At 70.0% G+C, this 114,429-nt stretch carries 105 protein-coding genes (2 of these 105 running past the window's edge); 43 read left to right on the top strand and 62 right to left on the bottom strand.

All coding sequences use genetic code 11. From position 1 onward, the window contains the following. Positions 1-745, bottom strand: partial view of a PfkB family carbohydrate kinase gene (locus V2S04_RS06710; protein WP_413637714.1) — the 5' portion only. The gene continues 161 nt to the left of window position 1, outside the view; the window shows 745 of its 906 coding nt (coding positions 1-745); it begins with the start codon at positions 743-745; its stop codon lies off the left edge, out of view. Positions 746-854: 109 nt separating this feature from the next. On the opposite strand from V2S04_RS06710, the gene V2S04_RS06715 reads away from it, so the two are divergent. Continuing rightward, positions 855-1,439: a hypothetical protein gene (locus V2S04_RS06715; protein ID WP_413637715.1), complete on the top strand. Its 585-nt coding sequence runs from the start codon at positions 855-857 to the stop codon at positions 1,437-1,439. 93 nt (positions 1,440-1,532) lie between these two features. Here V2S04_RS06715 and rpoC read toward each other — a convergent pair whose 3' ends face one another. Continuing rightward, positions 1,533-5,408 (bottom strand): DNA-directed RNA polymerase subunit beta', encoded by a 3,876-nt coding sequence (rpoC, locus tag V2S04_RS06720; protein ID WP_413637716.1) that lies wholly within the window; start codon positions 5,406-5,408, stop codon positions 1,533-1,535. 46 nt (positions 5,409-5,454) lie between these two features. Then, positions 5,455-8,955, bottom strand: a complete 3,501-nt coding sequence (locus V2S04_RS06725) for a DNA-directed RNA polymerase subunit beta (RefSeq protein WP_413637717.1) — start codon at positions 8,953-8,955, stop codon at positions 5,455-5,457. A 204-nt stretch (positions 8,956-9,159) separates the two neighbouring features. On the opposite strand from V2S04_RS06725, the gene V2S04_RS06730 reads away from it, so the two are divergent. Continuing rightward, positions 9,160-9,663, top strand: coding sequence for a hypothetical protein (locus V2S04_RS06730; RefSeq protein WP_413637718.1), 504 nt, complete (start codon positions 9,160-9,162; stop codon positions 9,661-9,663). Between the two features lie 10 nt (positions 9,664-9,673). On the opposite strand, the gene V2S04_RS06735 is transcribed toward V2S04_RS06730, so the two are convergent. The 4 genes from V2S04_RS06735 to V2S04_RS06750 all read right to left on the bottom strand — a co-directional run bounded on the left by V2S04_RS06735 (position 9,674) and on the right by V2S04_RS06750 (position 15,047). Next, on the bottom strand, positions 9,674-11,338 hold the full coding sequence (locus V2S04_RS06735; protein WP_413637719.1) for an ABC transporter ATP-binding protein: 1,665 nt from the start codon (positions 11,336-11,338) through the stop codon (positions 9,674-9,676). 11 nt (positions 11,339-11,349) lie between these two features. Next, the gene (locus V2S04_RS06740; RefSeq protein ID WP_099196573.1) at positions 11,350-12,297 is read right to left on the bottom strand and encodes an ABC transporter permease; all 948 of its coding nucleotides are present in this window, start codon (positions 12,295-12,297) and stop codon (positions 11,350-11,352) included. Continuing rightward, the gene (locus tag V2S04_RS06745; RefSeq protein WP_413637721.1) at positions 12,297-13,301 is read right to left on the bottom strand and encodes an ABC transporter permease; all 1,005 of its coding nucleotides are present in this window, start codon (positions 13,299-13,301) and stop codon (positions 12,297-12,299) included. The genes V2S04_RS06740 and V2S04_RS06745 overlap by 1 nt, the downstream gene beginning before the upstream one ends. A 69-nt stretch (positions 13,302-13,370) precedes the next feature. Then, on the bottom strand, positions 13,371-15,047 hold the full coding sequence (locus tag V2S04_RS06750; RefSeq protein ID WP_099196575.1) for an ABC transporter substrate-binding protein: 1,677 nt from the start codon (positions 15,045-15,047) through the stop codon (positions 13,371-13,373). A 163-nt stretch (positions 15,048-15,210) separates the two neighbouring features. Between V2S04_RS06750 and V2S04_RS06755 the strand changes: the two genes are divergently transcribed. Further along, a complete protein-coding gene (locus V2S04_RS06755) occupies positions 15,211-16,434 on the top strand; it encodes an LCP family protein (RefSeq protein ID WP_413637723.1) in 1,224 nt (407 codons plus the stop codon). 20 nt (positions 16,435-16,454) lie between these two features. Beyond that, positions 16,455-17,324 carry a spermidine synthase gene (locus V2S04_RS06760; RefSeq protein ID WP_413637724.1) on the top strand — a complete coding sequence of 290 codons (870 nt, stop codon included), beginning with the start codon at positions 16,455-16,457 and terminating at the stop codon, positions 17,322-17,324. 17 nt (positions 17,325-17,341) lie between these two features. Here V2S04_RS06760 and V2S04_RS06765 read toward each other — a convergent pair whose 3' ends face one another. From V2S04_RS06765 to V2S04_RS06775, 3 genes are read right to left on the bottom strand one after another with little or no spacing between them, the layout of a single operon-like run. Next, positions 17,342-18,787 (bottom strand): NAD(P)/FAD-dependent oxidoreductase, encoded by a 1,446-nt coding sequence (locus tag V2S04_RS06765; RefSeq protein WP_413637725.1) that lies wholly within the window; start codon positions 18,785-18,787, stop codon positions 17,342-17,344. Beyond that, the gene (locus V2S04_RS06770; protein WP_413637726.1) at positions 18,784-20,445 is read right to left on the bottom strand and encodes a hydantoinase B/oxoprolinase family protein; all 1,662 of its coding nucleotides are present in this window, start codon (positions 20,443-20,445) and stop codon (positions 18,784-18,786) included. The genes V2S04_RS06765 and V2S04_RS06770 overlap by 4 nt, the downstream gene beginning before the upstream one ends. After that, entirely contained in the window at positions 20,442-22,490 is a 2,049-nt protein-coding gene (locus V2S04_RS06775; RefSeq protein ID WP_413637727.1) for a hydantoinase/oxoprolinase family protein, read from the bottom strand. Before V2S04_RS06775 ends, V2S04_RS06770 begins: the two co-directional genes overlap by 4 nt. 114 nt (positions 22,491-22,604) lie before the next feature. Here V2S04_RS06775 and V2S04_RS06780 point away from each other — a divergent pair, with 114 nt between their 5' ends. The 4 genes from V2S04_RS06780 (at position 22,605) to V2S04_RS06795 (ending at position 27,107) form a co-directional block, all read left to right on the top strand. Then, entirely contained in the window at positions 22,605-24,332 is a 1,728-nt protein-coding gene (locus V2S04_RS06780; protein ID WP_413637728.1) for an ABC transporter substrate-binding protein, read from the top strand. A 257-nt stretch (positions 24,333-24,589) separates the two neighbouring features. Continuing rightward, positions 24,590-25,954: an APC family permease gene (locus tag V2S04_RS06785; RefSeq protein ID WP_413637729.1), complete on the top strand. Its 1,365-nt coding sequence runs from the start codon at positions 24,590-24,592 to the stop codon at positions 25,952-25,954. Positions 25,955-26,047: 93 nt separating this feature from the next. Further along, positions 26,048-26,575, top strand: coding sequence for a hypothetical protein (locus tag V2S04_RS06790; RefSeq protein WP_413637730.1), 528 nt, complete (start codon positions 26,048-26,050; stop codon positions 26,573-26,575). Positions 26,576-26,618: 43 nt separating this feature from the next. Continuing rightward, positions 26,619-27,107: a SprT-like domain-containing protein gene (locus tag V2S04_RS06795; protein WP_413637732.1), complete on the top strand. Its 489-nt coding sequence runs from the start codon at positions 26,619-26,621 to the stop codon at positions 27,105-27,107. Between the two features lie 21 nt (positions 27,108-27,128). On the opposite strand, the gene V2S04_RS06800 is transcribed toward V2S04_RS06795, so the two are convergent. The 9 genes from V2S04_RS06800 to V2S04_RS06840 form a co-directional block, all read right to left on the bottom strand. Further along, positions 27,129-27,503: a DUF3054 domain-containing protein gene (locus V2S04_RS06800; RefSeq protein ID WP_413637733.1), complete on the bottom strand. Its 375-nt coding sequence runs from the start codon at positions 27,501-27,503 to the stop codon at positions 27,129-27,131. 55 nt (positions 27,504-27,558) lie between these two features. Continuing rightward, positions 27,559-28,239 carry a 2-phosphosulfolactate phosphatase gene (locus tag V2S04_RS06805; RefSeq protein ID WP_413637734.1) on the bottom strand — a complete coding sequence of 227 codons (681 nt, stop codon included), beginning with the start codon at positions 28,237-28,239 and terminating at the stop codon, positions 27,559-27,561. A gap of 40 nt (positions 28,240-28,279) precedes the next feature. Continuing rightward, on the bottom strand, positions 28,280-29,746 hold the full coding sequence (locus V2S04_RS06810; protein ID WP_413637735.1) for an FtsX-like permease family protein: 1,467 nt from the start codon (positions 29,744-29,746) through the stop codon (positions 28,280-28,282). Further along, on the bottom strand, positions 29,743-30,504 hold the full coding sequence (locus V2S04_RS06815) for an ABC transporter ATP-binding protein (protein WP_413637736.1): 762 nt from the start codon (positions 30,502-30,504) through the stop codon (positions 29,743-29,745). Before V2S04_RS06815 ends, V2S04_RS06810 begins: the two co-directional genes overlap by 4 nt. A gap of 103 nt (positions 30,505-30,607) precedes the next feature. Further along, on the bottom strand, positions 30,608-31,243 hold the full coding sequence (locus tag V2S04_RS06820; protein WP_413637737.1) for a response regulator: 636 nt from the start codon (positions 31,241-31,243) through the stop codon (positions 30,608-30,610). Between the two features lie 29 nt (positions 31,244-31,272). Further along, entirely contained in the window at positions 31,273-32,487 is a 1,215-nt protein-coding gene (locus tag V2S04_RS06825) for a histidine kinase (protein WP_413637738.1), read from the bottom strand. Positions 32,488-32,547: 60 nt separating this feature from the next. Further along, a complete protein-coding gene (locus V2S04_RS06830) occupies positions 32,548-33,339 on the bottom strand; it encodes a methyltransferase domain-containing protein (RefSeq protein WP_413637740.1) in 792 nt (263 codons plus the stop codon). Between the two features lie 25 nt (positions 33,340-33,364). Next, positions 33,365-34,480, bottom strand: coding sequence for an AMP-binding protein (locus tag V2S04_RS06835; protein ID WP_413637741.1), 1,116 nt, complete (start codon positions 34,478-34,480; stop codon positions 33,365-33,367). Positions 34,481-34,620: 140 nt separating this feature from the next. Next, positions 34,621-35,532 (bottom strand): 1,4-dihydroxy-2-naphthoyl-CoA synthase, encoded by a 912-nt coding sequence (locus V2S04_RS06840; protein WP_413637742.1) that lies wholly within the window; start codon positions 35,530-35,532, stop codon positions 34,621-34,623. A 61-nt stretch (positions 35,533-35,593) separates the two neighbouring features. Between V2S04_RS06840 and V2S04_RS06845 the strand changes: the two genes are divergently transcribed. Next, entirely contained in the window at positions 35,594-36,292 is a 699-nt protein-coding gene (locus V2S04_RS06845; protein WP_340087338.1) for a peptidylprolyl isomerase, read from the top strand. A gap of 22 nt (positions 36,293-36,314) precedes the next feature. Here the strand turns inward: V2S04_RS06845 and V2S04_RS06850 are convergent, their stop codons facing one another. Together V2S04_RS06850 and V2S04_RS06855 are read right to left on the bottom strand one after the other, a co-directional pair. Then, positions 36,315-37,271 (bottom strand): permease prefix domain 1-containing protein, encoded by a 957-nt coding sequence (locus V2S04_RS06850; RefSeq protein ID WP_413637743.1) that lies wholly within the window; start codon positions 37,269-37,271, stop codon positions 36,315-36,317. 1 nt (position 37,272) lies between these two features. Beyond that, positions 37,273-37,608 carry a PadR family transcriptional regulator gene (locus V2S04_RS06855; protein WP_413637744.1) on the bottom strand — a complete coding sequence of 112 codons (336 nt, stop codon included), beginning with the start codon at positions 37,606-37,608 and terminating at the stop codon, positions 37,273-37,275. Between the two features lie 77 nt (positions 37,609-37,685). Here V2S04_RS06855 and V2S04_RS06860 point away from each other — a divergent pair, with 77 nt between their 5' ends. Further along, on the top strand, positions 37,686-38,705 hold the full coding sequence (locus tag V2S04_RS06860) for a GNAT family N-acetyltransferase (RefSeq protein WP_413637745.1): 1,020 nt from the start codon (positions 37,686-37,688) through the stop codon (positions 38,703-38,705). 43 nt (positions 38,706-38,748) lie between these two features. Next, the gene (locus V2S04_RS06865; RefSeq protein WP_413637747.1) at positions 38,749-39,723 is read left to right on the top strand and encodes an o-succinylbenzoate synthase; all 975 of its coding nucleotides are present in this window, start codon (positions 38,749-38,751) and stop codon (positions 39,721-39,723) included. Between the two features lie 7 nt (positions 39,724-39,730). On the opposite strand, the gene V2S04_RS06870 is transcribed toward V2S04_RS06865, so the two are convergent. Next, complete coding sequence (locus V2S04_RS06870) at positions 39,731-40,342, bottom strand: TetR/AcrR family transcriptional regulator (protein WP_413637748.1); 612 nt, start codon at positions 40,340-40,342, stop codon at positions 39,731-39,733. 103 nt (positions 40,343-40,445) lie between these two features. On the opposite strand from V2S04_RS06870, the gene V2S04_RS06875 reads away from it, so the two are divergent. Then, positions 40,446-43,259 carry an efflux RND transporter permease subunit gene (locus V2S04_RS06875; protein WP_413637749.1) on the top strand — a complete coding sequence of 938 codons (2,814 nt, stop codon included), beginning with the start codon at positions 40,446-40,448 and terminating at the stop codon, positions 43,257-43,259. Continuing rightward, a complete protein-coding gene (locus tag V2S04_RS06880; protein WP_413637750.1) occupies positions 43,256-45,418 on the top strand; it encodes a YhgE/Pip family protein in 2,163 nt (720 codons plus the stop codon). Before V2S04_RS06875 ends, V2S04_RS06880 begins: the two co-directional genes overlap by 4 nt. 142 nt (positions 45,419-45,560) lie before the next feature. Here the strand turns inward: V2S04_RS06880 and ccsB are convergent, their stop codons facing one another. The 5 genes from ccsB to V2S04_RS06905 form a co-directional block, all read right to left on the bottom strand. After that, the gene (gene ccsB / locus V2S04_RS06885) at positions 45,561-46,550 is read right to left on the bottom strand and encodes a c-type cytochrome biogenesis protein CcsB (protein ID WP_413637751.1); all 990 of its coding nucleotides are present in this window, start codon (positions 46,548-46,550) and stop codon (positions 45,561-45,563) included. A 3-nt stretch (positions 46,551-46,553) separates the two neighbouring features. Then, positions 46,554-48,281 carry a cytochrome c biogenesis protein ResB gene (locus V2S04_RS06890; RefSeq protein ID WP_413637752.1) on the bottom strand — a complete coding sequence of 576 codons (1,728 nt, stop codon included), beginning with the start codon at positions 48,279-48,281 and terminating at the stop codon, positions 46,554-46,556. Then, entirely contained in the window at positions 48,262-49,026 is a 765-nt protein-coding gene (locus V2S04_RS06895; RefSeq protein ID WP_413637753.1) for a cytochrome c biogenesis CcdA family protein, read from the bottom strand. Before V2S04_RS06895 ends, V2S04_RS06890 begins: the two co-directional genes overlap by 20 nt. Further along, positions 49,023-49,643, bottom strand: a complete 621-nt coding sequence (locus V2S04_RS06900; RefSeq protein ID WP_413637754.1) for a TlpA family protein disulfide reductase — start codon at positions 49,641-49,643, stop codon at positions 49,023-49,025. Before V2S04_RS06900 ends, V2S04_RS06895 begins: the two co-directional genes overlap by 4 nt. Before the next feature lie 76 nt (positions 49,644-49,719). Then, the gene (locus V2S04_RS06905) at positions 49,720-50,361 is read right to left on the bottom strand and encodes a histidine phosphatase family protein (protein ID WP_413637755.1); all 642 of its coding nucleotides are present in this window, start codon (positions 50,359-50,361) and stop codon (positions 49,720-49,722) included. Positions 50,362-50,561: 200 nt separating this feature from the next. On the opposite strand from V2S04_RS06905, the gene aspS reads away from it, so the two are divergent. Both aspS and V2S04_RS06915 read left to right on the top strand, forming a co-directional pair. Continuing rightward, entirely contained in the window at positions 50,562-52,349 is a 1,788-nt protein-coding gene (aspS, locus tag V2S04_RS06910) for an aspartate--tRNA ligase (RefSeq protein ID WP_413637756.1), read from the top strand. A gap of 104 nt (positions 52,350-52,453) precedes the next feature. Continuing rightward, on the top strand, positions 52,454-52,969 hold the full coding sequence (locus V2S04_RS06915) for an N-acetyltransferase family protein (protein WP_413637757.1): 516 nt from the start codon (positions 52,454-52,456) through the stop codon (positions 52,967-52,969). A 7-nt stretch (positions 52,970-52,976) separates the two neighbouring features. On the opposite strand, the gene V2S04_RS06920 is transcribed toward V2S04_RS06915, so the two are convergent. From V2S04_RS06920 to V2S04_RS06980, 13 genes are all read right to left on the bottom strand, one after another. Then, the gene (locus V2S04_RS06920; protein ID WP_413637758.1) at positions 52,977-53,774 is read right to left on the bottom strand and encodes a carbohydrate ABC transporter permease; all 798 of its coding nucleotides are present in this window, start codon (positions 53,772-53,774) and stop codon (positions 52,977-52,979) included. A gap of 23 nt (positions 53,775-53,797) precedes the next feature. Continuing rightward, entirely contained in the window at positions 53,798-54,682 is an 885-nt protein-coding gene (locus tag V2S04_RS06925) for a carbohydrate ABC transporter permease (RefSeq protein ID WP_413637759.1), read from the bottom strand. Between the two features lie 12 nt (positions 54,683-54,694). Further along, complete coding sequence (locus tag V2S04_RS06930; protein WP_413637760.1) at positions 54,695-55,966, bottom strand: ABC transporter substrate-binding protein; 1,272 nt, start codon at positions 55,964-55,966, stop codon at positions 54,695-54,697. Positions 55,967-56,093: 127 nt separating this feature from the next. Continuing rightward, positions 56,094-56,918: a TSUP family transporter gene (locus V2S04_RS06935; RefSeq protein WP_413637761.1), complete on the bottom strand. Its 825-nt coding sequence runs from the start codon at positions 56,916-56,918 to the stop codon at positions 56,094-56,096. Positions 56,919-56,974: 56 nt separating this feature from the next. After that, positions 56,975-57,730, bottom strand: a complete 756-nt coding sequence (locus V2S04_RS06940; protein WP_413637762.1) for an amino acid ABC transporter ATP-binding protein — start codon at positions 57,728-57,730, stop codon at positions 56,975-56,977. Then, a complete protein-coding gene (locus V2S04_RS06945; RefSeq protein ID WP_413637763.1) occupies positions 57,727-58,518 on the bottom strand; it encodes an amino acid ABC transporter permease in 792 nt (263 codons plus the stop codon). The genes V2S04_RS06940 and V2S04_RS06945 overlap by 4 nt, the downstream gene beginning before the upstream one ends. Before the next feature lie 23 nt (positions 58,519-58,541). Then, a complete protein-coding gene (locus V2S04_RS06950) occupies positions 58,542-59,369 on the bottom strand; it encodes a basic amino acid ABC transporter substrate-binding protein (RefSeq protein ID WP_413637764.1) in 828 nt (275 codons plus the stop codon). Positions 59,370-59,497: 128 nt separating this feature from the next. After that, entirely contained in the window at positions 59,498-59,797 is a 300-nt protein-coding gene (locus V2S04_RS06955) for a Dabb family protein (RefSeq protein ID WP_413637765.1), read from the bottom strand. Further along, the gene (locus V2S04_RS06960) at positions 59,794-60,078 is read right to left on the bottom strand and encodes a glutaredoxin family protein (RefSeq protein WP_413637766.1); all 285 of its coding nucleotides are present in this window, start codon (positions 60,076-60,078) and stop codon (positions 59,794-59,796) included. The genes V2S04_RS06955 and V2S04_RS06960 overlap by 4 nt, the downstream gene beginning before the upstream one ends. Further along, entirely contained in the window at positions 60,075-60,368 is a 294-nt protein-coding gene (locus V2S04_RS06965; protein ID WP_413637767.1) for a rhodanese-like domain-containing protein, read from the bottom strand. The genes V2S04_RS06960 and V2S04_RS06965 overlap by 4 nt, the downstream gene beginning before the upstream one ends. 67 nt (positions 60,369-60,435) lie before the next feature. After that, positions 60,436-60,534 carry a 30S ribosomal protein bS22 gene (locus V2S04_RS06970; protein ID WP_003792170.1) on the bottom strand — a complete coding sequence of 33 codons (99 nt, stop codon included), beginning with the start codon at positions 60,532-60,534 and terminating at the stop codon, positions 60,436-60,438. A gap of 114 nt (positions 60,535-60,648) precedes the next feature. Then, positions 60,649-60,840: a helix-turn-helix domain-containing protein gene (locus V2S04_RS06975; RefSeq protein ID WP_363502489.1), complete on the bottom strand. Its 192-nt coding sequence runs from the start codon at positions 60,838-60,840 to the stop codon at positions 60,649-60,651. Positions 60,841-60,947: 107 nt separating this feature from the next. Then, positions 60,948-61,364: an ArsR/SmtB family transcription factor gene (locus V2S04_RS06980; RefSeq protein WP_413637769.1), complete on the bottom strand. Its 417-nt coding sequence runs from the start codon at positions 61,362-61,364 to the stop codon at positions 60,948-60,950. 76 nt (positions 61,365-61,440) lie between these two features. Between V2S04_RS06980 and V2S04_RS06985 the strand changes: the two genes are divergently transcribed. Then, positions 61,441-62,871 (top strand): TrkH family potassium uptake protein, encoded by a 1,431-nt coding sequence (locus V2S04_RS06985; protein WP_413637770.1) that lies wholly within the window; start codon positions 61,441-61,443, stop codon positions 62,869-62,871. Position 62,872: 1 nt separating this feature from the next. After that, positions 62,873-63,535, top strand: coding sequence for a potassium channel family protein (locus V2S04_RS06990; RefSeq protein ID WP_413637771.1), 663 nt, complete (start codon positions 62,873-62,875; stop codon positions 63,533-63,535). A 3-nt stretch (positions 63,536-63,538) separates the two neighbouring features. On the opposite strand, the gene proC is transcribed toward V2S04_RS06990, so the two are convergent. Then, on the bottom strand, positions 63,539-64,378 hold the full coding sequence (gene proC, locus V2S04_RS06995) for a pyrroline-5-carboxylate reductase (RefSeq protein WP_413637772.1): 840 nt from the start codon (positions 64,376-64,378) through the stop codon (positions 63,539-63,541). Positions 64,379-64,448: 70 nt separating this feature from the next. On the opposite strand from proC, the gene V2S04_RS07000 reads away from it, so the two are divergent. Beyond that, positions 64,449-65,420, top strand: coding sequence for a cation diffusion facilitator family transporter (locus V2S04_RS07000; protein ID WP_413637774.1), 972 nt, complete (start codon positions 64,449-64,451; stop codon positions 65,418-65,420). Positions 65,421-65,435: 15 nt separating this feature from the next. On the opposite strand, the gene tadA is transcribed toward V2S04_RS07000, so the two are convergent. After that, positions 65,436-65,891: a tRNA adenosine(34) deaminase TadA gene (tadA, locus tag V2S04_RS07005; protein WP_413637775.1), complete on the bottom strand. Its 456-nt coding sequence runs from the start codon at positions 65,889-65,891 to the stop codon at positions 65,436-65,438. Positions 65,892-65,994: 103 nt separating this feature from the next. Here tadA and V2S04_RS07010 point away from each other — a divergent pair, with 103 nt between their 5' ends. Further along, positions 65,995-66,144 (top strand): hypothetical protein, encoded by a 150-nt coding sequence (locus V2S04_RS07010; RefSeq protein ID WP_413637776.1) that lies wholly within the window; start codon positions 65,995-65,997, stop codon positions 66,142-66,144. A gap of 9 nt (positions 66,145-66,153) precedes the next feature. After that, on the top strand, positions 66,154-66,786 hold the full coding sequence (gene upp / locus V2S04_RS07015; protein ID WP_413637778.1) for a uracil phosphoribosyltransferase: 633 nt from the start codon (positions 66,154-66,156) through the stop codon (positions 66,784-66,786). 14 nt (positions 66,787-66,800) lie between these two features. Here the strand turns inward: upp and V2S04_RS07020 are convergent, their stop codons facing one another. From V2S04_RS07020 to nadE, 3 genes are all read right to left on the bottom strand, one after another. Next, positions 66,801-67,586 (bottom strand): hypothetical protein, encoded by a 786-nt coding sequence (locus V2S04_RS07020; RefSeq protein ID WP_413637779.1) that lies wholly within the window; start codon positions 67,584-67,586, stop codon positions 66,801-66,803. A gap of 11 nt (positions 67,587-67,597) precedes the next feature. Further along, entirely contained in the window at positions 67,598-71,113 is a 3,516-nt protein-coding gene (locus V2S04_RS07025; RefSeq protein WP_413637780.1) for a TM0106 family RecB-like putative nuclease, read from the bottom strand. Between the two features lie 78 nt (positions 71,114-71,191). Next, positions 71,192-72,010 carry an ammonia-dependent NAD(+) synthetase gene (nadE, locus tag V2S04_RS07030; RefSeq protein ID WP_413637781.1) on the bottom strand — a complete coding sequence of 273 codons (819 nt, stop codon included), beginning with the start codon at positions 72,008-72,010 and terminating at the stop codon, positions 71,192-71,194. Between the two features lie 51 nt (positions 72,011-72,061). On the opposite strand from nadE, the gene V2S04_RS07035 reads away from it, so the two are divergent. After that, entirely contained in the window at positions 72,062-72,619 is a 558-nt protein-coding gene (locus tag V2S04_RS07035) for a nucleoside phosphorylase (protein ID WP_413637783.1), read from the top strand. On the opposite strand, the gene V2S04_RS07040 is transcribed toward V2S04_RS07035, so the two are convergent. The 3 genes from V2S04_RS07040 to V2S04_RS07050 are packed head-to-tail and all read right to left on the bottom strand — an operon-like array spanning position 72,620 to position 77,166. Then, the gene (locus V2S04_RS07040; protein WP_413637785.1) at positions 72,620-75,637 is read right to left on the bottom strand and encodes an AAA family ATPase; all 3,018 of its coding nucleotides are present in this window, start codon (positions 75,635-75,637) and stop codon (positions 72,620-72,622) included. Continuing rightward, a complete protein-coding gene (locus V2S04_RS07045; RefSeq protein ID WP_413637786.1) occupies positions 75,637-76,797 on the bottom strand; it encodes an exonuclease SbcCD subunit D in 1,161 nt (386 codons plus the stop codon). The genes V2S04_RS07040 and V2S04_RS07045 overlap by 1 nt, the downstream gene beginning before the upstream one ends. Positions 76,798-76,857: 60 nt before the next feature. Beyond that, positions 76,858-77,166: a GNAT family N-acetyltransferase gene (locus V2S04_RS07050; protein WP_099196811.1), complete on the bottom strand. Its 309-nt coding sequence runs from the start codon at positions 77,164-77,166 to the stop codon at positions 76,858-76,860. Between the two features lie 333 nt (positions 77,167-77,499). Between V2S04_RS07050 and V2S04_RS07055 the strand changes: the two genes are divergently transcribed. Next, entirely contained in the window at positions 77,500-78,189 is a 690-nt protein-coding gene (locus V2S04_RS07055) for a winged helix-turn-helix domain-containing protein (RefSeq protein WP_099196812.1), read from the top strand. Between the two features lie 64 nt (positions 78,190-78,253). Further along, positions 78,254-79,195, top strand: a complete 942-nt coding sequence (locus tag V2S04_RS07060) for a DNA-3-methyladenine glycosylase family protein (RefSeq protein ID WP_413637787.1) — start codon at positions 78,254-78,256, stop codon at positions 79,193-79,195. A gap of 15 nt (positions 79,196-79,210) precedes the next feature. Here the strand turns inward: V2S04_RS07060 and V2S04_RS07065 are convergent, their stop codons facing one another. From V2S04_RS07065 to V2S04_RS07080, 4 genes are read right to left on the bottom strand one after another with little or no spacing between them, the layout of a single operon-like run. After that, entirely contained in the window at positions 79,211-79,966 is a 756-nt protein-coding gene (locus V2S04_RS07065; RefSeq protein ID WP_413637788.1) for an ABC transporter ATP-binding protein, read from the bottom strand. Beyond that, positions 79,963-81,003, bottom strand: a complete 1,041-nt coding sequence (locus V2S04_RS07070) for an iron chelate uptake ABC transporter family permease subunit (RefSeq protein ID WP_413637789.1) — start codon at positions 81,001-81,003, stop codon at positions 79,963-79,965. Before V2S04_RS07070 ends, V2S04_RS07065 begins: the two co-directional genes overlap by 4 nt. Before the next feature lie 10 nt (positions 81,004-81,013). Then, positions 81,014-82,024 carry an ABC transporter permease gene (locus tag V2S04_RS07075; RefSeq protein ID WP_413638114.1) on the bottom strand — a complete coding sequence of 337 codons (1,011 nt, stop codon included), beginning with the start codon at positions 82,022-82,024 and terminating at the stop codon, positions 81,014-81,016. 51 nt (positions 82,025-82,075) lie between these two features. After that, the gene (locus V2S04_RS07080) at positions 82,076-83,068 is read right to left on the bottom strand and encodes a siderophore ABC transporter substrate-binding protein (RefSeq protein ID WP_413637790.1); all 993 of its coding nucleotides are present in this window, start codon (positions 83,066-83,068) and stop codon (positions 82,076-82,078) included. A gap of 84 nt (positions 83,069-83,152) precedes the next feature. Between V2S04_RS07080 and V2S04_RS07085 the strand changes: the two genes are divergently transcribed. The 5 genes from V2S04_RS07085 to V2S04_RS07105 all read left to right on the top strand — a co-directional run bounded on the left by V2S04_RS07085 (position 83,153) and on the right by V2S04_RS07105 (position 87,075). Next, entirely contained in the window at positions 83,153-83,920 is a 768-nt protein-coding gene (locus tag V2S04_RS07085) for a siderophore-interacting protein (RefSeq protein ID WP_413637791.1), read from the top strand. A 124-nt stretch (positions 83,921-84,044) separates the two neighbouring features. Beyond that, positions 84,045-84,881: an alpha/beta fold hydrolase gene (locus V2S04_RS07090; protein ID WP_413637792.1), complete on the top strand. Its 837-nt coding sequence runs from the start codon at positions 84,045-84,047 to the stop codon at positions 84,879-84,881. A gap of 185 nt (positions 84,882-85,066) precedes the next feature. Beyond that, the gene (locus V2S04_RS07095) at positions 85,067-85,480 is read left to right on the top strand and encodes a VOC family protein (RefSeq protein ID WP_413637793.1); all 414 of its coding nucleotides are present in this window, start codon (positions 85,067-85,069) and stop codon (positions 85,478-85,480) included. A 37-nt stretch (positions 85,481-85,517) separates the two neighbouring features. Then, on the top strand, positions 85,518-85,922 hold the full coding sequence (locus V2S04_RS07100) for a VOC family protein (protein ID WP_413637794.1): 405 nt from the start codon (positions 85,518-85,520) through the stop codon (positions 85,920-85,922). Between the two features lie 145 nt (positions 85,923-86,067). Beyond that, on the top strand, positions 86,068-87,075 hold the full coding sequence (locus V2S04_RS07105) for an FUSC family protein (protein WP_413637796.1): 1,008 nt from the start codon (positions 86,068-86,070) through the stop codon (positions 87,073-87,075). On the opposite strand, the gene thrC is transcribed toward V2S04_RS07105, so the two are convergent. After that, positions 87,076-88,494, bottom strand: a complete 1,419-nt coding sequence (thrC, locus tag V2S04_RS07110; protein WP_413637797.1) for a threonine synthase — start codon at positions 88,492-88,494, stop codon at positions 87,076-87,078. 142 nt (positions 88,495-88,636) lie between these two features. On the opposite strand from thrC, the gene V2S04_RS07115 reads away from it, so the two are divergent. The 3 genes from V2S04_RS07115 to V2S04_RS07125 are packed head-to-tail and all read left to right on the top strand — an operon-like array spanning position 88,637 to position 90,637. Then, positions 88,637-89,095, top strand: coding sequence for a carboxymuconolactone decarboxylase family protein (locus V2S04_RS07115; protein ID WP_099196528.1), 459 nt, complete (start codon positions 88,637-88,639; stop codon positions 89,093-89,095). A 31-nt stretch (positions 89,096-89,126) separates the two neighbouring features. Then, a complete protein-coding gene (locus V2S04_RS07120) occupies positions 89,127-90,020 on the top strand; it encodes a sigma-70 family RNA polymerase sigma factor (RefSeq protein WP_413637798.1) in 894 nt (297 codons plus the stop codon). A gap of 38 nt (positions 90,021-90,058) precedes the next feature. Further along, positions 90,059-90,637, top strand: coding sequence for a DUF1349 domain-containing protein (locus tag V2S04_RS07125; RefSeq protein WP_413637799.1), 579 nt, complete (start codon positions 90,059-90,061; stop codon positions 90,635-90,637). Between the two features lie 13 nt (positions 90,638-90,650). Here the strand turns inward: V2S04_RS07125 and V2S04_RS07130 are convergent, their stop codons facing one another. Together V2S04_RS07130 and V2S04_RS07135 are read right to left on the bottom strand one after the other, a co-directional pair. Then, the gene (locus V2S04_RS07130; RefSeq protein WP_413637800.1) at positions 90,651-91,400 is read right to left on the bottom strand and encodes an AAA family ATPase; all 750 of its coding nucleotides are present in this window, start codon (positions 91,398-91,400) and stop codon (positions 90,651-90,653) included. 125 nt (positions 91,401-91,525) lie between these two features. Beyond that, on the bottom strand, positions 91,526-92,011 hold the full coding sequence (locus V2S04_RS07135; RefSeq protein ID WP_413637801.1) for an SRPBCC family protein: 486 nt from the start codon (positions 92,009-92,011) through the stop codon (positions 91,526-91,528). A gap of 84 nt (positions 92,012-92,095) precedes the next feature. Here V2S04_RS07135 and V2S04_RS07140 point away from each other — a divergent pair, with 84 nt between their 5' ends. After that, entirely contained in the window at positions 92,096-93,373 is a 1,278-nt protein-coding gene (locus V2S04_RS07140) for an FUSC family protein (protein ID WP_413637803.1), read from the top strand. On the opposite strand, the gene V2S04_RS07145 is transcribed toward V2S04_RS07140, so the two are convergent. The 4 genes from V2S04_RS07145 to folE form a co-directional block, all read right to left on the bottom strand. Continuing rightward, positions 93,358-94,107, bottom strand: a complete 750-nt coding sequence (locus tag V2S04_RS07145; protein WP_413638115.1) for a pyrimidine reductase family protein — start codon at positions 94,105-94,107, stop codon at positions 93,358-93,360. The genes V2S04_RS07140 and V2S04_RS07145 overlap by 16 nt on opposite strands. 16 nt (positions 94,108-94,123) lie before the next feature. Continuing rightward, positions 94,124-94,948, bottom strand: a complete 825-nt coding sequence (gene folP, locus V2S04_RS07150; RefSeq protein WP_413638116.1) for a dihydropteroate synthase — start codon at positions 94,946-94,948, stop codon at positions 94,124-94,126. Positions 94,949-95,036: 88 nt separating this feature from the next. Beyond that, complete coding sequence (locus V2S04_RS07155) at positions 95,037-96,176, bottom strand: NAD(P)/FAD-dependent oxidoreductase (protein WP_413637804.1); 1,140 nt, start codon at positions 96,174-96,176, stop codon at positions 95,037-95,039. Positions 96,177-96,204: 28 nt separating this feature from the next. Then, complete coding sequence (gene folE / locus V2S04_RS07160) at positions 96,205-96,858, bottom strand: GTP cyclohydrolase I FolE (protein ID WP_413637805.1); 654 nt, start codon at positions 96,856-96,858, stop codon at positions 96,205-96,207. Positions 96,859-97,065: 207 nt separating this feature from the next. Here folE and V2S04_RS07165 point away from each other — a divergent pair, with 207 nt between their 5' ends. The 11 genes from V2S04_RS07165 (at position 97,066) to hrpB (ending at position 112,546) form a co-directional block, all read left to right on the top strand. Beyond that, a complete protein-coding gene (locus V2S04_RS07165; protein ID WP_413637806.1) occupies positions 97,066-97,383 on the top strand; it encodes a hypothetical protein in 318 nt (105 codons plus the stop codon). Continuing rightward, positions 97,380-99,584 (top strand): glycogen debranching protein GlgX, encoded by a 2,205-nt coding sequence (gene glgX, locus V2S04_RS07170; RefSeq protein ID WP_413637807.1) that lies wholly within the window; start codon positions 97,380-97,382, stop codon positions 99,582-99,584. Before V2S04_RS07165 ends, glgX begins: the two co-directional genes overlap by 4 nt. 2 nt (positions 99,585-99,586) lie before the next feature. Then, a complete protein-coding gene (gene treY, locus V2S04_RS07175) occupies positions 99,587-101,935 on the top strand; it encodes a malto-oligosyltrehalose synthase (protein ID WP_413637808.1) in 2,349 nt (782 codons plus the stop codon). Continuing rightward, the gene (treZ, locus tag V2S04_RS07180) at positions 101,932-103,683 is read left to right on the top strand and encodes a malto-oligosyltrehalose trehalohydrolase (RefSeq protein ID WP_413637809.1); all 1,752 of its coding nucleotides are present in this window, start codon (positions 101,932-101,934) and stop codon (positions 103,681-103,683) included. The genes treY and treZ overlap by 4 nt, the downstream gene beginning before the upstream one ends. A gap of 117 nt (positions 103,684-103,800) precedes the next feature. Next, positions 103,801-104,553 carry an ABC transporter ATP-binding protein gene (locus tag V2S04_RS07185; protein ID WP_413637810.1) on the top strand — a complete coding sequence of 251 codons (753 nt, stop codon included), beginning with the start codon at positions 103,801-103,803 and terminating at the stop codon, positions 104,551-104,553. Beyond that, complete coding sequence (locus tag V2S04_RS07190; protein ID WP_413637812.1) at positions 104,550-105,395, top strand: ABC transporter permease; 846 nt, start codon at positions 104,550-104,552, stop codon at positions 105,393-105,395. Before V2S04_RS07185 ends, V2S04_RS07190 begins: the two co-directional genes overlap by 4 nt. A 113-nt stretch (positions 105,396-105,508) precedes the next feature. Further along, positions 105,509-106,696, top strand: coding sequence for a sensor histidine kinase (locus V2S04_RS07195; RefSeq protein WP_413637813.1), 1,188 nt, complete (start codon positions 105,509-105,511; stop codon positions 106,694-106,696). Then, entirely contained in the window at positions 106,693-107,358 is a 666-nt protein-coding gene (locus V2S04_RS07200) for a response regulator (protein WP_413637814.1), read from the top strand. The genes V2S04_RS07195 and V2S04_RS07200 overlap by 4 nt, the downstream gene beginning before the upstream one ends. A 216-nt stretch (positions 107,359-107,574) precedes the next feature. Next, on the top strand, positions 107,575-108,003 hold the full coding sequence (locus tag V2S04_RS07205) for a MarR family winged helix-turn-helix transcriptional regulator (RefSeq protein WP_099195000.1): 429 nt from the start codon (positions 107,575-107,577) through the stop codon (positions 108,001-108,003). 57 nt (positions 108,004-108,060) lie between these two features. Continuing rightward, positions 108,061-109,680 (top strand): SPFH domain-containing protein, encoded by a 1,620-nt coding sequence (locus V2S04_RS07210; protein WP_413637815.1) that lies wholly within the window; start codon positions 108,061-108,063, stop codon positions 109,678-109,680. Positions 109,681-109,990: 310 nt separating this feature from the next. After that, positions 109,991-112,546 (top strand): ATP-dependent helicase HrpB, encoded by a 2,556-nt coding sequence (hrpB, locus tag V2S04_RS07215; RefSeq protein ID WP_413637816.1) that lies wholly within the window; start codon positions 109,991-109,993, stop codon positions 112,544-112,546. A gap of 16 nt (positions 112,547-112,562) precedes the next feature. On the opposite strand, the gene V2S04_RS07220 is transcribed toward hrpB, so the two are convergent. The 3 genes in view from V2S04_RS07220 to V2S04_RS07230 are tightly spaced (at most 43 nt apart) and all read right to left on the bottom strand, a layout consistent with a single transcriptional unit that may run on beyond the window. Beyond that, entirely contained in the window at positions 112,563-113,297 is a 735-nt protein-coding gene (locus tag V2S04_RS07220; protein ID WP_413637817.1) for an ABC transporter permease, read from the bottom strand. Beyond that, positions 113,294-114,052 (bottom strand): ABC transporter ATP-binding protein, encoded by a 759-nt coding sequence (locus V2S04_RS07225; protein ID WP_413637818.1) that lies wholly within the window; start codon positions 114,050-114,052, stop codon positions 113,294-113,296. The genes V2S04_RS07220 and V2S04_RS07225 overlap by 4 nt, the downstream gene beginning before the upstream one ends. A gap of 43 nt (positions 114,053-114,095) precedes the next feature. Continuing rightward, positions 114,096-114,429: the final stretch of an L-serine ammonia-lyase, iron-sulfur-dependent, subunit alpha gene (locus V2S04_RS07230; RefSeq protein WP_413637819.1), read on the bottom strand. It continues 1,163 nt past the right edge of the window; only the last 334 of its 1,497 coding nucleotides appear in the window; the start codon falls outside the window, past its right edge; the stop codon is at positions 114,096-114,098.

Raw genomic sequence — 114,429 nt, forward strand, 5'->3', positions numbered from 1 at the left:
CGACCGCGGCCAGGGTCGCATCGCCCGCTCCCACCGTGTCGACCATCGGGCCGGGAAGGCTCGCGATCGGGGCGCGGAACACCCCCGCATCCGACTCGAGCACCGCACCCTCGGCACCGGCCGTCGCGAGCACGGCGTCGGCCCCGAGACCACGCAGACGCGCGCGCAGCGCCTCGAGATCGCCGTCGTACAGCAGCGTCGCGTCGTCGGCGCCGACCTTCACCAGCGAGGCGCGGGCGGCGACGCGCTCGAACCCGCGCACGAACTCCGCGACATCGCTCATCATGCCGGTGCGCGGATTCGGGTCGACTGCGACCCTGGCATCCGCCAGCGCGTCGACCAGCGCGTCGACCTCGTCCGGCCTGTCGAACGGGAAGCAGCTGATCGCGACCACGTCGGCGGCCGCGATCGCCTCGCGCGCCGCCTCGTCGTACCGGATGCTGCGCCCGCGGGCCGCCTCGTTGAAGGCGTACTGCGGCTCGCCCGACGGCGACCACGTCACCACTGCCCGCGACGAGCCTCGTGGTGAGGGGCTCTCGATCAGCCGCACGCCGTGGTCACGGAGGTACTGGCGGATGTGCTCGCCCGCCTCGTCGTCGCCGACCATCGCGATCAGCGTCGTCTCGACATCGAGCCTGCGCAGGCCCACCGCCACGTTCAAGGCGGCCCCGCCGACCAGTTCACGCACGCCGGAGGCATCCCGGATCTCATCGATCAGGGCATCCCCGATCACCACAGCAGTCATCCCGTGAGGATACCGCGCGCACCAGTCGCGCAGCAGGCCGATGGCGGATCGCGGCGCGGGTGACGGCGCGGCGCACGCCGGGCCCACCGGGTGGTCGTACTGTGTGGTCATGAAGCTCCGCGCCGGCGCGGCAGTCGCGCTGATCCTGGCATCCGTCACCGTCCTGGCGGGCTGCGCCGCCGCGAAGGAGGCAGCCCCGCCGGCAGAGTCGGCATCCGGCTCCCCTGCGCCGTCGCAGACGCCCTCGCCGACCTCGAGCGCCACCCCGACCGCGGCATCCGTGACCATCCCCACCGACTGCCGTGCTCTGCTGTCGGCGGAGGTGCTGGCGCAGCTGGAGGACGTTCCGCTGAACGACCCCGCGTTCGGCGACAGCGGGATGCTCGACGACGGATCGCTCGTGTGCAACTGGGGCGATCCGGCAGCCGACACGACGGGCCTCACCACGACGATCTCGCAGATGAGCCGCGGGCCCGCCCTCGACCTGCTCAACGCCCTCGCCGACGACGAGGGCTACAGCTGCTACACGCCCGACGGCGGCACCCGGTGCGAGAAGACCTGGCCGAACGAGCAGTACCCGGTCACCGACGGGCGGACCCTGTTCTGGCGCGATGACGTCCTGATCGACACCCGCTACTCGAACCTCGCACCGGCGGGGTACACCTCGAGCATCGTCAACACGCTCTGGCCCTGACGCCCGCGCCACCCCGCGGTGATCCGGGGGGGGACGGGAAAGGCCCCGGCCCTCCGAAGAGGGGCCGGGGCCTTGCGAATCACTCAGGACCTATCAGTTGTAGGTGCCGGGGGTGATGTCGTCCGTCGAGAACGCGTCGAAGTCGACATAGCCGAAGTCGCCGTCGGCGTACGCACCGTCGGATGCGAAGATCCGGTTCGGGTAGCGCTCGCTCTTGGCCTCTTCCGTCGCCTCGACCGTGATGTTGCGGTACTTCGACAGACCGGTTCCGGCCGGGATGAGCTTACCGATGATGACGTTCTCCTTGAGACCGACCAGCGGGTCGCGCTTGCCCTCCATGGCGGCCTGCGTGAGCACGCGGGTCGTCTCCTGGAAGGACGCGGCCGACAGCCACGACTCGGTCGCGAGCGACGCCTTGGTGATACCCATCAGCTCCGGGCGACCCGACGCGGGGCGCTTGCCCTGTGCCACGGCCTCGCGGTTGATCTGCTGGTAGCGCTTCGAGTCGACCATCTCACCCGGCAGCAGCGTGGTGTCAGCGTGGTCGACCACGGTGACCTTGCGCAGCATCTGGCGGACGATGACCTCGATGTGCTTGTCGTGGATCGGCACACCCTGCGAGCGGTACACGCCCTGCACGCCGCCGACGAGGTACTTCTGCACCTCGCGGGCCCCCATGACTCGCATGACCTCCTTCGGGTCGAGCGTGCCGACCTGCAGGGGCTGACCGACGGTGACGTGCTGGCCGTCCTCGACGAGAAGCGTCGCACGCTTCAGCACCGGGTAGACCACCTCTTCGTCGCCGTTGTCGGGCGTGAGGATGACCTTCTTGGCCTTCTCGGTCTCCTCGATCGTGATGCGGCCGTCGGCCTCGGCGATCGGGGAGGCACCCTTCGGGGTACGTGCCTCGAAGAGCTCCTGCACACGCGGCAGACCCTGGGTGATGTCGTCGGCCGAGGCCGAACCACCGGTGTGGAAGGTGCGCATCGTCAGCTGGGTGCCGGGCTCACCGATCGACTGGGCGGCGATGATGCCCACGGCCTCGCCGATGTCGACGGTCTTGCCGGTCGCGAGCGAACGGCCGTAGCACTGCGCGCAGACACCGACGGCCGAGTCGCAGGTCAGCACCGAGCGGACCTTGATGGTCTCGATGCCGGCCTCGACCAGCTTGTCGATCAGCACGTCGCCCACGTCGTCACCGGCGGTCGCGACGACCTCGCCGGCCTCGGTGACGACATCGGATGCCAGCGTGCGGGCGAACACCGAGTTCTCGACGTTCGCGTCGCGCGTCAGCACACCCTGTGAGTTGGGAGCGGCGATCGGGAGCTCGAGGCCCTTCGACGTGCCGCAGTCCTGCTCGCGGATGATGACGTCCTGCGACACGTCCACCAGACGACGGGTCAGGTAACCCGAGTCGGCGGTGCGCAGAGCGGTGTCGGCCAGACCCTTGCGGGTACCGTGCGTCGCGATGAAGTACTCCGCCACCGACAGACCCTCGCGGTACGAGGAGATGATCGGACGGGGGATGATCTCACCCTTGGGGTTGTTCACCAGACCGCGCATACCCGCGATGTTGCGGATCTGCAGCCAGTTACCACGCGCACCGGAGGTCACCATGCGGTTGATGGTGTTGTCCTCGGGGAAGTGCTCGCGCATCGCGGCCTGCACCTCGTCGGTCGCCTCGGTCCAGATCTTGATGAGCTCCTGACGACGCTCGAGATCCGTGGTCAGACCCTTGTCGTACTGCGACTGGACCTTCGCGGCCTGCTTCTCGTAGCCGGCGACGATCTCGGCCTTGTTCGGCGGGGTGAGGATGTCGCTGAGCGCGACGGTGACGCCCGAGCGGGTCGCCCAGTGGAAACCGGCATCTTTGATGCGGTCCAGCGTGGCGGCCGTCTCGACCTTGGGGTACTCCTCGGCCAGCTTGTTCACGATCTGCGACAGCTTGCCCTTGTCGGCCTGGCCGCGCACGAAGGGGTAGCCCTTCGGCAGCGCGCCGTTGAAGATCGCCTGGCCGAGCGAGGCGTCGACGAGACCGTGACGCTCGTAGCCCTCGGGAGCCTCGCCCTCGAGGAAGGTCAGACCCGGGATGCGGATGCGGACCTTCGCCTGCAGGTCGAGGGTGCCCTCGTCCTTCGCCAGGATCGCCTCGGAGACCGAGCCGAACGCACGACCCTCACCGGCTGCGCCCTCCTTGACCGTGGTCAGGTGGTGCAGACCGATGATCATGTCCTGCGAGGGCAGGGTGACCGGACGGCCGTCCGACGGCTTGAGGATGTTGTTCGAGGCGAGCATCAGCACGCGGGCCTCGGCCTGAGCCTCGACCGACAGCGGCAGGTGCACAGCCATCTGGTCACCGTCGAAGTCGGCGTTGAACGCCGCGCAGACGAGCGGGTGCAGCTGGATGGCCTTGCCCTCGACGAGCTGCGGCTCGAACGCCTGGATGCCGAGACGGTGCAGCGTGGGTGCGCGGTTCAGCAGCACCGGACGCTCGCGGATGATCTCCTCGAGCACGTCCCAGACCTCGGGACGGGTGCGCTCGACGGCGCGCTTGGCGGCCTTGATGTTCTGCGAGTGACCGAGGTCGATCAGGCGCTTGATCACGAACGGCTTGAACAGCTCCAGAGCCATCTGCTTGGGCAGACCGCACTGGTGCAGCTTCAGCTGCGGGCCGACGACGATGACCGAACGGCCCGAGTAGTCGACGCGCTTGCCGAGCAGGTTCTGGCGGAAGCGACCCTGCTTTCCCTTCAGCATGTCGCTGAGGGACTTCAGGGCGCGGTTGCCGGTGCCGGTGACGGGACGACCGCGGCGGCCGTTGTCGAACAGAGCGTCGACGGCCTCCTGCAGCATCCGCTTCTCGTTGTTGACGATGATCTCGGGGGCGCCGAGGTCGATCAGACGACGAAGACGGTTGTTGCGGTTGATGACGCGGCGGTACAGGTCGTTCAGGTCGCTGGTCGCGAAGCGGCCACCGTCGAGCTGCACCATCGGGCGCAGCTCCGGCGGGATCACCGGGACGACGTCGAGCACCATCGCGGCCGGGCTCATGCCGGTCTCGAGGAACGAGTTGACGACGGTCAGGCGCTTGATCGCACGGATCTTGCGCTGGCCCTTGCCCTCCGAGATCTGCAGGTGCAGGCTGTCGGCCTCCGCCTTCAGGTCGAAGGTCTCGAGGCGGCGCTTGATCGCCTCGGCGCCCATGTGCGCCTCGAAGTACTGACCGAACCGGTCCTGCAGCTCGTGGAACACGTCGTCCTCGGGGCGCAGCGCGCCCACCTCGAGCGTGCGGAAGTCCTCCCACACGCGCTCGAGCTTGGCGATCGCCTCGTCGGCACCCTTGCGGGTGAGCGACATCTCCTTCTCGGCGGCGTCCTTGACCTTCTTCTTGGCGTCGGCCTTGGCGCCCTCCGCCTCGAGGGCGGCGAGCTCCTGCTCCAGCTTCGCCATCCGCTCCGCGATCTTCGCGTCGCGGCGGTCGCCGAGCGTCTTCAGCTCGAGCCGGATGTTGTTCTCCTGCGTGGCGAGGTCGCGGTGACGAGCATCCTCGTCGACCGAGATCACCATGTAGGCGGCGAAGTAGATGACCTTCTCGAGGTCCTTCGGCGCCATGTCGAGCAGGTAGCCGAGGCGCGAGGGGACACCCTTGAAGTACCAGATGTGCGTCACGGGAGCGGCGAGCTCGATGTGACCCATGCGCTCACGACGGACGGAGCTCTTGGTGACCTCCACGCCGCAGCGCTCGCAGACGATGCCCTTGAAGCGGACACGCTTGTACTTGCCGCAGGCGCACTCCCAGTCGCGGGAGGGGCCGAAGATCTGCTCGCCGAAGAGACCGTCCTTCTCGGGCTTCAGCGTGCGGTAGTTGATCGTCTCGGGCTTCTTGACCTCACCGAAGGACCATCCGCGGATGTCGTCAGCGGTGGCCAGGCCGATTCGAAGCTCATCGAAAGTGGTTGATTCGAGCACTAGTTCTCCTGTGTAGAAAAAATCTGTCGCTTGTCGAGGGCCGAGATCAGATCTCGTCGATCGACGCGGCTTCGAAACGGCTGGAGATGTTGATGCCGAGCTCCTCCGCTGCGCGGAAGGCCTCGTCGTCGGTGTCCCGCAGGTTGACGGCGGTGCCGTCGGCCGAGAGCACCTCGACGTTCAGGCAGAGCGACTGCATCTCCTTCATGAGCACCTTGAAGGACTCGGGGATGCCGGGCTCCTGGATGTTCTCGCCCTTGACGATGGCCTCGTACACCTTGACGCGGCCGAGGATGTCGTCGGACTTGATCGTGAGCAGCTCCTGCAGTGCGTAGGCGGCACCGTAAGCCTCGAGAGCCCACACCTCCATCTCACCGAAGCGCTGTCCACCGAACTGCGCCTTACCGCCGAGCGGCTGCTGGGTGATCATCGAGTAGGGGCCGGTCGAACGAGCGTGGATCTTGTCGTCGACGAGGTGGTGCAGCTTCAGGATGTACATGTAGCCGACCGAGATGGGAGCCGGGAACGGCTCACCCGAGCGGCCGTCGAACAGCTGCGTCTTGCCCGACGAGTCGATCAGGCGCACGCCGTCGCGGGTGGGCAGGGTCGAGTCGAGCAGACCCGAGATCTCCGACTCGCTGGCACCGTCGAACACCGGGGTCGCGACCTTGGTGTTCGGGGCGACGTCGCGACCGTTCTCGGGCAGCTTGGCGGCCCACTCGGGCTCACCCTCCACCTTCCATCCGGTCTTGGCGATCCAGCCCAGGTGGGTCTCGAGAACCTGGCCGAAGTTCATTCGACCGGGGATGCCGAGCGGGTTCAGCACGACGTCGACCGGCGTGCCGTCTGACATGAACGGCATGTCCTCGACGGGCAGGATCTTCGCGATGACGCCCTTGTTGCCGTGACGGCCGGCGAGCTTGTCACCCTCGGTGATCTTGCGCTTCTGGGCGATGTAGACCACGACGCGGCGGTTGACGCCCGAGCCCAGCTCGTCGTCGCCCTCCTCGGCGTCGAACTCCTTGACGGCGATGATCGTGCCCTGCTCACCGTGCGGCACCTTCAGCGAGGTGTCGCGGACCTCACGGCTCTTCTCGTTGAAGATGGCGCGCAGCAGGCGCTCCTCGGCCGACAGCTCGGTCTCGCCCTTGGGCGTGACCTTGCCGACGAGGATGTCGCCGGGGCGGACCTCGGCGCCGATGCGGATGATGCCGCGCTCGTCGAGGTCCTTCAGCAGCTCGGGGCTGACGTTGGGGAGGTCACGGGTGATCTCCTCCTTGCCCAGCTTGGTGTCGCGGGCGTCGACCTCGTACTCCTCGATGTGGATCGACGAGAGGGTGTCGTCCTTCACCAGCTCCTGGCTGAGGATGATGGCGTCCTCGAAGTTGTGACCCTCCCACGGCATGAACGCGACGAGCAGGTTCTTGCCGAGCGCGAGCTCGCCGTTCTCGGTGGCGGGACCGTCGGCGATGACCTCGCCGACCTCGACGCGCTCACCGGCGCTGACGATCACGCGCTGGTTGTACGACGTGCCCTGGTTCGAGCGGTCGAACTTGCGCAGGTGGTACTCCTGCGTGCCGCCCTCGTCGAGCATGACGACGACGCGGTCTGCGGAGACCTCGCTGACCACACCGGCCTTGAGCGCGGTGACGACGTCACCGGCGTCGATCGCGGTGTAGCCCTCCATACCGGTGCCGACCAGCGGCGAGTCCGAGCGCAGCAGCGGCACGGCCTGGCGCTGCATGTTGGCGCCCATGAGCGCGCGCTGCGCGTCGTCGTGCTCGAGGAACGGCACCAGCGAGGTCGCGACCGACACCATCTGGCGCGGCGAGACGTCGATGTAGCCGATCTCCTCGGGCAGGAACAGGTCGACCTCACCCGATCCGCCGCGGGGGCGGGCCAGGACGTGGCTCTCGGTGAAGCGGCCGTTCTTGTCCAGCGGTGCGTTCGCCTGAGCGATGTTGAAGTCGACCTCCTCGGCTGCCGTGAGGTAGTCGATCTGGTCGGTGACGGCACCGTCGACGACGCGACGGTACGGGGTCTCGATGAAGCCGAACGAGTTGATGCGCGCGAAGGTCGCGAGCGCACCGATCAGACCGATGTTCGGGCCTTCAGGGGTCTCGATCGGGCACATGCGGCCGTAGTGCGAGGGGTGCACGTCTCGCACCTCGACGCCGGCGCGGTCACGCGAGAGACCACCGGGGCCCAGGGCCGACAGGCGGCGCTTGTTGGTCAGACCCGCGAGCGGGTTGTTCTGGTCCATGAACTGCGACAGCTGCGAGGTGCCGAAGAACTCCTTGATCGCGGCCACGACGGGACGCACGTTGATCAGGGTCTGCGGGGTGATCGCCTCGATGTCCTGCGTGGTCATGCGCTCGCGGACGACGCGCTCCATGCGCGACAGACCGGTGCGGACCTGGTTCTGGATCAGCTCGCCGACGGCGCGGATGCGACGGTTGCCGAAGTTGTCGATGTCGTCCGTGGCGATGCGGATCTCGGTCTTCTTGCCGCCGCGGATGCCTTCGAACGTCTCGTCACCGCGGTGCACGCGCACCAGGTACTTGATGGTCGCGACGATGTCGTCGACGGTCAGCACCGAGTCGGTGAGGGGAGCGGCGAGACCGAGCTTCTGGTTGATCTTGTAACGACCCACCTTCGCCAGGTCGTAGCGCTTCGGGTTGAAGTAGAAGTTGTCGAGCAGCGAGCGCGCGGCCTCGGCGGCCACCTGCTCGCCCGGACGCAGCTTGCGGTAGATGTCGCGCAGCGCGTCTTCCTGGGTGAGGATGGTGTCCTTCGCCAGGGTCTCCTCAATCGAGGGGAACCCGGCGAACTCGGCGAGGATCTGCTCGCTCGACATGCCGAGCGCCTTCAGGAAGACGGTGACGGACTGCTTGCGCTTGCGGTCGATGCGCACGCCGACCTGGTCGCGCTTGTCGATCTCGAACTCGAGCCATGCGCCGCGGCTGGGGATGACGCGAGCGGTGACGATGTCCTTGTCACTGGTCTTGTCGGGGGTCTTGTCGAAGTAGACACCGGGCGAGCGCACGAGCTGCGAGACGACGACGCGCTCCGAGCCGTTGATGATGAACGTGCCCTTGTCGGTCTGCAGCGGGAAGTCGCCCATGAAGACCGTCTGGGTCTTGATCTCACCGGTGAGGTGGTTCATGAACTCGGCCTCGACGTACAGCGGGGCGGCGTAGGTCTTGCCGCGCTCCTTGCACTCGTCGATCGAGTACTTCTCGGGCTCGAGGTACGGGTTCGTGAACGAGAGCTGCATGGTCTCGCCGAGGTCCTCGATCGGGGAGATCTCCTCGAAGATCTCACCCAGGCCCGAGACCTCGGAGACGTCGCTGCGGCCGGACTTCTTGGCCTCGGCGACGCGCGCCTTCCAGTCGTCGTTGCCGACGAGCCAGCCGAACGACTCGGTCTGCAGAGCCAGCAGATCCGGAACGTCGAGCGTGTCGGAGATCTTGGCGAACGAGAGGCGGGAGACTCCGCGGCCGTTCTTGTTGGTGGTGGATGTGGATGCGTTGCGAGCAGCAGCCAAGGGAGTAACCTCCGTGAGCCCGTGCAGGGGCTGGTCGATTCCTAGACGTCGGTGGAGTACGCGCTCGAGAGCTCAACGGATGCCGACCACCATATGAGGGCACGGAGAAGCGAGCGCAACTACCAACTATACGCACGATTTCACGACATGGCAAGCGGAATCCTTGACCAATGTCGGATGCTGCGGTATGAGCGACACTTCAGTATGCGCATCGTGCTGAAGTTCACCGTCGATTGCCACCCGGACACCGCGTGGCGGGCGCTGCACTCCCCGCGCGTCGTCGGCGAGCTGTACGCGCCGCTGCTGCAGATGGCGCCGGTGCTGCCGGACGGGCTGCCCGAGCGGTGGATGCCCGGCGATGAGGTGCCCGTGCGCCTCGCGGCGTTCGGGCGCATCCCGGTCGGATCCCAGCTGATCCACATCAGCGACCGCACGGTGGACACCCCCGACGGCCCGGTGCGGATCCTCCGCGACAGCGGCATCCCCCTGACCGGACCGCTCGGCGGGCTCGACGTGTGGGATCACCAGATGGCGGTCTCCTCCCAGCCCGGACGGCCCGACCGCACGCTGTGGCGCGATCGGCTCACCTTCGACGGGCCGACCGCCGCGCTGCTGTGGCCGGTGCTGTGGGCGACCTGGCAGGCACGGGCCCTGCGCGTTCGCGCGCTCGCTCCGCGCTGGGCCCGCGACCCGGATCTGCGCGGCTGACCTCGCCGCGTCAGGAGGCGATGCCGAGCTCGTTGCCGGGGATGGATGCCAGCAGCCGCCGGGTGTACGGATCGCGAGGGTTCGTGAAGATCTCCTCCGAGCTCGCCGCCTCGACCAGCGCGCCGTCCTTCATCACGCAGACGTAGTCGCTGATCAGCCGCACCACCGCGAGGTCGTGGGAGATGAACAGATAGCTGAGCCCGTACTCCTTCTGCAGGTCGCCGAGCAGGGTGAGGATCTGGTCCTGCACGAGCACGTCGAGCGCCGAGACCGGCTCGTCGCAGACCACGAGGTCGGGCGAGAGCGCGAGGGCCCGGGCGATCGCGACGCGCTGGCGCTGACCGCCGGAGAGCTCGGACGGGTAGCGCTGCAGCATCGTCTGCGGCAGGGCGACGTCGTCGAGCAGCGTGCGCACCCGCGCGCGGCGCTCGGCCCGGCTGCCGCGCTTGTAGAACTCCAGCGGCTCGGCGATCAGGCGCTCGATCGTGAACATCGGATTCAGGCTCGAGTACGGGTCCTGGAAGACCGGCTGCACGCGCTGCCGGAACTCACGCGACTGCGCACGGTCGAGCTTCGCGATGTCGTTGCCCTCGAAGCGGATCGTACCTGCGGTGGGCTCGATGAGCTTGAGCAGCATGCGCGCCGTGGTCGTCTTTCCCGAACCCGACTCCCCCACGATCGCCACGGTCTTGCCGCGCGGGATCGCGAGCGAGACGTCGTCGACGGCGACGAAGTCCTCCGCCTGGCCGCGGATCGGGTAGACCTTGCGCAGCCCCTCGATCTCGACGATGTTGTCGACGGCGGGCTCCTCGCCGGCATCCGTCTCGCGGTGCTGCTCGAACACCTCCGGCTGCAGCCGGGCGGCCGCGATCGACGGCGCGGCCTTCACCAGGCTCTGCGTGTAGGGGTGCTGCGGGTCCTCGAGGATCTGCCGCGCCGGCCCCTGCTCGACCACCTTGCCTCGGTGCATCACCACGACGCGCTGCGCCCGCTCGGCAGCGAGGCCGAGGTCGTGCGTGATGAGCAGCACGGCGGTGCCGAGCTCGCGCGTCATCTCCTCGAGCTGGTCGAGGATGGTCTGCTGCACGGTGACGTCGAGCGCGCTGGTGGGCTCGTCGGCGATGAGCAGGCGAGGCCGGCACGCCAGTCCGATGGCGATCAGCGCGCGCTGGCGCAGACCGCCCGACAGCTCGTGCGGGTACTGCTTGGCACGACGCTCGGGGTCGGGGAGTCCCGCCGCCGAGAGCGCCTCGATGACCTTCTGCTGCACGTCACCGCGGTTCGCCAGGCCGTGTGCGAGCAGCGTCTCGGCGACCTGGGTGCCGATCTTCGCGACCGGGTTGAGGTTCGACATCGGGTCCTGCGGCACCATGCCGATGTCGCGCCCGCGGATCCTGCGCATCTCGTTCTCGGAGATGCCGACGAGCTCTCGACCGTCGAGGGTGATGCTCCCGCCCGCGACGCGACCGCCGGAGGCGAGCAGGCCGATCACGGCCATCGCGGTCGTCGACTTGCCCGATCCGGATTCGCCGACGATCGCGACCGTCTCACCGGGGGCGATCTCGAGGTCGACGCCCTCGACGGCGTGCACGACGCCGTCCATGGTGCCGAAGTCGACGGCGAGGTTCGACACCTGCAGCAGCGGCTGGCGCACGGCATCCGGATTCGTGTTCATCGTCTCGTTCCTCATCGCGCACGCGTCCGCGGGTCCATGGCCTCGCGCAGGGCCTCGCCGAACAGGGTGAATCCCAGCGCCGTGACGGCGATGCAGATGCCGGGCAGGAAGGCGAGCTGCGGTGCGATCGCCAGCTCGTTCTGCGCGTAGGTCAGCATCCGCCCCCACTCCGCCGTCTCGGGCCGGCCGCCGCCCAGGCCGAGGAACGACAGGGCTGCGGCGTCGATCACCGCGGTCGCCAGCGTCAGCGTGCCCTGCACGATGACCGGGCCGATCGCGTTGGGCAGCACGTGCGACATGGTGATGCGCCCGCGGCCGAGGCCGAGCGTCTGCGCCGAGAGCACGTACTCCGCCGAGCGCTGCTGCAGCATCGACGCGCGCAGCAGTCGGGCGAAGATGGGCACCTGCGAGGCTCCGATGGCGATCATCACCGCAGACGGGGTCTGCCCGAGGATCGCCGCGATCGACACGGCCAGCAGCAGGTTCGGCACCGAGAGGATGATGTCGACGATGCGCATGATCAGCGTGTCGACCCAGCCGCCGAACGTGCCGGCGAGAAGGCCGAGCAGCATGCCGCCCACCAGGCCGAGCGCCGTGGAGACGACACCGACCAGCAGCGACGCCTGCGCACCCCAGATCAGCTTGGAGAGCACGTCGCCGCCGAAGCGGTCGAGGCCGAGCGGGAAGCCGTCGACCTCGCCGATGCCCGGGATGCTCGTGGGGGTGATGTACTTCGTGCCCGGCAGGGCGGTCTCGGGGTACGGCGCGATCAGCGGCGCGAGCGCCGCCACCAGCAGGAAGATCAGCACGATGACCGCGCCGATCCATGCCGCGGGATTGCGGCGCAGGCGCCGGAACACGTCGTTCCAGAAGCCGCCGCCGGATCGCAGATCGGCCTGGCCGACGGCGACGGTGTCGAGCACCTCGCCGCCCTGTGCGGGTGGGAGCACTGCGCTCATCACTGAACCCTCACTCTCGGATCGATCAGGCTGTACGACACGTCGACGGCCAGGTTGATCAGCGCGTACGCGATCGCGATGAAGATGATGAATCCCTGCAGCACCGGGAAGTCGCGCGCGAAGATCGACTGCGCGAGGAAAGACCCGATACCGGGATAGGCGAAGACCGTCTCGGTGAGCACCGCACCCGAGATGAGCAGACCGGTCTGCAGGCCGATGGTCGTGATCACCGGGAGCATGGCGTTGCGGAGGATGAACCGGTTGCGCAGCGTCGACGGGGCGACGCCCTTGGCCTTGCCGGTGCGCACGTAGTCGGCGTTCTGCACCTCGAGCACACTGGCCCGGGTGATGCGCACGATGATCGCCAGCGGGATGGTGCCCAGTGCCAGCGCCGGAAGCAGCAGATGCAGGATCGCGTCCCACGCGGCGTCGAACTCGCCGGTGATGATGCCGTCCCACACGTAGAACCCGGTCACGTGGGTGGCGTCGATGCGCGGGCTCTGCCGCCCGTCCGACGGCAGCCAGCCCAGCTGCACGGCGAAGACGTACTTCAGGATGAACGCCAGGAAGAACACCGGGATCGTGATGCCGACCAGGCTGAAGATGACCGCCGAGTGGTCGGTCCAGCGCCCGTGGCGACGGGCCGCCCAGTACCCGAGCGGGATGCCGACGCCGACGGCGAAGATGAGGGCGGCGATGCTCAGCTCGATCGTCGCCGGGAAGCGACGGAAGAACTCCTCCACCACCGGCCTCGAGGTGACGATCGACGAGCCGAAGTCGCCCTGCAGCAGTCGGCCGATCCAGGTGACGTACTGCTCGATGAGCGGCCGGTCGAAGCCGTAGAGCTGGTTGACCTGCTCGACCGCCTCGGGGGTGGCCTTCTCACCGAGCAGGGCGACAGCGGGCCCGCCGGGCAGGGCGCGGACCCAGGCGAACAGCAGGATGCTGAGGCCGAAGAGGGTGGGGATGAGCAGCAGCAGCCGCTTGCCGATAGTTCGCAGCACGAAGTTCTCCGTCGGGGCACGTCGTCCGCCCCGGACCGCACGGGTCCGAGGCGGACGACGCAGCGGGCATTACTTGGTGAGGACGATCTCCGAGAAGACCTCGTCGTTCACCGGGCTGGCCGGGTAGCTCTTCACGCGCTCATCGAACGCCAGCGTCGGTGCCGGGTGCGCCAGCGGGACGCCGGGGATGAACTCCGCGACATCCTCGTTGATCTTCTCGTACGCCTTCGTCTGCTCGTCGATGTTCGAGATGCCGCGGGCATCCGCCAGCTCCGAGAACAGCTCGGGGTTGTCGAAGCCCCACTCCGCGCTCTTCTGGCCGAAGAAGACGCCGACGAAGTTGTCGGTGTCGTTGTAGTCGCCCGTCCAGCCGAGCAGGTGGATGCCGTGGTCGGGCGTGCTCGAGATCTTCTCGAGGTAGTCCGGGCTCCAGGCGTCGGTCTGCGGGTTGACCTTCACACCGGCCTCCTCGAGCTGCTTCGCCAGCACGGTGAAGATCTGCTCGGGATTGGGCATGTACGGACGCGACACGTTGACCGGGTAGTTGAAGGTCAGCGTGAGCGGCTTGTCGGCCGTGTAGCCGGCCTCCTCGAGCATCGACTTCGCCTTGGCCGGGTCGTACTCGAAGGTGGTGACGTCCTTGTTGTAGCCGTTGACCACCGGCGGCACGAACTGCGTGGCCTTCTCGGTGCCCTCAGGCAGGACCTGCTTGATCAGCGCGTCCTTGTCGATCGCGTAGGAGAGAGCCTCGCGCACCTTGATGTCCTGCAGCTCGGGCACCGCCTGGTTGAAGCCGAGGTACAGGATGGTGAACGGCTTGCGCGACACCATGGTGAACCCCTTCTCCTCGAGGGCCTTGGTGTCGGCCGGGCCGACCAGGTCGTAGCCGTCGATGTCGCCGGCCTCGAGGGCCTGGCGCCGAGCGGTCGGGTCGTCGATGACGCGGAAGATGACCTCTTCGATCTGACCCTGCTCGCCCCAGTAGTCGTCGTAGGCCTTGAGGGTGACGTTCTCACCCGGAGCCCACGAGTCGAACTGGAACGGTCCCGTGCCCACGGGGTGTCCCTTGGCGTACTCCGACAGCGTCGGAGCCGCCGCGGTGCCGCCGACCTCATCGGCCTTGAACTCCTGCAGCGCCGACGGGCTCTGCATGCTGAACGCCGGCAGCGACAGGGATGCCACGAAGCCGGCGAACGGCTTGTTCAGCTCGATGGTGACCTTGTCGTCGCCGTCGGGCGTGCACGACTTGTAGACGGCGTCGGCGGGGTTGGACGCGTAGCCGCGGAAGAGCTTGTTGTAGTAGTACCCGAGCGCCTCGGAGGCGAGCAGGTCGGTCCAGTTGTACCAGCGGTCGAAGTTGGCGCACACGGCCTCGGCGTTGAACGGCGTGCCGTCGTGGAAGGTCACCCCGGTCTTCAGGTCGAAGGTGTGGGTCATGCCGTCCTCGGACGACTCCCACGACTCGGCCAGCAGCGGAGCGGGGTCTGCGGTGCCGGGCTTGGTGCCGACGAGTCCCTCGAAGATCTGACGCGAGACGCGGAACGTCTCGCCGTCCTGCGCGAGCGCGGGGTCCAGGCCCTGCGGGTCGGACGACGCGGCGAAGACGAAGGTGCTGTCGACGTCGCTGGACGCGTCCGATCCGTTGTCGTCGTCACGCTGGCTGGCGACGCAGCCGGTCAGCAGCATCGCTGCGACGGCGGTGCCGGCGGCGAGCGCGAAGCCTCGCCTGCGGGTGCTGTGGAGCATGGTGTGCCTCTCTGTGGAATGCTTCTTCGCATGGACCGGATGCCTCATCGCACCCGCACATGATGTCTTGACGCTACTCAGCGGCCGCGTCGAACTCCAAACTCTCGCGTGTTGCGATCCGGTATCAGCTGGCCACGGGTCGGCCGCTGTAGGGTCGGATGCCATGAAGCGCACGACGGTCGCCCAGCACGCGCCGCACCGCACCCCGTCGGCGTGGGGGTCGGCCCTGCGGATGCTGGGCATCGGCGTCGCCGTCGTCACCGTCGCGGCGATCGGGATCGGCGGCTTCATCGCCGCAGACCTCGCGCTGCGGGTCAGCGACGGCGCGGTCGAGCTGGAGGGGGCTCCCGACGTCGCGCCGCCCTCGCTGGGCGCGTACGACGGGGAATTCGCCATCCTCCTCGTCGGCACCGACGAGTGCGGCGCCGTGTCGAAGCAGAAGCTCGGCGAGCGCTGCATCGGCGAGGAGGGCATCCGCAACGACGTCAACCTGCTCGTGCACGTCTCCCCCGAGCCGCGCAAGGTGAGCGTCGTGTCGCTGCCGCGCGACCTCATGCTCGAGGTGCCCGAGTGCACCCGTGAGGACGGCTCGGTGGCATCCGGATCGTCCAAGGCGGCCATCAACACCGTCTTCGAGCGCGCCGGGCTGTCGTGCGTCGCGAAGTCGGTCACCGAGCTCAGCGGGATCGACATCGGCTTCGCCGCGAAGCTCAGCTTCGACGGCGTGATGAAGATCACCGACGCGATCGGCGGCGTCGAGATCTGCGTCGGCGGCACGGGCATCCGCGACCGGCACACCGACATCGACTGGGATCCGGGCCCGCGCACCGTCTCGGGCTACGAGGCGCTGCAGTTCATCCGCGTGCGCAAGGGCATCGGCGACGGCAGCGACCTGGCCCGCATCTCGAACCAGCAGCAGTACATGTCGCGCCTGGCGAGGAAGATCCTCAGCAGCGAGACCCTCACCGATGTGCCGAAGGTGCTGCGCCTGGCGAACGTGGTCGCCGACAACGTCGAGCCGAGCGAGAGCCTGGCCAACCCCGTGCGCCTCGCGCAGCTCGCCCTGGCGCTGAAGGATGTGCCGTTCGACGAGTTCAAGTTCCTGCAGCTGCCCACCGTCGAAGACCCGGCAGACGCCAACCGGGTCGTGACGAACGAGAGCGCCGCGCTGCCGATGTGGGAGGCGATCCGCACCGGCGAGTCCATGCGGATCACCGGCGAGGCGAGCAACCACGGCGGCGTGGTCGCCGAGACGCCCGCGCCGGCCGACACCCCCTCCTCCGCGCCGTCGCCGTCGCCGTCCGCGACCGAGGGCGTCGTGCTGTCGGACCAGATCAGCGGCATCGACCTCAACCAGGACACCTGCTCGGGCGGTCGGCGCCGCTGAGCGCCGGATACTCTCGAAGCATGGGAAGAGCACGCGCGCGGGATGCCGCGAATCCGCAGGCGCGGCTCGATCACGGAGGCACCGCCGAGGTCGCACCCAGCGAGTTCGCGAACGGGTTCGAGCTGATCGTCGGCGGCACGCCCCAGTCGCACGTCGACCTCGACGATCCCACCCACCTGCACTTCGAGTACATCGTGCGGATGGGTGCGGTGATCGACCAGCTCGGCTCCTCGGCATCCGCCCCGCTCAGCGCCGTGCATCTCGGCGCGGGCGCGCTGACCATCCCGCGCTACATCGAGGCGACCCGGCCCGGGTCGCGTCAGCAGGTGATCGAGCTGGAGGGGCCGCTGGTGACGCTGGTGCGCGAGCACCTTCCGCTTCCCCGCTCGGCGGCGATCCGCATCCGCATCGGCGACGCGCGCGAGGGGCTGCGCCGGCTGCCGCCCGCGCTCGCCGGGCACTGCGATCTCGTCGTCTCGGATGTGTTCTCGGGGGCGCAGACGCCCGCGCATCTGACCAGCGTCGAGTTCTACCGCGAGATCTCCGACCTGCTCGCGCCGACGGGCGTGCTGCTGGTGAACGTCGCCGACGGCCCGGGGCTCGCCTTCGCGCGCCGTCAGGTGGCCACCACGATGAGCGTGTTCGACGAGGTGGCGCTGCTCGCCGACACGCAGGTGCTGAAGGGGCGGCGGTTCGGCAATCTCGTGCTGGCCGCCTCGCGCACCGCGCTGCCCACCGAGTGGCTGCCCCGCCTGCTGGCCGCGGGCCCGCATCCGGCCAAGATCGCTCAGGATGCCGAGGTCGCGGCCTTCGCGAAGGGCGCCGCCGTCGTCACCGACGCGGATGCCGTGGCATCCCCCCGACCCGACGCGAGCATCTTCCTGCGGTGACGGCTCGGCCCCCTCGGTCACGAGTCGAAGTCGATCCCCAGTTTCTCGAGCGTTCTCAGCAGGAGCCCTGACCGACCGCCGTTCTCATCGGCCTTCGCGACCGCTCGACGCACAAGCTGGATGAGCGGATTGGCCAGCGGCTCGGGCGGCACGGGAAAGGGCAGTCCCACGGTGAGCCGGAGGGAGGTGCGACGGGTCTGCAGACCATCGAGCATGTCGAGCATCGCGGCCGCGCCGAACCGGGTGGCGGCGACGCCGAGGCCCGTGTAGCCGATGCTGTATGCGACAGCGCCGCCGAGCGCGGTGCCCTGGGTGGCGACCAGGCGGGTCGACATGTCGATCATGCCGCCCCACTTGTGGGTGAATCGCACGTCCTCCAGCGCGGGGAACGTGCTGAAGAAGTGGTCGGCGAGGCGTTCGAAGGTCTCCTCGCGCTGATCGTGCCGGTCGAGGATGCGCCCGCCGCGGTGGTACACCGCGTCGAAGCCGCCCCACAGGATCCGGTCGTCGGCCGTCTTGCGCGCGTAGTGGAACTGCCGCCCGCTGTCGGTGAGGCCGTGCCGGCCCACCCAGCCGATCGCCTCGAGCTGAGCCGGGGTGAGCGGCTCGGTCATGAGCGCGTAGTCGTAGACCGGTATGGTCCACAGCCGCAGGCGCCGCAGCGGCGAGGGGAATCCGTTGGTCGCCAGCGCCACCCGCTGCGCCGTGATGGTGCCGCCGCGGGTGCGCACGGCGACCCCGGAAGGGGCCTTCCGAATGCGCAGAGCGGGCGTGCTCTCGTGGATGCGTACACCCAGCTGCAGGCACACTCGACGCAACTCCCCGACCAGTCGTGCGGGATTCACCAGCGCGTAGCCGTCCGTCTTGAACAGACCCGCCCGGTGCAGCGGCGAGCGTATGAGCCCGGTCAGCTCGGACCCGTCGAGGAATCGCGCGTGCGGCCCGGCGGCCGAGCGCAGCGCCTCGACCTGGTGCGGCTCGGTGGCGACCGCGAGCACTCCGGCATTCTCGAACTCGACCTGCATGTCGTACCGCTCGAGGGTGGCGCGCAAACCTGCGAAGTTCTCCTGCTCCTCCCTCCGGATATCGTCCAGCTCGGCTGCGAAACGGCGACGCCCGTTCGCAACGCCGTGGGTGAGGGTCGCTTCGCAGAAGCCGCCGTTGCGGCTGCTCGCTGCCCAGCCGATGCGGCGCCCTTCGATGAGCACCACCTCTCGGTCGGGGTCGCGTTCTTTGGCCAGCAGTGCCGTCCACAGCCCGCAGTATCCGCCGCCGACGACCAGCAGGTCTGTCTCGATGTCGCCCTGCAGCGCGGGGGCCGCCTCGACGGCGGCAAGCGCGTCGGTCCAATACGGCGTCGGCCGGGCATCGGCGAGCGAGGCGAGGATGAGCTCCACGGGGTGACGGCGTTCGGCGGTGTAGGCCGGCGCGTCGTCGACGGGGCGGGCGGTCGTGCCGCTCACAGTCGCCCGTCCGCCAGGTCGGCCGCCCGGGCCTCGGCGCTGCGCAGGCTCGGGTCGCCGTAGCCGCCGCCGCCGGCGGTCTCGACGCGCACGATCGTGCCCGCGTCGAGCGTGGTCGAGGCCTTGGACGGCGCCACCGTCTCGCGACCGGACGGGTCGACGAGCGTGATGGTCGTGGCCCGCCCGTCCGAGCCGCCCGCCGCGCCGCTCGGGCGGAAGTCCTCGTGGGTCTGCTCGGAGTAGAAGGTGACGCGCTGCGGGTGGTCGAGGATCATGTACTCGCGTCGCAGTCCCAGGCCGCCGTTGAACCGCCCCTCGCCCTGCGAGCCGGCGACGAACTCGGTCTTGAGCACGCGGATGGAGTAGTTCGTCTCGACCACTTCGGCGGGCATGACGCCCACGTTCGACATGTAGGTGTCGACGCCGTCGATGCCGTCGCCGAACGGCGTCGCGCCGGTGCCTCCGCCCACGACGTCGGCCATCACCGCGGGCCGCCCGGTGAACGGATCGGTGCTGCCGGCGTTGAAGCAGAAGAAGCTCACGGTGCTGCTGCCGACGGCCTTCTCGGGCCAGAGGTCGGACAGCGCGCGGATGAGGGTGTCGGCGAAGCGCTGGCAGGTGTTGTGACGGATCGACACGGCGGCCGGCGGCAGGGGGTTGAGCACGATGCCCTGCGGCGCCACGACCTCCAGCGCCCGCAGCAGCCCGTCGTTGGCGCCCAGCGCGGGAGCGACCACGGCGCGCACGCCGTAGACGATCCCCGCGCGCGTGCTGGCCCACGGCACGTTCATCGCCCCGGCCGTCTGCGGGTCGCAGCCGGAGAGGTCGATGATCAGGCGGTCGCCCTCCTTGCGCACGGCCACATGGATGCGGGTCGGTGCGCCGTCACGGCCGTCGTCGTCGAGGAAGCCCTCGGCCTGCCCCTCGCCGTCGGGCAGGTTGCGCAGCGCGGTGCGAACGCCGGCCTCGACCGAGTCGAGCATCTGCGCCATGACGGTCTCGAGCGTGGGTCGCCCGTAGCGCTCGGCGAGTTCGAGCACGCGGCGGATGCCGAGGTGGCACGCCGCACGCTGCGCGCGCAGGTCGCTGACGGTGCTGAGAGGGTCGCGGATGTTGTCGGAGACGAGGGCGATGAGATCCTCGTTCTCGACCCCGGCGATCGACAGGCGCACGGGCGGGAAGACCAGCCCCTCGCCGAAGAGGTCCTGCAGCTCGGGGCCTTCGCTGCCGGGGTTCACACCGCCGACGTCGATGTGGTGCGCCGCGGTGCCCGTCCAGGCGAGCAGCGTGCCGTCGAGGAACACCGGCGCGATGATGTTGATGTCGGGCAGGTGCATGGCGCCCAGGTACGGGTGGTTGCAGATGTAGACGTCGCCCTCCTGGATGCGATCGCCCCAGCGCTGCAGCACCGACTTCACGACCAGCGACATCGCGCCCAGCTGCGCCGGAATGTAGTCGGCCTGGGCGACCAGGTCGCCGGATGCCGTGAACAGCGCGCACGAGAAGTCATCCATGTCGCGGATGATGGGGCTGTAGCTGGAGCGCTTGAGGACGCTGCCCATCTCCTCGGCCGCCGACTGCAGGCCGGCCGCGGCGACCTCGAAGGTCACCGGGTCGATCTGCCGGGGAGCGAGCGTCTGTGCGTTCTGCGTGGTCATGCCTGGTCCTCCTGGGTGATGATGAGGTCGCCCTGCGCGGCGACGGTGACGGTCTGCCCCGCCAGCACGAAGGTGGTCGAGTCCATCTGCTGCACGATCGCCGGACCGGCGAAGACGGTGCCGGCTGCCAGCAGGGCGCGGTCGTACACGTCGACCTCGGTCGGTCCGGCACCCGGGATGAGCACCGTGCGGCGGGCGATGAGCGCCGCACCGTCCTGCGGCTCGGGCAGGTCGGCGCCCGCGGCGGGGCGGGCGAGCGCGCCGGTGACGGCGATGCGCACCGTGACGAGCTCGACGTCCTCGCCGCGGTTGGCGTGGCCGTACAGCTCGGCGTGCGCCTCGTGGAACAGCTCTGCCGCGCGCAGCAGCCCCTGCTCGCCGTGATCGGGAAGCGGGATGGTCAGCTCGTACCCCTGTCCGCGGTAACGGCAGTCGACCGAGGCGAGCACGGCGATGTCACCGGGGGCGACGCCGTCGGCGATCAGGCGCTGCCGGCCGGACTCGGCGGCCGACGCGTACCACTGCTCGATCTCGGCGATCGCCGCCGGGTCGAAGGTCTTCAGCACGGTGCGGGAGTCGTCGAAGCGCACTCCGGCGACGAGCAGGCCGTCGGCCGAGAACAGGCCCGGCTGACGGGGCACGATCACCGAGCGCAGCCCGAGATGCTGCAGCAGCAGCCCGGCGTGCAGGGGGCCCGCACCGCCGAACGGCACCAGTGAGAACTCCTTCGGGTCGAGCCCGCGCTCGATGCTCACCTTGCGCACGGCCTGCACCATGTGCGCCAGCCCGATCGCGAGGATCGCCTCGGCGGTCTCCTCGGGCGACAGCGCCAGCCGCTCGCCCACGGTGCGCATGGACTCGATCGCGGCTTCGCGGTCGAGGGTGAGTCCGCCGGCCAGGTCGCCGCCGCCCAGGGTGCCGAGCACGACGTGCGCGTCGGTGATGGTCGGCTCGGTTCCGCCGCGGCCGTAGCTGGCGGGGCCGGGCACGGCCCGCGCGGACTGCGGCCCGACGCGCAGCCGATCGGTCTGATCGACCCAGCCGATGCTGCCGCCGCCGGCGCCGATGGTGTGGATGTCGACGGTCGGGGCGAGCAGGGTGTGACCGTGCACGTGCTGCTCGCGGGCGAACGGCGCCCTGCCCTCGCGCACCAGGCAGACATCGGTCGAGGTGCCGCCCATGTCGAGGCTGATGAGGTTGCCGATGCCGTGCACCTCGGCGAGGTCGAGCAACCCCGCCACACCGCCCGCCGGGCCCGAGAGCACCAGCTGGTGCGACTGCGGCTCGGCGCGGACGGCGGGCACGCTGCCGCCGTTGGACTGCATGACGAGGAACGGCGCGCTCAGGCCGGCCTCGCCGACCGCGGCCTCGGCGCGCTCCAGGTAGCCGCCGACGACGGGGCGGAGTGCGGCGTTGATCACGGTGGTCGCCGTGCGCGGGTACTCGCGGAACTCGCGGGCGACGTCGCTCGAGAGCGAGACCGGGGTTCCGGGCAGAGCCCTGCTGAGCGCTTCGCCGATGCGGCGCTCGTGCTCGTCGTTCAGGTAGCTGAACAGCAGGCTCACGGCGACGGCGGAGGGCGCGGTCGCGACGACTTCGGCCACGACCCGCTTGATCTCGGCGTCCGTGAGCTCGGTGAGCACCTGCCCGCGGCTGTCGATCCGCTCGCGCACCTCGACGCGGGCGCGCCGCGGCACGAGCTCCTTGGGGCGCTCGGGCGTGAGGCTGTACACGTCGGGCCGGCTGCTCTGGCGGTAGCCCATGACATCGCGGAAGCCCTCGGTGGCCACCAGGGCGACCGGCGCGAGCTCGTCGGTGAGGATCGCGTTCGTGGCGACGGTGGTGCCGTGGCACAGCAGGCTCACCCGGTCGAGCGGCAGCCCCTCGACGGCGAGCGCGAGGATGGCGTTGCTGAGCCCCTGCGAGGGGTCGTGGGGCGTGGATGCCACCTTGGCCACCGCGACGTCGCCGTGCGACGAGCGCGCTATGGCATCGGTGAACGTTCCTCCTGCATCGATGCTGACCGTCCAGTTCGCAGCGTTCACGTCTTCGCCTTCCGTCTTCGGGCTCCATTGCGCGGCCGGGTTGCCTGCGTGAGAGCAAGTACAGCGGGAGCGGATGAGGTTTCTCATGCGTCATTCGACGTATCATCGACCTTCATGACGATCACTTCTCCGCGGGTGCAGGAGTACCGGGTGCGACTCTCGGGGCTGGATCCCGATGACCACTGCGACCCCGAGCTCGCCGAGCTGGCGCGCGGCTTCATCGTGGCGGGCCGCGAGAGCGCCCGCTTCCTGTGGCAGGCCGAGCACGGCTGGTGCGCGGTGGCCATGAGCCGTGAGGCCGACGACGATGAGGCGGCATCCGCCCTGGTCACCGTCTCGCCCGCGACGCTGCCGCGCGGCATCACGACGCGCGAGGCGCAGGTGCTCACCCTCGTGGCACTGGGTCTGACCAACGGAGAGATCGCGGGCCGGCTCGGCACGCGCCCGCGCACCGTGTCGACCCAGGTCGAGCGCCTGCTCGTCAAGCTCGATCAGGGCAGCCGTGCGGGGCTGGCGGCGGTGGCCGTCGACGCGTCGCTGATCGTGCTGCCGCTGCCGGGCGGACCGGTCGACTCGGTGTCTATCGCGCAGGCCGAGATCCATCATGCGGCAGTGACGCTGTCGGGGCGGGTCGCCCCGCGCAGCGAGGATGCCGTGGGGTTCACCCGGCGGCGGTCGATCCGGCTCGGCACGCTCGCTCCGCTCATCGGCGCCGCCGCCTCGGATGGCCTGGAGCTCGTGCGCGGCGCGTCGATCGCGGTGCGCGAGCTCAATGCGCGGGGCGGGATCGACGGCCGGGAGATCGAGCACCTCATCGAGGAGGTCGATCTCTTCGACGGCGGCACGGTGACGGCGGCGATCGAGCGGCTCACCGCCGCCGCGGTCGATGCGCTGCACACGAACTATGTCACCGCCGAGCATCCCGAGGCCCTCGCTCTGCTGGCCGATTACGGCCGTCCCTTCCTGCACACCGCCACACTCGAGTCGCAGGTGGCGCTCGTGCGCGACGACCCGGCGGGCTACGGCATGATGTTCCAGACCTGCCCCTCGGAGGAGTACTATCGGCTGGGCTTCGCGACCTTCCTGCGCGAGCTGGTGCGCGAAGGCCGGTGGAACCCGCCGGGCCGCTCCGTCGTCGCGCTCGAGGCCGACAGCGCCACGAGCCGCGTCGCCGACGACACGCTGCGCGCGCTGCTCGATGAGGCCGGCTGGCAGCTCGAGCACACCATCCGCACCCCGCTGCACGCTCCTCGGTGGGCGCGGATCGCCGGCGAGATCGAGAGCCGCGACCCGGACGTGCTGCTGATCTCGCACTTCCTGCCCGACGTGGCCGAGCTGCAGCGCCTGCTCGCCGCACGCGGATTCCGGGGCCTGGTCTACTACGTGTACGCCGCGTCGATCCCGCGCTTCCAGGCGGTGGCCGGCGCTTCGTCGGAGGGCATCGTGTGGTCGACCGTGACCGGCCGGTACGACGACGCGATGGGCGAGCGGTTCCAGCGCCGTTTCGCGCTGCGCTACGGCGACCCGCCCGGCTGGTCGCAGGCGAGCGCCGCCTACGACCAGGTGATGCTGCTGGCGGGGGCGTGGGCGGGCGTGCGCTCGGCCGATCCCGAGCGCACCATCGAGCATCTGCGCAGCACGATCAGCCGCGGCCTGAACGGCGTGTACTTCCTCGGCGGCCCGGGTCAGGCCGCACTCTGCTACCCGTACGAGACCGAGGACTCGTCGCTCGGCCAGGCGCTGCTGATCTACCAGGTGCAGAACGGCACGCCGGTCGCGCTCTCCCCCGCCCCGAAGGGCGACCTGCGCCGGTTCGTGCCGCCGAGAGCGCGCGCACGGTGACGGCGGGATGCTTCCGAGCGACCTCGGCATCCGTCGGATGACGTATGCGCAACCACGCGAGCGCATCGCATAATCGTGGAACCCGAGCCGAAGACGGACCCGAACGAGCAGCGTCGCCACACCACAACCCCGAGCCCCCTCCGCGATCCCGACCGCGACGCCCCCTCGATCGACCCCCTCCGGCCACGGACGGTGCGTGCGCGCGGATCCCTCCCGGCACGGCCGAGCATCCGAACCCGAGCCGATGGAGACTCCCCATGACGATCTCAGACGTACCCGCTCCCCCGCTGCGCCGCATCCTGGGCCTGGGGGCGACGGTGACCTTCGGTCTCGCGTACATGATCCCGCTCACCGTGTTCACCACGCTGGGGATCGCCAATGTGTTGACCCGTGGCAACCTCGTCGCCGCCTATGCGGTCACCCTCGTCGCGATGCTCTTCACCGCGTTCAGCTACGCCACGATGGTCCGCCGGTTCCCGGTCGCAGGGTCCGCTTACGCTTTCTCGCGCCGCGCGTTCGGCCCGCACGTCGGCCTGCTGGCCGGGTGGGCACTGCTGCTCGACTACCTGCTGCTGCCGATGGTCACCTACCTGGTGATCGGCATCTATCTGAACGCCGCGTTCCCCGCGATCCCGATGTGGGTCTTCTTCCTTGCCGCGCTGGTGCTGGTCACTCTGCTGAACATCATCGGGATCCGGCTGCTGTCGCGGGTCAACCTCGCCCTGCTGGCCGTGCAGTTCGTGTTCATCGCGATGTTCGTCGTGATGGCGGTGAGCGGCCTGAGCGGCGAAGCCGTCCCGAGCGTCGCAGACGTGTTCCTGAACGACCAGGCGAACCTGACACTGATCCTGTCCGGCAGCGCTCTGCTGTGCTTCTCGTTCCTCGGCTTCGACGCGGTCTCCACCCTCGCGGAGGAGACCCGCACCCCGGAGCGCACTATCCCTCGCGCCATCCTCATCGTGACGCTCTGCGGCGGCGTTCTTTTCATGCTGCTCTCAGCGGTCTCCAACATCGTGATGCCCGACTTCGAGAGCTACACCTCGGTCGATGCGGCGTCGCTCGACGTCATGCAGACGGCGGGTGGCGCCTTCCTCAGCGCATTCTTCACCGCCGCGTACGTGGCGGGCTGCTTCGCCTCGGTGCTGGCATCGCAGGCGACCGTGGCACGCATCCTGTACGCGATGGGTCGCGACCGCCTGCTGCCGAACCGCGTGTTCGCCTTCGTCCACCCGCGATTTCGCACGCCGGCGGGGGCGGTGATCGTCGTCGCGGTCATCTCACTCGCTGGCCTGATGCTCGATCTGATGACGCTCTCCAGCCTGATCAGCTTCGGCGCGCTGGTGGCGTTCAGCATCGTCAATCTCTCCGTGATCAAGCACTTCCTCGTCGACCAGCGCGAGCGCGGCACCCGCGCGCTCCTCATTCACGGTGCACTGCCCGGCATCGGCTTCCTGCTCACCGTCTGGCTGTGGACGAGCTTGAGCGGAACCGCTCTCGTCGTCGGCCTCGCGTGGACAGCCCTCGGAGCCTGCTATCTGCTGGTCACCACCCGCTTCCTCCGGAAGGCACCGCCCGAACTCGACCTGAGCGAGTCCGAGCCCGCCCAGCCGGTCGCACACTGAACCTCGGGCAGGCGTCATCCAGGGCGCGCCTCTGACGGTTCTCGGATCGGCGAGGCAGACTGGGACGACGGTCGCGGAGAGGAGCCATCAGTCGTGAATTTGATCAAGGGTTACGACCCCGACACCCTTCGTGAACTCGTCGATCCGCAGGAGTGCCTGACGCGTCTCGCCGAGATCGAGAACCAGCGCAGCCTGCCCGTTCTGCTCGAACGAGTGTGGCTGCTGAAGGTGCTCGACCGCCTCGACGAGGCGCTCGAGCTCGCGGACGAGACGGTGCGCCTGGCTCGCATGGCGGGCACCCGCAAGGATCTGCTGCGCGCCAGGGTGCTGCACGGCACCGTGCTGCAGAACCGCGGAGCCCACGCCGCGGCGGCGCAGGAGCTCGCCACCTGCGCGAACGAGGCCGAAGGGCAGGGCTGGGCCGGCATCGCCGCGTTCGCCCACCAGCACCACGGCAAGAACGCCTACGAGGCGCACGATTTCGAGCAGGCGCGGGAGAGCTTCAAGCGCTCGCTGTTCCTGCGTCGGGCGGCCGGCGCCGACGACTCCGACCTCGAGAAGGCGCTGCGCGCCATCGAGGCGGCCGAGCGGCGCGGCGTCGCCGCCGACGTGCTGGTCTGACCGATCCGGCGCGGATGTCGGCCGGTTGTCTTACTCTGATCACATGGCCGATCTGAATCGCGTCCGCGTCTGGGGTGAAGCGCTGATCCGCATGCACCTCGACTCGTCGTGGTCGTTCGCCTTCGACAACGCCAAGAGGCGCGCGGGGCTCTGCGACTATCAGCGCCGGCGCATCTCGGTGTCGCGCTACCTCGCGGCCCGCTTCGACGACGACGAGATCCATCAGACCCTGCTGCACGAGGTCGCGCACGCCCTCGCCGGTCACGAGGCCGGTCACGGCGCGGCGTGGAAGCGCGTCTCCCGCTCACTCGGCTATGTCGGCGGCACCACCCACCAGGGTGAGACCGCGACCGAGCTGGCCCCGTGGATCGGGCGATGCCCGGCGGGGCACGTCGCCTATCGGCACCGCCGCCCGGCTCGGGAGACCTCGTGTGCCAAATGCTCGCGACGGTTCGACCGACGGTTCCTGTTCGAGTGGCACCGTCGCGAGATCACCGCGGCCGACCGGCTCGCCGCGCAGCTGCCCCGCTGACTTCGTGCGGCTGCGGCGCGCTCACTCCGCCGAGCGCGGGGCGCGATAGCGCCGCACGAGCAGGGCGATCAGACGCCAGCCGAGCAGCAGACCGGCCAGCACGAAGGCGGCGACGATGATGAACGGCGTCTCGGCGGTGTCGCCCGTGGCGATCCGCAGCAGCATCCCGCCGGCCACGGTCACCACCCACACGATCACACCCCAGCCCAGCGACCACGGTCGGCGCGGACGAGCGGGCACCAGCGCGGCGAGCGCATGTCCGACGACGAGCGCGACGAGGAACGGCCACGCCGTGAGCAGGAATCCGAGTGGATCCTCGTCGTGCGAGGCGCGGCCGATGACCGCGAAGACGAGCACGAGCACGGCGTCGACGATGACCGCGGGGAGGTACCTCATGCTCCGACCCTATGCCGCCGCGCGGGGCGCGCCCCGGCGCCGCGCGCTGAGCTGATCAGCTGAAGCGCTCGAACACACGGTCGTCGAGCACGGGTACGACGTCGACGGCGTTCAGCTCGGCGGCCTCGGCCGTGGTCGCCGGGCGCACGCCGGCGGCCTCCATCCGGGCGGTGGATGCCACCCCGTCGACCAGCTCGCGGCCCGAGCCGCTGCCGATGAGCATGTGCCGCAGGCCGGGGCGCAGCGCGCGGAACGCCTCGGCCGCCGCCGCTGCCTCGGGCGAGGAGTGATCGATGCCGAGGTCGCACAGCGCGTCGACGATCGCCCCCGCACCCAGCTGGTCCTCGACCGCGAAGCGCAGCGCGCCGGCGGGCGCGAGCTCGCCGGCGGCGATGATCGAGACAGAGGTGCGTGCGCCCTGGCGCTCCTGCAGCGTCATCACCGCGCGGGCGGTCGCTGCGGCGTTGCGGACGCCGCCGACCAGGACCGTCGCGGGTCGGGCATCCGGACCGGATGCAGCCGACGCGGCTGAGACGACCGCCGCGCCGTTCGTCGACCACCCCGCGGCGGAGTCGAGCGGGACGCGCTGACCGGCCGCCACGGCGTCGGCGAGTGTGGACGAGAAGCGCAGCACGTCGACCACGATCACGACGTCAGCGGGAGCGAGCCGGGCGAGCCCCTGCGTGCCCCACTCGAGGCGCACCTGGTACGAGGACTGGTCGAACGGCGAGGGCATTTCTCAACCCTAATCCGCCCCACTGCGGCCGCCGCCACCTTCAGTCGGCTGCGAGGGCCTCGACGGGCGCGACCCGGGTGGCCAGGCGCGTCGGAGTGACCGCCGCGACGACCGTGAGCACCGCGGTCGCGACGACGATGATGGCCACCGGGATCCACGGCACCGCGGGATAGACGAGTCCGGCGGGCTCGAAGTCGGGCAGCACCGGCACCGATCCGAGCAGCGACTGCGCGGCGATCCAGCCGTACGCGACGCCGAGCACGAGGCCGGTGAGTGTCGCGGCGACCGTGATGTGCACGGCCTCGAGCAGCACCATGCGGCGCACCTGCGTCGAGGTCAGCCCGATTGCCCGCAGCAGGCCGAGCTCGCGGCGGCGCTGCACCACGCCGATGGTCAGCAGGTTGACCAGGCCGACCGCGGCGATGACGGCCGACACCGCCACCAGCACCATCATGATGCTCGCGAACGCGTCCATCGGGGCGAAGAATCCGTCGACGAACTCCCCCTCGCTCTGGCGCATCATCAGCGCCTTGACCGATTCGAGAGCGACGGCGAACATCGTCACCAGCGCCACACCCATCACCACGCCGATCGCCATGCGGCTCGAGCGCTCGGGGTGGCGCAGGGCGTTCTCGGCCGCGAGGCGCGCGGTCGCGCCGCGGCCGAAGAGCCGCCCGACCAGGCGCAGGACGGGCGGCATGAACAGCGGCGACGCGGTGGCCAGACCCGTGAACGAGAACAGCCCGCCGAAGAACGCCACGACCACGCCCAGCGGAGTGATCAGTCCGAGCACCACGCCCGCGGCGAGCAGCGCGACCCCCACGACGATCAGCACGAGAGCGCCGACATGCTTGCCGCGGCGCCCCGCCTCGTCGTCGTGGGTGCGCTCGACCGAGCCGCCCAGCGCCTGCAGCGGCGTGACCGTCAGCACCCGTCGCGAGCCGATCCACGCGGCGAGCCACGTCGTCAGCGCGACCCCGACGACGGGGAACAGCACGCCCGGCTGCGCCACGGTGAAGTCTCGCGCGCCAACACCGAGCAGGGAATCTCCGATCATCACCCCGAGCGCCGCGAAGCCCACACCCGAGGCGAGCCCGATGCCCGCCCCGATCAGACCGACCACGAACCCCTGGCCGGTGACCTCCGCCCGCTGCGAGCGCGCTGATGCGCCGATCAGACGCAGCAGCGCGATGCGCCGGGTGCGCCCGGCGATGATGGTCGAGAAGGTGTTCGCGGTGACGATCGCCGCGACGTACATCGCTACCGCGACGAGCAGCACCGACAGGATCATGACCACCACGGCCAGCGTCTCGCTGTCGCCGATGAACGGGTCGGCCTGCAGCACGGCCCCGACGTAGGCGGTGACCTCGACGAGGATCACCCCGAACGCGGCGGCGAGCGCCGAGACGAGCACGCTGGCGCCCATCCCCCGCTCGCGCAGCCAGTGCAGACGGCCGGCGCGAGCGCGAGCGGGCGAGATCCCCGATACGGCCGCGACGGCGCTCACGCCGCCACCTCCGCGGCGAGCATGTGCGCGGCGATCTGCTCGGCGCTCTGCTTCGGGTGATCGGCGGTGATCCGGCCGTCGCCGAGGAACAGCACGCGGTCGGCGTGGCTCGCCGCGATCGCGTCGTGCGTGACCATCGCGATCGACTGGCCGTGGTCGCGGCTGGCGCCGGCGAGCAGCGCGAGCACCTCGCGGCCGCTGCGGGAGTCGAGGTTGCCGGTCGGCTCGTCGGCGAAGACGAGGTCGGGCGCGGTGGCCAGCGCGCGGGCGATCGCGACGCGCTGCTGCTGCCCGCCGGAGAGCTCGTGCGGGCGGTGGGCGAGCCGGGATGCCAGGCCGAGGCGCTCGACGAGCGAGTCGATGCGCGCGCGCTCGAGCGCCGTCGGCTGCCGGCCGTCGAGTTCGAACGGCAGCAGGATGTTGCCCAGCGCGTCGAGCGTGGACACGAGGTTGAACGCCTGGAAGATGAAGCCCACGCGGCGCCGGCGCAGGATCGTCATCTCGAGGTCGCCGAGACCGGTGATCTCGGTGTCGCCGATCCAGGCTCGCCCCTCGGTGGGGGCGTCGAGGCCGGCCATGATGTGCATGAGCGTGGACTTGCCCGAGCCGGAGGGGCCCATGATGGCGGTGAACTGGCCGCGGCGGATGCCGACGCTGACGTCGTCGAGGGCGCGGACGCCGGCGGCGCCGGCCCCGTAGGTCTTGGTGAGGTGCTGGACGCGTGCGGCGAGGCCGAGGTCCGAGGTCGTGATCTCCATGCCCTCGACGCTATTTCCGCCGCCCCGGCGGGCACATCGGCCCGACGATGGCATCCGCGTACATCGCAGGGATGATCCCTGCGCGCCCGCGGGAGTATGGCGGTCAGGCCAGGCCGTGCTCGAAGGCGAAGACGACCAGCTGCACGCGGTCGCGCAGGCGCAGCTTGTTCAGGATGCGGCTGATGTGGGTCTTCACGGTCGCCTCGCTGAGATACTCGCGCGCCGCGATCTCGGAGTTCGACAGTCCGCGTGCGGCGAGCGCGAAGATCTCCCGCTCGCGGTCGGTGAGGTCGGCGTACTCGGCCGGCACGGGCTTGGTCTCGGTGGTGAAGTGCGCGAACAGCTCGCGGGTGGCGGATGCCGCGATCACACTCGACCCGGAATCGACCGTCCGGATCGCGGCGAGCAGGAACTCGGGATCGGCGTCCTTCAGCAGGAATCCACTGGCGCCCTGCTGGATCGCCCGGGCCGCGGCCTCGTCGAGGTCGAAGGTCGTGAGCATGACGATGCGCGGCGGGTCGGGCTGGGTGAGCACCTGGGCGGTCGCGGTCAGGCCGTCCATGACGGGCATCCGGATGTCCATCAGCACCACGTCGGGGCGGGTGCGTCCGATCACCTCGAGCGCCTCGCTGCCGTCTCCCGCTTCGCCGACCACATCCATGTCGGGCTGCGACGAGACGAGCATCCGCACACCCGCGCGGAACAGCGCCTGGTCGTCGACGAGCACGACCCTGATCATCCGTGACCTCCTGGTCGTCTGGGGCCCGCTCAGTTCGCCGAGGGGCCGATCGGAAGCGTAGCGCGCACGGTGAAGCGGCTCGGGTCATGTTGCACCGTGAGCGTTCCGCCCATCAGCTGAGCGCGCTCGCGCATTCCGATGAGGCCGTGGCCGCCGTGCGCACTCGTCGACGCGTCCGCGGCCGTGGACGCGGCGGGGATCCGGTTGTGCACGAGAAGGTCGACCCGATCGGTCCACCACGACAGACGCACGTCGACGTCGCCCTCGCCGTGCCGGATGGCGTTGGTGAGCGCCTCCTGCAGGATCCGGTAGACCGCCAGCTGCACGGCGCCGGGCGGTTCGGCCTGCGGCATCGGATCCACCGACACCCGCGGCTCGACGCGCGCCTGACGCACCTGGGCGAACAGCGTCTCCAGATCGGCGAGTGTGGGCTGGGGGCCGTCGCCCTGCCGGTGGCGCAGCTGGGTCAGCAGCATCCGCACATCCGACAGCGCGGAGCGCGCGGTCTGCGCGATCGTGGTCAGCGCCTCCTGCGCGAGCTCGGGTCGGGCGGCCGCGGCGTAGCGTGCGCCGTCGGACTGCGCGATCACCACGGCGAGCGAGTGCGCGACGATGTCGTGCATGTCGCGGGCGATGCGCACGCGCTCCTGCTCTTCGGCCGCCGCGGTCTCGGCACGCAGCTGCGCCTCGCGGTTCGCGCGGCTCTGGCGCACCAGCCGCCAGAGCAGCCCGGCGCCCCAGGCCATGGCGAGCGAGAGCACGATCGTCAGCCCCATCGTGATGCTCAGCAGCACGAGCCGCATCTCGATCGGTGAGGGCGCGGTCACCGCGGCCGTGAAGTCGTACTGGAGCACGCCGATGTAGACGCCGGCGATGAGGCCGCCGCCGACGGCGGAGGCGCCGCCGATCCACATCATGCGCTTCGTGCCCCAGGCGGCGGCGGCGAACAGCACCACGAAGATGGCGAGATCGAGCGGAAGCGGCGGCAGGCCCGCGGCCATCTGCAGCAGCGCGCCCGTCCAGGCGACCACCAGCGCGATCGGCGGCGAGAGCCGGCTGATCGCGGCCGCCCCCCAGAGCAGCATCGAGACCGCGACGAGCATGACGGCCGAGGGCGGATCGGGCAGCCAGAAGCTCAGCTGCCCGCCGCTGAAGGTCAGCGACAGGGGAACGGTGATCAGCAGCCCCACGATCGCCCCGACGATGTCGAGCACGAGCCAGGGAGCGGAGATGCGGCGGATCACCCCTTCACGCTACGGGAGCCCGTGCGCACCCCGCGTCCGCCTCGAGATGTATCCGCCGGATCAGGCTCGGCAGAGGATCTCGCCGTGCGGGACGAGATACCAGCCGTCGCCGTCGGATGCCCAGGCGCGCCAGGCGTCGCTGATCTGCCGCAGCTGCGCCCGATCGGCGAGCCCGTCGCGTTCGAGCTGTGTCGAGAGCGCGGACTGCAGGATGCGGTCGGCCCACATCCCGCCCCACCACGCTCGCTCCTCCGGCGTCGCGTAGCACCAGGTCGATGCGGTGGCGGTGACGTCGGTGAACCCGGCGGCGCGTGCCCAGGCGAGCAGGCGGCGCCCCGCATCCGGCTCGCCGCCGTTGCGCCGCGCCGCCTCGCGGTACAGGCGCAGCCACTCCTCGAGCTCGGGCAGCAGCGGGAACCAGATGAACCCCGCATAGTCGGCGTCACGGGCGGCGACGAGGCCGCCCGGCCTGGTGACCCTGCGCATCTCGCGCAGCGCCTGCACCGGGTCGCCGACGTGCTGCAGCACCTGGTGGGCATGCACGACGTCGAAGGTGTCGTCGGCGAAGCTCAGCGCATGCACGTCTTCGACGGAGAAGTCGACGTTCGTCGCCCCGCGCTCGGTGGCCAGCGCCCGCGAGAGGCCGAGGGCGTCGTCGGAGATCTCGGTCGCCGTGACCCGGCGCACCCGTTCGGCGAAGTCGAGGGTGATGGTGCCGGGGCCCGCTCCCACGTCGAGCAGATGCGCATCCGGTGTCAGGTGCCCCGCGAGGTAGGCGGCGGAGTTCGCAACGGTGCGGTTGTTGTGCGAGCGCAGCACCGAATCGTGGTGCCCGTGCGTGTAGACGGCCATGCGGCCAGTCTGCCGCAGCGGTGGCTCAGTCGCTGGCGAGGCGACGCAGAGCCTCACGGTCGGGTTTGCCGGATGCCAGCGTCGGAACCCGCTCGGCGCGCAGCTGCGCCGGCCGGGCATGCCGGCCGATCTCGGCTTCGACGCGGGCGCGGGCGGCCTGGAGCAGCTGCTCTCCGTGGGGCACGTCGGCGAAGACGACGGATGCCTCGCCCCAGCGCTCATCGGGCACGCCGACCACGACCGCCTGCTCCAGCCCCGGGATGCCGCGCACGACCCGCTCCACCCGGTCGAGCGACACGTTGATGCCGCCCGACACGATCACGTTGTCGATCCGCCCGGTGACGGCGAGACGACCTGCGGGCGTGATGGTGCCGGCGTCGCCGGTGCGGTACCAGCGCGCGCCGTCTGGACCGGTCACGAACACCTGGGCCGTGCGCTCGTCCTCGCCGAGGTACCCGTCGGCGAGCATCGGTCCGCTGATGCGCACCTCTCCCTCGACCTCGGCGAGCCCGACGCCGTCGAGCGGTCGCCCGTCGTAGACGCACCCGCCCGCCGTCTCGCTGGAGCCGTAGGTGCGCACGATCCGCGCCCGCGCGGCGTCGGCGCGGACGCGCAGCCGCTCGGGCAGCGCCTGTCCGCCGACGAGGATAGCTCGGTACGACGCAAGCGCGGCGCGCACGCCCGGCTGCTCGTCCGCGGCGTCCAGCAGAGTCGCGAGCTGCGCCGGCACGAACGAGGTGAACCGGTCGACGCCGTCACGCAGCGTCGCGGTCGCGCGCACGAAGGCATCCGGGGTGAGACGGCCCTCGAGCAGCACCGGGTCGATGCCCGCGAGCAGCGAGCGCCCGAGCACCTGCACGCCGGCGATGTACGCGGCGGGCAGGGCGAGCATCCACTGCCCCGATCCGATCCGCGCGGCGGTCGCCGCGGCGCTGGCCCGCAGCGCGGCGGCGCTGAGCACGACGCGCTTGGGGATGCCGCTGGACCCGGAGGTGGCGATGACCACCGCGGTGCCCTCGGGCACCACATCCTCCGCCGAGGGCTCGAAGCCGAGCGCCAGGGGGCCCGCTCCGTCGAGCGCGGCCGGCAGGGCATCCCGCACCGCGCGCGGGTCGCCGCCGTCGACCGGATGCAGCCTCACGACCTCACCTCCCCGATGCTTCGGGTCGCGATTCGTGCCGAACCGCGAGGCGTACCCGCCCTCAGGTCGCGATTCGTCCCGGAAAGACCCGCGAATACCGGGACGAATCGCGACCTGAGCTGCAGAGCGGACGACATCGATCAGAAGTGGTACGGGAAGGGCGACCAGTCGGGGTCGCGCTTCTGCAGGAACGAATCGCGGCCCTCGACGGCCTCGTCGGTGCCGTAGGCGAGGCGGGTCGCCTCGCCCGCGAACACCTGCTGGCCGACGAGCCCGTCGTCGACGGCGTTGAAGGCGAACTTCAGCATCCGGATGGCCGTCGGCGACTTCGTCAGAATCGTCCGGGCCATCGCCAGCGCCTCCCGCTCGAGTTCGGCGTGCGGCACGACGCGGTTCACCGCACCCATCTCGTAGGCGCGCTGCGCGGAGTACTCCTCGGCGAGGAAGAACACCTCGCGAGCGATCTTCTGCCCGGTCTGCCGCGCCATGTACGCCGAGCCGTAGCCCGCGTCGAAGCTGCCCACATCGGCGTCCGTCTGCTTGAACCTGCCGTGCTCGGCGCTCGCGATCGTCAGGTCGCACACGACGTGCAGCGAGTGCCCGCCGCCCGCGGCCCAGCCGGGCACGACGGCGATGACGACCTTGGGCATGAACCGGATCAGTCGCTGCACCTCGAGGATGTGCAGCCGCCCCGCCCGCGCCGTGTCGTGCACGGCCGCCTCGTCGTCGGAGTACTTGTAGCCGTCGCGACCGCGGATGCGCTGGTCGCCGCCCGAGCAGAACGCCCAGCCGCCGTCCTTCGGGCTCGGGCCGTTGCCCGTGAGCAGCACGGCGCCGATCCGCGGATCCTGGCGCGCGATGTCGAGCGCACGATACAGCTCGTCGACCGTGTGCGGGCGGAACGCGTTGCGCACCTCGGGCCGATCGAACGCGATGCGCGCGACGCCCCCGTCGCGCGACACGTGTGCGGTGATGTCGGTGTAGTCCTCGGCTCCGGGAGCGAGCTGCCACTCGGACGGGTCGAAGATGTCGGAGACGAAGTCGGCGGTCACGGCTCTCAGCCTATGCGCGCTTCGGCCTTGTCCGACGATCCTGCTCGCGTACGATCGTGGCGTGCTTCTCACAACTCGCCTCCGCCGTTCCGTGCTCGTCCTCACCGCCGCCGCCGCGCTCGCCCTGTCGGGCTGCGCGTCGAACCCGGATGCTGCAGACCCGGGCTCATCGGCTCCCGCACCGTCGTCGACGGCGACCGAGGCATCCGGAACCTGCTCCTACCCGGAGGACGGCCGCCCGTCGGAGAAGAACGTGGACGCGCCGGCCACCGAGCCCACCGAGACCGGCGAGGTGCCCGCGACGATCAGCACCGGCGTGGGCGACCTGAAGGTCACGCTCGACGCGGAGAAGACGCCGTGCACCGTGAACAGCTTCCTCTCGCTCGCCGAGCAGGGCTACTTCGACGGCACCACCTGCCACCGCCTCACCACCGACGGCATCTTCGTGCTGCAGTGCGGTGACCCGAGCGCCACCGGATCGGGCGGCCCCGGGTACTCGTTCGCCGACGAGCTCGACGGCTCAGAGACCTATGAGGCGGGCACGCTCGCGATGGCGAACGCCGGGCCCGACACGAACGGCTCGCAGTTCTTCGTCGTCTACGCCGACAGCCAGCTGCCGCCCAGCTACACCGTGTTCGGACACCTCGACGAGGCCTCCACCGCGATCGTCGCCGATGTGGCCGCGGCCGGCACCGAGAGCGGTGGCCCCGACGGCGCCCCGAAGACCCCGGTCATGATCGAGAGCGTCACGAAGGGCTGACGCGGGCGCCCGACTGGCTCCCTCAGGCTGCGAGGCGGGCGCGGGCGGCCTTGCGCCAGCCGTCGGCCATGTCGCCAACCGCGATCGCGATGATCGCGAGACCGCTGAGCACCGCCAGCACGGTGACCGCGTCCTGGCCCACGCCCTTCGCGAGGAACACCTCCTCGACGAACCGGGGATTGAACAGCGCGCCGAGCCCGAGCGCGGTGAGCCCCAGGCTCATCACGCAGACCGCGACAGCGGCGTTGATCCACGCGAGGGTCATCGTCCAGTGCCCGCGAGCGAACACGGCGAGCGCGAGCGCGGCCTCGGCGGCCAGCAGCACCATCAGCGCTCCGATGCCCCACGGCCACAGCCCCGGGTTCAGGATCGACAGCGGTGCGCCGTCGGACGGCGTCCAGCCGCGCAGCTGATCCCACAGCACCGCGCCCGCGAACAGCGCGAGCAGGACGAGCGAGGCGATGAGGTCGGCGCGGCCGGTTCCGTGCTGCACCTCTTCGGGCAGCTGGTCGACGCTCCACCTGGCGCCCGTGTCGGCTCCGGTGCGCTCGAGCACGAAGAACACCAGCGTGGTCCAGAACGTCACGTGCACGATGACCGAGAGCACCACGATGATGACCTCGCCGATGATCTCGCCGATGCCCGCGCCGGTCAGCGCCTGAGCGATCGCGACCCCGCCGGCGGCGCAGGCCGGCACGACCACGAGCAGGATCTTCAGCAGACGCCACCAGGTGAGGAAGTACTTCGGTCCGATCAGATGCAGCGGGCGATCCGCGTACCCGGCGGCGAGGATCCCGGGATCGCCCAGCTCGGTGAGCACCGCGCGCTCGGCGTGCTCGAGCGGCTCGCCGTTCTCGGCGCGTGCCTCCACGGCATCCGCGATCGAGGCGCGCAGCTCGTCGCCCACCTCTTCTCGCAGGCTCTCGGGCAGGCTCCGCACGGTGGCGGCGATGTAGCGGTCGGTCAGCGTGGCGGTCATGTCAGTTCTCCTCATCGCGGAGCGCGGCGGTCGCCGCGGCGATGGCGGCGACCTCCTGAGTCAACGTCGTGGCGAGGCGGACCCCCGCCTCGGAGGTGCGGTAGAACTTGCGAGGCCTCGCCTCGTCGGTGTTCCACTCGCTGTCGAGATAGCCCTGCTTCTCGAGTCGGCGCAGCAGCGGATAGAGGGTGTTCGCGTCCGTCGGGAAGCCGGCGGATGCCAGCTGCTCGAGCAGCCCGTAGCCGTACCCAGGCGTGCGCAGCAGCTGCAGGCTGGCGAGCACGATCGTGCCGCGCCGCAACTCCTGCAGGTGTCCGTCGAACTCCGTCTCGTCCATGTCCGTCACTATATTGTGTGTCGCACACCATTGTCAATGACACATTGTCAGATTCACGACGCCTCTAGTCTGGGGCGATGACCTCCGCCCTCGAGATCCGCCGCGTCGCCCCCTTCGACACCGTCGAGCACAACCTGTGGTGGCAGGCCTATGCCGAGGCGAAGCGCGCCGACATGGGCGAGAACGCGCTGGTCTGGACGCTCGAGGAGAGCCGCGCCGAGATGCAGCAGGCCTCGGCCACGACCGATCGTCGTGCGTATGTCGCGCTGCGCGACGGCTCGGTGATCGGGTCGGGATCGCTCGCGCTGCCACTCAAGGACAACGTGCACTCGGCCGCCGTCGGCGTCACCGTGCCGCTCGCGCACCGGCGCCAGGGTGTCGGCTCGGCCCTCCTCGCCCACATCGAATCCGATGCGGTCTCCGCCGGACGCACGACCCTGCGGGCGGAGACCGCGTGGCCGGCCGCGGCGCCGACCGACGGCAGCGGCGAGCCCGGCATCGAGTTCGCCCGCCGGCACGGCTATGCACTCGCGCTCGGCGATCTGCAGAACCGCCTGGAGCTGCCTGTCGCCGCGGAGGTCATCGACCGGCTGCTCGCCGAGACCCCGTGCACCGGGTACGAGATCCGCAGCTGGGTCGGACCCGTGCCCGACGAGCACCTCGCCGAATGGGCGGCACTCGACGCCCTCGTCGACACCGAGGCGCCGACAGGCGCGCTCGACATCGAGGCGGGTTCCGCCGATGTCGACGACTACCGGGCCGACGAGGCGATGCAGGCCGCCCAGGGCCGCACCTCGTTCGGCACGGTGGCGCTGGATGCCGACGGCAGCATCGCGGCGTATACGCAGATCGTCGTCTCCGGCGACGACGGCAACGCCTATCAGTGGGGAACGCTCGTCCGCCGCCACGACCGCGGCCACCGGCTCGGTCTGCGCGTCAAGCTCGAGAATCTGCGGATGCTGCAGCAGCACTCCCCCGAGACTCCGCGCATCTACACGTACAACGCCGAGTCCAACGCGCACATGCTCACCGTCAACACCCGCCTCGGCTTCGAGGCCACCGGCCGCCTCGGCGAGCTGCAGAAGCGCCTCGGCTGATGTCGGCTGACGTCCGACCCAGGCCGACCGGCATGATGGACGCATGACGCCGCCCCTCGCCGACCTGCTCGCCACCGCCCGCGTGGTCGCCCTGCCGATGACCACCCGGTTCCGCGGGGTGGACGTGCGCGAGGCGCTGCTGTTCGAGGGGCCGCAGGGGTGGGCGGAGTTCTCGCCGTTCGTCGAGTACGCCGACGCCGAGGCCGCGACGTGGCTCGCCGCCGCCATCGACTTCGCCTTCGTCGAGCAGCCCGCGCCCCTGCGCGACCGGATCCCGGTCAACGCCACCGTCCCGGCCGTCGAAGCCGACCGGGTCGGCGACGTGCTCGCCCGATTCGACGGATGCCGCACCGCCAAGGTCAAGGTCGCCGAACGCGGTCAGGTGCTGGCCGACGACGTCGCGCGCGTGCGCGCCGTGAGGGAGCGGATGGGGCCCGAGGGGCGCATCCGCATCGACGCGAACGCGGGGTGGAACGTCGACGAGGCCGAGCACGCCATCCATGCGCTGGCCGAGTTCGACCTCGAGTACGCCGAGCAGCCATGCGAGAGCGTCGCCGAGCTCGCCGAACTGCGCAGGCGCGTGAAGCACATGGGCATCCCCATCGCGGCCGACGAGAGCGTGCGCAAGGCCGACGATCCCCTCGCGGTCGCCCGCGCCGGCGCCGCGGACCTCGTCGTCATCAAGGCGCAGCCGCTGGGCGGCATCCGGCGTGCGCTCGAGATCGTCCGGCAGGCCGGCCTGCCTGCGGTCGTGTCGAGCGCTCTCGACACCGCCGTCGGCCTGTCTCAGGGCGCCGCGCTCGCGGCATCCCTGCCCTCGCTCGAGTACGACTGCGGGCTGGGCACCGCCTCGCTGTTCGCCGACGACGTCGCCGACGCCCGCCCGGTCAGCGGCTCGGTGTCGGCTGCCCGGGTGACCCCGGATGCCGCCGCCCTGGCGCGCCTGGAGGCCGCCGCCGACCGGCGGACCTGGTGGCTCGAGCGGCTTGAGCGCTGCCACGCGCTGCTGAACGGCTGAGGGGACGTCAGCCTCGGATCATCTCGACCATCCGGCCGAGGGCGTCGCTCGCCGTGCGGCGCAGACGGTCGGAGTCGAGACCGCCGATGGCGCCGCGCACGGTCATCCCCTCCCAGACGATCATCAGCAGGCGTGCCGCCTCGTCGGCGCTGATGCGCAGGGTGATCTGCCCGGCGTCGATGATCTCCTGGATGATGGCGGCGATGCTGCGCACCATCTCGTCCTCCTGAGCCAGATAGGCGGCACCGAACGCCGGGTCGCGCAGCGCCCGGATGCGGATCTCGCTCATCATCATCACGCCGACGCGGTCGTCGGCGCCGGAGTCCATGATCTGCTGCACGAGATCCGCCGGATCGCAGTCGTCGAGGGCGTTCTCGCCGACAAGCGCCGAGACGCGCTCGCGCACGGCCTGCAGCCGGGCCTCGCCGACGGAGGCGGCGAGGGTGAGGAACAGCTCGTCCTTCGACTCGAAGTTCGAATAGAACGCGCCGCGGGTGAAGCCGGCGCGGTCGCAGACGGCCTCCACGGTGGCGCCCTCGAGTCCGACCTCGGCGAACACCTGCTCGGCGGCCTCGAGCAGACGCGCCCTGGTGTTCTCACGGCTGCGTGTCGCCGTCATCGATTCTCCTTCACATCGGGTGCACAGCATCCGGCATCCCGATGCCCATACGATACATCTACGTACTGAATACGTTCGTGTATCGAACTCTCGTGGAGGCCGTGTGTCCACCCTTCTCTCCTCGCTGGGCCGCTGGTCGTTCCGGCACCCGTGGCGCGTGCTCGTCGCCTGGCTGATCGTGCTGGGCGTCGCCGGCGGTGGCGCGGTCGCGCTCGGTGCCGGAACCGACAACACCTTCTCGATCCCGGGCACCGAGTCGCAGGCGGGTCTCGAGCAGCTCTCGCGCACCTTCCCGCAGGTGAGCGGCACGAACGCGCAGTTCATCGTGGTGGCCGCCGACGGCGACGACATCACCGATGCCGCGTACCGCGACGACATCGAAGACACCGTCGACCGCCTCGAGCGCTTCGACGGCGTGCTCGCGGTCACCTCGCCCTACGACGAGAACATCTCCGGCATGATCAACGCCGAGAAGACCGCGGCGATCGTGCGCCTGCAGTTCGACGGCCAGTCGACCGATGTGCCGGCGAGCGTGAAAGAGGACCTGCGGCAGCAGGTCGACGACCTCGCGGGCTCGCTGCCGGACGGCTCGCAGGCCGCCTTGGGCGGCGATCTGTTCGCCACCTCCATCCCCACCGTCACGATCACCGAGGCGATCGGCCTGCTCATCGCCCTGCTCGTGCTGATCGTCACCTTCCGCTCGTTCGTCGTGGCGGGCCTCCCGCTGCTGACCGCCGTGCTCGGGGTCGGCATCTCGATGGCCGGCATCTTCGCCGCCACCGCATTCGCCACCGTCTCGTCGACCACTCCCCTGCTCGCCCTCATGCTCGGGCTCGCGGTCGGCATCGACTACGCGCTGTTCATCGTCGCCCGGCACCAGGACCAGGTGCGCGACGGCATCGACCCTGAGGAGTCCGCCGCGCGCGCCGTCGGCACCGCCGGCTCCGCCGTGGTGTTCGCCGGCATCACCGTGCTGATCGCCCTGATCGGGCTGGGCTTCGCCGGCATCCCGTTCCTGACCACGATGGGCATCGCCGCCTCGGTCGCCGTCGCGATCGCCGTCGCCATCTCGGTCACCCTCACTCCGGCGATGCTCGGCTTCCTGAAGGGACGCGTCGCCGGCCGCCCGCGCCGCGCCGCCGAGAAGGCGGATGCCGCGCCCCGGCGCCCGTTCTCTCGCCGCTGGGTCGACGCGATCACGAAGCGCCCGATCATCGTGGCCACCGCAGTGGTCGTCGGGCTCGGCGTCGTCGCCATCCCGGCGCTCAGCCTCAACCTCGCTCTGCCGAACGCGGGCGTGCTGCCGAAGGGCTCCGAGGCGCGGGTCAGCTACGACCTCACCGCCGAGCAGTTCGGCCCCGGGTTCAACGGCCCGCTGATCCTCACCGGCACGATCGTCACCTCCACCGACCCACTGAACCTCATGCAGGATCTCGGCGACGAGGTCGAGAAGCTGCCCGGCGTGCGCGAGGTCGCCCTGGCCACGCCGAACGAGACCGCCGACACGGGCATCGTGCAGATCATCCCCGAGACCGCCCCCGACGACCCGGCTACCAGCGACCTCGTGCGCGAGCTGCGCTCGCATCACGACGAATGGCTCGACGAGTACGGCATCGACCTCAAGGTCACCGGATTCACCGCGGTCGCGATCGACATCTCCGACCAGCTCGGCGCCGCGCTGCTGCCGTTCGGCGTCTTCGTGATCGGGCTGTCGCTCATCCTGCTCGCAATCGTGTTCCGCTCGATCTGGGTGCCCGTCACCGCCGCGATCGGATACCTGCTGTCGATCATCGCCGCGTTCGGCGTGGTCGCCGCGGTCTTCGAGTGGGGCTGGTTCGCCGACGCCCTGCACGTGGCCCGCACGGGCCCGATCATCAGCTTCATGCCGATCGTGCTGATGGGCGTGCTGTTCGGCCTGGCGATGGACTACCAGGTCTTCCTCGTCTCGCGCATGCGTGAGGACTTCGTGCACGCGCGCGGATCGGGCAGGGCCGAGGCCGTCGAGGCGGTGCGCTCGGGATTCGCGGGCACCGCTCGCGTGGTCACGGCCGCGGCGCTCATCATGTTCGCCGTGTTCGTCGCGTTCGTGCCCGAGGGCGACTCGTCGCTCAAGCCGATCGCGCTGGGCCTCGCCGCGGGCATCGCGATCGACGCGTTCCTCGTGCGGATGACGCTGATCCCCGCGGTGATGGCGATCCTCGGCGAGCGCGCGTGGAGCATCCCCCGGTGGATGCAGCGCATCCTGCCGCACGTCGACATCGAGGGCGAGGCCGTCGAGCGCGAGCGGGCACTCGACGCCTGGCCCGGCGACGACAGCGTCGTCGCGGCCGACGACCTGATCGTCGAGGCCGCGGGCATCGCCGGCGCGCATCTGCGGCTCGCGCCGGGAGAAGCGCTGGTCGTCACCGGCGGCACGCCGCGCGCCCTGCGCACGTTGGCTCTCGTGCTCGCCGGACGCGTGAAGCCGGATGCCGGAAAGCTGCGCGTCACGGGGCACCTGCTGCCCGGGCGCGCGGCGTGGGTGCGCGCGCACGTCGGCGTCGCACTGCTCGACGAGCCGGATGCCGTGACGCAGCTCCGCGAGGCGCTGCGCGGCCGGACGACGCTGGTGATCCTCGACGGCGTCGAGCGCATGTCGGCATCCGCCCGCGATCAGCTGGCTGCCCGCCTGCGCGACGCCGGCGACAGCCTCGCCGTCGTCTGCACCACGACCGACCCGGATGCCGCGCAGCGCCTGCTCGCCGATGCCGGCCGCCCTCTGGCATCCGTCTCTGATCTCTCCCTCTCCCCCGCTTCCGCCGAGACCCCGTCTTCTCGTCGAGACCCCGCCCTGTCGACGTCTGCAGCGCGAGGTGTCGACGACAGCCCGGGGTCTCGACGCACCGATCCCTCCGACTCGACCGAGGTGAACGCATGAGTCTTCCTATCGAACGCGCCCGCTCGCGGCGGCCGATCACCTGGCTGACGCTCATCGGGGTGCTGCTGCTGCCCGCGATGATCGGCGGCATCCTCGTCGGCGCGCTGCAGAACCCGACCGACCGGCTCGAGGAGATGACCGCCGCGGTGGTCAACCTCGACAAGCCGGTCACGATCGACGGACAGTACACTCCCCTCGGCCGCCAGCTCGCCGCGGGTCTCGTCGAGGGCTCGGACGAGCTCGACTCTAACCTCACCTGGGTGATCTCGAACGAGGACGACGCCGCCGAGGGCATGGCCGACGGCCGGTACCAGGCGATCGTGACGATCCCGAAGTCGTTCTCGAAGGACGCCACCTCCGCCGGTGTCGTGCTGCAGGACGGTGAGGGTTCTGCCGAGCAGGCCGAGATCAGCGTGACGACCCCGCCTGACGGACGAGTGGCAGACGGGCTGATCAGCCAGCAGATCGCGTCGGTCGCCGCATCGACCCTGGGCACCATGCTGAGCGAGGCGACGGTCGGAAACGTGCTGATCGGCTTCACGACCATCGGCGACCAGATCGGCGACGCCGCAGACGGCGCCGATCAGCTCGCCGACGGCGCCCGTTCCGCCGCGGACGGCGCGGCGGAGATCCCCGGCGGCGCGGCGCAGCTGGCGGACGGGGCGAACAAGCTCGCCGACGGCTCCGGCCAGCTCGCCGATGGCGCGACGCAGCTCGGCAGCGGGGCGTCGGCCCTGGCCGGCGGGGCGAACCAGGCCGCCAGCGGTGCCGTGTCGCTGGGCACCGGGCTCGACGTCATCGCGTCCAAGACACGTGAGGCCGGTGCCGGCGCGACGCAGCTCGGCAACGGTCTGGTCGGCGGGGCTGCGGCGATCACCGCACCCGACAGCGAGATCAACACGCTCGTGCAGACGCTGCAGCTCGTCGCGAGCAACGCGGGCGCTGCGGCGGCGTCGTCGGTCGACGCCGCGACGAAGATCGGCGGCGTGGCGCAGACTCTGGGCAGCCTGGCTGCCGAGTGCGACCCGGCTGTATCGGGTGCGGACTTCTGCGCACGTCTCGCCGACGCCGCAGGCTCTGCCACGAGCGCGGTCGGGGCGGCGAAGCAGACCGCCACCGACGCGGGCACGGTCGATGGGATCATGGCCTCCGTCGGCGAGAACGTGAAGGGCCTTCCGCAGCAGCTGGCCGCTCCGCTGAAGACCGCCGGGGAGTCGGCGCTGCAGCTCGGCGGCGGCGTGGGCCAGATCGCCGACGGCATCGAGCAGTCGGCGGACGGCGCCCGCGAACTCGGTGGCGGCGTGGCCGAGATCGGCACGGGAGCGGCGAAGCTCGGCGACGGCGCCACCGGTCTCGCCACGGGCGCCTCAGGCATCGCCGACGGCGCATCGCAGCTCGGCGACGGTATTACGGCCCTCGGCGACGGCGCGGGCGAGCTCGCGGACGGGCTCGGCGAACTGGCATCCGGAACCGGCGACCTCGCCGACGGACTGCACACCGCGTCGACCTCGCTGCCGTCGTTCGACGACGAGGAGACGACCTCGTTGGCGTCGGTGATCGCCGACCCGGTCACCTCGACGTCCGACACCGACGACCTTTTCGGCCCGACCACGATCCCGCTGCTGTCGGCGGTGGTGCTGTGGTTCGGCGCGCTGGCCTCGTTCGTCGTGCTGCGGGCGGTGCCCGGCAGCACGCTCACCTCGCGCCGGTCGTCGATCGGCATGGTGCTGCGCGGCTTCTGGCCGGCGGCTGCGATCGGCGCCGCCCAGGGTCTGCTGCTCGCGCTCGTGGTTCAGCTCGTGGAGAGCTACGACGCCGCGACGTGGTGGGGCTTCGCCGGGTTCGCTGTGGTGGCGGGCATCGCGTTCGCCGCGATCAACCAGGCTCTGGTGGCCGTGCTGGGCGGCATCGGCCGCTGGGTCAGCGCCCTGGTCGGGGTGCTGGCGTTCGCGACGAGCCTGATCTCGACTGTGCCGGGATGGCTCGCCGGCCTGGGAGCGGCGATGCCGACCGCGCCGGCCCTGAGTGGACTGATCGAGCCGAACGGTGCGGCCTTCGCGGGGCTCGTCGTGTGGGCCGTGCTGTCTCTGGCGGCCGCGACCGTGGCGGTCGCCACCCGGCGCACGACCTCGGCGAAGGCCGTGCTGGCCGCGGCATAGCATCCGGGGTTCTGCGGCCCGGCTCACCGGGCGCAGGCGAACAGACGAGGGTAGGACGGATCCACGGATTCTCGTCCTACCCTCGCGTGTTCGCCTACCTCCGTGCGGAGGAGCAGGAGGGGGCGCGCCGCCGGCAGCGCGCTCAGCTGAGGCCGGAGTAGGCGTGCAGGCCCTTGAAGAAGACGTTCACGATCGCGAAGTTGAAGATCACCGCGGTGAAGCCAACAATCGACAGCCAGGCCGACGGGTTGCCGCGCCAGCCGCGGGTGGCGCGAGCGTGGATGTAGCCGGCGTACAGCACCCAGATGATGAACGTCCAGGTCTCCTTGACGTCGAAGCCCCAGTAGCGGCCCCAGGCGTCCTGCGCCCAGATGGCGCCGGCGATGAGGGTGAAGGTCCAGAAGATGAAGCCGACCACGGTGAAGTGGTACGCCATGTTCTCGAGGCGCACGGTGTTCGGCAGGGTGCGCAGGAACCCGGGGCCTGCGTTCTCGACGCCCTCGGCGACGCGACGCTCACGGCGCGATTGCATCAGCTGCATGACTGACAGCGCGAACGCGAGGGCGAGCAGAGCGGTCGAGAGCGATGCCACGAAGACGTGGATCACGAGCCACACCGACTTCAGCGGGTCGACGAGCGGGGTCACGGCGACGTAGAAGTTCGCCGCGGCGGCTCCGAGCAGCACCACGACGAGGCCCGAGATGAACGTGCCCAGGTAGCGCAGGTCGATGCGCGTCAGCATCACGAGGTACACCGCCATGATCAGCAGCGTGCCGATCATCGCGAACTCGTACAGGTTCGCCCACGGCACGCGCCCCGCCGCGAATCCGCGGGTCAGGGTCGCGGTGAGGTGGAACAGCCAGCCGAGGATCGCCAGGGCCGTGCCGATGCGGGCGAAGATGAAGCGCGGCTTGGCGCCCTTCCCCGAGGTGGCCGCACCGGTCCCGGATGCCGCTGAGCCGGCGCCACGGGCATCCGCCGCCCCGGCGGCGACCAGCACCGGCGACTCGACGGCGGCCGTCGTCGCCGAGGAGCGACGTGCCAGGTCGAAGGCGTAGGCGATGAACGAGCCGGCGTAGACGGCGATGGCCGTCCACAGCGTGAGGATCGAGATCGAATCGAGGTCGGGCATGTGTCAGTCTCCCTGTGCGGGGGTCGCACCTTCGGGCGCGGCCGCTTCGAGAAGCCGCTCGTGTCCGCGGACGAGGTCGTCCACGGCGGCGGCGAGGGTCGGATCGTCGCCGCGCGCGAGGGCGGCGTACTCGAGGTGGAAGCCGTCGTCGTCGGCGGCGGTCGCCTTCACCCACATGCGTCGACGCGGGATGAACAGGGCCAGGCCCAGGCCGCCCAGCGCGAGCAGCGCGAAGGCCAGCACCCAGGGCGCCGAGGCGTCATGGTGGATCTGGAGCGAGACGTAGCGCTTGACCGACTGCAGCGTGTCGTCGGCGCCCTTCGGCGACACGTTCTCGAACGTGACGGTGCCGAGGCCGTTCGGTAAGTCGGCGGTCTCGCCCGGCTGCAGCTCGATCGACTTCGTGTCGGTAGTGCGCCCGTTGAGCTTCTCGAGCCCGTCGGTGTTCAGCTCGAACACCGAGACGGGCTTGCCGCCGTCGACGCCGAGGTCTCCCTGGTACACGTCGAGCGTCAGCAGCGGCAGGTTCAGCGCGCCGTGCACCGAGGTGTACGCGCCGCTCTTCATCTTCAGCGGAGTCGGGTAGAGGAAGCCGATCATGCCGAGCTGCTCGGGCATGCCGTCGGTCACCTTCACGACACCGAGGGAGGTCATCGCGCTGTCCTGCGGCAGGAACTCGACGGGTCCGCTGAACACCTTCTCGCCCGCGGCGTTGCGCACGGTGATCGTGGGCGCGTAACCGTTGCCCAGCAGGTAGATGCTGTCGCCGCCGACGTGCAGCGGGTGGTTCACGCGCACGGTGCCCTTGCTCGTCGAGCCGTCGACCTCGCGCACCGTGAGGTTCGCGGCGAAGTTGCCCGCCTGACCGGCGCCGGGCGAGCCGAAGTCCTCGTAGGTGACGTCGAAGGAGTCCAGCGTCAGCGCGTACGGCTGGAAGGCGTCGTCGGCGACGAAGCGCCCCCGGTTGATCGAGTTGTAGTCGATCAGGGTGTTGACGTAGCTGGCGCCCTCGATGACCACCCGCTGGCCCGTGTACGCGAAGCCGCCGCCGATCCCGACGGTGATGAGCACCCCCACCAGGGCGATGTGGAAGAGCAGGTTGCCGGTCTCGCGCCAGTACCCGCGCTCGGCCGACACCGACCACGTCCTGCCGCGGTCGTAGCGGGCGACGCGGTAGCCGAGCGCCTTGAGCTGCTTCTCGGCGACGTCGATCGCGGCCGCCGCGTCGCCGTCCTCACGGTTGACCGATCGGTGGTGCTCGAGTCGGCCCAGCCGCGCCGGCGTTCGCGGCGGCAGCGCGCGCAGCGCCTTGGCGTGGTGCTTGATGCGCGGGATGATGCAGCCGATCAGCGAGATGAACAGCAGCAGATAGATGGCCGAGAACCACGGCGACGAGTACACATCGAACATGCGCATCGCGTCGAGCACCGGGAAGATGTCGGGGTTGTTCTGCCTGTACTGCACGACGCCGTTGGGGTCGGCGGTGCGCTGCGGGAAGACCGAACCGGGGATCGCCGCGATGGCGAGGATCAGCAGCAGCACCAGAGCGACGCGCATCGAGGTCAGCTGCCGCCAGCCCCAGCGCAGCCATCCCACCAGGCCGAGCCGAGGCTGGTCGATCTCGTTCTCGTCGCGGGCCGCGGAATCGATGTGGTCGGCGGGTCGGAGCGGATCGGATGCCGCGGCCGCGCCCTCATCGAGCCCTGAGCGATCAGAGGGGGAGGATGACACTGCTCATCACCGCCGTGAGTCGAGACATGATCTGGGTCCACACCCCGGTGATCATCAGCAGACCGAGCACGATCAGCAGTGCACCGCCGATGATGTTGACGGTGCGGATGTGCCGCCGCAGGAAGCTGGTGGCGCCGGTCGCCCAGCCGAAGCCGAGCGCGACGAGGAGGAACGGGATGCCGAGGCCGAGCGAGTACGCGACACCGAGCAGGCCGGCGCGCCACGGGTCGCCGAGCGTCCAGCCGACGCTGATGATCGCGCCGAGCGTGGGTCCGGTGCACGGCGCCCAGCCGATCGCGAGGGTGAAGCCGAGCAGCGGCGCGCCGATGAGCCCGGTGGTCGAGCTGACCTGCATCTTGTACTGCCGCTGGGCGAAGCCGAACAGCCCGAGGAAGATCAGGCCCATCAGCACGACGACGCCGCCGAGGATGCGGGTGATCAGATCGCCCCATTCGAGGAAGAAGACGGATGCCGCGCCGCCGACGACCGTGTAGGCGACGAAGACCACGGTGAACCCGGCGATGAACAGCAGCACGCCGAGCAGCATCCGGCGTCGGCTGCCGGTCGCCGCAGCCGGTCGCTGCGCGGACCCGGCCGATGCGCCCGCCGCTCCGCCGATGAAGCCGAGGTAGCCGGGCACGAGCGGGAGGATGCAGGGCGACAGGAACGACACGAGCCCGGCGAGCAGGGCGAGCGGGATGGCGATCCAGAGCGCGCCGGCTCCGATCACGGCATCCGGGCTCACGCCTTCTCCTTGAGGGCGTCCTTGATGAGGGTCGACAGGATCGAGGTGCCGTCGATCGGGCCGATGATGCGGGCCGCGACCCGGCCCTTCCGGTCGAGCACGAGGGTGGTCGGCGGGGCCTGGATCGGGGTGACCTTCGCGAAGGCGAGCTTCGCGTCGCCGGTGGTGGCGTCCATGAGGCTCGGGTAGGTGATGCCGTAGGTCTTCGCGAACGCCTTCGCGGTGTCAGCCTGGTCGTAGATGTTCACGCCGACGAACTGCACGTCGTCGGCCCGGTGCTTCTGCCAGGTGGCCTCGAGGTCCTTCGCCTCGATGCGGCACGGGCCGCACCCGGCGTACCAGAAGTTGACGACCGCGACCTCGCCGCGGATCTCGTCGCTGGAGAACTTCTCGCCGTCCTCGGTGACCCCGCCGAAGTCGACCGGCTCCCCGCGCTCGTCGGCGGGGATGGAGTCGACGCGGAAGTCGGCTGCGGTGTACGCCTTCTGATCGCCGTTCTTGAACGCCTCGGCCATGGGGTCGGGCGCGCATGCGCTCAGACCGATGGTGAGCGTCGCGGCGAGCGCTGCGGCGCCGATGCGCCAGGCGCCGCGAAGAGATCGAGCAGGCACGGACACGCTCGGAATCGTACGCGCGGTTCCTATGCGCGCTCTGAAACCGGCCGCTCTGAGACCGCGCGCTCAGCCCCTGCGCTCAGACCGCGCCGAGGTCGACGCCCTTGGCCGCCGGCTCCGCGTAGTCGACCTCGCGCCACACGTCGCCGACGCGCTCGAACGAGGTCACACTCGACAGCGCGCAGCGGCGGGTGCGCGGGTCGTGCTGCAGGGTGAGGCCGGCGACCGAGAGGTGGGTGATCCAGATCGGCGCCTGGTGCGAGACGAACACGATGTCGCCGTCGTGCACGGGGGTGGCGCGCTCGGCGGCATCCCACGCCTCATCCATCGCCGCGCGCACGCGCGTCGCGATCGAACGGTACGGCTCGCCCCAGCTGGGCACCGACGGGCGGCGCAGGTGGCGCCAGTTGAACGGGTTGCGCAGCGCCCGCGACATCTGCTGACCCTCGAAGACGTTGGCCGGCTCGATGATGCGCACATCGTGCGTCGGCTCGAGACCGAACAGCTCGGTGAACGGCTCGGCAGACTCCTGTGTGCGCTCGAGAGGAGAGCAGCGCAGGTCGCTGATCGGCCGGCCTGCGGATGCCAGGTACTCCGCCGCGTCGCGCGCCATCCGGCGCCCCGCCTTGCTGAGGTGGTAGTCGGGAAGGCGTCCGTAGAGCACGCGAGTGGGATTGTGCACTTCGCCATGGCGCACCAGGTGGAGTCGTCGTGCCGTCACCCGCCCACCGTACCGCGGCAGTTCCACGACATCGCACTTCGCGAGACTTCTGTTCCAGCACGACACTTCGCTCAATGCATCCGGTCTCGTGCTGGAACGGAAGTCTCGCGGTATTGGCGCCAGCCCGGTACGGATCGGCCGTCGCGGCCCGCCACGTAGACTGGGCGGGTCCGTATTCCCCCGATCAGAAGGAATCCTCCGTGCTTCGCACCCACACGGCCGGCTCACTGCGAGCCGAGCACATCGGTCAGACCGTCACCCTCTCGGGCTGGGTCGATCGTCGCCGCGATCACGGAGGCGTCGCGTTCATCGATCTTCGCGATGCGTCGGGCATCGCACAGGTCGTCATCCGCGACGAGGAGGTGGCCCACCCGCTGCGCTCGGAGTTCGTGCTGCAGGTGACCGGCGAGGTCTCGCGCCGCCCTGAGGGCAACGAGAACCCGAACCTGCCGACCGGCGAGATCGAGCTGATCGCGGCCGACGTGGTCGTGCTCAACGAGTCGGCGCCGCTTCCCTTTCAGGTCTCGAGCGGCCTGGCCGAGTCCGACCCGATCGGCGAGGAGGTGCGTCTGAAGCACCGCTATCTCGACCTGCGTCGGCCGAACCCGGCCGCCGCGATGCGCCTGCGATCGGACGTCTACAAGGCGATCCGCGACGAGCTGCACGCGCGCGACTTCGTCGAGGTCGAGACCCCGACGCTGACCCGCTCGACCCCTGAGGGCGCCCGTGACTTCCTCGTCCCCGCGCGCCTGCACCCGGGCAGCTGGTACGCGCTGCCGCAGTCTCCGCAGCTGTTCAAGCAGCTGCTCATGGTCGGCGGCGTCGAGAAGTACTTCCAGATCGCGCGCTGCTACCGCGACGAGGACTTCCGCGCCGATCGTCAGCCGGAGTTCACCCAGCTCGACATCGAGATGTCGTTCGTCGAGCAGGAGGACGTCATCGAGATGATGGAGTCGCTCATCGTCGCGATGTGGAAGACCATCGACGTCGACGTGCAGACCCCGCTGCCCCGCATCACGTACGCCGACGCGATGGCGAAGTACGGCTCCGACAAGCCCGACCTGCGCTTCGGTCTCGAGCTGGTCGAGGCGACCGAGTACTTCGCGGACACGCCGTTCCGGGTGTTCCAGTCGGAGTACGTCGGCGCGGTGCTGATGCCCGGCGGCGCCTCGCAGCCGCGCAAGACGCTGGACGCCTGGCAGGACTGGGCCAAGCAGCGCGGAGCGCGGGGGCTCGCCTACGTGCTCTTCAACGAGGACGGCACGCTCGGCGGACCGGTCGCCAAGAACCTCTCCGAGGCCGAGCAGGCGGGCCTCGCCGAGCTCGTCGGAGCGAAGCCCGGCGACTGCGCGTTCTTCGCGGCCGGCGAGACGAAGGCCAGCCGTGCGCTGCTCGGCGCCGCGCGCGTCGAGATCGGCCGCCGTCTCGACCTGCTCGACCCGAACGTGTTCGCGTTCACCTGGGTCGTCGACGCGCCGATGTTCGAGCCCGCCGGCGACGCCGTGGCATCCGGAGACGTCGCGGTCGGGTCTGGCGCCTGGACGGCCGTGCACCACGCGTTCACCGGCCCGAAGCCCGAGTTCGAGGCAACCTTCGACACCGACCCGGCATCCGCCCTCGCCTACGCGTACGACATCGTCTGCAACGGCTCGGAGCTCGGCGGCGGCTCGATCCGCATCCACCGCGAAGACGTGCAGAAGCGCGTGTTCCAGGTGATGGGCATCACCGAGGAGCAGGCCGACGAGAAGTTCGGCTTCCTGCTCGAAGCGTTCAAGTTCGGTGCTCCCCCGCACGGCGGGATCGCGCTGGGCATGGACCGCGTCATGCAGCACCTGACGAAGACCGAGTCGATCCGCGAGGTCATCGCGTTCCCGAAGTCGGGCGGCGGCTTCGACCCGCTGACCGAGGCGCCCGCGCCCATCACGGCCGAGCAGCGCGCCGAGGCCGGCGTCGACGCCGAGCCCGAGGACGAGTCCGTCCCGGCCTGATCGCCGAGGCCCCGCCCTATCGCCGACACCCCGTGCTGCAGACGTCTGCAGCACGGGGTGTCGGCGTCTGCACGGGGTGTCGGCGATGCTGGAAGACTGGACGGATGCTGGCATCCCTTCCCCTCCCGTGCTCCTTCGACTCGCGCGCCGGGCGCACCGAGCTGCGGCGGGCCACGGCGGCGGACGCCGACGGCATCATCGCCCTGCTGGCCGATGACCCGATCAGCGCCTCCCGCGGCGATCAGGCCTCGGACGCCGATCGGCCGGCGTACGTGCGCGGCCTGACCGACATCCTCGCCGAGCCGTCGAACGACCTGCTCGTCGCCGTGCTCGACGGAGCGATCGTCGGCACGCTGCAGCTGACCTCCATCCCCGGCATGGCGAGGCGGGGCGCGCGCCGCCTGCTCGTCGAGGCCGTGCGGGTGCGCAGCGACCTGCGCTCCGCGGGGATCGGGTCGGCGGTCATGCGCTGGGTGGCGGAGGAGGCGGCTCCGGCGCTCGGCGCGACGATGGTGCAGCTGACCTCGGATGCCGCGCGCACCGACGCGCACCGCTTCTACGAGCGCCTCGGGTACACCGGCTCGCACGTGGGGTTCAAGCTCGCCGTCCCGACGAGCTGACCGGATCTCACTTCAGCGATCCGGCGACCATGCCCTTGATGAAGCTGCGCTGCAGGAACAGGTAGGCCAGCACCACCGGCATCACCGAGAGCAGCGATGCCGCGGCGGCCGCTCCCGGATTGCTGCCCTGCGCGGCGAAGAACCCCGCTACCGCGGGTGCGATGGTGCGGGTCTCGTCGGTGCGCAGGAAGTACGTGCTCAGCGCGAACTCGTTCCAGATGCCGACGCCGGCGATGATGGCGACGGTGGCCGTCACCGGCCGCAGCATCGGGAAGACGATGCGGAAAAGCACCTGCAGCGGACCCGCGCCATCGACCGTCGCGGCCTCCTCGATCGACACCGGCAGGCTGCGCATGAACGCGGTGTAGAGGAACACCGCCAGTGGAAGGTTCCCGGTGACGAGCACCACGATGATGCCCCAGTGGGTGTTCAGCCCGCCGAGGTCCTTCATCAGCGTGTACAGCGGCACGAGCACCGACAGCGGCGGGATCATGATCAGGCCGATGATGCCCGCATAGACCAGCCGGTTGCCGCGCGTGGCCCGACGCGCGAGCGGATACGCGGTGAACGCGCCGAGCACGCACACGAGCACGGTCGACACCGCGGTCACCAGTGCACTGTTGCCGATCGCCTGCAGAATGTTGCCCTGCTGCATCGCCGTGGCGAAGTTGGCCCAGTGGATCTCGGCCGGGAAGATCCACGGAGACGACAGGTCGGTCTTGGGCTTGGCTGCGGTGGTGAGCCCGAAGTAGAAGGGCAGCAGCTGCAGCAGGGCGATGAACGCGAGACCTGCGTAGATGATCACCTTCGACGGTGTCGACGCGCCCTTCACAGCTCGACCCGCTTCCGGTTCAGCTGCGAGTTCAGCACGAACGTGACTGCGACGATGAGCACGAACAGCACCACGCCGATCGCCGCGGAGTATCCGGCCGCCTGATTCGAGAAGTAGGTCTCTCCGATCAGGGTCGACACCGAGTGCGTCGACTGCCCCGGTCCCCCGCCGGTGAGCACCTGCACCACGTCGAACAGCTTCAGCCCACCGATGAGGTTGAGCACGATGCTCGTCGCGAAGGCGGGCTGCAGCAGCGGCAGCGTGATGCTGCGGAAGCTCTGCCACCAGGTGGCGCCGTCGAGCTGCGCGGCCTCGTGGTACTCGGTGGGCACCGCCTGCAGGCCCGCGAGGTAGATCACCATCGAGATGCCGACGAACTGCAGCGAGTTCACGATCACGATCACGATGATCCCGACCGTGGCATCCGACAGCCACGCCACCTGCTCCGCGCCGAACAGCGCCCGCACGTCGTTGAGGGCGCCGTTGTTGTACCGGAAGATCAGGTAGTACATCGTGCCGAGCACCACCGGCGACACCATCACCGGCAGGTAGATCACCGCGCGCAGCAGTGCGGCCCCACGCACGATACGGTCGAGCACCACGGCGAGCGCGAGGCCCAGCATCTGCTGGATGAGCGTGCTGCCGACGCCGTAGATCAACGTGTTCACCAGCGCGGTGCGGAACACCTCGTCATCGAGCAGGCGCACATAGTTGTCGAGGCCGATGAACGCCTTGCTGCGGCTGTAGCCGTTCCAGTTCGTGAGAGACAGGCTCACACCGCTGATCAGCGGGTAAATCGAGAACACGGCGAACAGCACGATCGCCGGGACGTAGAACCAGTTGAGCCGGCGCGGGAAGATGCCTGACGAGCGCGAAGTCACCTCTCCTGAGACCTACTGCTGCCCGTACAGCGTTCCGAACTCGGCTTCGGTCTGCTTCACCGCCGACTCGACCGAGGTCTGCCCGGTGATGATGCCGCTCGTGGTCGAGATCAGTGTGTTCCACATGCCGTTGGGCAGATATGCACGGTCGAAGTACGGCACCATGCGCACATCCCCGGGCGTGAAAAACTGCTCGTAGCTGTCTGCCAGATCGCCGAGGTCGACGTCGATGTCGGTGAGGCCCGCGGGGTTGCCGTCGTCGCTGGCGAACTGGCCGATGTTCTCCGGCTCGGCGAGGAATGCGAGGAAGTCGAGGGCCTCCTCCTTGTTCTCGCCGTCACGCCACGCGCCCAACGCGACGCCCTCGCCGCCGATGAGGTACTCCTCGTCTCCGTTGATGGCCGGCACGGGGATGAATCCGATCTTGGCGTCCGGCACGAACTCCTTGGCAGTGAGGGCGAGGGTGTTCTGGATCATCACGAACGCCGTCTTGCCCTGTCCCAGTGCCGTGGCGATGTCGTCACTGGTCGCCGACGAGAAGTCGGGATTGAAGTATCCGGCCTTCGTCCAGTCCTCGAGCTTGCCGAACAGCGCCTCGAACCCGCTGTCGACGAACTCGCCCTCGGCGAGCTTCTCGGACTCCGCTTCGTCGTACGAGCCCGAGCCGAGCCAGTCGGCGACGTTACCGGCGAACCAGTCGTCCTTGCCGGAGCTCGAGATCGGCACGACCCCGGCGTCCTTCACCGCGGCGAGCGCCTCGTCGAACGTCTCGATGGTGCCGAGTGACGTGGGGTCGACGCCCGCCTTCTCGAGCACGGTCTTGTTGTACAGGATCCCGGCGACGTCGGTCGTCAACGGCAAGGCGAAGAACTCGCCGTCGTCGTTCTTCATCGTCGAGTCGAGCACGGGGTTGAGCTGATCCGCCCACGGCTGATCGGCGAGCGGCTCCAGGAACTCGCTGTAGCGCAGCAGCGACCAGCCGTGCGTGGCCCAGATGTCGGGAAGATCACCCGATCCCATCCGCACCTTCATGTCGCCCTCGTAGTCGCTGCCCAGGGGGACGACGTCGATCTTCACACCGGGGTTGTCCTTCTCGTACGCCCGCGCGAGGTCGCTGAGCGAGTTGTAGCGCGGTGTGCCCTCCCCCATCGCGGACTGCACCTCGAGGGTGACCTTGTCGCCGTCGCCCGGATCCCCGGATCCCGAGCATCCACTGAGTGCGACCGCAGCCGCCGTGAGACCCGCGAATCCGACCATGATCCGCAGCGAACCTAGTGACCTCATCGTCCCTCCTCCGTGGGAGCACTGGTGCGCCCGGCCGGGCACAATTCGGAGTCTACGCGGGAAGACACGCCCCGTGGCAAGGAGTCTGGTCTGGCGATATTCCGGAAGGCCGGTTCGGGTGCCGGCATCATCGGGCCGCGAGCAGGGGGGCGACGTTCTCGTTCCACACGTCGACGCCGAGCTTCGCGATGAGCACGATCACGACGGCGAGGAACACCACGCGGATGAAACCTGATCCGCGCGATATGGCCATGCGGGAGCCGAGGTAGCTGCCTGCTGTGTTCGCGACGCCGAGGATGAGCCCGAGCAGCCAGAGCACCGCGCCGTGCGGGATGAAGAGGATCAGGGCGCCGGCGTTCGTGGCGAAGTTGACGATCTTCGCCTTCGCGCTCGACTGGAGGAAGTCGTAGCCGAGCAGGGCGACGAGCGTGATCACGAGGAAGGTGCCCGTACCGGGCCCGATGAGCCCGTCGTAGAAGCCGATCACGAGACCGGCGACGCCGGCGGCGATGTGGTGGCGGTGTCCCGAGAACCGCAGCGTGGTGGCGGCTCCCAGCTGCGGCTTGAAGGCGGTGAAGAGCGCGACGGCCAGCAGGGCGATCACGATGATGGGCTTGAAGGCGGATGCCGGAAGCACGGTCGCCACGGCGGCTCCGCCGAACGAGCCGGTCAGCGCGATCAGCGCCATCGGCAGCGCCGTGCGGATGTCCGGCCGTGCGCGCCGGTAGTAGGTGACGCTGCTGGTCGCGGTGCCGAAGATCGAACCGAGCTTGTTGGTAGCCAGGGCCTGCACGGGGGTGATCCCGGGGATGAGCAGCACGGCCGGCAGCTGCAGCAGTCCCCCGCCGCCCACGACGGCATCGATCCATCCCGCGCCGAACGCGGCGACGACGACGAGGATGAGCACGCCCCAGGTGAGCTGCTCGAGGCCGAGGAACGCGCCGATCTCCATCACAGTTCAGGATGCCAGATCGGGGCGCCGTCGCCGGACACGACGACGGCGCTGGATCAGAGCACGCGCGAGAGGAAGTCCTGGGTGCGCGGGTGCTGCGGGTTCGCGAGCACCTCGCGCGGGTCGCCCTGCTCGAGGACGTGCCCACCGTCCATAAAGATCAGCCGCGAGCCGACCTCACGTGCGAAGCCCATCTCGTGGGTCACCACGAGCATGGTCATCCCCTCGTCGGCGAGGGTGCGCATGACCTGCAGCACCTCGCCGACCAGCTCGGGATCGAGAGCCGACGTCGGCTCGTCGAAGAGCATCATGTCGGGGTTCATGCAGAGGGCACGGGCGATCGCGACGCGCTGCTGCTGCCCGCCCGAGAGGTGGCTCGGGAAGGCATCCGCCTTCTCCGCCAGACCCACCCGCCCGAGCATCTCGTGGGCGACCTGCTCGGACTCGCTCTTCGAGCGCTTCTTCACACGGCGCTGGGCGACGGTGAGGTTGTCGAGCACCGACAGGTGCGGGAACAGGTTGAAGCTCTGGAAGACCATGCCGATGCGCTGGCGCACCCGGTCGATGTCGGTCTCGGGGTCGGTGATGTCGATTCCCTCGACGAGGATGCGCCCGTCGGTCGGCTGCTCGAGCAGGTTCACCGATCGCAGCATCGTCGACTTGCCCGAGCCGGACGGGCCGATGATGCACACCACCTCACCGCTGTGCACGGTGAGGTCGATGCCCTTGAGCACGACATTGTCGCCGTATGCCTTGACCAGGCCCTGCACCTCGATCGCGGGTGCGTGCACGTCGATCAGATCGGTGCTCATCGTTCCTTCGCCATCCGTCGCTCCAGCCACGCGGTGAACCGCGTGAGAGGAATGGTCACAACCAGGTAGAGCAGCGCGGCCACGATGAGCGGCGTCGCGTTGGCATTCGCCGAGTTCGCGTCACGGGCGAAGGTGGTGAGCTCCTTCGACCAGATGAAGCTTCCCGCGATGAAGACGAGCGAGGTGTCCTTGAGCAGCAGCACCAGCTCGTTGGTCATCGGCGGGATGATGATGCGGAAGCCCTGCGGCAGAATGATCCAGAACATCGTCTTCATCGGCGACATGCCGAGCGAGCGCGCCGCCTCCGTCTGCCCCTTGGGCACGGCCTGGATGCCCGACCTGATGACCTCGGCGATGTACGCCGAGGCCACCAGGATGAGGCCCAGAAGGCCCGCGCCGACGGGACCGCCGGGCACCTTCCAGCCGAAGACGATCGGCACGATGAACGCCACCGAGAAGATGGTCAGCAGCGCCGGCAGTCCGCGGAACAGTTCGATCCAGCCGGTCGCCACCCAGCGGAACAGCCCGATGCTCGACAGCTTCATCAGCGCGAGGACGATGCCGAGCAGCACGCCTCCGGTGAAAGCGATCAGCGTGAAGAGGATCGTGTTGCGCAGTCCGATCAGGATGATGTCGGGGAAGAGCTTCGCCGCCACCTCGAGATTGAAGAACTGCGGGATCGCCCGCTGCCAGTTGATCGAGAGCGCAACCGCCGCGACGACCGCGAAGAAGATCACGTACATAGTCACGCGATACAGCAGCGTTCTCGTCCTGCGCTTCAGCGCCATCGTCGGATGCCTTCCGTAGAGGATCAGTTGGCGGCGAAGAACTCGTCGTAGATCTTGTCGTACTCGCCGTCGTCGCGCAGCTCCTGCAGCGCGTCGTTGATCGCCTCACGCAGCTCTGTCTTCTCGCCCTTCGCGAACGCGAAGCCGTACGACTCGTCCGTCTCGTAGGTCTCGACGATCGTGTAGTCGGAGTCCGCCTTCTCGTGCACGAGGTTCACCGGCTGATCCTGCAGGATCGCGTCGATCTGCCCCGACTGCATCGCGGGCCACAGCTCGCCGTCGGACGGGTACTGCACGAGCTCGGCGCCCTTGGCGTTCTCCTTGGCGTAGATCTCGCCCGTGGTGCCCTGCTGCACGCCGACGTTCTTGCCGTCGAGGTCGTCGATGCTCTTGATGCCCGAGTCGGCGCGCACGAGCAGCGACTGCAGCGAGTCGTAGTACGGGTCGGAGAAGTCGATGTTCGCCTTGCGCTCCTCGGTGATCGTCATCGCGGACGCGCCAAGGTCGCAGGTGCCGGCGAGCAGGGTCGCGCCGGACTGCAGCGCCTCGAAGCCGGTGTCCTGCACCGCGAGCTTCAGGTCGAGCTTCTTCGAGATGGCGTCGAGCAGCTCGATGTCGAAGCCGGTGTACCCGGTGCCGTTGTCGCCGCCTTCGAACTCGAAGGGCGGGTACGGGATGTCGGAGCAGACGGTCAGCGTGCCGTCGGCGACGAGGCCGTAGTCGACGCCGTCGGATCCGGATGCCGGCTTGTCGCCGTCTCCGTCCGAGCCGGTGCTGCCTGCGCAGCCGGAGAGGGCGAGGACGGCGGCCGCAGCGACAGCGGTGCCGAAGATCAGGGGACGGCGCTTCATGTCGACTCCTTCGAGACGGGGGCTTGCGCCCGGGGTCGGATTGCACTCATCTTGGCACGCGTCTCGAGATCTGGTACCACCGGGCGGGCCGTGGCTCGATCACATTTGCGTTGCGACGCCGGGCTCGATCAGATCTCGAAGTCGACGGCGACCCGGGATGCGACGACCGATCTGATGTACGCACCGGCCTCCTTGTGCGCCGGGTGCACCTGATACGCCTCCAACGCGTCGAGCGAGTCGACGTCGGCGACGAGGGTGACATCCCAGTTGACGTCGGGGTGGGCGACGTTGGCGCCGGCAGACACGGCACGCAGCTCGGGCACCACACCCATCAGCGCGTTCAGGCGTCGGGCGACCTCAGCGGCCTGCTCGGCGCGCACCTGGGCATCCTTCTCTGCAAGCTTCCAGCTGACGACGTGACGGATCACGGCCTCTCCTCCTCCTGGCCGCTCAGCGCGGCATCCAGCGCTCGGCGCAGACGGTCGGGCGAGACGCGCCAGTGCGCGTGGAGCTCGCCGTCGATCAGCACGACGGGGATCTTCTCCCACCAGCGCTCGTAGAGCGCCGGGTCGTCGACGATGGACTGCTCGACGATCTCGAGTCGTTCGGCCGCGGCATCCGGCAGTTCGGCGACGACGGCGTCGACGACCTCTCCCGCCACCTCGCACAGGTGGCAGTCGGGCTTGCCGATGATCGTGAGGGTGGTCACTGCGAGACCGGTCGCCCCTGGGCGATCCATGCGGCGGTGCCGCCTTCGACGTTGGTGGCGTCGTGACCGCGCTCGGTCAGCGCGTCGACGACGCGACCCGATCGGCCACCCAGCTCGCAGATCACGTCGAACGCCTCGCCGGGAAGCTCGTCGAGGCGGCTGCCCAGCTCGGACATCGGCAGGTTGATCGCGCCCGGCACGTGCCCGGCTTCGAACTCGTGCCGTTCTCGCACGTCGATGAGGGGCACTCCCTCGCGCTGCGCGAGCTGGTCGACGGTGATCGACTTCATGGCATCTCCTTCTGTCGCCGCAGACACGAAGCGCCCGTCCGAAGACAGGCGCTCGGTGTCGTGCCGCTTACTTCTTGTTGCGGCGCTGGTGGCGAGTCTTGCGAAGCAGCTTGCGGTGCTTCTTCTTCGCCATGCGCTTGCGGCGCTTCTTGATGACTGAACCCACGGAAACCTCACTAAGTCAGGGGTTGGATGCCACGAACACGGCACCCGGGTACGGGCACGGAAAAATGCCTCGGACGATTCTAGCAAATCGTCGGACGCCGCCCGAATCGGCGGATCAGCCCACGTCTGCCACGGGTGGTCGCATCGCGTCGGCCACGGCGGATTCGGGGACGCGGTAGCTGCGGCCGAAGCGGATCGCGGGCAGCTCACCGGCATGCACGAGTCGATACACGGTCATCTTGGACACGCGCATGATCTCGGCGACCTCGGCCACCGTCAGGAATCGAACGTCTTGAACGTCGGGCATCCCCAATACCCCTTTCTGCTGAAGCACAGCATATGGGGTGCATGCGACGGCTGTAAACACACGAGACTGGTGTGACTCGTCGGGCGCGTGGCGTAGCGCCTCGCGCCTCAGGTGCCGAGCTTCTTCAGCGCCGATGCGACGACGTGCTTCGCCGACGCCGCCGCGCGCCCCACGACCTCGGCGGCATGAGCCGTGGCCGCCGGCAGCGGAGCGAACGGGATGTCGATCTCCGGCGCCTGGTCGCCGTACGCATCGACCAGGAACGGCACCAGCCAGTCGTCGACCTCTTCGAGCGGTCCGACCGAGAGGCTGTACAGGCGGCGCTGCCCGTCTTCGCGGACGGTGACAAGACGCGCCTCGCGCAGAACCTTGAGGTGCTTCGACACGGTCGGCTGGCTGATGCCCAGCCGACTCACGATCTGGGTCACGCTCGTGCCCGCGTCGCCCTCGGCCGACTCGTTCAGCAGCAGCCGGAGGATGTCTCGCCTCGTGCCGTCCGCGATCACGTCGAAGATGTCGGTCATCCCCTCAGGGTAGTCGGCGCCGCAGCGGAGTACCATGACGAAGGCTCGGCGAACGGCGCCGACGGAGAGGGGAACGATGTCGGGCATCGTGTCGGCATCCTCCCCGCAGCAGACGCTGCGCGGTGTCGGCAGACGGGTCAAACACCTCGTGACCTCGTCGCCTTCGCGGTTCGCGATCATCATCTTCGCGTCGCTGATCCTGATCTTCACCGGCCTGCTCTCGCTGCCCATCTCGTCGGCCGACGGCTCCGTCACTCCGCTGAGCGATGCGCTGTTCACCGCCATGTCGACCATCTGCGTCACCGGCCTGTCGACCGTCGACATGGCCAGCCACTGGTCGCCCTTCGGCAACGTGCTGCTGTTCATCGGCGTCAACATCGGCGGCATGGGCGTGCTCACCCTGGCGTCGGTGATGGGCATGGTCATCTCCAAGCGGCTGGGCCTGCGGGCCAAGCTGCTGGCCGCGGGCGACTCGAACCCGATGCGCGCGCACGGCGGGCCCGTCAACGAGAGCCAGACCGTGCGCCTGGGCGAGGTGGGTCAGCTGCTCACCACCGTCGCCCTGTCGACCCTGGTGATCGAGCTCACCGTGGCGGTGCTGCTCTACCCGGCGCTGGTGTGGACCGGCATCGATCCGTTCGTCGCGCTGTGGGAGGCGCCGTACTACGCGGCGATGTCGTTCACGAACACCGGCTTCACCCCCAACGCGGGCGGCGTCACCGTGTTCGCCGACGACTACCTCGTGCTCACCATCCTCATGATCAGCGTGTTCCTCGGCAGCATCGGCTTCCCGGTGATCTACACGCTGGCCAAGCACGTCTGGCACGTGAAGCGCTGGTCGCTGCACTCCAAGCTCACGCTGATCACCACCGTGCTGCTGTTCCTCATCGGCGCGGCCGTCTTCCTGCTGCTGGAGTTCGACAACCCGAAGACGTTCGGGTCGATGGATGCCGGCGAGACGACGATCAACGCGATGTTCCTCTCGGCGATGACACGCTCGGGCGGGTTCAACGTCATCGAGATGTCCGACCTGAACGGCTCCTCGATGCTCGTGGCGTGCATGCTCATGTTCGTCGGCGGCGGCTCGGCATCCACCGCGGGCGGCATCAAGGTGACCACCCTCGCCGTCCTCGCCATCGCGGTGTGGTCGGAGGCGAAGGGACGGCAGTCGGTCGAGGTGTTCGGCCGGCGCATCCCCTCCGACGTGCAGCGCGTCGCGCTGTCGGTCGTCGCGTGGGGTGCGACCATCGTCGCCGTGTCGACGGTGATCATCGCGCAGATCACGAAGGCCGACATCATCGACGTGCTCTTCGACGTGATCTCCGCGTTCGGCACCGTCGGCCTGACCTCCGGCCTCACTGCAGAGCTTCCCGACTCCGCCAGCTACGTTCTCGCCGCGACGATCTTCATGGGACGCGTTGGTACAGTGACACTCGCCGCGGCGGTCGCCGCGACCTCCCGCTCGCAGCTGTACTCGCTGCCCGTCGAAAGGCCGATCGTTGGTTGAGATGGTGCGGGGCGACGCCCCGGTGCTCGTGATCGGACTCGGCCGCTTCGGCGCCGCCTGCGCCGGGGAGCTCGATCGCCTCGATCGCGAGGTGCTCGCGATCGACGGCGACCTGGGTCTCGTGCAGAAGTGGTCGGAGCGGGTCACCCACACCGTGCAGGCGGATGCCCGCAACATCGAGGCGCTGCGTCAGGTCGGCGCGCAGGACTTCCAGGTCGCGGTCGTCGCGGTCGGCTCGCTGATCGAGGCGTCGGTGCTGATCACCGCGAACCTCGTCGACCTGAAGGTGCCGCAGATCTGGGCGAAGGCGGTCTCGCAGTCGCACGGCAAGATCCTCGCGCGCGTGGGCGCGAATCACGTCATCTACCCCGAGCGGGAGGCCGGCGAACGCGTCGCGCACCTGGTCAGCGGACGGATGCTCGATTTCATCCGTTTCGACGACGACTTCGTACTGGCGAAGATGTACCCGCCGAAGTTCATCCGGGGCGTGCGTCTGAACGAGTCGGGCGTGCGGTCCAAGTACAACGTCACGGTCGTCGGCGTGAAGAGCCCCGGCAAGCCGTTCCGCTACGCGGAGGCGAACACCGTGGTCACCAACCACGACCTCATCATCGTCTCGGGCACGAACGTCGACATCGAGCGATTCGCCGGCCTCGACCGGTAGCCCTCAGGCGCCCGCCGCGAGCTCCTTCGCGCGCGCCAGCGCGGCGGCGGTCGCCTGGGCGAAGACGTCGTCGAGACCGGCGTCCTGCAGCACGGCCACAGCACGCTCGGTGGTGCCCTTGGGGCTGGTCACCCGCCGGCGCAGCTCAGCCGGGTCCTCGCCGGATGCGTCGAGCAGGGCCGCCGCACCGATGAACGTCTGCTCCGACATGAGGCGCGCGTCGGCATCCGAGAAGCCCATCCCGCGCGCGGCCTCGGCGAGCTTCTCGATCAGCAGGAACACGTAGGCGGGGCCGGACCCCGACACCGTCGACAGGGCGTCGATCTGCGACTCGGGCACCTCGATGACCGCGCCGACCTTCTCGAACAGGGCCCGCACGACCGCCATGTCCTCGTCGGTCGCCGCAGGGCCGGCCGCGATGCCGGTCACCGCCTTGCCGACGGTCGCCGGCGTGTTGGGCATCGACCGCACGGTGCGCACACCCTCGCCGAGTGCCTCCGTGAAGGTCGCAAGCGTGACTCCGGCGGCGAGACTCACCACGATCGCGTCGTCACGCAGCGCCGGGGCGATCTCACGCAGCAGGTCGGGCACCATCGCGGGCTTGACGCCGACGAGGATGATGCGGGCGGCCGCGGCCGCCTCGGCGTTGCCTGCGCGGTTCTCCGCCAGAGCGATGCTGGTCACGCCGGGGAGGGATGCCAGGGCATCCGCCTTCTCGCGCGTGCGGTTGGTCGCGACGATCCCGCCGTCGACAGTGATCCCCGAGGCGATGACCCCCTGCAGGATCGCACCTCCCATCGAACCTGCTCCGAGAAACGCGAGTGCGGGGAGGGAATCGGCCATGCCGCCCATCCTACGAGCCGTTCGCGCAGCCCTGCCCTGTACGCGCGCGACCGGGTCGTAGACTCGGGCCATGAGCGCATCCGGTGGCACCAAGGCGATCATCGCGGCTTTCCTGGCGAACCTGGGCATCGCCCTGGCGAAGTTCGTTGCGTGGGCGCTGTCGGGCTCGGCGTCGATGCTCGCCGAGGCGATCCACTCGGTCGCCGACTCCGGCAACCAGCTGCTGCTGATGCTCGGCAACCGCCGCGCCGAGCGCGAGGCCGACCGCGCCCACCCGTTCGGCTACGGACGCGAACGGTACGTCTCGGCCTTCGTCGTGTCGATCATCCTGTTCTCGCTGGGTGGACTGTTCGCGGTGTACGAGGGTGTGCAGAAGATCGTCGAACCGCACGAGGTCGATCAGACCTGGTGGTGGCTGCCGCTCGCCGTGCTCGCCGTCGCGATCGTCCTCGAATCGCTCTCGCTGCGCACGGCGGTGCGCGAGAGCAACGCGGTGCGCGAGGAGGGCCAGTCGTGGTTCTCGTTCATCCGCCGCTCGAAGGCGCCCGAGCTGCCCGTGGTGCTGCTGGAGGACACCGGCGCGCTGGTCGGTCTGACCTTCGCCCTGCTCGGCGTGGGGCTGACGCTGATCACCGGCGACCCGCTGTTCGACGCCCTGGGCACGCTGATGATCGGTCTGCTGCTGATCACGATCGCGATCGTGCTGGCGATCGAGACGAAGAGCCTGCTGATCGGCGAAGGCGCCAGCCGTGCGGACCACGACCGCATCGTCGACGCCATCGTCGACGGCCCCGACGTCGAGAAGCTCATCCACATCAAGACGCTCTACCTCGGCCCGGACGAGCTGATGGTCGCGGCGAAGATCGCTCTCACCGCCGACAAGACCGTGCGCGAGGCGGCGGCGGACATCGATGAGATCGAGCGCAGGATCCGGGACGCCGTTCCCGCAGCCCGCGTGATCTATCTCGAACCCGACGTGTACCGGCCCTCGCTCGACCCCGCGCCCTCGACCGACGCGTTCGTCTTCCCGTCGTCGGACTGACCTCGCGGCTGCGGGTCAGCGGCGCGACTCGAAGAAAGCGCGCAGTTGCGCGGTCGCCTCGTCCGCCCTGACGCCGCCGATGACCTCCGCGCGGTACGGCAGACGCCGATCACGCAGAACGTCGTACATCGAGCCGGCGGCACCGGCCTTATCGTCCCACGCGCCGAAGACGACTCGGCCGATGCGGGCCTGCAGGATGGCGCCCGCACACATCAGGCAGGGTTCCAGCGTCACGATCAGCGTGTGGTCTTCGAGGTTCCAGCCGCCGTGCGCCTCCGCTGCGGAGCGCAGCGCGATGATCTCGGCGTGCGCGATCGGATCGTGCGTCCGCTCGCGCAGGTTGCGACCTTCGCCGATGATCACGCCACGGGCATCCATCACCACGGCGCCGACCGGAACGTCGCCACCGGCACCCGCCTCGGCGGCGAGTTCGAGCGCGCGACGCATTACACGGTCGTCTGCGGCGGTCATCGGTCCTCCCGTCGGTCGAGCCTAGTCCTCCCCCGCCCGGCGGACGATGGAATCCACCGCACGGCTGATGCCCGGTCCGCGCCGGTTGCGTACGGTGGAGGACATGGAATCCGCTCCCGCCCTCGTGATCATGCTCACCACGCTTCCGGCTCTGATCGGCGCCGTGGTCGTCGCCGCCAACGCGAAGCGCATCAATGCCGCGTCACGTGCGCGTCGCGAGGCGCGTTCTGCCGTGAAGGTGGCGTCGAAGTAATCTGTACCCATGCGCGTTCATGTGGCCGATCACCCGCTCATCACTCACAAGCTCACGGTGCTGCGGGATGAGAGGACCTCGTCTCCGGTCTTCCGTCAGCTGACCGAGGAGCTGGTGACGCTGCTCGCCTACGAGGCCACGCGCGACGTGAAGGTCGAGCCGATCGAGGTGAAGACCCCGGTCACCACGACGACGGGTGTGAAGATCGCCGAGCCGCGTCCGATCGTCGTGCCGATCCTGCGCGCCGGTCTCGGGATGCTCGAGGGCCTGGTCAAGCTGATCCCCACCGCCGAGGTCGGATTCCTCGGCATGGTGCGCGATGAGGAGACCTTCGAGCCCACCACCTACGCCGAGCGCCTGCCCGACGACCTCAGCGACCGGCAGTGCTTCGCCATCGACCCGATGCTCGCCACGGGCGGTTCGCTGGCGGCGGCGATCCAGTTCCTCTTCGACCGCGGCGCGAAGAACGTCACGGCGATCTGCCTGCTCGGCACTCCCGAGGGTGTCGCGGCGATCGAGAAGATGGTCGGCGACGCCGACGTGACCCTCGTGCTCGGCGCCCTGGATGAGCGTCTGAACGAGAAGGGCTACATCGTGCCCGGACTCGGCGACGCGGGCGACCGCCTGTACGGCACGGCCTGACCGGCATCTCGCCGTCAGACGGTGAGCACGTAGCCGCGCTCATCGCCGAAGTGCTCGAACCCCGCACGGGCGAGGATCGGCGCTGAGGTCGATATGCGGCCCTTGACGAGCGCGGTCGTCGCGCCCATCTCTGCGCCGAGCCGCAGCCGCTCCGCGAGCACCGCACGGTACGCCCCGCGTCCGCGGGCCTCGGGGAGGGTGGCAGCGCCCCAGAGGCGCACGAAGCCGTCGGCCACCGTGCATCCGCCCGTGCTGACCGCGACGCCGTCGAGGCGGGCGAGCACTCGACCGCCGGTTCCGGATGCCAGTGCCTCGGCGTTCTCGTCGAGCTCCTCGCGAAGGCCGTCGCCGGTGAGCGCGCTCTGGTGCTCCCACACCGCGACGTTGATCCGGTCGAGCTCGCGGAACTGGTCCTCGGTGCGGACCACCTCGGCGGTGACGTCGCCGGGCACATCGATCGCCGTGCCGTCGATCGCAGCGCCGTCGATCGGACGAGCCAGCACCGCGACCGTATCGATGTGGCGTGCTCCTCGTCGCCGCAGCTCGTCTTCCAGGTCGGGGCTGTCGGCCGCGTTCGTCCAGAAGGTCAGCTCGGTCTCGCCCCATGCCCGGGTGCGGTCGATGGCGTGGTCGAGCACCGCTGCCGCATCTCTCGTCGAGTCGACCTGCGACGCCTTGACCCCGCCGCCGAAACGCGCGGGATGGCGCACCAGCTGCAGCTCGGTCCTTTCCTGTTCGCTGCCGCGCGGAAACCACACCCATGCCGCCGAGGCGCGCAGGATGTCGTCGGTGGTGTGCATGGCGGCTCCTGTCACTCGCGGTCGGCCCCGACCAGGTGCGCGAACGCGCTCAGTCTGGCGACGCCCTCGGGGGTCCACGGCAGGTCGTCGAGCAGCGCGGGCGAGTGCACCAGGTAGGCGACGCTCTTCGCTCGCGAGACGGCGACGTTGAGGCGGTTCTGCAGCAGCAGGAACTCCGGCCCGCGCGGCGCGTCGCGACCGCTGGATGCCGCCAGCGACGTGATCGAGACGACGGCTTCCTTGCCCTGGAAGTTGTCGACGGTGCCGACCGCGACCTCGCCGAACCCTGCCGCCGACAGCTCGTCGTGAATGAGCTGCTTCTGCGCGTTGTACGGCGCGACGACGATGATGTCGCGTTGCTCGAGCGGCCGCGGCGGATCGTCGCACATCCCGTCACGGTACGTGCGCCCGAGCAGGTCGTGCACGATGCGCACGACCTCGGCCGCCTCCTCAGCTGACTGGGTGGCGTTGCCCCGGTGCCGGACGGGCACGATGTGCAACCCGGGCTCGACCCCCTCGACGATGCGCCCCTCGGCGCCGTCGGCCGACGCGAGCCGGCTCGCGTACGACAGGCGCGAGACGGGCGCTGCGACCGCCGGATGCATGCGCCACGACCGCGCGAGGAAGTAGCCGTACCGCGGGTCGATCACCGCCGAGCCGTCCATCACCCAGCCCAGAGCGGAGGTGTTCACCGGCTCGGGGTGCGTGCCCTGGCTGACCTGCGGGAGCTGCTGCGGGTCGCCGAGGAGGAGCAGACGCCTCGCTCCCGCGGCGACCGCGATGGTCGACGCGAGCGAGAACTGGCCTGCTTCGTCGATGACCAGAAGGTCGAGGCCCCCGCGATCCACCCGTCGGGTGTTGCTGAAGTCCCAGGCCGTGCCGCCGACCACCGCGCCGTGCTGGGCGTTCTCGGCAAGGAAAGCGGCCATGCCGTCTTTGCGCATCACGGTGAAAGCAGGCTCGGCGGCATCCGGATTCTTCAGGGCCTTGGCGACCTGCGATGCGGGCACGCCGTCAGCGACGACCCGCTCGAGCAGGTTCTCGACGATCGCGTGCGACTGCGCGACCACTCCGATCCGGTAGCCGTGCTCGCGCACCAGCCGCGCGATCACCCGCGACCCGGTGTAGGTCTTGCCCGTGCCGGGAGGGCCCTGCACGGCCAGGTAGCTGTCGTCGAGATCGAGTACGGCGCGCACGATGGCGTCCACCGTGTCGCCCTCCGCCGGCGGCAGCGGGTCACCCGACACGGTGCGCGGCGGGATGCGCCGCAGGATATCGGTGGCGGCATCGCGCGGGAACACCGGCGCCGCCTGGTGCAGCGCTGCGGCCCACTCCTCGATGGCACCCTGCTGCGACTGGACGTTCGGCGGCGCGGCGGGAGCGAGAGCCACCGGCAGCTCGTCCCACACCTGCCCCTGCACGGTGCGCTCGCGCACGACGTACCCGTCGTCGAGCACCTCGACGATCTCGACCTCGTGCGGCACGTGGATCACGCGCGACGGCGCCGGCGCATCGAACGGGGTCGGCACGCCGTACAGCGCGAACGGCCGCCCGCCGACGCCGAGCGTGCTGCCCGGTGCCACCTCGCCGCGCAGACGCACCAGCCGGGTCTGCGCACGGCGCCCCTCATCGACCGCCCAGTCGGCGTCGACGCGACTGGCCGCGGCGTCGATCCGCAGCACGTCGCGAGTCGACTCCCAGATCGACACCGGCTCGCGCAGCCGCTGGAAGTGGCCCTGCCAGAAGCTCTTCGCCTCGCGCGGGTGGTAGTCGATGGCCGCGGCCGCGATCCGGTACGACGCCGCAGCCGACTCGTCTCCCGCTCGCAGAGCCTCGGCCTGCAGGGCGAGCGACAGCGGCGACGGCTCGTACGCGCGCGTCTCGGGATCGTCCGGCGGGGCGGGCACCACCCCGGCCCGCCTCGCCAGGCCGATCAGCCAGTCGCGCAGCCGCCGGGTCGACACGCAGTCGTATCGGTTGTAGTCGGCCAGGTCGTCGAGGATCGCCTGCGCCTCGGCATCCTGACCGTCGTCCTGCAGCCGGCGCGCCTGCACGTACCGGACGATCGAATCGTCGCCCTTCTGCACGTCGCTGGTGCGCACCTCGTCACCCATGTACAGCGGCTCGAGCTTCTTGATCGAGTACGAGCGCGACCCGATCCGCACCGATCGCAGCACGATCGGGTACAGGTCGACGAACACGCCCTCGCGCAGCAGCCGATCGACGTCTGCTTCACCCACGCCGTGCCGGGCGGCCATCGCCGACAGATGCGACGTCTCGTACGGCGCGTAGTGGTAGATGTGCATGTCGGGGTGCGTCTGCCGGCGCAGCTTCACGAACTCGAGGAAGTCGAGCAGCGCCTTCTTCTCATCGGCGAACGTGTGCGCCCAGAGCGCGGAGTACTGCTCGTCGTTGTCGGTCCAGCCGAACAGGTAATCGATGCCCCACTGCGCGCTCTCGCCGACGCCGGCACGCTCGGTGTAGAGCGGATCGCCCTCGAAGTCGAAGAACAGGTCGCCCCGGCTGGGCCTGGGCATCAGGCCGATCGCGCTCGCCGAGACGAGCTCGAACGGCGGGACCGCTGCCGGCTCGGTCGAGACGCCGGCCTGCAGACGCGCCTGAGCGCGCAACGCGGTGAAGGTGTCGGCGTTCATGCCGTCGGGGGCATCCTCTGCGGCGGCGAGATCGTCGATCGAGTGAATGCCCGCGGCGCGCAGCCTCTGCCGCTGCACGGGGCGCATGCGAGCGACCATGAGCAGGTCGCGATGCGCCGTCACCTGCTCCTTGCACGTCGCGCAGCGTCCGCACGCGGTGATCTGCAGGTCGCCACGATCATCGCCCCACGCCAGCGGCTCACCCTCCGCCCCGTCGGCGAGGCGGCGATCGGCGATCAGTGCGCGCAGTCGTGCACGGCGCACGCGGAACAGCGGAAGCAGGTCGTCGACCCGATGCGTGCTCGTCGTCCCGTCACCGAGAAGGAGATCGACCTCCTCGGAGCGCGGGACGCCGAGCCGGTCGAGCTGATCGACGTATGCTCCGAGCTGCATGAGCGCGGTGGCGCGCGCCGTGCGGGCGAGTTTGGAGTCCTGCACCCGCCAGCGGCCCCCGTTCTCGCCGGGCAGCGGCCGATCGCGTGCGATGAAGTCGGCGAAGCCGACGAACTCCGAAGTCGAGAAGGCCGCCTGGAACACCAGCGACGCTCCTGAGCGCAGCGCCCGTTCGGTCTCGGCCACCGCCGCGGCCAGACCCCCGGCATCCGCCGACGACACCTTTGGCAGCACCACGACTCCCGGGCCGCCGTCGACCGACTCGCCCAGCTCGCTGAGGTACTGCTCGAGCACCCTCTCCTCGTGGCGGTCTCCGAGACGAGCCGCCCGCTCGAGCGTGGCATCCTCGGGCTCCTCCACCGCGGGAACGCGGCCGAGTTTCGCGTCGAGGGCGCGCGCCCACGCGAACTCGCACTCCGCGGCCAGCTTCAGGTCGCTGGCGCTCCAGACGACCCGGTTCTCCCCTGGGATGACCCGCACGATGCCCCTCTCACTCGCCTGCCTTCGACACTATCCGCAGGCTCGGACAACACCCGGCGCCGGGGAGGAGAGGAGCCCTCAGCGCCACCACCCGTCGGCGGGGGTCACGGGCAGGTGCCGCTTGTGTCGGGATGCCCGGTACTTCTGCTCGATGATCGCTGCGGCCGCGGGGTCGATCTCGCGACCCTCGAGGTAGTCGTCGATCTGCTCGTATGTGAGTCCGAGCTCGTCTTCGTCCGGGCGACCCGGGACACCGTCGAGGAGGTCGGCGGTGGGCACCTTCATGTACAGGTGCTCGGGCGCGCCGAGGTGCTTGAGGATCGCGCGACCCTGCCGCTTGTCGAGCCCGGAGAGCGGCAGCAGGTCGGCCGCGCCGTCGCCGAACTTCGTGTAGAAGCCGGTCACCGCCTCGGCGGCGTGGTCGGTGCCGATGACGAGCAGCCCGTCATGGCCGCCGAGCGCATACTGCACGACCATGCGCAGGCGCGCCTTGATATTGCCGCGGTTGAAGTCGGTGATGCTCTCGCCGAGGCCCTGCTCGAGGTCGCGCTCGATGCCGTCGACGCCGTTCTGGATGTTGATCGTCACCGAGCGGTCGGCCGCGACGAAGTCGATCGCGGACTCCGCGTCCGCGGCATCCGCCTGCACGCGGAACGGGAGGCGCACGGCGAGGAACGTCGCGTCGCCGCCGTCGGCGCGCACCCGCTCGACCGCCAGCTGGGCGAGGCGTCCGGCCAGCGTGGAGTCCTGCCCGCCGGAGATGCCGAGCACGAATCCCGCGGCGCCGGTCGCGCGCAGATAGTCGACGAGGAACGCCACCCTCTTCTCGATCTCGGCCGCCAGGTCGATCTCGGGCTTCACGCCCAGGTCCTCGATGATCTGCCGCTGCATGCTCATTGCGCCTCCTTCGTCGGATACCAGTCTCCCCCACCTGAGAGGATGGAGGGCGTGAGACTTCTCGTCGCCGCCCTGGCATCCGAACTTCAGGCCTTCCCCGCCGAGCTGCCCGGCTTCGACCGGCTGGTGACCGGCCCCGGCAAGCTGATGGCCGCGTACGGCCTCACCCGTGCGCTCGACGCGAAGCGCTACGACGAGATCGTCGTGGTCGGCACAGCCGGCGCGGTCGACGACTCGGTGGAGTCCGGCATCTACGACGTCAGCGCCGCGATCCAGCACGACGTGCAGGACCTCGACGGCGTCGTCGGGCAGCACGTCTCGCTGCCGTCGCGCGTCGAGACGGGTCGCGACGGCGTCACCATCGCGACGGGCGACATCTTCGTCGACGACGCCGACGCCGTGACGCGGATCCGCGACCTGGGCGGCGTGCTCGTAGACATGGAGACGTTCTCGTTCATCTGGGTGGCGCAGAAGTTCGACGTGCCGATCCGGGTGATGCGTGTCGTCTCGGATCGCGCTCAGGACGGTGCCACCCAGGTGTGGGACGAGGTCGTCGCGGCGTGCAGCGCGCAGCTCTGGGAGCACATGCGCAGCGAGTATCCGCTCTGATCAGCCTCTTCCAGGTTGTGGAGCGTCGATGACGCTGTGCCCGTCCGGCAGCGTGCGGACGGTCAGCTGAGCGGGGATCTGCTCCTGCATCGCCTCGACGTGACTGATCACGCCGACCGTGCGCCCGCCCTGGCGCAGCTCGTCGAGGGTGCGCATGGCGGTATCGAGCGTGTCGGCGTCGAGGGAGCCGAAGCCCTCGTCGATGAAGAGGGTGTCGAGCCGGATGCCGCCGGCGCGAGCTGTGACGACCTCGGCCAGCCCGAGAGCGAGCGCGAGCGATGACAGGAAGGTCTCGCCGCCGGAGAGGGATTTGGCAGGTCGGGTCTGCCCGGTGAAGGCGTCGAAGACGACGATGCCCAGTCCGGATGCCGCCCCTCGCGCGGCGAGCGCGTCGGAGTGGCGCAGCTGGTAGCGACCGTCGGACATGTCGTGCAGCCGCGCGTTCGCCGCGGCGACGATCTCTTCGAGCTCGGCGGCGAGGACGAAGGTCTCGAGATTCATCTTGTGCGTGTTGCCCGAGCGGCCGGCCAGCGCATCGGCGAGGCCTCGGATCACCTCGAACTCGGCGGCCTGCTCGGCCGACGCGGCGTGCTCGCGCGCGGCGGAGTCGACGATCGCCGTGAGGCTCTTCTGCACGCTGCGCGCCCGGCTGTCGGCGTCGACCGCACTCTGCCACGTGACGCGCGCCTGCTGCGCCGCCTGCGTCGCGGGTTCGAGGTCGATCGGCTCTTCGGGGAGCATGCGCATCTCGAGATCGAGCAGCAGCGCACGTTCTTTCTTCACGTCCACCGCGTAGGCCGTGATGCGGTCGTCGAGGGTCGACAGCTCGGTTGCGCTGAGGAGGGCCTGCTCGGCTTCGGTCACGTCGTCGAAGACGGATGCGTCGAGCGCGTCGGTGAGCTCGGCGTTCGCGGCGCGGTCGCGCTCAGCCGCGTCTGAGACCCCGTCGATCGCGTCGGCCGCAGCGGTGGCGAGGGCGATCTGTTCACGAGCCTCGGCGAGACGGTCGGCGACGCTGCCGTGCTCGCCGCGCGCGGCGGCGATGGCGGCGTCGGCGTCGGCGATGCGCTGCTCGACCAGGGAGAGGGCGGTGCGCGCGGCGCTGAGTGTCTCGGACGCCGTCGCGCGACGGTGCTCGAGATCGGTGAGCGAGCGCTGCAGGTCGTCGAGGACAGCGGTGAGCTCAAGAGCACGCCCGGCCGCGCGCTGCGCGGCGTCGCGCCGGGAGACGGCCTGCGCGAGCTGGTCGCTCGCCTCGTCGACGCTGAGACCCGCGGAGCGCTCTGCCGCCGCCGCGTGCTCGGCTGTGCAGTCGGCGAGGCGACGGGATGCTCGGCGTTCTGCGGCGGCTGCCTCGTCGCGAACCGCCTCCGCGGCCTCGATGTCATCGGCCGAGACCGGATCGGCGTGTTCGGCGGGCGCCGGGTGCTCGGTCGCCCCGCACACGGCGCACGGCTCGCCGTCGACGAGAGCGGTGGCCAGTTCACCGGCGTAGCCGTTGAGGCGGCGGCGCCTCAGCTGCGCGAGCTCGGCCTGGGCGCGGGTGTGCGCGTCGGACGCGTCGGACTCCGCGGATGCCGCAGCGGCCGCCTCCGCGCTCAGCCGCTGCGCGTCGAGGGCTCCGGCATGCTGCCGTTCGGCGAGAGCGACGGCCTGCGTCGCGGTGTCGATCCGGTCGCCGTCGCGGCGGGCGGCGTCGCGTTCGACGGTCAGCTCCGCGATCCTGATCGGCAGCGCCGCGCGCTCGGCGTCCAGCGCCGTGACCGAATCGGATGCCGCGGTGACCGCCTCCTGCGCCGAGGCCAGCTCGGATGCCCGCTGCGGCGCTGTGGCCTCGAGCCCGGCGGCCTGCTGCCAGGCCCCGCTCTCGCGGGTGCGCTCGGACGCGAAGTCGCGGTAGGCGAGAGCGGGTGCATGGTCGTCACCTGCTGCGGCGCCGACCTCTGCGATCGGAAGCCCGGCGGCCGCCTCGAGGGCTGCGGCCCGGGCCCGGGCGGCGGCAGCGCGGGCGGCGGACGCACGGGATGCAGCGGTGATGAGGCCGCGCAGCGACTCGGCGGCACGGGCACGGTCGCGCCGCGCGGTGGCATCCGCGATCTCCGCGGCCTGCGCCTCCAGCGTCGCCAGGGCCGCCCGAGCCCGATCGCGATCCGCCTGCGCCTGACGCTGCTCTTTGAGTGCCGCGAGCGCAGCATCCGCCTCGACGAGCGCCACGTCGGCCGCAGCGCGCTCGGTGGCGAACCTCTCGACACGGTAGTCGGCGCGGGCGATCGCCCGGCGGAGCAGCTCGATCCGGGCATCCGTCGTCTCCGGCGCGGAGTCGGCGTCCTCTCCGCCCAGCTCGGCGTCGGCGACGATGCGCTCGGCCTCGTCGAGCCGCGCCTCGACCGTCGCCCTGCTGCCGCCGAGCGCCTGCTCCGCCTCGCGGCGCCGCTCGTCGAAGCGCGCCTGGTAGTCGGCGAACCGCTCGGTGCCGAACAGCCTGCGCAGCAGCGCCTGCCGTTCACGGCTGTCGGCGAGCAGGAAGTCGGCGAACCGGTTCTGCGCGAGCAGGATCACCTGCAGGAACTGCTCCTGGGTGAGCTGCAGGATCTCGTTCAGCTCGGTGCCGACGTCGACGGCTCGGGCGGCACGACCCACCCAGCCGGACTCGGTGAGCTCCTCGAGCGAGACGGCGGCGGACTGCTTCGTGAGCCCGGTGCCGCGTTTGGCCGGACGCAGGTATTCGGGCGAGCGCGTCACGCGGAAGCGACCGGCGACGGTGCTGAACTCGACGACGACCTCGGTGGTCTGGTCCGGCTCGGAGTGGTCGCTGCGCAGCCGCTTCTCGCCGCCCTTCTCATAGCGGGGCACTCCGCCGTACAGGCCGAAGCACACCGCATCGAGGATGCTCGACTTGCCGGCCCCGGTGCGCCCCGCGATGAGGAAGATGCCGTCGTCGGCGAACGCATCGAAGTCGATGCTCTGCCGCTCGCGGAACGGGCCGAACCCCTCGATCTCGAGGCGATGCAGCTGCATCAGACGAGCGCCTCGGCGCGGACGCGGTCGTCGAGCACCTCGCGGATCAGCTCGGCCTCGCGCTCGGTCGCTCCGTGACCCGCCCGCACGTGCTGGAGGAACGCCTCGATGCGGTCGACGTCGCTGACCGCTGTGCTCAGCCGCTGCGTGTACGACCGCTCGTCTGGGGCATCCGCCCCGGCGGGCTGGTGCTGCACGAGCGCGCAGAACGGGAAGCGCTCACGCAGTCGGCGCATCGGCTCGTGCTGGGGCACGGCGTCGGTGTACACCGCGCACACCCAGTCGTCGGCGTGTGCTGCCGCGTTCTCATCGGCGAGGATCTCGTCGAGCGTTCCGGTGAGGGTGACCAAGGCGCGCGGGATCGGCAGGTCGAGCCATTCGACCGACGCGAGGCCGTCGGCGTTGAGGTCGACCAGCCACGACCCGCGCTGCTTGTGCTGCTCGCCGAAGCTGTAGTGCAGCGGCGCCCCGCAGTAGCGCACCCGGTCGCTGAGCTGCTGACGCCCGTGGATGTGGCCGAGGGCCACGTAATCGGGGCCGTCGAAGCCGGCCAGCGGCACCATGTCGAGCCCGCCCTGGCGCACCTCGCGCTCGAGGCCGACCGTCACATCGACGCCGGCGGCGAAGCAGTGCGCCACGGCCACCGACCGACCGGAGTGGGCCGTCATGCCCTCGCGCACGAGGTTCATCGCGTGGTGCATGACCTGCGCCTGGCTGCGCAGCGCCGGCTCGGCGTCTGCCCAGTGCTGGCGCACGATCGCCGGCTCGAGGTACGGCACGCCGAAGAAGTGCACCGGCCCGTGCTCGTCGTGCACCGTGACGGGCGTGGCGATCGCGAGCGGATCGGTGAGCACGTGGATGCCGTCGCGCAGCAGCCGGGAGTGGAAGCCCAGCCGTGCCGCCGAGTCGTGATTGCCGCTCGTCATGACGACGGTGGCGCCCGTCTCATGCAGGGCGACCAGCACGTCGTCGAGCAGGGTGTAGGCGGATGCCGCGGGCGTGGCGGAATCGAACACGTCTCCCGCGACGATCACCACGTCGACCGCGTGCTCGCGCACCTGCGCGACCAGCGCGTCGAGCACCTCGGCCAGCGCCGCGAGCGTGGAGTGCCCGTGGAACGTGCGGCCGATGTGCCAGTCGGAGGTGTGCAGGATTCGCATACCCACACGGTACGGAGAGCCTCCGACATCGCGTCCGAGGCGTGCCGCGGGCTCTGCGGATCAGCGGCGACGCAGGAGGTGCTGCTTGTCGGGGTGCGCGTCGAACCAGTCCGCGACGTACCAGCACACCGGGTCGATCCTCCGGTCGCCGCGTGCTTCGATCTCGGCCACCGCACCCGCCACGACCCGGGCGGCGTATCCGTGCCCGCGATGCGTCGGGATCGTGAACGCCCGCGTCATCGCGACGGTCGTGCCGTCGTCGCGGTAGTCGAGCACGCTGAGCAGCTCACCGCCGCGTGTGAGGGTGCACCGGGAGGCGTCCTTCTCGTCGAGGAACACGAAATCAGAGGCGTCGGCGGTTGAACTCACCCCACAACGTTACGTCGTGTTTCGCCGTCGGGCTTGTCACGTTTTGACATGGCGGGTCATGTTGGGAAATAATCGCCCCCATGACCACCAACGCAAGCCCTCTGTCCGCCCAGGAGGCGAACGGGACTGCCGGGATGATGATGCCCGGTCGCGTTGGCACGTGTTGCCGAATGTGTTGCTAAGGCGCAACCACCCAGCCTGACTCGCTGAATTCTCCTCGATCTGAGGACGAGTCTCTGAGCGCCCACCCTTCGCGCTCATCTCCCACCGGCTCCGACCGGTCATTCGTGCAACGCATCCCGAGCTCCTCGGCACACGCAAGGATCCATCATCATGTCGAACACCGCCCTCCTCGAGCGTCCCGTCACCGCCCCCGTCCGCGTCGTCTCGCCCGCAGACGCCGCCGCAGATCTTCCCGCCGTCCGCTCGCCGCGCGGCTTCGCCCTCTACGTCGGCATCGACGAGATCAAGGCCGCATCCGCGGGTGTGAGCCTTCCCGTTCTCGTCGACGCGCTGCGCCGCACGCTCGCCGAGCTCGCCCCGACCGCCGAGACCCACGCCACCGTCGCCCTGGCCCCGCAGTCGGCCGGAGGACGCGACCTCGACGTCGTGCGTCTCGCCCTGCACGAGCCCGGCGCGATCGCCCGTGCCAACGCCGCAGTCGAGGAGGAGAAGGACGAGGAGTCCGGAGTCGTCGTCGACATCTCCCGCAAGCGCGTGCTGCTCGACGGCGAGTCGGCCTCGTTCACCTACAAGGAGTTCGAGCTGCTGCAGTACCTCGTGCTGCGTGAGGGTCGCACGATCGAGCGCAGCGAGCTGGTCTCGGCGCTGTGGCAGGCGTCGTCCGATGAGGAGGCTCCCGGCGAGCGCACCATCGACGTGCACGTGCGGCGCCTGCGCGCCAAGCTCGGCCGCCACGAGGACATCGTCCGCACCGTGCGCGGTGTCGGCTACCGCTTCGACCGGCACGCCGACGTGTCGATCCGCTACGGCCACGGCACCCCTTCGCCCGACCGCTTCTGATTCCACCCCTCGTCGCCGGGCTGCACCGGGAGGCGATGTCAGGGACGGCGCGTAGAGTGCCGGCATGACCCTGATGACGGATGCCGCGGCTCACGCCACGGCGCGCGAATCCGTCTACCGTCCGCGGCATCCGCTCCACCTCGGTCGCACGGTCGGGATGCTGCGCCGCGGCGGCACCGACCCGACTATGGTCATCGACGGCGCGCGGATCTGGATGACGTTCCGGACGGATGCCGGGGTCGCGACGCTGTGCCTCCGGCAGAGCTCGGACGGCATCCACGCCTCGGCATGGGGACCGGGTGCCGGCGAGGCGCTCGACGTCGTTCCGCGGCTGTGCGGAGCCGATGACGACGACACCGGGTTCATCATCGACCACCCGCAGCTCGAAGAGGTGGCGCGCCGGCACCCGGGCATCCGGATGGCGCGGACGGACCGCGTCTTCGATGCCCTCGTCTGCGGGATCATCGAGCAGAAGGTGACCGGCATGCAGGCGTTCGGCGCGTGGCGGTATCTCGTGAGCCGATTCGGCGAGCGCGCGCCGGGCCCGACCCCGCGGCCCATGTTCGCCTCTCCGTCGCATGAGGTGTGGCGTGTCATCCCGTCGTGGCAGTGGCATCGCGCGGCCGTCGAGCCGCCGCAGTCGCGCACCATCGTCGCCGCGGCGCGACGCGGCGCGAGCATCGAGCGAGCCGCCCTCGCCGCGACCGACGGCGCCGATCGCGATCGAGTGCTGACCAGCCTGCACGGCGTGGGCGTGTGGACGTCGGCCGAGACGCGCATCCGATCGCTCGGCGACCCCGACGCGGTCAGCGTCGGCGACTACCACCTGGCGCACGAGGTCGGGTTCGCGCTCACCGGCCATCGCACCGATGACGACGGGATGCTCGAGCTGCTCGCCCCGTGGTCGGGGCACCGTCAGCGCATCATCCGGCTGATCTGGGCATCCGGCTCGCGTGAGCCGCGCCGCGGCGCGCGCCTCGCCCCCGAGGATCACCGCGACCGCTGACCCCGCTCGACCCGCTCAGTAGTACACGGCGAGGGGGCCGTGCGGGCCGTCGATCACCTGCACCGGTGTCTCGAACACCCGGGTGAGCACGTCGTCGGTCATGATCTCGGCGGGTGCGCCGAACTCCACGACCCGCCCGTCCTTCATGGCGCAGATGTGATCGGCGTAGTGGGCGGCGAAGTTGATGTCGTGCAGCACGATCACGATCGTGCGACCGAGTTCGTCGGCCGCACGGCGCAGCTGCGCCATCATGGTCACCGCGTGCTTCATGTCGAGGTTGTTCAGCGGCTCATCGAGCAGCACGACGGGGGTGTCCTGCGCGAGGACCATCGCGACGTACGCCCGCTGGCGCTGACCGCCCGACAGCTCGTCGAGATAGCGGTGCTCGAGCAGTCCGAGGTCGAGGAAGTCGATCGAGCGACTGATGACGTCCTCGTCCGCCCCGGTCAGCCGCCCCTTCGAGTGCGGGAAGCGCCCGAAGCCGACCAGCTGGCGCACGGTCAGCCGGGTCACGAAGTGGTTCTCCTGCCGCAGGATCGAGACGACCTTGGCGAGGTCGGCCGACTTCGTCGAGGCGACGTCGAAGCCCGCGATCGCGATGGAACCGGCATCCATCCCCATCAGCCGCCCCGCCATCGTGAGCAGCGTCGACTTGCCGGCGCCGTTCGGGCCGATCAGCGCGGTGATGCCGCCCTCGGGGATGACGAGGTCGACCGGTCCGATCGCGACGTCCGTCGCATAATCCCGCCGGACGTTCTCGATGGTGATCACAGACGGCCCTTCCTGAGTATGACGATGAGGAACACCAGGCCGCCGACCAGCTCGATGATGATCGAGACGACGCCCTGCGCGTAGAAGATGTTGCGCATCACGAAGTACGCCCCCGCCAGGATCGTGAACGCGGTCAGCACAGCGACGGGGAAGACCAGGCGGTGATCGTCGGAGCCGGCGAACTGGTACGCCAGGGTCGCGACGAGGAAGCCGAGGAACGTCATGGGCCCGACCAGGGCCGTCGAGGTGGCCATCAGCACGGCGACGAGGAAGAGGGTGATCATCAGCTCACGCCGGTGGTTCACGCCGAGCGCGTTCGCGGTATCCGCACCGAGCGCCATCACGTTGAGCCGGCGCGCGCGCATCCACAGCAGAGCGGATGCCACGACGCACAGCGGCACGGCCAGCGGAAGATACGAGGCATCGGCGTTGGAGATGTTGCCGAAGAGCCTCGCGGCGAGCACATCGAACTCGCTCGGGGTGAGCAGGCGCTGCATGAACGTCGCGACGGCGCCGAGTCCCCCGCCGATCACGATGCCGATCAGCAGCATGATCTGCAGGTTGGCGTAGCGTCCGGTGAGCAGCCAGCCGTAGAGCAGCATCGCCAGGGCGACCATGACCGCGATCTGGATGCCGAACTGCAGCAGCCCCTGAATGGCGACGAGGCCTGCGATGCCGAAGAGGTACACCGACGAGGTCTGCACCGCCCGGTACAGCGACTCGAACCCGAGGATCGACGGCGTGACGATGCGGTTCGTCGCGACGGTCTGGAAGCTCACGGTCGCCACGGCCTGGCAGACGGCGACGATGATCATCACGAGCACGTTGGTGAAGCGCAGCTCGGCGATGCGCCAGAAGCCCGACGTGCCGAACGGCATGGGGTTGTCCCAGGCGAGCAGGCCGATGCCGAAGCCGGCCGAGAGCACGATCAGGATCGTCAGCGCGATCATGTATCGGCGCCGGGCCCTGGCATCCGCGAACCAGCCGGCGGCGGCCCGCACCGGCACCGACTGCACGGCATCCGCCCGCTCGCGCATCGCCACCCGCCTAAGCACGGCGGCGCTGCCTGAGCAGGAGGAGCACGAAGACGACCGCACCGACGATGCCGAGGATCAGTGAGACCGGCACTTCGAACGGCATGACGATGAGGCGACCGATCAGATCGCACAGCGTGACGATCCCGATGCCCAGCAGGCACACCCACGGCAGGTTGCTGCGCAGGTCATCGCCGCGCACCATCGAGACGATGTTCGGCACGATCAGCCCGAGGAACGGCAGGTTGCCGACGACCACGGTGACCACCCCCGTGACGATGGCGATCAGCGCGGTGCCGAGCAGCATGATGCGGTCGTAGTCCAGCCCGACGGTGGTGGCGATCTCCTCGCCGAGGCCGGCGACCGTGAGTCGATCGGCGACGATGAAGACGATCACGCCCACCACCGCGACGATCCACAGCATCTCGTACTGGCCGCGCAGCACCGAGGTGAAGCTGCCCGCGAACCACACGCCCAGGCTCTGCAGCGTGTTGGTGGCCAGCGCCAGGTACGTCGACACGGCGCCGACGACCGCGCTGAGCATGATGCCGACGATCGGCACGATCAGCGACGAGCGCAGCGATACCCGCTTGAGGAAGAGGAAGAAGATCATCGTGCCGACGAACGCGGCGACGACCGCAGCCGCCATGCGCAGCGGCAGCGAGGGCTGCGGCACGAGCACCATGACCGTGAGCAGGCCGAGACCTGCCCACTCGGTGGTTCCGGTCGTGGTCGGCTCGACGAAGCGGTTCTGCGTCAGCAGCTGCATGACGAGACCCGCCATGGCCATGGAGGCGCCCGCGAGCACGAGTGCGACGGTTCGCGGGATGCGGGTGATCTGGAACATCTCGGCGCCGTCGGGGCCGCCGGAGATGTCGTAGACGCCGGTGAACAGCGAGGCGACGAGAAGACCTGCGACGACGACGATGCCGATCAGCAGCTTCGCGTCGAAGAGTCGCCCGCGGGTCGCGGCGCGTGCGCGCGGCGCGAGAGCGGGTTCAGGCAGAGCAGGAGTGCGTGTCATGGTGCGGGTGCGCGGTGGCATCCGGAAGCGATCGGATGCCACCGCGCGATCTCACTTCTCGGACTTCTCGAGCGCGTCGGCGAAGTCGTTGAGGAACTCGGTGTAGGTCTGGATGCCCTCGTTGAGGTACGTGTCGGTGGGCATGTAGACGATCTGGTCGTCCTCCACCGCGGTGACGGATGCCAGCGCCTCGGAGCTCTCGAGGATCTCGGCGGCCTGCACGTAGTTCGGCTCCTGGTCGGCGAACACGGCGTCGCGGTCCATGACGAGGATCCAGTCGGGGTCCGACGTCGCGATGGCCTCGACCGAGATGTCGTCGCCCTGGTGATCGTCGGTCGCGCCCTCGATCTCGAGCGCGGGGGTGAGGCCGAGGATGTCGAAGATCGGACCGAGCGTGCGGCCTGCGGTCGGGGCGATGTAGCCGATCTCCCCGCCGGACGTGGTGACCGCCATGACCGAGTCGGCGGCGTCGTAGGCGTCCTTCACGCGGGCGACGGCGGCGTCGAAGTCGTCGACGAGCTTCTTGGCCTCCTTCTGCTTGCCGAACACCTCGCCGAGCACGGTGACCTGACGCTTGAGCTCGTCGTCGAACGGCTCGCCTTCGCGGGGATCGAGCTCGAGAATGGTGGCGTAGGGCACGAGGTTCGCGATCTTGTCGTGGTGCTGGGTGAAGCGCTGACCGTTGATGATCAGGTCGGGCTCGACGGCGACGACCGACTCGAGGTCGGGCTCATTGTGGTTGCCGAGATCGATGATGCTCTTGTCGGTCTTGTAGTCGACCGTCGTCGGCATGAGGGCGACGGCTCCGGCGCTGAGCTCGATGCCCCAGTCGCTGAGCGTCTGGAACGTGCGGTTGTCGGTGGCGACGACCGACGTCGGCGGGGTGGAGACCTTGTGCGTGCCGTTGTTGTCCTCGACGGTGACGGTTCCGCTGGTGGGCGCGGCTTCTTCGGCTTCGGCTGCGGTACCCGCCGAGCAGCCGGCGAGGGCGAGGATGCTGACGAGACCGAGAGCGGTTCCGCCGAGGATTCGGGGCACGGACATGGAGAGTCTCCTGTTCTGCGGGATGGTGCGCGAGCTGCGCGGAAGCGAGTTCAGCCTCGCCGCGACTTAGGTTAGCCTTACTTTATGAGCGATGTGAAATCCGGTTTCTCCATCGACCGTCAGGGCCTCGACCTGCGCTTCCGAGCCGCCGTGCTGGCCGAGCGGGAGTGGCTTGCACCGAATTACGTGCGCGTGCGCCTCACCGGAAGCGAGCTCGCCGGATTCACTTCCCTGGGCGCCGACGACCACATGCGACTGTTCTTCGCGGCCTCTCCGACGATGTCGATGGAGCAGCTTCGAGCCTCCCCCAGCCGCGAGTACACACCGCTCGCGTGGGGCGATGACTGGCTCGACGTCGAGTTCGCCGTGCACGGCGATGAGGCCGTGGGCGCCCGCTGGGCGGCATCCGCTCCGATCGGTTCGTTCGTCGGCGTCGGCGGTCCGCGCGGCTCGGCGGTGCTGACCGGCCAGCCGGGATCGTGGCTGCTCGTCGGCGACGAGACGGCGATCCCGGCGATCCGCCGCTTCGCGGCGATGATCCCCGCGGCCGCGCCCGCGCGCATCGTCGTCGAGGTCGGCTCGGAGGCCGACCAGGTCGACATCGACGCGCCGGTCCCCGTCGAGTGGCTGCACCGCGGGGACGCGCCGGCCGGATCGTCTCTGATCGCCTTCCTCGACGATCTCGATGAGCCGGATGCCGTCGGCCCCGACCCCTTCGTCTTCATCGCCGCCGAGCAGCAGATCGTCAAGCCCGGCCGCGCGCTGCTCGGCCACTGGGGCGTCGATGTGTCGAAGGCCGTGGTGAAGGGCTACTGGAAGCGGGGCGAGGCGGAGTACCACGCCCCGCACTGACGCGTCGCCGTTGTCGCGAGACTTGGTTTCCAGCACCAGACCTATGCTCTGAACATCAGTCTCGTGCTGGAGCGTACGTCTCGGGCATCCGCTGGGGTTGGAACGCGTGCGACAGACTGAACGCATGCCTGATCGGACTTCTCGCGTGCAGCGCGTGCCCACTTCAGCCGATCGCTTCGACGCGCACCCGGCTGAGCCGAACGGCACAGGAGTACTGCTGCTCGCCGGCTCGAGCGGGCGCGTCGAGATCGGGCGGGCGCGGCTGCTCGCAGCCGAAGGCGCGCGAGTGCGAACGATGCGGTGGTTCGGCGGCGAGGGCCAGCGGCCCGCGCCGCACGAGGTGCCGCTCGAGCTCTTCATCGAGCAGATCACCCTTCTGCGCGGGAGCTGCGACCGCGTGGTCATCTTCGGGACGTCGTTCGGAGCAGAGGCGGCGCTGACGGTGGCGCCGCTCTGCCCAGTCGACGCGGTGATCGCCGTTGCCCCGACCGCGGTCGTGTGGGCGGGCGCCCACGACGGCGCCTTGTCGTCGCACTGGACACTCGCCGGTGACCCGCTGCCGTACACGCCCTTCGATCACAACTGGACTCCGGATGCCGATCCGCCGGCGTTCCGCAGCCTCTACTCCTCGAGCATGCAGCGCTTCCCCGAAAGCGCGGCCGCAGCCCGCATCCCCGTCGAGAAGATCACGGGCGACGTACTGCTGATCGCGGGCGGAGACGATCAGGTCTGGCCATCCACCCGCTTCGCGCAGCAGATCATCTCGGCGAGAGAGAGAACAGGGCTCCGCAGCACGCTTGTCTCACATCCGGATGCCGGGCACCGGCTGCTTCTGCCCGGCGAGCAGCCCGCGGCCGGTGGAACGCGGATGGCTCGCGGGGGCACGCCGAAGGCGGACGCAGAACTCGGCGAGCGCGCATGGCCCGAGATCCTCCGGATACTCGATCGGCGCTCAGCCTGAGCGCGGCGCGAAACGCAGGAGATCTCGCGAAACGCAGGAGGGATGCCCTGCATCGCTCCTGCGTTTCATGCGAACTCCTGCAGTTCACGCGCGATGCATGCGCCGACGATGCCGTTGCGCATGTCGGTGGGGCGGCGAATACTTGTCGACGCCGGGATCCGGCATCCGGCTGCGAAAGGGGAATCATGGCTATCCTCAACCCGTACATCTCGTTCCGCGACAACGCACGCGAGGCTCTGGAGCACTACCACCATGTGCTCGGCGGCGAGCTGCAGATCATGACGTTCGGCTCGATGCCCGAGCTGCCCCAGGCCCCGAGCGAGAGCGAACTCGTCTTGCATGGCCAGCTCACCACCGACGACGGCCTGATCCTGATGGCCTCAGACACTCCGGCGCACATGGAGCACCAGCCGCCGCAGGGCATCTCGGTCTCGGTCAGCGGCACCGAGGTCGACCGGCTGCGCGCGATCTGGGACGGACTGCTCGACGGCGCCACGGTGACCGCGCCGCTCGGTTCCGCGCCGTGGGGCGGCGATTTCGGCATGCTCGTCGACCGGTTCGGCGTGGGGTGGATGATGTCGATCGACACGGCATCCTGAGCCGGTCGACGTCGCCGGCATCCGCCACACTGTGACCATGGCGACCTTCGATCACCTCGGCATCACCGTCGACGACGTGCCCTCGGCATCCGCACAGTTCCATCCCGTGCTCGACGCACTCGGGTATCGGCGCGCCCACGACGCCGACGACCACGCGTACTGGCTGCTCGACGGCCAGCCCGAGATCCTGCTCTACACCGCTCGCGAAGAGGGCACCGGCCCGCACGTGCACGGCCGCGTCGGATGGCAGCACCTGGCATTCGCCGTCGACACCCGGAACGACGTCGACCGGATCCACGAGATCGCCCTCACGGCGGGATGGACCGAGGTCCGCGCGCCCAAGGAGTACCCGCGCTTCACCGCCCGGTACTACGCCGGGTTCGTGGAGGATGCCAACGGCATCCGGTTCGAGATCATGCACAACCCGCCACGCGACGACTGACCTGAGCTCTCGTCGACTGCACTGCATCTCGTCGACTGCACCGCTTCTGCACGTGAACAAGCCGTGCGCTCGGCGAGATACCGTGCTGTCGGCGCGACGCGGTGCGAGCTGAGCGAGACGCTCTCGGCCCTGGAAGAATGGTCCGGTGAGCCTGTTCGCCCTCGGTCCGTCGCGTGGCCCACGGTGGCAGCTCGGGCTGCAGGCGGCGCTCGGCATCGCGGTGCCGATCGCCGTCATGACGCTGCTCGGTCAGCCGATGCTCGGCTACATCGCCGCATCGGGGGCGTTCACGGTGCTGTTCGCCGGGTCGCTGCCCGTCGTCGAACGAGCCGTCATGCTGCCGTTCGTGGCCGCGGGGCTCATCGCCTGCGCGGCGCTCGGCGTCGCCGCAGCCCACACTCCCCCGCTGATCGCCATCGGCATCGTGCTGGTCGCCGCCCTGAGCGCGACCCTCGCCTTCGGGTTCCGGCTGGGGCCGCCCGGCCCGCTGTTCTTCGTGCTCGTGTTCGGGCTCTCGGCCACCGTGATGCAGTCCGCGCCGATCAGTTCCGGCGGCTACCTCGCCGCGATCGCGGCCGGAAGCGCGTTCTCGTACCTGGTCGCCGTGTCGCCCCTGGCGCTGGCGCGGGTGCGCGCGCGGCGCGCACGTCCGCTGCGAGAGCTGTTCCCCGGCCCGTCGTGGGATGAGGATGCGCGGATGCTGGTGCTGCGCGTCGTGCTCGTGAGCATCGCCGGCGTGGTCGTGAGCCTCTTCCTCGACCCCGCGCGCGCCTACTGGATCGTGGGCGCAGCCGTCGCGGTGGTCGGCCTCGCCTCGAGCAGGCGCGCGGCACTGCAGCGCGCGACGCACCGGATGCTCGGCACCGTCGCGGGCGCCGGGGTGTACGCGCTGCTGGCGATGCTGCATCCGACCGGGCTGTGGCTCGCCCTGCTGCTGGGCGTCCTGCAGTTCTCGATCGAGCTGGTCGTCGTGCGCCACTACGCGCTGGCGCTCACGCTCATCACGCCGCTGGTGCTGCTTCTTCTGGGGGCTGCGACCGGAAGCACGGGAGACCTGTCGGTCGCGCTGGAACGGGTCATCGACACGTTGGCCGGCGCGATTCTCGGCGCACTCTCGGGTCTGCTGCACCCGCGCGAGGATGCGCGCGCCTGATCAGTGCAGCGCGTGCTCCGCGACGAAGGCGCGCAGCGCCTCCTCGTCGTCGGCCATCTCGGTCACCCGCTGCGGGGCGTTCATCATGTCGCGCAGCTCAGGCGAGAACTCCAGCTCGACGCCGATCGCCTCGGTGATGGTCTCGGCGAACTTCTGCGGTTTCGCGGTCTCGAGCACGAGCATCGGCACCTCGGCCTCGACATACTCGCGCGCGACCTTCACGCCGTCGGCGGTGTGCGGGTCGATGATCTCGCCGGTCTCCTCGTACACCGAGCGGATCGTCTCGAGGCGGTCGGCGTGCGTCGAGGTGCCGCTGACGATGCCGAACTCGCCCTCGAAGCGCTCGCGCTCCGCCGAGAAGTCGATGGCGCCCACGGCGTCGAGCGCGTCCCACGCGTGCACGACGCGGCCCGGGTCGCGTCCCACGAGGTCGAAGATGAAGCGCTCGAGGTTCGACGCCTTCGAGATGTCCATCGACGGGCTCGACGTGGCGTGCGTGTCGGCAGCCGAGCGCGGGCGGTAGACGCCGGTGCGGAAGAACTCGTCGAGCACGTTGTTCTCGTTGGCGGCGAGCACGAGGCGGCGGATCGGCACGCCCATACCCTTCGCGAAGAAGCCCGAGAGGATGTTGCCGAAGTTGCCCGACGGCACGGTGAACGACACCTCGAAGCCCTCACGGAACTCCGGCTCGACGGCATCCGTCACCCGGAGCCACGCCCAGAAGTAGTACACGACCTGGGCTGCGATGCGGCCCAGATTGATCGAGTTGACCGCCCCGAGATTCTGCGCGCGCTTGAACTCGAGGTCGCCGGCCAGCTTCTTGACGAGGTTCTGGCAGTCGTCGAAGACACCGTCGACGGCGATGTTGTGCACATTCTCGTCCTGCAGCGAGTACATCTGAGCTCGCTGGAACGAGCTCATCCGCCCCTGAGGCGAGAGCATGAACACCGACACCCGCTCCTTGCCGCGCAAGGCGTGCTCTGCCGCCGACCCGGTGTCGCCCGAGGTCGCACCGACGATGTTCAGCACACGGTCCTTCTTCTCGAGCACGTACTCGAGCACCTGGCCGAGGAACTGCATCGCCATGTCCTTGAACGCCAGCGTCGGGCCCTCTGACAGGCCGACCAGGGTGAGCCCGCCGCCGATGGAGCGCAGCGGGACGACGGCGTCGGGGAAGTCCGCGTACGCGGCCGCGGTCATCCGTGCGAGATCCTCGCGGGGGATGTCGGTGGCGAACAGCGAGAGCACCTCGGTCGCGAGCTGCGGGTAGGTGAGGGCCCGCCAGCGCTCGAGCGTCTCGGCGTCGACCTGCGGCAGCTGCTCCGGCACGGCGAGACCGCCGTCGGGCGCGAGACCCTCGAGCAGCGTCTCACTGAACGGCTGCGGCTGCATGCCGCCGCGGGTGGAGATGTAGCGCACGGGAACTCCTCGGTGTCAGCTCGGGCTCTCCATTGTCTCAGCCCGCACCGCGACGGGAAGACGGATGACACCTGTCACACTCCGCCGCTCGCCTCCGACAGACAGGTGAGGGCGTCGAGCGGATGCCCGAAGAGAGGACATCATGACCAGGATCGACATGACCCGCACGAACAAGCTCGGCTACGCCGCGGTGATCGGCATGGAGGCGTACGCGAGCAAGAGCGTCGAGAAGCGGCTGTACGAGCTGATCAAGCTGCGCGCGTCGATCCTCAACGGCTGCGGGTTCTGCGTCGACATGCATGCCACCGCGGGTGCGAAGCACGGCATCCCGCAGCGCACCCTGCACGCGGTCGGCGCCTGGCAGCATGCGAAGAACCTGTTCGAGCCGAAGGAGCTCGCGGCTCTCGCCCTGACCGATGCGCTGACGAAGCTCGGGCCCGACACCGTGACGGATGAGATCTGGGATGCCGCCGCGCAGCACTTCAGCGACGGTGAGCTCGGCGGCCTCGTGATGGCGATCTCGACCATCAACGTGTGGAACCGCATCGCGATCGCGACCGAGATGGCCCCGCCGGTCGATGGCAAGCACCCGATCATGTGAGGCGCCTCTCGGAGGCGGTAGCGTGAGCGTCATGACCGCCGCCTCCCCCGCCGCTCTGGCGTGGGAGGCGGAGCGGGGCAGGTTGATCGGGATCGCGTACCGGATGCTGGGAGACTTCGGCCACGCCGAGGACGTCGTCTCGGAGGTCGCGATCGAGGCGCTGAAGGCCGAGCGGGCGGATGCCGTGCGCTCGTGGCCCGCATGGCTGACCACCACGTGCGTCCGCCGCTCGATCGACCGGGTGCGCGCGCTCGTCGCGGTGCGCGAGGAGTACACCGGCCACTGGCTTCCCGAGCCGGTCGCCACCGAGCGCCTGCCGGAGGACGCCGTCGCCGACCGGGAGATGCTCTCGCTCGCGCTGCTGCACCTCGCCGAGCAGCTCTCGCCCGAGGCGCGAGCGGCGGTCGTGCTGCACCGCGCCTACGCGATGACGGCGGTCGAGATCGGCGAGATCCTCGAGAGGTCGCCCGCCTCGGTGCGTCAGCTGATCTCGCGTGCGGAGCGCCGGCTGCAGATCGATGAGCACTCGCCCACCCCGCACGCGGCCGACCTCGCGGCTCTGGCTGCCCTGATGTCGGCCGTGCAGCAGGGCGATCTCGACACCCTGCTCGATCTGCTGACCGACGAGGCGATCCTGTGGACAGACGGCGGAGGCGTGGTCGCCGCGACCCGCAACCCCATCTTCGGGGCCGACAAGGTGCACCGCTTCTACGTCGGCGTGCGCGAGAAGACCGCGAAGCTCGCCCCGGATCTGCCCTTCGCGATCCATCCGATCGAGGTCAACGGCGAGTTCGCGCTGGCGCTCACCCACAGCGGCCGCACCGACGTGCTCACGCTGGAATTCGACGCGTCCGGCCGCATCCGCGGCATCCGGCAGGTGTCGAATCCGCACAAGCTGACCCGCGCCTTCCCGCCGGCCGCCTGACCCGGCAGCCGCCTGACCAACGCAGAGAGAGGCACCGCATGCCGCAGATCCCCTGGTCGACCGGACGCTGGACCCACGCGCCCGAGCACGTCGAGACGGTCGGCGACGACCTGCACGTCACCGCCGCCTCGGGAAGCGACGCGTGGCGGCTCACCTCGTACGGGTTCGTGCACGACAGCGAGCACGCCCTGCTCGCTGCGTTCGACGACGAGAGCGCGGTCGAGGTCGAGTTCACCGCGGCGTTCAGCGAGCAGTTCGATCAGGCCGGCGTCTTCGTGCGCGTCTCCGGCACTCACTGGATCAAGGCGGGCGTCGAGTTCGCCGACGGTCGGCCGCAGGTGGGCGCTGTCGTGACGCAGGAGCGGTCGGACTGGTCGCTCGCCCCCGTGCCGGATTGGGCGCGCCGGCGCGTGCTCGTGCGTGTGAGCCGTTCGGGCGATGCGCTGACCATCCGCGCGTCGGTCGACGGCGGCGAGCCGCAGCTCGTGCGCGTCGTCCCTTTTCCGCCGGATGCTGTAGCCGAGGCCGGCCCGTTCGTGTGCGCGCCCACGCGGTCGGGCCTGGTCGTGCCGCTGCACGCGTGGCGCGTCACCGCTCCCGACGCCGCGCTGCACTGACAGCGAGGCGACCTCAGTCGAGCAGGTGCCGCAGGTAGCGATCCGGGTCGCCGAGGAACGATCGCCAGTGCCGCACCAGCTCGAGGTCGTCCCACGTCGTCGCACGCAGTCCCCACTCCCCGACCTCGAGGATGGTCGCACCGGGCAGCGAGGCGAGCACGGGTGAGTGCGTGGCGCACAGCACCTGTCCGCCCTCGTCGGCGATGCGGCGCAGAACCGAGATGAGAGTGAGCGTCGAGGCGAACGACAGCGCCGCCTCCGGCTCGTCAAGGCAGTAGAAGCCCGGTGAGTCGAAACGGGTGCTCAGGATCTCGAGGAACGACTCGCCGTGGCTCATCTCGTGAAATCTCGAATCACCGCTCGGCGAGGGGTTCTGCTCGAGGTAGGTGTAGAAGGAGTGCATCGTCTCAGCGCGAAGGAAGAACCCCCACGAGCTCGCGCCGATGCCGCGCTCGATCCGCAGCCAGTCCGACAGCGGTGACTCGGTCGGTCGCGTGCTGTGACGCGCGTGGCGCGACCCGCCTTCCGGCGACAGCCCGTACGCCAGCGCGATCCCTTCGACGACGGTCGACTTGCCGCTGCCGTTCTCGCCGACGAGGAACGTGACTCCCGGTGAGAGTCGCATCCCGTCGCGCAGCAGCTGCGCGACCGCAGGGATGTCGGCCGGCCACCGGCCGCCCGGTTCGGGCGCGTCGTCGTTCGCGCTCACGGCGATCACCGGATGCCTGCGCCGCAGCCACCCCGCATCGCCCCTCGCGTTCATGGCTCGACCATATCCGCCCGCTCCGACGGTTCGCGGCGCACGGATGTCGGCGCCCAGCACGGATGTCGGCGCGAACAGCCGAATGCGGCCGACATGCGTGCTTTCTGCCGACATCCGTCCTGGAGCTAGGAGGACTCTGCGAGCGGCGCTGCGACGGCGGCGCTGACGCGCGGGCCGAGGGAGTCACTCTCGGCGAGATACGACAGCCGACGCAGCGTCTCGCTGTTGCGCCAGCGCAGCATCGGCCCGCTGATGAACGACGGAAGCGCAGCCCCCGGGCCGCGCACCGGCGTCTCGTGGATCGAGACCAGGCATCCGCTGTGCGTCTTCTCGACCTCCACCGCGACGCGCGCCTCGCCGATCGGCCATCCGCGCGCCTGCATGACCGCCTTCCTGTTCGGATGCCACTCGAGCATGGTCGTGGTGCCGTTGAGCAGAAAAGGCCAGGTGCCCACCGAGTGGTGCAGCGTCGCGCGCGGCGCCGGCCACGTGGCATCCACCTCCCGCATCCGAGCCGCCCCCACCACCCACGACGGGTACAGCCATCCGTCGCTCAGAGCGCGGAAGACCGCCTCCGGCTCGCACCGCAAGAGTCGCCGATTCGTCGCCATGACACCCTCCTGAATCCGTCGATCGCCGCGATTGTCGCAAACGTCGTGCGTGGGGGGAACCCCCTTCCGCCACGGCCCGCGGAGGTGTCTGCTGAGCAGGGGACGATGGAGGTGATCGGCATGCGCCCGCAGCGACTCGAAGGATCCGTGAACCGGGTGCGGTCGTCGTTGAGCGCCCTTCAGCCCTCCGTCCGCGGCGCGGTGACGCGCGCCCGCCTGCTGTTCGCGGCGAAGGCCGCGCTGGCCGTCGGAGTAGCGTGGCTCATCGCCCCGCACATGCCGGGCGTGACCAACGACTACCCGTATTACGCGCCGTTCGGTGCGCTGATCAGCATGTACCCCACGCTGATGACCTCGGTGCGCTCGGGACTGCAGACGCTGCTCGGACTCGCGGTGGGGGTCGGTCTGGCGGCGCTCGTGCTGCTGACCGTCGGGCCGAGCCTGTGGTCGATCATCGCGGTCGTCGGGATCGGCGTGCTGGTCTCGGGCACGGGGTGGTTCGGGATCGGACGCGAGTACATCCCGATGGCGGCGCTGTTCGTGCTGATCATCGGAGGGGCGGATGCCGAGGACTACTCGCTCGGATACGTCACCCAGACAGCGGTGGGAGTCGTCGTCGGCCTGCTGGTGAACCTCATCATCCCCCCGGCTCCGCTGGTGTCGGACGCGGCAGCCCGGATCGACGCCTTCCAGCAGCGGCTCGCCGCGCACCTCGACGACATCGCGGCCGCCCTGACCGAGAAGTGGCCACCGGAGCGAGACGGGTGGATGCAGGATGCCGGGGCGCTGGCCGAGACCAGCCGCTCGCTGCGCGACGCGCTCGCCGAGGCGGACGAGAGCCTGCGCGGCAATCCGCGGGCCTGGCGGGGTCGAGCCGACACGAGCGCGGAGCACGCCCGACTCGAACTGCTGGTCGAGGTGGCGCACCAGATCCGAGACGTCTCAGGATGCCTGAGCGACACCATCAATGAACGCCCGTCGGCCTTCCCCCTCGACCCCGATCTCGTCGAACCGCTGTCGGATGCGTGCAGGGCGGTCGCCGACGTCCTCGGCGGCGAGCCGGAGGAGATCGATGATCTGCACGCCCGCGCGACCGAGACCGTCAGACAGCTGTATCGCGCCGTGCACGCCCGGTCGCTCGAGACGGATGCCGTCGCCGGACCCGGAGTACTCAGTGCAATGCACCTGCAGCGCATCCTCGGCCTGCTCGAGCCGGCGCCGGCCGACGAAGACGACGAAGCCGACGAGGCGGGCACTCAACGCAGCCACCCGCCGGAGGCGGGCACTCAACGCAGCCACCCGCCGGAGGCGGACACTCAACGCAGCCACCCGCCGGAGGCGGACACTCAGCGCAGCACATAGTGCAGCAGCAGCTCGTCCCCGGCGCGCAGCACGGTCGCCAGACGGGCGTGCGACGGCAGGTCTCCGGCGGCTTCGCCGCGCACGATGCGCCCGGCGTCCCCGGCCTCCAGCGTCGGTGCGAGTGTGAGGTGCAGGGCATCCACCACCCCGGCGGCGAGCAGCGCGCCGAACACGTGCGGCCCGCCTTCGGCGTGGATGCGGCGCAACCCTCGAGCCGTCAGATCGTCGCGGATGCGGCGCGGCTCGGCATCCGTCTCGCCGGCTGTCACCACGTCAGCGACCTGCTGCAGAGCCTCCCGGCGCGCGGCGGGTGCGGACGCCGTCGTGTAGACGATCGGGCGCACCGGCGCGTCGGCGAACAGCGGTGAAGCGGGGTCGAGGGAGAGACTGCGGCTGATCATCGCGAGGGTCGGGTGGGCGGGCATCCCGCGCGCCTCGCGCCACGCGACCGACGCGTCGTCGACGCGAAGCCCCTCGTACTGCTCGTCGCGCAGGGTGCCCGCACCGACGAGCACGACGTCGGCGGGTCTGCGCAGCAGGGCGAACAGACGGCGATCGGCGTCGTCGCCGAGACCGCCGGAGACGCCGTCGCGCGTCGCGGCTCCGTCGAGGCTCGAGACGAAGTTGACCCGCATCCAGCTGCCGCCGTCGGGAAAGCGGGTCGCCGCGAGCAGCGCGTCGTCGTCGAGAGCGGATTCCGGGTCGGGCCACAGCCGGTCGATGGGGGTCTGCATGCTCACGATGCCCTTCTCAGACGTTGCGGGTCGGGTGGGTGTTGTGCTCGAGACGCGCCGGAGCGCGCCAGCCCAGAATCGCCTCGGTCATGCGCACGGCGTCGACGGCCTCTGCCACGTCGTGCATGCGGACGATGCGCGCCCCGGCGAGGATGCACGCGGTCATCGCCGCGAGCGATCCGGGCAGTCGTTCGCCCCGCGGACGGTCGATCGACTCGCCGACGAAGTCCTTGTTCGATACGGCGACGAGCAGCGGTGCGTCGAGCGATGCGATCTCGTCGAGCCGGCGGGTGAGCTCGAGCGAGTGCAGGGTGTTCTTGTCGAGGTCGTGGCCCGGGTCGATGATGAGCCGCTCCTGCGGGATGCCGGCGGCCCGTGCTCGGGCCATCCGATCGGAGAGGAAGGCGCGCACCTCGGCCACCACATCGTCGTAGCGCGCGGGCGGCTTCTCGACCCGCGGCGGGCCCACGCTGTGCGTGATGACGACGTGCGCACCGCTCACGGCGATCACGGCCGCCATGCGCTCATCGCCCAGGCCGCTGGTGTCGTTGATGACGGCGGCGCCGGCGACGATGGCCTGCGCCGCGACGTCTGCGCGGTTCGTGTCGACCGAGACGACGAGGTCGGGGCGGGCGGCCGTGATCGCCTCGACGACCGGCACGACCCGATCGATCTCCTCGGCCGTGCTCACCGCCGGGCCGCGCCCGAACGGAACCCCGCCGATGTCGACCCAGTCCGCCCCGAGGTCGGCGGCGCGCAGCGCGCTCCCGACCGCTCGATCGAGAGCGAACGTCGCACCCTTGTCGTGGAAGGAGTCCGGGGTGCGGTTGATCACCGCCATCACGGCGACCTGCCGCGCGAAGTCGAAGTGCCGGGTGCCGATGAGCCGGTGCAGCGAGGGCTGGGCTCGGGTGTCCGTCACCGGCAGCTCATCGTTCCGTGCCGACGCTGTCGCGGACGGCGTCTGAGGCGTCCCAGTCGTTCGCGTGCATCGCCGCCCGCACGACACCGTCGTGCACCCAGTAGGCCCGGAAGGCGCCGCCGTTCGCGACGTCGGTGTCGCCCTCGATGTCGACGCGGTCGTATCCCTCGGGCCCGACGCTGCCGAAGTACTCCATGCCGAGATCGTACTGATCGGTGAAGAAGTACGGCAGGTGCGTGTACGGCTCCTCATCGCCGAGCAGGTTGTGTGCGGCGACCTTCGCCTGCTCGATGGCGGTGTCCCAGTGCTCCACCCGGATGCGCCGGCCGAGCACCGGATGCTGGTGGTTCGCGACGTCGCCGACAGCGTAGATGTCGGGGTCGGAGGTGCGCAGCCGTTCGTCGACGAGCACACCGTGATCGACATCGAGGCCGGCCTCTTCGGCGAGCCGTGTCGACGGGATCGCGCCGATGCCGACGACGACCACATCGGCGGCGGTGAGCGCGGCCTCGTCGACCGCGGTGCTGAGACGCAGGTCGACACCGTGCGCGCGGTGCAGGTCGGCGAACAGCCTCGCGACCTCGGGGCCCAGCACAGAGACGAGGGGCAGGTCGCCGACTTCGTAGACGGTGACCTCGGCATCCTTCTGGCGGGCGGCGGACGCCACCTCGAGGCCGATCCATCCCGCTCCGACGATCACCACCTTGGCGCCGGGGCGCAGCGCGGCGCGCAGCCGGGTGTTGTCTTCGACCGTGCGCAGGTACACCGGGTCGCAGACACGGTCGGCGACGTCGAAGTGACGTGCGGTGGCGCCGGTGGCCAGCAGCAGGCGGTCGTACTCGTGCTCGGATTCCGCGCCGCCGCCGACCGGCTCGACGCGCAGGGTGTGCGCCGCCGCGTCGATGGCGGTGACGGCCACGCCGCGCTCGAGTCGCACCCGGTTGGCCGTGTACCAGCCCTCGTCGTGCACGATCGCGGAATCGATGTCCTTCGTGCCGAGCAGCACATCCTTCGACAGCGGTGGCCGCTCGTACGGCAGGTGGTCTTCTGCAGCGTAGATCACGACGTCACCGTCGTATCCGCGCTCGCGCAGTTCGGTGGCGGCGGTGGCGGCGGCGAGGCCTCCCCCGACGATGGCGATGCTCATGGTCTCCTCTTCTCTCCCGGTGTGCGCTTCAGTGCGCCCGGTCGCTGGTCAGCGCGAAGAACTCGGCCCGCGACCGGGCGTCTTCGCGCAGCATGCCCCGAAGCGCGGATGTGGTCGTGACCGATCCGGCGGCGCGAGCGCCGCGCAGGGTCATGCAGCTGTGAGCGGCTTCGATGACGACCCCGATCCCCCGCGGCTGCAGTCGCGAGGCGAGCGCGTCCGCGATCTGCACCGTGAGGCGCTCCTGGGTCTGCGGGCGGCGTGCGTAGTGGTCGACCATCCGCGGGATCTTCGAGAGCCCGACGACGCGGTCGCCCGGCAGATACGCGACATGGGCGACTCCCGTGAAAGGCAGCAGGTGGTGTTCGCACATCGAGCGCACCGGGATGTCTCTGACCAGCACCAGTTCGTCGTAGCCCTCGGCGTTGGCGAAGGTGGTGAAGTCGAACGGCTGCGGGGAGAGCAGTTCGGCGTACGCCTCGGCGAGCCGGCGCGGGGTGCGTGCGAGGTCGGGGTTGTCGACGGCATCCGGATCGATGCCCAGCGCGGTGAGGAACAGGCGGGCCGCATGCTCGGCCGCGGCGAGATCGACGGGACGCGGGGCCGCCTCGATCCGCACGCGGCGCGGCACCTGCGAGGCGAGCGCCAGATTCCGCTGACTGTCAACGGCTGTCATAGTCATGTCGACCTCCCGGTGTGTCTGCTTCCATGAGACACCTCCCGGCTTCTAAAAGCAAGTCCTTTTTCTTTTAGAAGACCACCGCCGTCTGTTACCCTCTGCTTCCCCGTGTGACAACCCCGTAGTCACACGGATCGAAGCGTCGTAGCGTCAGGTTGACACACCGACCTCGAGGCCCTTCGCCGGGAGGCGGTCGAGACAGGAGTCCTCATGTCTGCCGCAACCAGATCAACCGGACGGGCGGCCGCGCAGCCGGCCGCGCAGCCGAGCAACGCGACGGGCGCCGCTGCTCCCGCGCCTGCACCCGTCGAGCCGCCCTACGAGCTCGTCGACATCGACCGCTACGCCGTGTTCGACAACGGCATCATCGGTTACGTCGAGGTGATCCCCCCGCTGTTCATCTGCTATTCGGGGCACCCGTACCCGACGGCGGTCGAGGTGGCGCAGGTGTTCGACTTCGCGCAGGCCGTCCGGTGCGTGCGCGATGCCGCTCCGCACTCGCACGACCACGGTCGATCCGCCGCATGAGCGTCGACGTCTGGCCGGGATCGGCCCACCCCCTCGGCGCGACCTTCGACGGCCAGGGCACGAACTTCGCCCTTTTCAGCGAGTGCGCCGAGCGCGTCGAGCTGTGCCTGTTCGACGACACGGGTGAAGAGACCCGTGTCGATCTCACCGAGGTCGATGCCTACGTGTGGCACGGCTATCTGCCGTCGGTGCAGCCCGGGCAGCTGTACGGCTACCGCGTGCACGGCCCGTACGATCCGGCGAACGGCAAGCGGTTCAACCCCAGCAAGCTGCTGCTCGATCCCTATGCGAAGGCGGTCGCGGGTCAGGTCGAGTGGGGGCAGGCGCCGTTCTCGTACGACTTCGGCGACCCCGACTCGCACAACGAGGACGACTCGGCCGCGAGCACTCCGAAGAGCGTCGTGATCAACCCGTTCTTCGAGTGGGGCGGCGACCGCCTGCCGAAGACGCCCTACGCGCAGACGGTCATCTACGAGGCGCACGTGAAGGGCCTCAGCATCCGCCACCCTGACGTGCCGGAAGAGCTGCGCGGAACCTACGCCGGCGTCGCCCACCCGGCCATCGTCGACCACCTCACCCGCCTCGGCGTGACCGCGATCGAGCTCATGCCCGTGCACCAGTTCGTCAACGACAGCACTCTGCAGGACAAGGGCCTGTCGAACTACTGGGGCTACAACACCCTGTCGTTCTTCGCTCCGCAGAACACCTACTCGTCGAGCGGCGAGCACGGGCAGCAGGTGCAGGAGTTCAAGGCGATGGTGCGCACGCTGCACGCCGCCGGCATCGAGGTCATCCTCGACGTGGTCTACAACCACACCGCCGAGGGCAACCATCTCGGCCCGACTCTGTCGATGCGCGGCATCGACAACGAGGCCTACTACCGGCTCGAAGAGGATCGCCGGTACTACACCGACTACACCGGCACGGGCAACAGCCTCAACGTCGGCCACCCGCATGCGCTGCAGCTGATCATGGACTCGCTGCGGTACTGGGTGACCGAGATGCACGTCGACGGGTTCCGCTTCGACCTGGCGTCCACCCTCGCGCGAGAGTTCTACGACGTCGACCGGCTGGCGACGTTCTTCGAGCTCGTGCAGCAGGATCCGGTGGTCTCCCAGGTCAAGCTCATCGCCGAGCCGTGGGACATCGGCCCCGGCGGCTACCAGGTGGGCAACTTCCCGCCGCAGTGGTCGGAGTGGAACGGCAAGTACCGCGACACCGTGCGCGACTTCTGGCGCGGCGAGCCGCAGGCCCTGGGCGAGTTCGCCTCGCGCCTCACCGGATCGGCCGACCTGTACGAGCACTCGGGACGCCGGCCGGTGGCATCCGTCAACTTCATCACCGCCCACGACGGGTTCACCCTGCGCGACCTGGTCAGCTACGCCGAGAAGCACAACGAGGCCAACGGCGAGGACAACAACGACGGCGAATCGCACAACCGCTCCGACAACCTCGGGGTGGAGGGGCACACCGACGATCCCGAGGTGAATCGACGACGGGCGATGCGCCAGCGCAACATGCTCGCCACCCTGCTGCTGTCGCAGGGCGTGCCGATGATCTCGCACGGTGACGAGCTCGGCCGCACCCAGGACGGCAACAACAACGGCTACGCGCAGGACAACGAGATCACCTGGATCGATTGGGAGGCGGCCGATCTGCCCCTCATCGAGTTCACCGCCGCGCTCACCAGGCTGCGCGCCCTGCATCCGACCTTCCGGCGCAGCCGGTTCTTCGACGGCAAGCCCGTGCGCACCGAGGACGGCTCTCCGGTGCCCGACATCGAGTGGCTGCGTCCCGACGGGCGCACCATGCAGCCCGAGGACTGGGATTCCGGTTTCGGGCTCTCGATCGGCATGTTCCTCAACGGTCACGGCATCCGCGAGAAGGACCGCCGCGGGCGGCCGGTCTCGGACCTGAACTTCCTGGTGTACTTCAACAGCGGCCGCGATGCTGTCGACGTCGTGCTTCCGGATGCCAGGCACGGCGCCAGCTGGGAGGCGGTGGTCGACACGGCGGGCGAGCTCACGCACGCCGAGCCGCTGTCCGCCGCCGCCGCCCTGCAGCTGGCCGGCGGGTCGATCCTGGTGCTGCGCGAGGCCGACGGCGCCGAGGAGGTGACCGACGCCTCGGTCGAGGCGTCGCTGCGGATCCAGATCGAGAACGCCACGACCCGCTCCCCCGCCCCGAAACCCGAGGTGTGACCATGACCAGTCGTCCCGATTCGACCTACCGGCTGCAGATCACGGCGGACTTCACGCTCGACGACGCGGCCGGAGTCACCGGCTATCTGCACCGGCTCGGCGCGGACTGGGCGTATCTGTCGCCGCTGCTCGCGGCGACGACGGGATCGGGACACGGCTACGACGTGGTCGATCACTCCCGCATCGACGAGTCTCGCGGGGGCGCGGCAGGTCTCGCCGCGTTCTCGTCGGCGGCGCGGGCGGAGGGGCTCGGCGTCCTGGTAGACATCGTGCCCAACCACGTCGGCGTGTCGGTGCCGCGCGAGAATGCGTGGTGGTGGGACGTGCTGCGCCTGGGTCGCAGCTCGACCCACGCGGTCGCGTTCGACATCGACTGGGAGCGCGGGCGCGAGAAGGTGCGGCTGCCGATCCTCGGCGGCACTCCCGCCGAAGCCGTCGCACGGGGTGAGATCGTCGTCGACCGCACCCCGGCACCGGATGCCCCCGACGGCACGCTGTCGTACTTCGAGCACGTTCTTCCGCTCGCGCCCGGCACCGGGCGACTGCACGACGATCTCACCGCGCTGCTCGACGCGCAGCACTACGAGCTGCGCCACTGGGAGGACCAGAACGACGAGCTGAACTACCGCCGCTTCTTCGCGGTCTCCGAGCTCGCGGCGCTCCGCGTCGAGCTGCCCGACGTGTTCGCGCAGTCGCACGAGGAGATCGTGCGCTGGATCCGCGAGGGTCTGGCCGACGGCATCCGGGTGGACCATCCCGACGGCCTGGACGACCCGGGAGAGTATCTCGAGCGACTCGCGGATGCCACCGGCGGGGCGTACACGCTGATCGAGAAGATCCTCGAGCACGGCGAGGATCTGCCGCCCTGGTGGCGCGCCGACGGCACGACCGGATACGACGCTCTCGCCGAGATCGATCGCGTGCTCGTCGACCCGGCGGGCATCGAGCAGCTGAGTGCGCTGGATGCCCGGCTGCGTGCCGACAGCGGCCTGCCGGAGGCGCCCGACTCGGCAGACCTCATCCACGACACCAAGCGCGCCATGGCCGACGGGCTGCTGCAGTCGGAGGTGCGCCGGCTGGTGCGGGACCTGCCGTTCGGCATCGTGCGCGCGTGGGATGCGCTGGCCGAGCTGCTCGCCTGCTTCCCGGTCTACCGCTCATACCTGCCCGCTGGGCGCGAGCACCTGCGCCGTGCGGCGCAGGAGGCGACCCGGCGGCGCCCAGACCTGGCATCCGCGATCGCCGAGCTGGAGCCGCTGCTCGCCGACCCGTCGCTGCCGGTCGCTCGCCGCTTCCAGCAGACCTCCGGTGCGATCATGGCGAAGGGCGTGGAGGACACCGCGTTCTACCGGTTCACCCGTCTCGGCACCCTGACCGAGGTCGGCGGCGATCCGGCGGTCGGGTCTGTGTCGGTGGCGCAGTTCCACACTGCGCAGCAGCGTCGCCTCGCCGCCTGGCCGTGCTCGATGACGACGCTGTCGACGCACGACACCAAGCGCTCGGAGGACGTGCGCGCCCGGCTCACCGTGCTGGCCGAGATGCCCGAGCGCTGGGGCGAGGTGCTCGGCGAGCTGCGCGGCACCGCCTCGACCGGGCACGGCCCGCTCGACAACCTGCTCTGGCAGGCCGCCGTGGGTGCCTGGCCGATCACGTCGGAGCGGCTGCTCGCATATGCGCAGAAGGCGGCTCGCGAGGCCGGGGAGTCGACGGCGTGGCAGCATCCGGACGCCGAGTTCGAGAAGGGACTCGCGGCGATCGCCGACGCCGCGAACGGCGCCGCGAAGCCCGTCATCGAGCGGTTCGTGGCCGAGATCGTCGGGCACGGCCGGTCGAACTCCCTGTCGGCGAAGATCCTGCAGCTGACGGGACCGGGCGTGCCCGATGTGTACCAGGGCAGTGAGCTCTGGGATCTGTCTCTCGTCGACCCCGACAACCGGCGCCCCGTCGACTTCGCCGTCCGTGAGCGCATGCTGGCCGATCTCGACGCCGAGGCGGACCTCGGTCGTCTGCCCGCAGTGGACGACACGGGTGCGGCGAAGCTGCTGGTGACCTCGCGCGCGCTGCGGCTGCGCCGCGACCACCCGGAGCTGTTCACCACCTACCGACCCGAGACGGTCGCGGGCGACGCGGCGTCGCACGCCATCGCCGTCGACCGCGGCGGTCTGACGGTGGTGGCCACGCGCCTGCCGGTGGGACTGGAGAGGCGGGGCGGCTGGCAGGACACGGTGCTGATGCGCTCGGAGATGCCGTCGGTCGACGTGCTCACCGGCCGGCGATTCAACGGCGGACCGGTGCGGATGGCGGAGCTCCTCGACCGCTACCCGGTGGCGCTGCTGCGGGAGCTGCGATGATCGAGGTCTGGGCACCGCGCGCCGAGCGGATGCGCGTGCGACGGGTGCGCGATGACGAGACGACGATCGACGAGCACGAGATGACCCGGGTCGCCGAGCGCACGGGATGGTGGCAGGCCGACGTGCGACTGACCGACGGCGAGCGGTACGGGTTCGTGATCGGCGACGACGATCGTCTGCGCCCCGATCCGCGGTCACGGCGCCAGCCCGCGGGGGTGCACGCCGCGTCCGCGTCGTTCGACGAGACGGCGTTCGCCTGGACCGACGCGGCCTGGACCGGCCGGCAGCTCGCCGGCGGGCTCATCTACGAGCTGCACCTGGGCACCTTCACTCCGGAGGGCACCCTCGACGCCGCCGTCGCCCGACTGCCCCACCTCGTCGATCTCGGCGTGACGCACGTCGAGCTGCTGCCGGTGAACGCGTTCAACGGCCAGTGGAACTGGGGGTACGACGGCGTGCTCTGGTACGCGGTGCACGAGGGCTACGGCGGCCCGCGGGCGTACCAGCGATTCGTCGATGCGGCGCACGCGCACGGTCTCGCCGTGATCCAGGACGTCGTCTACAACCACCTCGGCCCCAGCGGCAACTACCTGCCCGAGTTCGGTCCGTATCTGCGCGAGGGCAGCAGGAACACGTGGGGCGACTCGATCGATCTCGACGAGCCGGCCGTGCGCGAGTACATCGTCGACAATGCGCTCATGTGGCTGCGTGATCGGCACGTCGACGGTCTGCGGCTGGACGCCGTTCATGCCCTGCACGATGACAGCCGAACGCACATCCTGAAGGAGCTGGCCGAGCGCGTCGACGCGCTGTCGGCGCACGAGGGCAGGCCGCTCACGCTGATCGCGGAGTCGGATCTGAACGATCCGACTCTCATCCTGCCGCGCGAGGCGGGCGGGTACGGTCTCACCGGCCAGTGGTCGGACGACTGGCATCACGCCGTGCACGTCGCGCTCACCGGCGAGACCTCGGGCTACTACGCCGACTTCGCCGCGCCAGATGCCCTCGAGAAGGTCACCGACGGCGGCTTCTTCCACGACGGCGCGTTCTCGTCGTTCCGGGATCGGGTGCACGGCTCGTCGATCCCGCTCGAGGTGCCCGCCTGGCGGCTGGTCACCTTCACGCAGGACCACGATCAGATCGGCAACCGCGCGGCCGGCGACCGGCTCAGCCAGTCCCTCTCCGAAGACCGATTGTCCGTTGCGGCGGTGCTCACGCTCACGGCGCCCGGCACGCCGATGCTGTTCATGGGCGAGGAGTGGGGCGCGTCCACGCCGTGGCAGTTCTTCACCTCGCATCCCGAACCCGAGCTCGGCCGCGCGACCGCCGAGGGTCGCATCGGCGAGTTCTCGCGGATGGGCTGGGACCCCGCGGTCGTGCCCGACCCACAGGACCCCGAGACGTTCCAGCGCTCGAAGCTGGACTGGGGCGAGCTCGCCCAGCGCCGTCACGCCCGGCTGCTCGATCTGCACCGCCGGCTCGCCGCGCTGCGCCGTGAGCAGCCGGAGCTGACCGACCCGAGCATCCGGAAACCCTCGGTCGAGCTCGTCGTCGCGAGCGACGAGCCACAGCACCGGGCCTGGCGCATCGATCGCGGCGGACTGAGCATCCTGATCAACCTGACGCCCGACGCGGTCGCGTTCGACGTCGACGGTGAAGCGCTGCTCGCGACGCGTGCCGTCGACACCCTGGACGGCCGCACGACCGTGCCGGCCGACGCGGCCGCGATCGTCCGGCGGCGACCATGAGGTCGCCCTGATCGAGACCGGTACCTGGGTACCGGTCTCGTTGAAAAGGTGCACTCGCGTCCGATGTGACCGACCTCGTGCCGTTCGTACTGTCGGTGGCATGCGAAAGGGAAATCAGTGATCTCGGCCGAAGCGCTCGTCAAGCGCTACGGCTCCAGAACCGCCGTCGACAGCATCGACTTCACCGTCGAACCGGGTCAGGTGACCGGGTTCCTCGGTCCGAACGGGGCGGGCAAGTCCACCACCATGCGGATGATCGTCGGCCTCGATCGGCCGACGTCCGGGGCGGTGCGCGTGAACGGACGCTCCTACGTCCGGCACCCGGCGCCGCTGCACGAAGTGGGTGTGCTTCTCGACGCCACGGCGGTGAACCGCGGTCGCACGGCGTTCCAGCACCTGCGCGGCATCGCGGCGACGCACGGCATCGGCGTCTCCCGGGTTCGGCAGGTGCTCGAACTGGCCGGTCTCGAGTCCGTCGCCGGCAAGCGGGTCGGCGGATTCTCGCTCGGGATGGGCCAGCGACTCGGCATCGCTGCAGCGCTGCTGGGCGACCCGAGCACAGTCATCCTCGATGAGCCCGTCAACGGCCTCGACCCGGAGGGGGTGCGGTGGGTGCGCACCCTGGTGCGCACGCTCGCCGCCGAAGGACGCACCGTGCTGCTGTCGTCGCACCTGATGAGCGAGATGTCGCAGACGGCCGACCGGCTGATCGTGATCGGACGCGGCCGCATCCTCGCGGACGGCGCCGTCAGCGATGTCATCGGCTCGTCCGCATCGCTGGAGGACGCCTATCTCGCCCTCACCGCCGGTGACGTCGAATACCACTCGACGCTCACCGCGACCGCACACGACGAAGGAGCCCTCCGATGACCGCCATCGATCACAAGCGCGCGACGTTCATCCCTGCCCGCGTCGGCGTGAGGTTCTCCCGGGTGCTTCGCGCGGAGTGCATCAAGCTCCTGAGCCTGCGCTCGAACCTGGCCATGCTCGCCGCGATCGCCGTGCTCGGCGTTGGCGTCAGCCTGGCGCTGGCCGTGACGATGGCCGACGCGGGCGTTCCGGATCAGCCGTCGACGGCCTTCATGCTCGACCAGGTCACGGTCGGCACCGTGCTGTTCGGTCATGTCATCGCCGTGGTGCTCGGGGTGCTGACGATCAGCGGCGAGTACGCGAGCGGGGCCATCCAGTCGACCATGATCGCCGTGCCCACTCGCACCCCGGTGCTGCTGGCGAAGGCGTGCGTGGTGTTCGCGGTCGCGACAGGCGCCGGCATGCTCACCACCGTCGCGTCCTGGGCATCGAGCTATCCACTCTTCGACGCACTCGGACTCGCCGTGCCGCTCACCGCCCCCGGCGTGCTGCCGGCGCTCATCGGCGCCTCGGTCTATCTCGGCCTCTCGGCTATCCTCGGGGTGGGTATCGGCGCTCTGCTGCGAGCGGTGGCGCCGAGCATCGCCGGCGCGATCAGCCTGACTCTCCTCGTGCCGATCGTGCTGTCGGCGCTGCCGATGTCGCAGACGGTGCGCAACGTGCAGCTGCTCACGATGTCGAAGGCAGGTGACGCAATGAGCAACGCGCCGGAGAGCGCGGGAGGATTCGTGAACCTCGTCGACGGCTACATCAGCTGGGGCGCCGGCTGGACGATCGCCGTCGCATGGGCATCCGCCTTCCTGCTGCTCGGTCTTCTGCGTCTGCGACGGGGTGACGTCTGAACAGCGCAGCGGCCGGCCCACGCGGCGTCTCGTCCGAGGCGCCGCGTCGGTCGACCGGATTCTCGATCGCGGATGCCCTGCTGCTGGGTGGGTACGTCATCCTGGCCGCCGCGATGGCCGTGCTCTCGCTGGAGCCGCCTTACGTCACGCCGCTGGGGGCGCTGATCGCACTCACCCTCGCCGGCATCGCCGCCGTGGTCGGGCGGCATCGGCGTCCTCGGGCGGCGTTCGCCGGTGCGCTGGTGCTGGCGCTGGCATCGGCCGCGGTCGGATCGGGCGCCGAGGGGATGCTTCTCATCGGCGCGATGTACCTGGTGGGGCTGCGCGCGCGAGCGAACGTCGCCTGGTCAGCGCTGGGCGCGGCACTCGTGTGCGCGGCCGCAGCTGCGCTCGCCCTGACTCAGCGCGGCACCGGGCTGCCGCACATCCTCGGGCTGCAGCCGCCGATCGAGGCACGCGACTCGCTGCTGGACTGGTTGAACTTCTTCAGCCTGATCGCCGCGCTTCTGCTGATCTCGACCCTGCTCGGCATCAACGCCGGGCACCGTCGACGTCAGCTGCGCGGACTGCAGCATCGCGCCGAGCAGCTCGCCCGCGAGCGCGATCAGCAGGCCGAGACCGCGCGTGCCCGCGAGCGGGAGCGCATCGCCAGGGAGATGCACGACGTGATCGCCCACAGCCTGACCGTGATGATCGCCGTGTCCGACGGCGCCCGCCTGGCAGCGGATGAGAACCCGCAGCAGGCGAAGGAGGCCATCGGCCGCGTCGCGGAGACCGGGCGCCGAACTCTCGGTGAGGTGCGGCGGCTGCTCGGCACGGTGCGCGATGGGGAGAGCACGAGCACCGTCGAGCCGGCGCTCGCCGGCGCACGCGAGGCGCAGCCGCAGCACGCGCCGCAGCCCGATGCCGGCCGGCTGCCGGCGCTGGTGCAGGAGTTCGCCGACGCGGGTCTGCCGGTGCGGATGACCCTCTCCGGGCGGCCGCCCGCCGATGCCGCGCTCGGCCTGACGGTGTACCGGATCGTGCAGGAGTCGCTCACCAACTCCCTGCGCCACGCCACGGATCTGCAGTCGGTCGAGGTGCACGTCGATTGGCTCGCCGACGAAGTCGGCATCGTCGTGCAGGACAGGTCGGCATCCCCACCCGCATCTGTGACCACCGACACCGTCGGGCGAGGGCTGCTGGGCATGCAGGAGAGGGTGGCCCTGTACAACGGCACGATCGAGGCGGGCCCGCAGAACCTCGGGTGGCGGGTCGCCGCCCGCCTGCACTGGGATTCCAGCGAAGGGAACGAAGCATGACCGACGACATCCGGGTGCTGATCGTCGACGACCAGGAGCTCGTGCGATACGGATTCCGGCTCATGCTCGACGCGACGCCGGGCATCGTCGTCGTCGGTGAGGCCGACGACGGAGAACGAGCGGTCGGCGCGGCCGAGCGACTGCAACCCGACGTCATCCTGATGGATGTGCGGATGCCGCAGATGAACGGCATCGAGGCGACGAAGCGGATACTCACCCGGCACCCGAGCACCCGCGTTCTCGTGCTCACGACCTACGATCTCGACGACTACGCCTTCGGTGCGCTGCGTGCGGGCGCGGCGGGATTCCTGCTGAAGGACACCCGTCCCGAGCAGCTCGTCGCCGCGATCCGCGCCGTGCACGCCGGCGACGCCGTGGTCTCGCCCCGGATCACCGCGCACCTGATCGCCACCGCGGCGCCGCACCTGGGTGGCCGGCAGACGGACGACGCCGAGCGGGCCCTCGCCGATCTCACGGCGCGAGAGCGCGAGATCTTCCAGCTGATCGGCCAGGGGCGCACCAACGGCGAGATCGCGGCCGCGCTGCATCTGAGCGACTCGACCGTGAAGGCCCACGTCGGCCGGGTGCTGTCGAAGCTCGAGCTGCGCAACCGGGTGGATGCCGTGATCCGCGCCTACGAGCTGGGCGTGGTCGGGCGCTGACGCCGCGCACAGACGCGCGCCGAATCGTCGTGACCAAACCGTTGCATTCGTTACCTTGCCGTTATATGCTCATCACACGGTGAATGTTTGCTGTGGCATCCACCGCATGTGATTGCAGGACTCTCTTTGGTGCAAGGGACAAGGGCCGGCCGGAAGCCTCTCCGACCGGCCCTACTGCTGCCCACCCGGGCCGGTGCGCGACACTACGCTGAGACCATGACCGACCGCGAGCTCGCCCTCCAGGCATGGGAGAGCCTGTTCCGCGCGCAGCATCAGCTGCTCGCCGAGATGGCCGTCGACTTCGAGGGCTCCGACCTCACGCAGGGCGAGTACGACGTGCTGCTCACCGTCGTGCGGGCCCCCGGCATGGCCTCGCGACTGCGCGACATCACCGCCAAGTCGCTCATCAGCCAGCCCAGCGTCTCGCGTCTCATCGACCGCATGGTCACGCGAGGGCTCGTCAGCAAGACGATCGATCCCGACGACGGGCGCGGAGCGGTGATCACGGCGACGGATGCCGGTGCCAAGGCGTTCCGTCAGCTGGCGACGGTGCACGGGCGCACCATCGCCGAGAAGATGTCGAACCTCGACGACGACGAGCTGGCGACGCTGCTCGAGCTGACGCAGAAGCTGCGCGGGGTCTGACGACCGGAGAGTCTGGCAGGGTGGACCTGAAACCTATGAGGGGGAAGGAAGGTCACCATGGAACTCGCCGGAGCAATCGGCATCCTGGTCATCATCGGAATCGCGGTCGTCGCCGCGATCGTCATCGCGCTGATCCTGCTGCTGTTCGCACGCAGCTGGATCAAGGTCGCCCGCGCCGACGAGGCGCTGGTCATCTCGGGCCGCAAGCAGAAGGTGCAGCGGGCTGTCATCAACGCCGACGGCAGCACCAGCTCGGAGATGGCCGAATCACCCGTCACGGTGATCGTCAACGGCAAGTCGCTGGTCAACCCGATCACGCAGCGCCACGAGATCATCTCGCTGCGTTCGCGTCAGGTGTCGCTGAACGCCGAGGCGCAGTCGCTCGACAGCGTGACCCTGAACGTCGACGGCGTCGCGATCGTCAAGATCGGCTCGGATCCCCTGTACGTGCGCCGGGCCGCCGAGCGCTTCGCCTCGCAGGACAAGGCGATCGAGCAGTTCACCACCGAGCAGCTCGAAGGCGCGCTGCGCGGCATCGTCGCGACCCTGTCGGTCGTCGAGCTGATGCGCGAGCGCAAGAAGTTCTCGGATCAGATCGCCGCCGACGTCTCGCAGGAGCTCGCCGAGCAGGGTCTGATCCTCGACTCGTTCCAGATCAAGGGCATCACCGACAAGGTCGGCTACATCCAGTCGCTGGGTGCGCCCGAGATCCAGGCGAAGCGCCAGGCCGCGGAGATCTCGCAGACGAATGCCGACCGTGCGATCAACCAGAAGAACATCGCCAACCAGGAAGCGAACCTGATCGAGCAGACCGCGCTCGACACGAACACCGCCAACGCCAACGCCGGCATCGGGCGCGCACGTGCCGAGGCCGAGCAGGCCGAGCAGCTCGCTCGCGCGCAGGCCGAGCAGGCGGTGCTGCAGCAGCAGGCCGAGAACAAGCAGGCGCAGCTCGACGCCGACGTCAAGCGCGTCGCGGACGCGCAGCGGTACGAGGCCGAGACCCGCGCCCAGGCCGACCTGTTCACCCGCGAGAAGGCGGCCGAGGCCGCCGCGATCGAGCAGGTCAAGCAGGCCGAGGCACGCACCCGCATCGCGGAGCAGCAGGCGCAGGCCGACAAGGCGCGCGCCGCCGGTGAGGCTGCGGCCGCCGAGGCGAAGGCCACCGGTGACGCCAACGCGCTGCGCGCACAGGCTGAGGCAGAAGCCGAAGCCCGTCGCCTGCGCGCGAACGCCGAAGCCGAGGCCATCCGCGCCGAGGGTGAGGCGCGCGCCGCCGCCGTCGAGGCCGAGGCGAAGGCCATCGCCTCGAACCAGGAGGCGTTCCTGTCGCAGCGCGTGCTCGAGGTGCTGCCCCAGGTGATGGCCGAGTTCGCCAAGGGCTACTCGGCGATCGGCAGTGTCTCGATCATCGGCGGAACCGGCGAGGACGGTGCGTCCAGCGTCGTCGGGGGCGACAGCGCCAAGGCGATGCGCTCGGTGTTCGACAGCGTGGGCGCGGCGACCGGACTCGACCTCGCCGCGATCATCCAGGGCCAGGCCGTCGGTCGCAGCTTCGGCACGGGGGTCGCACAGGCGAAGGATGCCTCGTCCGCCTCGTCTCCTGCCCCGGGCTCGACGACCGCGATCGTCGAGCGCACCCTCGACGACTCGGCAGAGCCCGCCACCGGCGCGTAACCGCCGCTCTCGAAGAGCCGTCTCGCCCAGCGAGGCGGCTCTTCGCGTCTCCCCGGCGCACGCGCGGCCCAGGCACTCCGCATCCGCGTCCGGCATCCGGCATCCGGCATCCGCGGTCGCTTTCGTACGGTTTTCGCCCCGCACGCGTACACAATCGACCCAGCAGGCGCCGGTGGGCCGAATCAGCCCTACCGCGCACACCATCCGGGGTCACTTTCGCACGGTTTTCGCCCCGTACGCGTACACGATCGACCCCGCAGGCGCCGGTGCGTTAACCGACCCGACGGAATCGAGCGGGCAGACTGGAGGCGTGACCTCCCGCCCGTTCGATTTCACCCGCATAGGCGCGGGGCTGTCGTTCGCGGCCGCCGTCGGCGATGTCGAGCACGCCCTCGACACGGGCACCGCGCTGGTCATCAGCGCCCCGCCGGGCACGGGCAAGACCACGCTCGTCCCTCCCCTGCTGGCGAACCGAGCGGGCGGACGCGTGATCGTCACGCAGCCGCGCCGAGTCGCGGCGCGCGCCGCCGCCCGGCGCCTGGCCGAGCTGGACGGGTCGTCGCTCGGCGACCGCGTCGGCTTCACCGTCCGCGGCGAGCGCCGGGTGAGCGCCCGGATGCGGGTCGAGTTCGTCACGGCGGGCGTTCTGCTGCGCCGGATGCTCGATGACCCTGGCCTCGACGGCGTCGACGGCGTGATCATCGACGAGGTGCACGAGCGGGCGCTCGAGACCGACCTGCTGATCGGGCTGCTCGGCGAGGTGCGCGAGCTGCGCGACGACCTCACGCTGATCGCGATGTCGGCGACCCTCGACGCCGAACGGGTCGCGTCGGTGGTCGGCACCCGATCCGCACCCGCACCGATCGTCGACCACCGCATTCCCGCGCATCCCCTCACCGAGCGGTGGGTGCCCGGCTCGGCGCCGCGGCTCGACGAGCGAGGCGTCACCCGTTCGTTCCTCGATCACGTCGCCGGCACGGCGGCATCCGCTGCCCGCGACCTCGTCCGCGACGACCCGCACGCCGACACCCTCGTCTTCGCTCCCGGCGCGCGCGAGGTCGCAGAGATCGCGCGCCGCATCTCCGACCTCGCCACGGACTTCGACGTGCGCGAACTGCACGGACAGCTCCCGTCGGCCGCACAGGATGCGGTGATCGGCGGCCGACGACCGAGCGATCCGCCCCGCATCATCGTCTCGACCTCCCTCGCCGAATCATCGTTGACCGTGCCGGGAGTCCGCCTGGTCGTCGACAGCTGCCTGGCGCGGCAGCCGCAGCGCGATGCCGCCCGCGGGATGACCGGGCTGGTGACGACCGCGGCATCCCGATCGTCGTGCGTGCAGCGCGCCGGACGCGCCACCCGGCAGGGGCCAGGCTCGGTGGTGCGCTGCGTCGACGAGCGCACCTACGCCGCAGCCCCCGCGCGCCCCGCCCCCGAGATCGCGACCGCCGACCTCGCCGACGCCGCGCTGCTGCTCGCGTGCTGGGGCGCGCCGGAGGGCTCGGGCCTGAGGCTCATCGACCCGCTGCCGGCGGACAGCCTGCGCGACGCGACCGGCGTGCTGCACGCTCTCGGCGCGATCGACGACGCGGGGCGCGCGACGGCCGAAGGTCGGGCTCTCGCGCGCATTCCGACCGATCCGCGTCTGGCCCGGGCGCTGCGCGACGGCGCGCCTCTGGTCGGCGCGCGGACGGCGGCCGAGGTCGTCGCGCTCGTGGGCGGCGACATCCGCGTGCGCGACGCCGACATCGCGTCCGCCCTGTCGGCGCTGCGGCACGGCCGCAGTCCCGATGCGCAGCGCTGGGCGCGCGAGGTCGATCGGCTCCTGCGCCTCGTGCCGTCGGATCGCTCTGCGCACGGACGCGCCGACGATGCCGGACTCGTCGTCGCGCTCGCCTTCCCCGAACGGGTCGCCAGGCGCGTCGAGCGCTCGTCCGACGGTGCCACGTTCCTGCTGGCATCCGGAACGCGAGCGGGCATCAGCGGTCCGCTCGCGGATGCCGAGTGGCTGGCCGTCGCCGACGTCGCCCGGGCCTCCGGTCGCGTCGCCGCCGGGTCGGGCGCGGTGATCCGCGCCGCGGCGGCCGTCACAGAGCAGCAGGTCGAGCGGGCCGCCGACCACCTGATCACCGATCGCGTCGAAGCTCAGCTGATCGGGGGCCGCGTCAGCGCCCGGCGCGAGCGGCGGATCGGGGCGATCGTGCGCACGTCCGTGCCGGTGCGCGCGTCTGAGGCGGAGGGTCGGGATGCTGTGCAGCGCGCCGTGCGGGCCGACGGGCTCGGTGTGTTCACCTGGTCGGACGCCGCCGATGAGCTGCGCAGGCGGCTGGCTCTTCTGCACCGCGAGCTCGGCGACCCGTGGCCCGACGTCGGCGACGACGCGCTGCTGGCCCGCCTCGAGGAGTGGCTCGATCCCGAGCTCGCCGCTCTCGCCGGCGGAACCGCAGCGGATCGCATCGACCTCGCGTCGCCGCTGCGCCGGCTGCTGCCGTGGCCGGTCGCCGCCGAGTTCGACGCCCTGGCGCCGGAACGGCTCGAGGTGCCCAGCGGCTCACGCATCCGCATCGCCTATCCCCCGTTCGACGACGTCGACGCCCTTCCCGTGGTCGCGGTGAAGCTGCAGGAGTGCTTCGGCTGGGCCGCGACGCCACGGCTCGTCGGCGGGCGCGTGCCCGTGCTCTTCCACCTGCTGTCACCCGCCGGGCGACCGCTCGCGGTGACGGCCGATCTCACCTCGTTCTGGTCGGGCCCGTACGCACAGGTGCGGGCCGAGATGCGCGGGCGCTATCCGAAGCATCCCTGGCCCGAAGATCCCTGGGCGGCCGTCCCCACCCGGCACACAACCCGCCGCGCGGCACGGGAGTGACCCGTCGGCGCCGCGATCATGCCGTGCGGCGGCGCAGGGTTAGCGGCGCCAGCGCCAGGCATCCGACCGCGAACGCCAGGACGACCAGCAGCGGCGAGCCGACGTCCCAGCCCTCGTCGCCCCCGGTGACAGCCTGGATCGCGTCGATCGCGTGACTCAGCGGCAGCCAGTCCGAGATCGCGTACAGCACGTCGGGCATCTGGTCGCGCGGCATGAACAGCCCGCCCAGGATGATCTGCGGAAACACCAGCACGGGCATGAACTGCACCGCCTGGAACTCCGTCTGCGCGAACGCGCTGGCCAGCAGGCCGAGCGCCGTGCCGAGCAGCGCGTCGACCACGGCGACCAGCCCGAGCGCCCAGAGCGGGCCGTCGACCTGCAGGCCGCACACGAACACGGCGAAGCTCACCGTGATGACCGCCTGCACGACGGCCATCGACCCGAAGGCCACGGCGTAGCCGATGATGAAGTCGCCTTTGCCCAGCGGTGTCGTCATCAGCCGTTCGAGCGTGCCGGAGCGACGCTCGCGCAGGGTGGTGATCGAGGTGATCAGGAACATCACGATGAACGGAAAGAGCGCGAGGATCGCTCCGCCGAACCGGTCGAAGACGCCGTCCTGATCCGAGAACAGCCAGGCGAACAGGCCGACGAGCAAGCTTGGCGCGATCAGCATGAGCGCGATGGAGCGAGGGTCGTGGCGGAGCTGATGCAGCACGCGCCCGGCGGTGGCTATGGTGCGGCGCAGGCTCATCTCTCGCCCTCTCGGCGGGAGCGGCGCGTCCTGCGATCGGCGTCGCGTTCGATCAGGGTGAGGAACGCGTTCTCCGCATCGGTCTGCCCGGTGTCGGCGAGCAGCTGCCCTGGGGTGGTGTCGGCGATCAGGCGACCGTCCCGCATCAGCAGCAGTCGGTCGCAGCGCAGAGCCTCGTCCATGACATGACTCGAGACGAGCATGGTCGTGCCCGTGTCGGCGATCTGACGGAAGAGCCCCCACAGCTCGGCTCGAAGCACCGGATCGAGGCCGACGGTCGGCTCGTCGAGCACGATGAGCTCTGGATCGCCGAGCAGCGCGACCGCGAGCGAGACGCGGTTCTGCTGGCCCCCACTGAGGTCCGCGACCGCCTGCTGCGCCTGCCGGGCGAGTCCCACGCGATCGATCACACCGGTGACCTCCGCCCGAGAGACGCCGAGGACGGATGCGAAATAGCGGAGGTTCTCGCGGACGCTGAGGTCGTCGTAGACGGCGGAGCCCTGAGTGCCGTACGAGACGCGGTGCCGCAGTACACGTGAGCCGGCCTGCTCACCGAAGACCGTCACCGTGCCGCCGTGGATGCGCTGCACCCCGACGATCGAGCGCATCAGTGTGGTCTTGCCGCACCCCGACGGCCCGAGCAGGCCGATCACCTGCCCGCGGGGGATGCGCAGCGACAACCCGGCGAACACCTCGTGGTGCCCGCGCCGCACGTGCAGCCCGTCGATGACGACGGCGTCAGCAGGGCTCATCATGCGTCGATTATTCACCCGCGAACGCGTCACGGGTGACTGATCGTCAGCACTCGATGACGTTCACCGCGAGCCCGCCCTCGCTGGTCTCCTTGTACTTCGTCGACATGTCGAGCCCGGTCTGGCGCATGGTCTCGACCACGGCATCGAGCGAGACGTAGTGGTGACCGTCGCCGCGCAGCGCGAGCCGCGCGGCCGTGACGGCGGTGGACGCCGCGATCGCGTTGCGCTCGATGCACGGGATCTGCACGAGCCCGCCGATCGGATCGCAGGTGAGCCCGAGGTGGTGCTCCATCGCGATCTCGGCGGCATTCTCGATCTGCCGCACGGTGCCGCCCATCACCGCGGTCAGCCCTCCCGCCGCCATCGCGCACGCGGAG

Source organism: Microbacterium sp. OR21, from assembly GCF_047306785.1.
In the GTDB taxonomy this organism is placed as follows: Bacteria; Actinomycetota; Actinomycetes; order Actinomycetales; family Microbacteriaceae; genus Microbacterium; species Microbacterium esteraromaticum_E.

What these genes read in the sequence shown, in the direction of transcription:
- V2S04_RS06715 (WP_413637715.1), top strand. Translation starts at nt 855, where the DNA reads ATGAAGCTCCGCGCCGGCGCGGCAGTCGCGCTGATCCTGGCATCCGTC.
- V2S04_RS06730 (WP_413637718.1), top strand. Translation starts at nt 9,160, where the DNA reads ATGCGCATCGTGCTGAAGTTCACCGTCGATTGCCACCCGGACACCGCG.
- V2S04_RS06735 (WP_413637719.1), bottom strand. Translation starts at nt 11,338, where the DNA reads ATGAACACGAATCCGGATGCCGTGCGCCAGCCGCTGCTGCAGGTGTCG.
- V2S04_RS06740 (WP_099196573.1), bottom strand. Translation starts at nt 12,297, where the DNA reads ATGAGCGCAGTGCTCCCACCCGCACAGGGCGGCGAGGTGCTCGACACC.
- V2S04_RS06750 (WP_099196575.1), bottom strand. Translation starts at nt 15,047, where the DNA reads ATGCTCCACAGCACCCGCAGGCGAGGCTTCGCGCTCGCCGCCGGCACC.
- V2S04_RS06755 (WP_413637723.1), top strand. Translation starts at nt 15,211, where the DNA reads ATGAAGCGCACGACGGTCGCCCAGCACGCGCCGCACCGCACCCCGTCG.
- V2S04_RS06760 (WP_413637724.1), top strand. Translation starts at nt 16,455, where the DNA reads ATGGGAAGAGCACGCGCGCGGGATGCCGCGAATCCGCAGGCGCGGCTC.
- V2S04_RS06770 (WP_413637726.1), bottom strand. Translation starts at nt 20,445, where the DNA reads ATGACCACGCAGAACGCACAGACGCTCGCTCCCCGGCAGATCGACCCG.
- V2S04_RS06780 (WP_413637728.1), top strand. Translation starts at nt 22,605, where the DNA reads ATGACGATCACTTCTCCGCGGGTGCAGGAGTACCGGGTGCGACTCTCG.
- V2S04_RS06785 (WP_413637729.1), top strand. Translation starts at nt 24,590, where the DNA reads ATGACGATCTCAGACGTACCCGCTCCCCCGCTGCGCCGCATCCTGGGC.
- V2S04_RS06795 (WP_413637732.1), top strand. Translation starts at nt 26,619, where the DNA reads ATGGCCGATCTGAATCGCGTCCGCGTCTGGGGTGAAGCGCTGATCCGC.
- V2S04_RS06800 (WP_413637733.1), bottom strand. Translation starts at nt 27,503, where the DNA reads ATGAGGTACCTCCCCGCGGTCATCGTCGACGCCGTGCTCGTGCTCGTC.
- V2S04_RS06805 (WP_413637734.1), bottom strand. Translation starts at nt 28,239, where the DNA reads ATGCCCTCGCCGTTCGACCAGTCCTCGTACCAGGTGCGCCTCGAGTGG.
- V2S04_RS06815 (WP_413637736.1), bottom strand. Translation starts at nt 30,504, where the DNA reads ATGGAGATCACGACCTCGGACCTCGGCCTCGCCGCACGCGTCCAGCAC.
- V2S04_RS06820 (WP_413637737.1), bottom strand. Translation starts at nt 31,243, where the DNA reads ATGATCAGGGTCGTGCTCGTCGACGACCAGGCGCTGTTCCGCGCGGGT.
- V2S04_RS06830 (WP_413637740.1), bottom strand. Translation starts at nt 33,339, where the DNA reads ATGGCCGTCTACACGCACGGGCACCACGATTCGGTGCTGCGCTCGCAC.
- V2S04_RS06850 (WP_413637743.1), bottom strand. Translation starts at nt 37,271, where the DNA reads ATGACCGCCACGCTGACCGACCGCTACATCGCCGCCACCGTGCGGAGC.
- V2S04_RS06855 (WP_413637744.1), bottom strand. Translation starts at nt 37,608, where the DNA reads ATGGACGAGACGGAGTTCGACGGACACCTGCAGGAGTTGCGGCGCGGC.
- V2S04_RS06860 (WP_413637745.1), top strand. Translation starts at nt 37,686, where the DNA reads ATGACCTCCGCCCTCGAGATCCGCCGCGTCGCCCCCTTCGACACCGTC.
- V2S04_RS06865 (WP_413637747.1), top strand. Translation starts at nt 38,749, where the DNA reads ATGACGCCGCCCCTCGCCGACCTGCTCGCCACCGCCCGCGTGGTCGCC.
- V2S04_RS06870 (WP_413637748.1), bottom strand. Translation starts at nt 40,342, where the DNA reads ATGACGGCGACACGCAGCCGTGAGAACACCAGGGCGCGTCTGCTCGAG.
- V2S04_RS06880 (WP_413637750.1), top strand. Translation starts at nt 43,256, where the DNA reads ATGAGTCTTCCTATCGAACGCGCCCGCTCGCGGCGGCCGATCACCTGG.
- ccsB (WP_413637751.1), bottom strand. Translation starts at nt 46,550, where the DNA reads ATGCCCGACCTCGATTCGATCTCGATCCTCACGCTGTGGACGGCCATC.
- V2S04_RS06915 (WP_413637757.1), top strand. Translation starts at nt 52,454, where the DNA reads ATGCTGGCATCCCTTCCCCTCCCGTGCTCCTTCGACTCGCGCGCCGGG.
- V2S04_RS06930 (WP_413637760.1), bottom strand. Translation starts at nt 55,966, where the DNA reads ATGAGGTCACTAGGTTCGCTGCGGATCATGGTCGGATTCGCGGGTCTC.
- V2S04_RS06935 (WP_413637761.1), bottom strand. Translation starts at nt 56,918, where the DNA reads ATGGAGATCGGCGCGTTCCTCGGCCTCGAGCAGCTCACCTGGGGCGTG.
- V2S04_RS06940 (WP_413637762.1), bottom strand. Translation starts at nt 57,730, where the DNA reads ATGAGCACCGATCTGATCGACGTGCACGCACCCGCGATCGAGGTGCAG.
- V2S04_RS06945 (WP_413637763.1), bottom strand. Translation starts at nt 58,518, where the DNA reads ATGGCGCTGAAGCGCAGGACGAGAACGCTGCTGTATCGCGTGACTATG.
- V2S04_RS06950 (WP_413637764.1), bottom strand. Translation starts at nt 59,369, where the DNA reads ATGAAGCGCCGTCCCCTGATCTTCGGCACCGCTGTCGCTGCGGCCGCC.
- V2S04_RS06965 (WP_413637767.1), bottom strand. Translation starts at nt 60,368, where the DNA reads ATGAAGTCGATCACCGTCGACCAGCTCGCGCAGCGCGAGGGAGTGCCC.
- V2S04_RS06975 (WP_363502489.1), bottom strand. Translation starts at nt 60,840, where the DNA reads ATGCCCGACGTTCAAGACGTTCGATTCCTGACGGTGGCCGAGGTCGCC.
- V2S04_RS06980 (WP_413637769.1), bottom strand. Translation starts at nt 61,364, where the DNA reads ATGACCGACATCTTCGACGTGATCGCGGACGGCACGAGGCGAGACATC.
- V2S04_RS06985 (WP_413637770.1), top strand. Translation starts at nt 61,441, where the DNA reads ATGTCGGGCATCGTGTCGGCATCCTCCCCGCAGCAGACGCTGCGCGGT.
- V2S04_RS06990 (WP_413637771.1), top strand. Translation starts at nt 62,873, where the DNA reads ATGGTGCGGGGCGACGCCCCGGTGCTCGTGATCGGACTCGGCCGCTTC.
- proC (WP_413637772.1), bottom strand. Translation starts at nt 64,378, where the DNA reads ATGGCCGATTCCCTCCCCGCACTCGCGTTTCTCGGAGCAGGTTCGATG.
- V2S04_RS07000 (WP_413637774.1), top strand. Translation starts at nt 64,449, where the DNA reads ATGAGCGCATCCGGTGGCACCAAGGCGATCATCGCGGCTTTCCTGGCG.
- tadA (WP_413637775.1), bottom strand. Translation starts at nt 65,891, where the DNA reads ATGACCGCCGCAGACGACCGTGTAATGCGTCGCGCGCTCGAACTCGCC.
- V2S04_RS07010 (WP_413637776.1), top strand. Translation starts at nt 65,995, where the DNA reads ATGGAATCCGCTCCCGCCCTCGTGATCATGCTCACCACGCTTCCGGCT.
- upp (WP_413637778.1), top strand. Translation starts at nt 66,154, where the DNA reads ATGCGCGTTCATGTGGCCGATCACCCGCTCATCACTCACAAGCTCACG.
- V2S04_RS07020 (WP_413637779.1), bottom strand. Translation starts at nt 67,586, where the DNA reads ATGCACACCACCGACGACATCCTGCGCGCCTCGGCGGCATGGGTGTGG.
- nadE (WP_413637781.1), bottom strand. Translation starts at nt 72,010, where the DNA reads ATGAGCATGCAGCGGCAGATCATCGAGGACCTGGGCGTGAAGCCCGAG.
- V2S04_RS07040 (WP_413637785.1), bottom strand. Translation starts at nt 75,637, where the DNA reads ATGCAGCTGCATCGCCTCGAGATCGAGGGGTTCGGCCCGTTCCGCGAG.
- V2S04_RS07045 (WP_413637786.1), bottom strand. Translation starts at nt 76,797, where the DNA reads ATGCGAATCCTGCACACCTCCGACTGGCACATCGGCCGCACGTTCCAC.
- V2S04_RS07055 (WP_099196812.1), top strand. Translation starts at nt 77,500, where the DNA reads ATGTCGAACACCGCCCTCCTCGAGCGTCCCGTCACCGCCCCCGTCCGC.
- V2S04_RS07060 (WP_413637787.1), top strand. Translation starts at nt 78,254, where the DNA reads ATGACCCTGATGACGGATGCCGCGGCTCACGCCACGGCGCGCGAATCC.
- V2S04_RS07070 (WP_413637789.1), bottom strand. Translation starts at nt 81,003, where the DNA reads ATGCGCGAGCGGGCGGATGCCGTGCAGTCGGTGCCGGTGCGGGCCGCC.
- V2S04_RS07075 (WP_413638114.1), bottom strand. Translation starts at nt 82,024, where the DNA reads ATGACACGCACTCCTGCTCTGCCTGAACCCGCTCTCGCGCCGCGCGCA.
- V2S04_RS07080 (WP_413637790.1), bottom strand. Translation starts at nt 83,068, where the DNA reads ATGTCCGTGCCCCGAATCCTCGGCGGAACCGCTCTCGGTCTCGTCAGC.
- V2S04_RS07085 (WP_413637791.1), top strand. Translation starts at nt 83,153, where the DNA reads ATGAGCGATGTGAAATCCGGTTTCTCCATCGACCGTCAGGGCCTCGAC.
- V2S04_RS07090 (WP_413637792.1), top strand. Translation starts at nt 84,045, where the DNA reads ATGCCTGATCGGACTTCTCGCGTGCAGCGCGTGCCCACTTCAGCCGAT.
- V2S04_RS07095 (WP_413637793.1), top strand. Translation starts at nt 85,067, where the DNA reads ATGGCTATCCTCAACCCGTACATCTCGTTCCGCGACAACGCACGCGAG.
- V2S04_RS07100 (WP_413637794.1), top strand. Translation starts at nt 85,518, where the DNA reads ATGGCGACCTTCGATCACCTCGGCATCACCGTCGACGACGTGCCCTCG.
- V2S04_RS07115 (WP_099196528.1), top strand. Translation starts at nt 88,637, where the DNA reads ATGACCAGGATCGACATGACCCGCACGAACAAGCTCGGCTACGCCGCG.
- V2S04_RS07120 (WP_413637798.1), top strand. Translation starts at nt 89,127, where the DNA reads ATGACCGCCGCCTCCCCCGCCGCTCTGGCGTGGGAGGCGGAGCGGGGC.
- V2S04_RS07125 (WP_413637799.1), top strand. Translation starts at nt 90,059, where the DNA reads ATGCCGCAGATCCCCTGGTCGACCGGACGCTGGACCCACGCGCCCGAG.
- V2S04_RS07130 (WP_413637800.1), bottom strand. Translation starts at nt 91,400, where the DNA reads ATGAACGCGAGGGGCGATGCGGGGTGGCTGCGGCGCAGGCATCCGGTG.
- V2S04_RS07135 (WP_413637801.1), bottom strand. Translation starts at nt 92,011, where the DNA reads ATGGCGACGAATCGGCGACTCTTGCGGTGCGAGCCGGAGGCGGTCTTC.
- V2S04_RS07145 (WP_413638115.1), bottom strand. Translation starts at nt 94,107, where the DNA reads ATGCAGACCCCCATCGACCGGCTGTGGCCCGACCCGGAATCCGCTCTC.
- folP (WP_413638116.1), bottom strand. Translation starts at nt 94,948, where the DNA reads ATGGCGGTGATCAACCGCACCCCGGACTCCTTCCACGACAAGGGTGCG.
- V2S04_RS07155 (WP_413637804.1), bottom strand. Translation starts at nt 96,176, where the DNA reads ATGAGCATCGCCATCGTCGGGGGAGGCCTCGCCGCCGCCACCGCCGCC.
- folE (WP_413637805.1), bottom strand. Translation starts at nt 96,858, where the DNA reads ATGACTATGACAGCCGTTGACAGTCAGCGGAATCTGGCGCTCGCCTCG.
- V2S04_RS07165 (WP_413637806.1), top strand. Translation starts at nt 97,066, where the DNA reads ATGTCTGCCGCAACCAGATCAACCGGACGGGCGGCCGCGCAGCCGGCC.
- glgX (WP_413637807.1), top strand. Translation starts at nt 97,380, where the DNA reads ATGAGCGTCGACGTCTGGCCGGGATCGGCCCACCCCCTCGGCGCGACC.
- treY (WP_413637808.1), top strand. Translation starts at nt 99,587, where the DNA reads ATGACCAGTCGTCCCGATTCGACCTACCGGCTGCAGATCACGGCGGAC.
- treZ (WP_413637809.1), top strand. Translation starts at nt 101,932, where the DNA reads ATGATCGAGGTCTGGGCACCGCGCGCCGAGCGGATGCGCGTGCGACGG.
- V2S04_RS07190 (WP_413637812.1), top strand. Translation starts at nt 104,550, where the DNA reads ATGACCGCCATCGATCACAAGCGCGCGACGTTCATCCCTGCCCGCGTC.
- V2S04_RS07195 (WP_413637813.1), top strand. Translation starts at nt 105,509, where the DNA reads ATGGCCGTGCTCTCGCTGGAGCCGCCTTACGTCACGCCGCTGGGGGCG.
- V2S04_RS07200 (WP_413637814.1), top strand. Translation starts at nt 106,693, where the DNA reads ATGACCGACGACATCCGGGTGCTGATCGTCGACGACCAGGAGCTCGTG.
- V2S04_RS07205 (WP_099195000.1), top strand. Translation starts at nt 107,575, where the DNA reads ATGACCGACCGCGAGCTCGCCCTCCAGGCATGGGAGAGCCTGTTCCGC.
- V2S04_RS07210 (WP_413637815.1), top strand. Translation starts at nt 108,061, where the DNA reads ATGGAACTCGCCGGAGCAATCGGCATCCTGGTCATCATCGGAATCGCG.
- V2S04_RS07220 (WP_413637817.1), bottom strand. Translation starts at nt 113,297, where the DNA reads ATGAGCCTGCGCCGCACCATAGCCACCGCCGGGCGCGTGCTGCATCAG.
- V2S04_RS07225 (WP_413637818.1), bottom strand. Translation starts at nt 114,052, where the DNA reads ATGATGAGCCCTGCTGACGCCGTCGTCATCGACGGGCTGCACGTGCGG.